The sequence below is a fragment of the Kineococcus sp. NPDC059986 genome (genome assembly GCF_040702905.1).
Classification (GTDB): Bacteria; Actinomycetota; Actinomycetes; order Actinomycetales; family Kineococcaceae; genus Kineococcus.
Window position 1 is genome coordinate 1 of the sequence record NZ_JBFBND010000022.1, and the last position, 87,789, is coordinate 87,789.

Here is an 87,789-nt window from a genome sequence, read left to right on the forward strand (position 1 = left end):
ACGCCTCGCGCACGGTGTACAGCTGCACCGAGATCTGCGACACGTCCAGCACGGGTCCGGGGGTGGTGGGGGAGGTCATGGGCGGAGCGCGTCCTTCCAGAGGTGACGGACGCCCACCTGGACGCCCTCGTCCCCGGTCCGAGCACGAACCGAACCGGTTCAGCAACCGTACGTCGGACCGTCGTCACCGCGCTAGCCCCCGCGTCCGCTCGTACGCTCCGACCGTGACCCAGGGGCTGACCGAGGACGAGCTGCGTTTCCTGCACGAGACCTTCGACCTGGCCCGCGACGGGGTGACGGCCGTCCTCGCCGCCCGGGTCGACGCCGGGGTTCCGGTGGACCTCACGAACTCCGCGGGCGACACCCTGCTGGTCCTGGCGGCCTACCACGGCCACCCCGACACCGTCCGGGCCCTGCTGGAGCGCGGGGCCGACCACGCCCGCGTCAACGACAAGGGCCAGACGGCGCTCGGGGCGGCGGTCTTCCGGCAGTCGCACGAGATCGTCGGGCTGCTCCTCGACGCGGGCGCCGACCCGACCCTCGGCAGGCAGTCCGGGCTCGCGGTGGCCGACGTGTTCGACCTGCCGGAGATGACGCAGTTGCTGACGAAGCATCCGCAGTTGCGGGCTTCCGGTCCGGATGGAGCCGCAGCTGCGGGCTAGCATGGCGGTGTGCCCGCCTACCGCGTCCGCGACGTCGCCGACCTCCTCGGCGTCTCCGACGACACCGCCCGCCGCTGGACCGACAGCGGCGCGCTGCCCAGCAGCAAGGACACCACCGGCCGGACCGTGGTCGACGGGGCGGCCCTGGCGGCGTTCGCCGTCGGGAACGCCGCGGCCGCCGCGACCGACACGACGTCGGTGGCCCGGTCCGCCCGCAACCGGTTCGCGGGTCTCGTGACCCGCGTCGTCGCCGACGGCGTCATGGCCCAGGTCGAGATGCAGTGCGGACCGCACCGCGTGGTCTCGCTCATGAGCGCCGAGGCGGCCGCCGAACTCGGCCTGGAAGCGGGCAGTCGCGCGACCGCCGTCGTCAAGGCCACCACCGTCATCGTCGAGACCCCGGACGGCCGCTCGTGAGGGGCCGCACGCGCCTCGCCACCGGTCTCGCCGTCGTGGTGACGCTGCTGACGGCCTGCGGCGGAGGCGGTCAGCCGGCCGCGGACGCCACGAGCAGTCCCCCCGCCAGTTCCCCGGCGGAGCGGACCCTCACCGTCTTCGCGGCGGCCTCGCTGCAGAAGACGTTCACGACGATCGGGACCGAGTTCGAGGCCGCCCACCCCGGGGTCGACGTGCGGTTCTCCTTCGCCGGTTCCTCCGACCTCGCGGCGCAGATCGGGCAGGGCGCCCCCGCCGACGTGTTCGCCTCCGCGGACGAGAAGAACATGGCGAAGGTCACCGCGCAGTCGCTCACCGCGGGGGACCCGGTGGACTTCGCGACCAACGTCCTGGAGATCGCGACACCCCCCGGGAACCCGGCGGGCATCGGGAGCTTCGCCGACCTGGCCAAACCCGGCGTGAAGGTCGTCGTGTGCGCCGCGCAGGTCCCGTGCGGGGCGGCGACGGAGACGGTGGAGAAGGCGAGCGGGGTGACGCTCGCGCCCGTGAGCGAGGAGAACTCCGTCACCGACGTCCTCGGCAAGGTCACCGCGGGCGAGGCCGACGCCGGCCTCGTCTACGTCACGGACGTGCGCGGCGCCGGGAACGCGGTGACGGGTGTGCCGTTCCCCGAGTCGTCCCGCGCCGTGAACACCTACCCGGTCGCAGCCTTGAAGGACGCCTCCGACGCCTCGCTGGCCTCGGAGTTCGTCACGTTCGTCGCCGGCGAGCAGGGTCGGAAGGTGCTGCAGGACGCGGGGTTCGGCGCGCCGTGACGGTCCGGCGGGGCGGCGCGGTGGAGGGGAGCGCGCTGCCCCGGTGGGTCCTCGTCCCGGCCGCGGTGGGGTTGCTGCTCTTCGTGCTGCCCCTGCTCGGGATCCTCTCCCGGGTGCCGTGGACGCAGTTCGTCCCGCTCGTCACGTCCGACTCCTCCCTGGCGGCGCTGGAACTCAGTCTGCGGACCGCGACCGCGAGCACCGTCCTGTGCGTGCTGCTGGGCGTCCCGATGGCGCTGGTCCTGGCCCGCGGGAACGTGCCCGGGACGCGGGTGCTGCGGTCGATCGTTCTGCTGCCCCTCGTCCTGCCCCCCGTCGTGGGCGGGATGGCGCTGTTGTGGACGCTGGGACGCAGCGGGTTGCTCGGCCCGGCGCTGTCGCTCGTCGGGATCCAGGTCGGGTTCACGACGGCGGCCGTCGTCATCGCGCAGACCTTCGTCTCGCTGCCCTTCCTCGTCCTCAGCCTCGAGGGGGCGTTGCTGACGGCGGGCGACCGCTACGAGTCGGTCGCCGCGACGCTCGGCGCCCGGCCGGGGCGCGTCCTGGTCCGCATCACCGTGCCGCTCGTCGCGCCGGGTCTGGTGTCGGGGGCCGTGCTCGCCTTCGCGCGGGCGCTGGGGGAGTTCGGGGCGACGCTCACCTTCGCCGGGAGCCTGCAGGGGGTCACCCGGACGTTGCCGTTGGAGGTCTACCTGCTGCGCGAGACCGATCCCGACGCCGCGGCGGCCCTGTCGCTGCTGCTCGTCGTCGTCGCGGTGGTCGTCGTCGTCGCGGTGCGCGGCCGGCGGAACGTCCTGTGAGCCTCCACGTCGACGTGCGGTTCGCGCCCCGGGACCTCGACGTGACCCTCGACGTCGCGACGGGGGAGGTCGTCGCCGTCCTCGGCCCGAACGGGGCCGGGAAGTCGACGCTGCTGGCCCTGCTCGCCGGCTTGCTGCGGCCCACGTCCGGGCAGGTCGTCCTGGACGGGACGGTCCTGGCCGCCGGACCGGGCACGTTCCTGCCCCCGCACCGTCGCGGTGTCGGCCTGCTGGCGCAGGACGCGCTGCTGTTCCCCCACCTCGACGTCGTGGGGAACGTGGCCTTCGGGCCGCGCAGCGCGGGTGCCTCCCGGGCGCAGGCGCGTTCCCGTGCCCTCGACGTCCTCGCCGAGGTGGGCATGGCGGCGTTCGCGGACCGGCGGCCGCGGCAGTTGTCCGGCGGCCAGGCCCAGCGCGTCGCGATCGCCCGCGCGCTGGCCGCCGACCCCCGCCTGCTGCTGCTCGACGAACCGCTCGCCGCGCTGGACGTCGGCGCCGCCCCCGAGGTGCGGCAGGTCCTGCGCCGCGTCCTCGGCCGCGGCGACCGGTCCGCGGTCCTCGTCACCCACGAACCCCTCGACGCCCTCGCCCTCGCCGACCGGGCCGTCGTCGTGGAGGGCGGCCGGGTCGTCGAGGACGGTCCGGTGCAGCAGGTCCTCACCGCGCCGCGCAGCCGGTTCGCGGCCCAGCTCGCCGGTCTGGACCTCCTGCCGGGGACGTTCACGGCGGACGGGTTGCGCACCCCCGACGGGGGCCTGGTCACGGGGTTGGCGGGGGACGGCGAAGGGAACGGGGAACGCGTACCGGGACGCCCGGGGGTCGCGGTCTTCAGCCCCTCGGCCGTGGCCGTGCACGTCACCGACCCCGGTGGCAGCCCCCGCAACAGCTGGGTCGCGACCGTCGTCGACGTCAGCCCGCGCGGGGAGGTGGTGCGCGTCCGCGCGCGGTTGGACCGGCTGCCCGGGAACGACGTGCTCGCCGACGTCACCGTCGCGGCGGCCGCGGAACTGGACCTCGCGCCGGGCGTGACCGTGCACCTCGCCGTCAAGGCCACCGCCGTCCGGTTGCACCCCACCGCCGGACCGCCGTCCGACGGGGAACGGGTGCCGGTTCGGTAGACGTTCGGTGGACGCGGGCGTTCTGAGCCGCCCCCTAGGTTCAGGGGGGTGCTCGTCCTCGACAACATCACCCGCCACTTCGGGGAGCGTCTCGCCCTCGACGACGTCAGCCTCAGCGTCCCCGACGGGCGCATGGTCGGATTCGTCGGCGCGAACGGCGCCGGCAAGACCACCACCATGCGCATCGCCCTCGGCGTCCTGGCCGCCGACTCCGGCACGGTCACGTTCCGGGGGAAGGATCCGGACCTCGCCGTCCGCCGCCGTTTCGGCTACATGCCGGAGGAACGCGGCCTCTACCCCAAGGGCCGCCTCCTCGAACAGCTCGTGTTCCTCGCCCGCCTGCACGGCGTCGACCGCGGGGTCGCGACGCGGCGCGGGCAGGACCTGCTCGACCGCCTCGGCCTCGGGGACCGGGCCAAGGACAAGCTCGAGTCGCTGTCGCTGGGGAACCAGCAGCGCGTCCAGGTCGCGGCCTCCCTCGTCCACGACCCCGAACTCCTCGTCCTCGACGAACCGTTCTCCGGGCTCGACCCCCTCGCCGTGGACGCCATGGCCGACCTGCTGCGCGAGAAGACCGCCGCGGGGGTCGGCGTCCTGTTCTCCAGCCACCAGCTCGAGCTCGTCGACCGCCTCTGCGACGAGCTGGTGATCCTCCACGCGGGGCGCGTCGTCGCCTCCGGTGAACCCGAGGAGCTGCGCCGCGGGCGGGCCGGGTCGCGGTACGAACTCGTCGCCGAGGGCGACCTGGGCTGGTTGGTGGAGCTCCCCGGGGTGCGGGTCCTCGAGCACCGTCGCCACGGGCTCGTCCTCGAACTGTCCGGGGCACCCGACCTCGACCAGCGCGTCCTCGCCGAGGCCGTCCGCCGCGGGCCGGTGCGCTCGTTCGCGCCGCTGCTGCCCAGTCTGTCCGAACTTTTCCAGGAGGTGTCCCGGTGAGGGGCCAGTGGAGGATCGTCGCCCAACGGGAGATGACGGAGCGCCTGCGCGACAAGGGGTTCATCGTCTCGACGCTGTTCCTGTTCCTCATCGTCGCCGCCGCCGCGGTGCTGCCGGGAGTGTTCTCCGGCGGCACCGACGACTACGACGTCGCCGTCACGGCGGACTCCCGGCCGCTCGTCGCGACGGCCCTGCCCACCGAGGACTCCGGCACCCGCGTCCACCTGCGCGAGGAGTCCGACGCGGCCACAGCCGAAGCCGCCGTGCGTGCGGGTGACGTCGACGCCGCCGTCCTCGTGGGTGCTGACGGGCGCGCCGCGATCGTGGGGGACCGCAGCGTGTCCGACACCCTCTCCTCCGTCCTGAGCGGGCGGATCAGCGCGGCCCAGACGGTCGCCGGGTTCGAGAGCCTCGGCGTCAGCGGCAGCGACGTGCAACGCGTCCTGTCGTTGCCGCCACCGGCGACCCGGCTGCTCGCCCCGAACGCGGTCGACCCGATCACCGTCTACCTGCTCGGCCTGGCGTTCGCGATCATCTTCTTCCAGATCGTCATCATCTTCGGCTACTCCATCGCGCAGAGCGTCGTGCAGGAGAAGCAGACCCGCGTCATCGAACTGCTCGTCACCACCGTCCCGGTGCGGCAGCTGCTCATCGGCAAGATCGCCGGGAACGGGTTGCTCGCGTTCGGGCAGGTGCTCCTGCTCGTGGGCGCCGGGGTGGGGGCGCTGTCGGTGGCCCAGCCGGACCTGCTGTCCTCGATCCCCGGGATCCCCACGGCAGCGGTCTGGTTCCTCGTCTTCTTCGTCTTCGGGTTCGCGATGCTGTCGTGCCTGTGGGCCGCCGCGGGCGCCATGGCCAGCCGGCTCGAGGACCTGCAGTCCACGGCCACGCCCGTGCAGATGTTCGTCATGCTGCCGTTCTTCGCGACGTTCTTCACCAACGACCCCGGAACCCTGCAGACCGTGTTCAGCTACGTCCCCCTGACCTCGCCGATGGTCATGCCCAAGCGGGTCGTGCAGGGCGACGTGGCGTTGTGGGAACCGCTCGTCTCGCTCGGGATCATCGCCCTCACCGCGGTGCTGTTCGTCAGCGTCGCGCGCCGGCTGTACGAGAACAGCCTCCTGCAGACGGGACGGTCGCTCGGGCTGAAGTCCGCGTGGCGGAAGGCCGCCTGACACCTGGCAGGATCGGGTGGTGAGCGAGTTCGAGCAGCGGGTCGTCGGCGTCGGGCCCTGGGAGGGGCAGTGGCCCGACGACCCGCGGTTCGACCCGGAGCTGCTCGCCGAGGGCGACCGCCGCAACGTCGTCGACGAGTACCGCTACTGGTCGAACGCCGCGATCGTCGCCGACCTCGACACCCGCCGGAACCCCCTGCACGTCGCCGTGGAGAACTGGCAGCACGACGCCAACATCGGCTCGGTCGTGCGGACGGCCAACGCCGTCAACGCTGCGGGCGCCCACGTCGTGGGCCACCGCCGCTGGAACCGCCGCGGCGCGATGGTCACCGACCGGTACCTGACGGTGCACCACCACGAGGACGTCGCGGCGCTCGTCGCGTGGGCGGCGGAGCGGAGCCTGCCCGTCGTCGGCATCGACAACGTCGAGGGGTCGGTGCCGCTGGAGACCTACGACCTGCCCCGCGAGTGCGTCCTGCTCTTCGGGCAGGAGGGGCCCGGCCTCACCGACGAGGCCGTCGCCCACTGCGTCGACGTGCTGGCCATCGCGCAGTTCGGCTCGACCCGGTCCATCAACGTGGGCGCCGCCGCCGCCGTCGCGATGCACGCCTGGGTGCGCCGCCACGTCTTCGATCAGCGCCCCTGACCCCCTCCGAGCCCTCGACCCCCGCGCGGAAAACACTCTTTCCGCCCTCGCCAGCCCCGGTCAGGGGCGGAAAACACTCCCTCCGCCCCCGGAGAGGGCTCGGGAGGGCGGAGGGTGTGTTTTCCGCGCGGGGGACGGGGGCCCGGGACGACGAACGCCCCGGGTCCGGCGGGGGGCCGGGCCCGGGGCGGGTCACGTCTGCGGGCCGTCAGGCCCGGGGGTGCATCAGGGCAGGACGAGGACCTGGCCGACGCGGATGTGCGCGGGGTTGTCGCCGATGGCGGCGCGGTTGGCGTTCCACACGGCCACGTAGCCGCCGGGGACGCCGTTGTTCACGGCGATCCGGTACAGCGTCTCGCCGGGGGCGACGACGTGGGTGCGCAGGCCGGCGGGAGCGGCCTCGACGACCGGCGCGGGCGCCGGGGCGGGCGCCGGAGCCGGCGCGGGGGCAGGCGCGGGGGCGGGCGCCGGGTGCAGCAGCGCCGCCTCCATGCCGACCGGGTCGGCCGCACCGCTCAGACCGAGCTTGCGGGAGCAGGACGGCCAGGCGCGCCAGCCCTGCTTGGCCAGCACGCGTTCGGCGACGACGATCTGCTGCTCGCGGGAGGCGAGGTCGGCGCGGGGGGCGAACTGCCCACCACCGAAGCCGGTCCAGGTGCGGGCGCTGAACTGCACGCCGCCGTAGTAGCCGTTCCCGGTGTTGATGTGCCAGTTGCCGGTGGACTCGCACTGCGCGAGGCGGTCCCACTCCTGCACGGGGGCGGCGGAGGCGCTGGAGACCGGGCCGAGCAGCGCGGCGCCGGCGGCACCGGCGGCTGCGGTCGCGAGCAGGCCGCGACGGAGGGCCTTGGAGTTGCTGGGCGCACGGTGGCGCGCGGGGGCGCGACGGATCGCAGACATGTGACCTCCAACGCCTACGAGGTCAGCTGTCGGGTTCGGGTCGAAGGTGGTTTGACCCGGCCGCGCGGGCGCGACTTCACCCCGAGGACTTCCGCCGTGGGCGGTCGTCCGAGGAACGTGTGGGTCCCCCGCTCCTGCCCACGGGCTCTGCTTCCGGCGCGGTGGGCAGGACTCGGCGTTCCGCGGCCGTGTCCCCGGGGTTCCCCGGGAACGACCCGACGGTAACAAGTCAGCGGTCCGACGTACACCGTCCCGCGACCTCGCCGTGACCTGCGTCCTCGCAGGTGAGCGGCCCACGGGGCCCTCGCGTGACGCAGATCACGCGGTGCGACCCCGCGGGGGCGGCGTCAGCTGTTCGCGAGCAGCTTCGCGACGGCTTCCTCGATGCGCGTCGTGAACTCGCCGGCCTTCTCGCCCTCGCGTCCGTGCAGGGGCTCGCCGAAGGTCACGTGGATCGGCGGACGGCCCTTGACGGGCCAGTTCTTCTTCGGCGGCATGGCGTCGAAGGTGCCGCGCAGGGCGATCGGGACGACGGGGACCCCCGCGTCGAGCGCGAGGTAGGCGGCACCCTTCTTGAAGGGCCGCATCTCACCCGTGTAGCTGCGCCCGCCCTCGGCGAAGATCACCAGGCTCCAGCCGTCGGCGAGGAGCTGCGAGGACGGGTTGGGGCCGCGACCACCCCGCCGTTCGAGCGGGTACGTGCCGATGACGAGGCCCGAGGGGGCCGCGCGCCACCAGACGTCGAAGAAGTAGTCGGCCGCGGCCGCGATGGCCACGCGGCGGCGACGGCGGGCTCCCAGCGCCTCCAGGATGACGGGGGCGTCGAGGTGGGAGGAGTGGTTCGCCACGAGCACGGCGGCCGTCCCCAGCCGGTCGAGCGTCTCGACGTTGTGCACGTGGAGGCGGACCTGCGACTTCATGAGCGGCGTCATGAGGCCCCGCTGCAGGGTGGCGCGGACCGCGGTCGCGGGCCCCGAGCGCACCCAGTCGTTGCGGTGGACGGACCGGCCGCCCTCGGCCGGTTCGGACGGGCCGGCGGAGTGCCTGCGCAGCAACGGCAGTGCGCGCACGATCCTGGTCGGTCGCGGGATACCCATCAGCCTCGCCATCCTTCGGTCCTCGACACACCGGCGGTCACTGGCGGTGTGGAGTTCACAGGCCGCATCCTGCCACGCCCCCCGCCGGGGGGCCGGTCCACCACCCCGTGCCCGTCAGTCCTCGACGCTCAGTCCGTGCCCGCGAGCACCTGCTGCGGGACCCGGAGCCGACGCGTCGGCGAAGACGCCGCCCAGTCGGCCACCGGCCAGCGGGAGGCGCGTGCCACCCGGAACAGCGGGACGTCGGGGGAGACCGCGCTCGGGTTGCCGACGGTCTTCAGCAGCGGGATGTCGACGTGGGAGTCGGCGTAGGCGTAGCTGGCGGCCAGGTTGGCGCCCTCGACCTCGGCGTACCGGCGCACCCAGGCCGCCCGCGCCTCGCCGACGAGCGGCGGGGAGGTGAGGAAGCCGCTGGCGACCCGGCGGCCGTCCTGGACGACCTCGTCGAGCTCGGTGCAGACGACCTCGTCGAAGAGGCCTGCGAGCGGGCGGGTGACCTGGCGGACGTCGCCCGTCATGAGGATCGTGCGGTGGCCGGCGTCGCGGTGCGCCTGGATGCGCCGCAGGGCGTCGGAGGACACCTGCTGCAGGAACGAGGGGGCGAAGACGTCGTCGACGTACGCCTCGAGGGCGTCGAGGTCCACACCGGCGTACCCGCGGAACAGCGAGCGCAGGAAGCTGCCGCGGTCACGGCGCTCCGCCGCGATCCAGCCCGGCAGGTGCCGCATGATCCGGCCGAATTCGGCGATCCGGGCCCGGGCGTCCAGGGAGGACAGCCGCAGAGTCAGGTAGGTGTCGACGACCGTGCCCGGCAGCAGCGTCCCGGCGAGGTCGAAGACGGCCAGGACCGGCGCGGCCCCCTCGGTGACGGGGCGCAGCTCGCGGGGCCCGCTCGCGGCGGCCTGCGTGCGGCGACGGCGGATCTCGTCGTACTTGCGCATCTGCGCGGTGACGCTGGGGCAGTGCGACTCGAGCCAGTAGTGGTCCCAGTCGACCTCGGAGGTGTCGAAGCCCCACATCTCGACGTCGGCCGGGTCCAGGGACCGGTGCAGGGCGAGGGTCCGGTCGTCGACGAAGCGCAGTTCGGCCTCGGTGTACGCCTTGTACAGGTCCATGTACCGGCGGGCGAACTCGACCTGGCTCTGGGCCTTGTCGAGCGTGCGCGAGACCTCGCGCACCTTGGCCGAGCGCGGGGCCAGGGCCAGCAGGCGGTTGCCCGCGCTCGTCAGCAGCTCGCCGGTGCGCACCTTGCGCTCGACGGCGCGGCCGCCCGGGAAGTCCCACGTCGGCATGACGGCGGGGGAGGAGTCGAAGGGGTGCTGCGTGAAGTACTCGCGGATGAACTCGTACACGTCCCGGAACGTCAGCGGGTTCCGGCTGCCCGAGCTCACGTGGTAGTACGCCGGCTGCGACAGCGGCGGCGGCGTCGCGGCGGCCACGACGATCGCGTTGACGACGTGGTCGATCGGCACGACGTCGATGACGGAGTCGGGGGCGGCCGGGAACTCGGTGAGTTCCCCGCGGCCGTAGGCCAGGATGATCGGCTCGGCCATCTTGAAGCCTTCGATCCACCCCGGGTGCGGGTGCTTGACCGCGGACTCGACGATGCTCGGGCGAAGGATCGTCGTGGGGACCACGGGTGCTGCGAGCTCCTCGACGAGCCGCTCACCCATGGCCTTGGTGAACGTGTAGCAGTCGGTCCAGCCCAGCGTCCGGGCGCGCTCCTTGCCGGCCGCCTTCTGCTGCGCGGTGACCCACGCGACGCGGCGTTCCTCGGCGCCGGCGGCCACGCTCAGCGGGCCTGCGCGACCGTGGTCGCGTTCGGCGGCGCGCAGGAACCCCTTGAGCCGGCCCTCGAGGCGGGAGTCCTCCTCGATGCGCGCGGCCAGCCGCAGGCCGGCCTCGGTCTCGGTGCGCCAGTCGACCTGGTGCTCCACGGCCCGCTCGGGCACGGTCCCGCGCCGCCGGCCGCCGACGTAGGCGGTCGAGACGTGGACGTAGTGGACGGCGCGGCCGCCCCGCTCGCCGGCTTCGAGCGTGCGTTCGACGAGGGCGCGGGTGCCCGTGACGTTCGTGGTGAAGGCGTCCTGGATGAGCGGGTCGAACGAGACGTCGCCGGCGCAGTGCACGACGACGTCGATGTCGGAGGGCAGTTCGGGAACGTTCGACAGGTCGCCCTCGAGCGCCTCGACGCGCGTCTTCAGCAGGTCGTCGGCCTCGCCCGCGGCGCGGAAGATCGGCTTGCGCAGCACCGACCGCAGCCGGTCCTCACCGCTCTGGCCGGGCTTGGGACGCACGAGCGCCACGGCGGTCGTGGTCGGCAGGTCGACGAGCAGGCGCTGCAGCAGCGCCTCACCGATGAAGCCCGTCACTCCGGTGAGGAGGAACCGCTTGCCGTCGAGCTGCTCAGCCAATCGCACGCGGAGGATCCTGCCACGGATGCGGCCCCCCTCCGTGCGCCCGGCGTGCGTCCGCGCCCGGCCGCGACGGCTGTGCCAGGCTCAGCAGGTCCACAGGACGCTCGACCGCGAGGAGGCGGCGATGAGCCGGTTGCAGTCCGATGCCCTCGAGGTGACGCGCAGGCGTCCCTCGGCCCGTTCCGTCGTCGTCTGGACGGCCGTCGCCGTCGTCGGCGCCACCTGCTGGACGGTGCTGGCGCTGGCCCGCGGGGAGTCCGTCAACGCCCTGTGGGTCCTCTTCGCGGCCCTCGCGTCCTACGCCATCGCCTACCGCTTCTACTCGCGGTTCATCACCTACCGCGTGCTGGGCGCCGACGACCGGCGCGCGACGCCCGCGGAGCGGTACGAGAACGGCGTCGACTTCGAGGTCACCGACCGTCGCGTCCTGTTCGGCCACCACTTCGCCGCCATCGCCGGCGCCGGGCCCCTGGTCGGACCCGTGCTGGCCGCGCAGATGGGCTACCTGCCCGGCACGGTCTGGATCGTCGTCGGCGTCATCTTCGCCGGGGCCGTCCAGGACCTGACGGTGCTGTTCTTCTCGATGCGCCGCGGCGGCAAGAGCCTGGGGCAGATGGTCCGCGAGGAGATCGGCCTCGTCGGCGGCATCGCTGCGCTCGTCGCGGTCTTCGCCATCATGATCATCATCCTGGCCGTGCTGGCGCTCATCGTCGTCAACGCGCTCGCCGAGTCGCCCTGGGGCGTCTTCTCCATCGCCCTCACCATCCCGATCGCCCTCTTCATGGGCGTCTACCTGCGGTTCCTGCGACCGGGTCGGGTCCTCGAGGCCACGGGCCTCGGCGTCGTGCTGCTCCTGCTGGCCATCGTCGGCGGTGGCTACGTCGAGACGTGGGGGCTGGCGCAGTCGCTGACCCTGACGCCCGAGACGCTCGTCGTGGCCCTCGTCGGGTACGGGTTCGTCGCCTCCGTCCTGCCCGTCTGGCTGCTGCTGACCCCGCGCGACTACCTGTCCACCTTCATGAAGGTCGGGGTCATCGCGCTCCTGGCCGTCAGCCTCGTCGTCGCCCGCCCCGTCCTGGCCAACGATGCCGTCACGTCCTTCGCCCGCGAGGGGAACGGACCGGTGTTCGCCGGTTCGCTCTTCCCGTTCGTCTTCATCACCATCGCCTGCGGGGCGCTGTCGGGCTTCCACGCGCTCATCTCCTCCGGCACGACGCCGAAGATGGTCGCCAAGGAGCGGCAGGTCCGGCTCATCGGGTACGGCGGGATGCTCATGGAGAGCTTCGTCGCCATCAGCGCCCTCATCGCCGCCTCGGTCATCGACCAGGGCCTCTACTACGCGGTGAACTCCCCGGCCGGCGCGACGGGCGGCACCGTCGAGACGGCGGCACGGTTCGTCTCCGGCCTCGGGTTCACGACGTCGCCGGAGACGCTGTCCGCCGCCGCCCAGGCCGTCGGTGAGGAGAGCGTCGTCTCCCGCACGGGGGGTGCGCCGGCGCTCGCCCTCGGCATCTCGCAGGTCTTCCACGAGGCGTTCGGCGGTGGGCTCCAGGCGTTCTGGTACCACTTCGCGATCATGTTCGAGGCCTTGTTCATCCTCACGGCCGTCGACGCCGGGACCCGCGTGGGCCGGTTCATGCTGCAGGACACCCTCGGCAACGTCTGGAAGAAGTTCGGCGACCTGTCCTGGCGGCCCGGCAACGTCATGGCCAGCGCCGTCGTCGTGGGCGCCTGGGGCTACTTCCTCTACACCGGCGTCACCGACCCCCTGGGCGGCATCAACCAGCTGTTCCCGCTCTTCGGGATCGCCAACCAGCTCCTCGCCGCCATCGCGCTGACGCTCGTGACGACGCTGCTCGTCAAGCACGGCCGCGTCCGCTACGCGTGGGTCACCGCGGTCCCGCTCGTCTGGGACCTCGTCACGACGATGACCGCGAGCTACCAGAAGGTCTTCTCCGACAACCCGGCGATCGGCTACTTCGCCCAGCGCGCCAAGTACGCCGACGCCCTCGCCGCGGGGGAGGTGATCGCCCCGGCCAAGGACGCCGCGCAGATGCAGCAGGTCGTGACCAACTCGACCGTCAACGGGGTCCTGCAGTCGGTCTTCGCCCTGCTCGTCGTCGTCGTGGCCCTCAACGCGGCCGTCGTCGTCGCCCGTGCCCTGCGCGCCGGGCAGCTGCCGACGACGGAGGAGCCGGCCGTGCCGTCCACCCTGGTCGAACCGGCCGGGATCGTGGTGACCGCCCGGGAGCGGCGGGAGCTCGACGCCCTGCGCGCCGAGATCGGCGCGGACCGGTGACGGGCGTGCTGCCCCGGGTGCGGGCCGGGCTGCGCTGGGCCCGGCGGCAGGTCGACGGGGAGGACCGGTGGGAGGCCCACGTGCGCCGGTGCGCGGAGCACGGACACCCCCCGGGGTCCCGCGCGGAGTTCGAGCGGCGGCGGGCCGACGCCAAGGCCGCCGTGCCCGGCGGCCGGTGCTGCTGAGGGTCCGGTGAACCGGAGGACGTGCTCGTGCGTTGAGTCGGTGAGGACCCCGCTGATCCCGACCTGAGAGGCAGCTGAGACGCCGTGCTCGACAGCTGGAAGACCGCCCGCCAGGATCGGGGTGTGAGCACCGTGCGACGTTCCGTGAGGCAATCCCGGTTCCGGGTGACCGTCGTGGCCCACCGCCGCTTCGCCGCGGGCGCGGCTCCGGGCCTGCCGTCCGGTCTCGTGCACGCCGTCGTCGTGCGCGCCGAGACGCCCGCCCTGGCCCGGGACATCGCCCTCGTCCACCTGCACGCCGACGCGGCGCTCGCTGACGCCGTGCTCGGCGTGGACGCGGTCCTCGTCGAGCGCCTGCGGCTGGGGCGCGTCCCCGTGCGCGAGCTCGACAGCCGGCGCGCCCTCGTCGGCAGCTGACGCGTGGTCGAGCTGTCCCGCGCGGAGTTCGAGGAGGCCGTCGCGGACGCGCTCGACCGCATCCCGCCCGAGCTGGCGCGGGCCATGGACAACGTCGTCGTCCTCGTCGAGGACGACCCGCCGGAGGGCTTCGAGCCGGACCTGCTCGGCCTCTACGAGGGCACCCCGCTGACCGAACGCGACGGCTGGTGGGCCGCGGGGGCCCTGCCCGACCGCATCACGATCTTCCGCCGCCCCACGCTGGCGGTGGCCCGGGACCGCGACGAGGTGGTCGCCGAGGTCGGGATCACCGTCGTGCACGAGATCGCCCACCACTTCGGGATCGACGACGCCCGGCTGCACGAGCTGGGCTGGGCCTGAGGGCTACTTCTTCCGGGCGCTCGCCTTCGCCGCGTTGTGCGCGATCGCGGCACGCACCAGGTCGGCGAACCCGTCCTCGTCCAGGACGTCGCCCTCGGCGAACTCGACCGAGCGTCGCTGGTTCCCGCCGAGCTCGCCGTTGAACAACCCCTTCGGGTCCGCCAGCGAGGCCCCCCAGAGGAACCCCATCTTGACCTTGCTCTTGAACACCCCGCCGACGAGGAACGTCCCGTGCCGGGACCACACGGGCGCCCCCATGTACTTCCACTCCTCGACGATCTCCGGGTCGACGGCCAGGACCGTCCGACGGCAGGCGGCCAGCACCTCCCCGCGCCAGTCGGGGTGCTTCGCCACCAGTTCGTCGACGAGCTGGGAGGGGGTCAGGTCGGCGTCGGCCACGCCGCGAGGCTACCCGGAATCAGGGGCCCGGCGCCGGGGTTGTGGAACGCGTGAACATCGACCTGCTGAGCTTCGAGATGGCCCGCGACGCCTTCGACGAGCGCCGGTTCACCGACGCCGTCCGGTCGCTGGAACCCCTGGTCCGCCGCCACCCCGACGACCGGTCGCTGCGCGAACTGCTCGCCCGCAGCTACTTCGGTGCCGCCATGCTCGGCAAGGCCGAGGAGCAGGCGCGGGACCTGGTGCGCCGCAGCCCGTCCGACGCGTTCGCCCACCTGCTGCTGTCGCGCGCCCTGGAACGGCAGAGCCGGCACGACGAGGCCCGTGGCCACCGCGTGATGGCGCACGTCCTCGGCGCGGAGGTCTGAGGCCTCCCCGGACCAGGCAGACGTCCTCAGATCAGGTCGACCAGGTCGCCGATGCCGTCGACGACCTGGTGGGGCTGGAACGGGAACCGGCGGACCTGCTCGCGCTTGGTCGAGCCGGTGAGGACGAGGAACGTGCGCAACCCGGCCTCGATGCCCGCGACGACGTCGGTGTCCATCCGGTCGCCGATCATGGCGGTGGTCTCCGAGTGCGCCTCGATCCGGTTCATCGCCGAGCGGAACATCATCGGGTTGGGTTTGCCGACGAAGTACGGTTCGGCGCCCGTGGCCCGCGTGATGAGCGCCGCCACGGATCCCGTCGCCGGCAGCGACCCCTCCTTGGAGGGGCCGGTGGCGTCGGGGTTCGTGGCGATGAACCGGGCGCCCTTCTCGACGAGGCGGATCGCCTTGGTGATGGCCTCGAACGAGTAGGTGCGCGTCTCGCCGAGGACGACGTAGTCGGGGTCGGTGTCCGTCGTCGTGTAGCCCGCCTCGTAGAGGGCGGTGGTGAGTCCGGACTCGCCGATGACGTACGCCGAACCGCCCGGCATCTGCCGCGCGAGGAAGTCGGCCGTCGCCAGCGCCGACGTCCAGATGTTCTCCTCCGGGACCTCGATGCCGCTGCGCGACAACCGGGCCGCGAGGTCGCGCGGGGTGAAGATCGAGTTGTTCGTCAGGACCAGGAACCGGCGGCTGGCGTCGGCCAGCCGCTGCAGGAACTCGGCCGCCCCGGGGAGGGCGTGCTCCTCGTGCACGAGGACGCCGTCCATGTCGGTCAGCCAGCACTCGATGCCGTTGGCGTCGCTCATCTCGTTGCCCTCCACCCGTCCACCCTCGATCCCGTCGCGGTTCCGATCGGTCAGGTCAGTCCGCCAGTCCCGCCAGGACCGCCGCCGAACCCGACAGTCCCAGCCGGGTGGCCCCCGCGTCCAGCAGGGCGAGGGCGAGCTCGGTCGAGCGGATCCCGCCGCTGGCCTTGATGCCCAGCCGACCGCCGACGGCGGCGTGCATGACCTCGACGGCGTGGACCGTCGCGCCGCCCGCGGGGTGGAAGCCCGTCGACGTCTTGACGAAGTCGGCGCCGGCCGCCTCCGCGGCCCGGCACACCGCCGTGAGGACGTCGTCCGGCAGGGCCGCGGACTCCAGGATGACCTTGAGCACCGTCGGCGCCGGGGCCGCCGTGCGGACGGCGGCGATGTCGTCGCGGACGGCGTCGAAGTCCCCGGCCAGGGCCGCGCCGACGTCGATGACCATGTCGACCTCGTCCGCCCCGGCCTGCACGGCGGCCGCCGCCTCGGCGGCCTTCACCGCGCTCGTGTGCTTGCCCGACGGGAACCCGCACACGGTCGCCACGACGAGGTCACCGGTGTCGGCCAGGGGCAGCATCGTGGGGGAGACGCACACGGCGAGGACGCCGAGCTCGCGGGCGTCGGCGACGAGCGCCGCGGCGTCCGCGGGGGTCGCCTCCGGCTTCAGGAGCGTGTGGTCGACGAGACGGGCGACGTCGGAACGGGTGCGTGGGCTCACGCGGCGAGTCTGCCACCCGGGCCGTGTCGGGCCCGACGGTTAGGCTCGCCCCCGTGGTGAGCATCCCCGGTCTGAAGTCCGCGTCCCGTTCCGCCTCGCCGTCCGCCGGTGGTGCCGAGCGCCGGACCGAGCGCCTCACCGGCTGGGGGCGCACCGCCCCGACGACGGCGACGGTGCTGCACACCGCCGACCTCGACGTCATCGCCGAAGCGGTCCGCACCGCCGGGCCGCGCGGTGTCATCGCGCGCGGGCTCGGCCGCTCCTACGGCGACCCGGCGCAGAACGCCGGCGGTCTCGTCGTCGACATGACCGCGCTGGACCGCATCCACGACATCGACGTCGACGCAGCCGTGGCCGACGTGGACGCGGGCTGCTCCCTCGACAAGCTGCTGCGCGCGGTCGTCCCGCACGGGCTCTGGGTGCCGGTCCTGCCCGGCACGCGCCAGGTCACGGTCGGCGGGGCGATCGGCGCCGACATCCACGGCGGCAACCACCACACGCAGGGCACCTTCACGCGGCACGTGCTCTCGATGGACCTGCTGACGGCCGACGGCCAGATCCGCACCCTGACGCCCGACGGCCCTGAGCGCGAGCTGTTCCTGGCCACCACCGCGGGGATGGGCCTGACGGGCATCGTCCTGCGGGCGAAGATCCGCCTGGACCGGGTCGAGACGTCCTACTTCATCGCCGACGTCGAGCAGGCCACCGACTTCGAGGACATGCTCGAGCGGCTGCAGCAGAACGACGAGAACTACACGTACTCCAAGACGTGGTTCGACTCGGTGACCAAGGGCCAGCACATGGGCCGCGGGTTCCTGCTGCGCGGGTCGTCGGCCAAGCTGTCCGACCTGCCGCCGGAGCTGCGCAAGGACCCGTTGAAGTTCGACGCCCCGCAGCTCGCGCGCTTCCCCGACGTGTTCCCGCCCGGAATGCTCAACACCCTCACGGCGCGGGCCCTGAACGAGGTCTACTACCGCAAGTCCAAGACCAAAGCCGGTGTGGTGCAGAACATCACGCAGTTCTACCACCTGCTGGACCTGTTCGCGGACTGGAACCGGGCCTACGGGCCGCGAGGTTTCCTGCAGTACCAGTTCGTCGTGCCCTTCGACCGGACCGACCTCCTCCGCTCGAGCATGGAGGCCATCGTCGACTCCGGGCACATCTCGGCGCTCAACGTGCTCAAGCGGTTCGGTGACGGCAACGACGCGCCGTTGTCCTTCCCCCAGCGCGGCTGGACGCTCGCGGTCGACCTGCCCGTGAAGAAGGGCCTGGACCAGCTCTGCGACCTCCTCGACGAGATGGTGCTCGACGCCGGCGGTCGCCTGTACCTGGCCAAGGACTCCCGCACCACGGCCGACCGCTTCGCCCGCATGTACCCCGAGCTGCCGGCCTGGCGGAAGGTGCGCGACGCGGTCGACCCCGAGCGGAAGTTCGCCTCCGACCAGGCCCGGCGCCTGCAGCTCGTCTCGGGCTGACCGCCGGACGGGTGGTCCCGTCGCCGGCGGGTTGAGCCGCCCGCCCGGCGTGCCGATCGTTGCTGCGAGCACGGGCACGCGAGCGGGAGGTGGTGGTCGGTGGTGGCGCAGAGCCCACCGTCCGGCGTCGCCGTCCTCGGCGCCTCGTCGGCAGCGACCCCGCCACGGCCCTCTCGTCCGCGCTCGACCGGACGTCCGCTGCGCCACCAGGTGCGGTCGGCGTGATCCCGCGCCGGCGTTCAAGGTCGGTCGTGCGCCGTCCGAGACTGGGGAGAGGCGTCCTGCGGGGCCGAGTAGCGGAAGGCGGTGGGGCCGGTGGCTGAGCTCACGCTGCACGCTGCCGCCGCAGGGCCCGTGGCCCGCGCCGAGGCCGTGGCCGCGGTGCACGCCGACCTGACGGCGCTCGACGACCTCATCGGCCGTGACCCCGTGCGGGCCGCCACGAGGGCCCGCGAGATCGCGGTCCTGGCGGCCGAGCTCGGTGACGTCGTCGCCGTCTCGCTCGCGCGGGTGGGTGAGGCCGAGGCGGTGCAACGCGCCGGCGACCCCGCCGGGGCGGCCGACAAGGTCACGCGCCTGCTCACCGAGTGCGACGCCGACGTCCGCGGGGCGGAGGCCACGTCCCGGGCCTCCTGGGTGCTGTCCCGCGTCTTCACCGACCTCGGGGACCGGCCCACCGCGCTCGAGCACGCCCTCGACGCCGTCGCGGCCTTCACCGACGACGTGTCGAAGCGGTTGCGCGCCCGCGTCCTGCTGACGGTCGCCGACCTGCTCGACGAGCTCGGCGGCGTCGAGGACGCCCGCACCTGGTACGCCCGCGCCGAGGAGCTCGCCGTCGGGGACGGCCAGCTGCACCTGCGGGTGGTCAACAACCGCGCCTACGCCGAGCTCGACCGCGGCGACGCCGACGGCGCGCGGCGCGAACTCGACCTCCTGCTCCGCCTCGGCGAGCAGTACGGGATGCCCCTCAACGCGAACACGCTCGACACCGTCGCCCGGGTCCAGCTGCTGTGCGGCGAGCTCGACGCGGCCGAGCAGTCGGCGCGGGCCGCCGTGGCGACGGGCGCGGCGATGGACGCGAAGAACGCGGACGACGAACCCGTCTACCTGCTGACCCTGGCCGTGGTCCTCCGCACGCGCGGTGACGCCGCCGCCGCGGCGGCGGTGCTGTGCCAGGCCCGTGCGATCTGCACGGGTGTCGGGTTCCGCACCGTCCGGGCGCAGCTGCTGGCCGAGCAGGCCGAGGTGCACGCGGCGCTGGGCGACCACCGCGCCGCCTTCGAGACCCACAAGGAGTTCTACGCCGCCGACCGCGAACTGCTCTCCGAACAGCGGGAGGCCCAGGCCCGCGCGCGGCAGGCGATGTTCGAGACCGACGTCGCGCGGGCGGAGGCGGCGCGCTACCGCGAGGAGGCGCGCCGGGACCCGTTGACGGGGTTGCGCAACCGCCTGTTCGTGGACGAGCGGCTGCCCGCCCTCGTGGAGGAGTCCCGCCGCGGCGGGCCGGTCGTGAGCGCGGTCCTCTTCGACCTCGACCACTTCAAGTCGGTGAACGACACGTTCTCGCACGAGGCCGGCGACGAGGTGCTGCGCCTGACGGCCGGCATCCTCGAAGGCGCCGTCGCGGACCACCCGACCGCGTTCGCCGCCCGACTCGGCGGCGAGGAGTTCCTCGTCGTCTGCACCGGTGGCGGCGACGGTGCGGCCGCGGAACTCGCCGAGCGCGTGCGCCGCACGGTCGCGGGGTTCGACTGGTCCGGCGCCACTCCGGGCCGGGGCATCACCGTCAGCGCCGGCGTCGCCGTCCTCGCGCCGGGGGGCGACAAGACGTCCCTGCTCTCGGCCGCCGACGCCCGCCTCTACGAGGCCAAGGCCGGCGGCCGGAACCAGGTGCGCGCCGGCTGACCCCGGTGGCCGGGAAACCGGTGGAGACCGGGCCCGGCTGCGAGCAGGGTGGGCCCGTGCCTTCCGTTCCCGCCGTCGACTGGCGCGCCGACCTCGGCGACCCCGACCTCCTCGACCTCGTCGCCTCCCACGGCGGCCGCCCCGTCCCGGGGTGGTGGCCCCGCGTGCGGGAGCACTCGCTGGGCTGGGTGACGGCCCGCGACGACGGCCTGCTCGTCGGGTTCGTCAACGTCGCGTGGGACGGCGGCGACCACGCGTTCCTGCTCGACACGAAGACCCGCCCCTCCCACCAGCGGCGGGGTGTCGGGACGGCGGTGGTGCGCCGGGCCGTGCAGGAGGCGACCGCGGCCGGGTGCGAGTGGCTCCACGTCGACTTCCTGCCCGAGCTGACGTCGTTCTACCGCGACGCGTGCGGGTTCCGCCCGACCGAGGCGGGACTGGTCCACCTCACCAGTGGTCGGCCGCCAGGGTCGTCGTGACGACGACGGCGCCGTCCGCTGCGGGTTGGGTCTGGAAGCGTCCGACGAGCCCACCGCTGCGGTCCACGGCCTCGACGACGTGCAAGGACCCCAGCTGCTCGTAGCCCACCTCGCGCACGGTGACGGCGTCGAGTCCGCCGGCCCGCGCGACGCGACCGCGCAGCACGTCCGCCTGCCCGGGCGGGAGCACGGCGTCGACCCCGAGGTGTTGGCACAGTGCCCGGTCGTCGCGGTCGACGACGGCGCTCAAGGTGCCGCGCACGGCGTCCTCGGGCCCGCCGTCCCCGTCGCCGCACCGCTGGGTGGTGCGCTGGAACCAGACGACCCCAACGACGACGAGCAGCACGACGAGGCTGCTCACGACGAGCGAGCGGACGCGGGACCGCGTGAGGGTGGGCACGTCGTCACTGTGGCAGCGCACCGTCCGGTCGGGGCGGGGTCTCCTGATCCGGGACCGGGTCCCACCGGGGGTGGTGGAGCGCGGTCAGCCCATCCGGACGGCGGGACCGGACACGACGATCCCGCCGTGCGCGGGCACGTCGACCGTGAGGAGCCCGGGGCGCCCGACGTGCCGACCCTGGTGGACGAGCACCCGCGCCGGTGGGTCCACGTGCCCCAGGGCCCGCAGGTACCCGCCGAGGGCCGCCGCGGCCGATCCCGTGGCCGGGTCCTCGGTGACGGAGCCGACGGGGAAGGCGTTGCGCGCCTCGAACAGGTGGGCGTCGCGGGCGTGCGCCAGCGTGATCGTCGCGGGCCAGCCGTTCGCGTCGAGCACGCGGCGCGCGCGGGCGGGGTCGAAGGTGACGGCGTCGAAGCGGTCGGCGTCGTGCAGCACCAGGACGGGGTGGGGGTTGCCCGCCGCCGCGACGCGGGGCGGGTACCGCTCGTCGAGGTCGTCGGCCGCCAGCCCGAACAGGTCGAGGAGTTCGGCCAGCTGCGCGGGGGTGAGGTCGGCGACGGAGGGTTCGACGCTCGTGAACGACGCCCGGCCCCCGTCGGCGACGAGCGCGACGGGCCCCACGGCCGTCTCGAACGTGAACTCCCCGCCCCCGTGCCGTTCCGCCAGCGCCACCGCGGTCGCGACCGTCGCGTGCCCGCAGAACGGGACCTCGGCGTGCGGGGAGAAGTACCGCATCCGCACCCGGCGCTCCGCGGGGCGGCCCACGACGAACGCCGTCTCGGCGTACCCGACCTCCGCGGCTACGGCGAGCATCTCGTCGGCGCTCGCCGTCGACGCGTCGAGCACGACCCCCGCGGGGTTCCCGCCGGCGGGGTCGTCGGTGAAGGCGGCGTAGCGCAGGACGTCCACCCGCGCGACCCTACTGCGCTCCTCGCTCCGCTCGGGGGACGCGTCGTCGGACCCTCGCTCCGGGTGGAGGGAGCGAGGGTCCGACGATCCGGCCCCGCGCGGGAACGGGCGGGGAAGCGGCGGGTCAGCCCTTGAGCGCCCCCGCGGCGATGTTGGCGATGAAGTGCCGGGAACCGATGAGGAAGATCCCGATGAGCGGGACGACGCTGACGACGGCGCCCGCCATGATCATCCCGTAGTCCGTCGTGTAGACGGAGTTCAGCTGCGCCAGTGCGGTCTGCAGCGTCTGCCGGCCCGGGTCGACGAGCACGACCAGCGGCCAGATGTAGTCGTTCCAGGCGGTGACGAACGTGAAGATGCCGAGGAACGCCAGCCCGCCGCGCATCATCGGGATGGCGATGGACCACCAGGTGCGGAAGAACCCCGCGCCGTCGAGGGTGGCGGACTCGACGAGTTCGTCCGGGATGGACGACTGGGCGAACTGCCGGAGCAGGAAGATGCCGAAGGCGTTCGCGGCGCCCGGCACGATGAGGGCCTGCAGCTGCCCCATCCACCCCAGTTCCGACATGAGGACGAAGCTCGGGACGAGGGAGAGGTTGCCCGGGACGAGGAACGTCACGAGCAGGACGGCGAACAGGACGTCTCGGCCGGGGAACTTGTACTTCGCGAAGGCGAACGCGGCGAGGGAGTCCAGCAGGACCACGAGGACGGCGAGGGAGCCGGCGACGATGAACGAGTTGAGCATCGCGCCGAGCAGGTCGATGTTGGCGACGACGTTGCGCAGGTTCTGCAGCAGGTGGGTGCTGGGCAGCAGGTTCGGCGGGTAGCTGAAGATCTGCGCCGTCGTGCTCGTCGACATGACGAGCAGCCAGTAGAACGGGAACAGCGACAGCAGGACGCCGACGAGGATGCAGCCGTGCGTGACGACCCGGCCGAGGACCCACTGGCGGCTGCGCCGCGGCCGCACGACGTGCAACCGGTCGCGCTGGGCGCGGGACGAACGGGTGAGTTCCGGAGCGCTCACCGGGCCACCTCCTTCGTGCGGCGGCGGGCCGCTCGGGACCCCACGCGGGGCACCGCGTCGCGGTCGCGCAGCAGCCGCCAGTTGATGATGGCGAAGACGGCGGCCAGGGCGAACAGCGCCCACGCGATGGCCGAGCCGTACCCGAAGTCGAGCTGGGAGAACGCCTGGTTGTACTGGTAGAGCACGATCGTCATGCCGGCCTCGTTGACGCCGCCGACCGTGCCGTTGCCGTTGGCGGCCCCGAAGAGGATCTGCGGTTCGGTGAAGAGCCCGAGACCGCCGATGGTGGAGGTGATGACGGTGAAGAGGATGACCGGGCGCAGCATCGGGATCGTCACCGAGAAGAACGTCCGCCAGAACCCTGCGCCGTCCACCTTGGCGGCGTCGTACAGCTCGTCCGGGACGGCCTGCAGGGCCGCGAGGTAGAGGATCGCGTTGTACCCCGTCCACCGCCAGACGACCATGACGGCGATGGTGATCTTGATGCCCCAGTCCGTGGACAACCACGCGACGGTGGGCAACCCGAGGGAGGTGAGGGCGGAGTTGACGATGCCGAAGCTGTCGGAGAAGACCGAGCCGAAGACGATGGCCATCGCCACCATGCTCGTCACGTTGGGGATGAAGAAGGCGACCCGGTAGAAGCCCTTCATCCGGATGTTCTGGTGCAGCAGGAACGCCATCACCAGGGCCAGGAAGAGCATCGGCACGGTCGAGATGACCCAGATGATGAGCGTGTTCGAGACGGCGTTCCAGAACCGCGAGTCCTGCAGCAGGAAGGCGTACTGCTGGAGGCCGACGAACTTGATGTCACCGATGCCGTCCCAGTCGGTGAAGGACAGGTAGACGGAGAAGAGGATCGGGAACGCGCCGAAGACGAGGAACAGCACGTAGAAGGGGGACACCGCCGCGTACTGCGGCCAGAAGGACCGCAGACCCCGGCGGCGGACGCTGAGCCCGTCCGTCCCGGTCCGGGTCGTGGTCGGGCGTTCGGCGACGGCCATCAGATCACCCCTCGCTTCTTGAGCAGCTTGTCGACGGCCACGACGGCGTCGTCCCACGCCTGGTCGGGGTCCTTGCCGGCGGACTCGACGACGCGGAGCTGGTCGGTGAAGGCGGTCGTCTGGTTCTCGTACGTGCTGATGAACGTCGTCGGGACGTTCTCGGCGGCGGTGCTGAAGAACGCCAGGGGGTCCTGGTCGCCGAAGAACCCGCCCGAGTCGGCCATGAGCCCGGTGGTGAACGCCTTCGGCGCGGAGGGGAAGAGCTGGATCTCGTTGTAGGACTGCGCCTGGTTCTCCGGCAGCGTGAGCCAGCGCGCGAAGGCCAGCGCCGCCGCCGGGTCCTTGGAGGTCTTGGGGACGGCGAGGAACGACCCGCCGGAGTTCCCGGGCAGCCCGGGTTGCTGGGCGATCCGCCACTTCCCGGACAGGTCGGGGGCCGTGTCGGACAGGACCTTCATCCACCACGCGCCCTCGATGTTGGCGCCGAGCTTGCCGGAGTTCCAGGCCGCGTTCTGCTCGTTCTCCACCTGGAGGTTCCGCGTCACCTTGGCCCGCACGGCCTTGACCGCCGTGTCCCACGCCTCGCGGATCGCCGACCCGGGTTCGTGGAAGAGCGGTTTGTCGTCCTTGTCGAAGTACCGCTGGGGCGAGGCGTTGACGAACTGGTTGAAGACCATCACGGCGTTGCCTGCGAGGGCGACGTCGCTGCTCTCGCGCAGCTGCTTGCCGAAGGCGATCCAGTCGTCCCAGGTGCGCACCGCGGCCGAGACCTCGTCGGGCTGCGAGGGCATCCCCGCCGCCTCGAAGAGGTCGCTGCGGTAGAAGAAGCCGGTCGGGCCGGTGTCCATCGGGAAGAAGAGGAAGCGTCCGGTCGGGGTCCGGCCGAGGTTCCACTTCCACTCGTAGTAGTCGTCCTTGAAGTCCTGGGCGCCGTAGTCGTCCAGGTTCACGAACTGGTCCTCGCTGGGGAAGTACAGCGCCGCGTTGGAGTTCACGGCCGTGATGTCGGGGATGTAGGCCTGGGCGGCGAACCCCGTCCGCAGCTTGCTGTCGAACGCGCCGCCGATGACGTCGGCGCGCAGGCGCTTGGACGTGCCGGGGATCTGCTGGGCCGCCTTCTGCAGCAGGCTCGGCGCGATGGACCGGTTCCAGTACCAGAGGACCAGCTCCGAGGGGTTGCTGGAGATGGAGGTGCCCTGTCCGCAGCCGGCCAGAGCGGCCGTCAGGGGGATGCCGGCGGCGCCGGCGAACCCGGCCCGCAGGACCGCGCGGCGGGAGGGGGGACGGCCGGGGGCGCCCCCCGGCCGCGGTGACGTCACGTGCAATCGAACCAGCCCACTCTCTTCGTCGAGACTGTCAGCCGTGCTTCCGTGAGCGCTCACGGAGTGGTAGGACGGTGCCACCGGCCAGGGACGCTGTCAAGGCACGCGATGATGCGTGCCGGGTGTCGGAGACCAGGGATCGAGGGTTCGTGTGACGGCTGACCAGGACGGACACGTCCGCGACCGCGCCGAGACGAAGGTGCGTCGCGTGCGCCGCAGCGCCGCGACGATCGAGGACGTCGCCGCCGCCGCGGGGGTGTCGCGGCAGACGGTGACGCGGGCCATGAACGACATGGAGGGCATCAGCGCCGCGACGAAGGCGCGGGTGCTGGCCGCGGCGAAGGAGCTGAACTACCGCCCCTCCCGCTTCGGTCGCGGTCTGGCCCGGGCGACGCACGACACGCTCGGGCTCGTCGTCTCCGACCTCGCCAACCCCTACTACCCCGAGTTCGCCGCGGCCACCGTCCGGTACGCAGGGGAGCTGGGGTGGAACGTGGTGCTCGTCGACACGGTCCACGCCACCGACCAGGAGCGGCTCCTCGTCGACCTCGCGAGCCAGGTCGACGCCGTCCTGGGCTACCTGGGGCCGACCGACCTCTGGCTCGACGCCCTCGCCGGCATGCCCGTCGTCACGGTCGACCCCGCGCCGAGCGGCCGAGCGTCAGGGGTCCCCGGGGTGCACGCCGTCCGGCTCGACCCGCGAGCGGCCCTGCGCGAGGCGGCGGCCCACCTCGCCCGTCTGGGCACCCGCACCGCCGTCGTCCTCGACGCCGACCACCCCGGTCGCAGCAACGAGCGCTCCCAGCAGATGGAGTCCTCGCTGCGCGAGGAGGGGATCGCCGTCGAGGTGCTGCGCGCCGGTGGGCAGGACGTCGCCACGGCGCGAGGTGCCACCCTGGACCTCCTGCGCCGGGGACTGCCCGACGCCCTGTTCGCCTGGAACGACATCCTCGCGGTCGGGGCGCTGGCCACCCTCGTCGAGCAGGGCGTGTCGGTGCCCGGTGACGTGCGGCTCGTGGGTTTCGACGGCCTCTCGCTCGGCACCTTCGTCACCCCGCAGCTGACGACGCTCGCCGTCGACATGCGCGAGGTGGCCCGGCAGGCCGTCGACCTCGCCGTGGGCACGCTCACGGACTCCGCGGGCGCCGCAGACCCCCAGGTGCGCTGGGTCGAGCACGTCTTCACCCCGCGCGGGACGGCCTGACCCGGCGGAAGGTGCGTCAGGGGCGGCGCTGCCGACCCCGGTAGGTGGCCCACGGGTCGTAGTCGACCTCGAGCTCGGCCTGCTCCGGCCGCTGGTCCTCGGGCACGTGCTGGAGGTTCACACGCACGCGGTACCAGAGGGAACTGCTGCCGCGCATGCCGTCCACGAGGACGTCGGCGTCGGCCAGCAGCGGGACGACGTCCGGGTGCCGGGCCTTCCAGGACTCCAGGCCGGCGAGCACCTCGGGTTTGGTCCTCGCCCGGGCGATCTCGATGAGCGGCATGGTCTTCGTCCGCGACCCCGTGCCCTTGGGGGGTTTCTCCGCGGGGCCGAGGCGCTCGGCCAGGTCGAGCAGCGCCTGCAGCGAACCGCCGGTCCCGTCCATGCCCGCCCACGGGTCGCCCCCGAGGTCGGCGAAGCGCTGGGGGACGGTGAGGACGGTGTGGTCCTCGGGGCGGACGTCGCGGACCTCGTCCCACGTCAGCGGGGTCGAGACCCGGGCGTCGGGCAGCGCGCGCACGGAGTAGGCCGAGGCGACCGTGCGGTCCTTGGCGTTCTGGTTGAAGTCGACGAACACCCCCTCGCCGCGCTCCTCCTTCCACCACCGGCTCGTGGCCAGCCCCTCCGCCCGGTTCTCCACCTCGCGCGCCACCGTCTCGGCCGCCAGCCGCACCTGCGGGTAGGTCCACACGCCGGGGTCGAGGGGGGCGTACACGTGGAAACCCCGGGACCCGGACGTCTTGGGCCACGCGGTGAGCCCGTGGTCGGCGAGCACGTCGCGGGCGACGAACGCGACGTCGACGATCTGGTGCCAGTCCACGCCGGGTTGGGGGTCGAGGTCGATCCGGAGTTCCACCGGGTGGTCGAGGTCCTCGGCGAGCACGGGGTGCGGGTTGAGGTCGATGCAGTTCAGGTTCAGGACCCAGGCCAGCGAGGCCTCGTCCCGGACCACCGTCTCGGCGGCCGACGTCCCGCGCGCGTAGTGCAGTTCGGCGACCTCGATCCAGTCGGGCCGCTTCTCCGGCGCCCGCTTCTGGAACACGGCCTCGGCCTGCAGGCCCTTGACGAACCGCTTGAGCACCATGGGCCGTCCGCGCACTCCGCGCAGCGCCCCGTCGGCCACGGCGAGGTAGTACCGGACGAGGTCGAGCTTCGTCGTGCCCGTCTGCGCGAACACCACCTTGTCGGGGCTGGTGATGGTCACCTCGCGGCCGGCGAGTTCGAGGACGTGCTGCGTGGACGCCACGTCCGCAGACTAGGGGCCGTTCAGCTCCGGCGCAGGGCATCGTGGCGCAGGACGGCGTGCACGCCCCACGTCCGGTTCGCGACCTGCGTGACGCGCAGGTCGGCGCAGCTGCTCAGCAGGGCGAGAGCGGTCAGGCGGTCCAGCGCGTGCTCGGCGGCCACCCACGTCACGAGGTCGCCGAGCGCGGCGTCCGTCGCGGCGTTGAGGTCGGCGTCGAAGCCGAACGTGATGCGCTCGGTGGGTGTGACGGCGTGGACGGTGGGCAGCGCGGGGTTCGGGACGACCGAGACGGTGAGTTCCGACGTCGTCCCGCACTCGACGGCGGTCCCGCAGACCTCGCCGTCGCCCTGGGCGGCGTGGCCGTCGCCCAGGCACAGCAGGGCGCCCGGGACGTGGACGGGCAGGAACAGGGTCGACCCCGCGACGAGGGACCGGCAGTCGACGTTCCCGCCGTGACCCGGGCGCGGCGGGATGGTCGAGTGTCGTCCCGCTGCGGCCGGGGTGGTGCCGACGACGCCGAGGAACGGCGCGGTGTCGACCGTGAACCCGAGCTGGTTCGTCGCGGTCCCGGACCCGATGTCCCACAGCAGGTCCACGCGTCCGGTCGTGCCGAGCCGAGCGTTCAGCGGGGTGTCCATCCCGGCGACGGTCCAGCCCCAGTCGGCCGTCCGGACGGAGTGGAGGGTGATGGCCAGGACGTCGCCGGGTTCCGCGCCGCGGACGGCCACCGGACCGCTGAGGCAGTGCCCCTCGGCGTCCTCGAGCAGGCGCGGGGTCGGGGCCCCGGGGCTCGCCGGGCGCCGGGTGAAGCCGTGCGCGTCGAGGGCCTCGACGGTGAACCGCTCGCCGGGGTCGACGGTGAGGACGGGGTCGAGCGAGGCGTCGAAGGCGTCGGTGACGGTTCCGGCGGTGGGGCGCAGGACCTGCGGTCCGCGGGGCTGGTCGGTGGGCACGGACCGATCCTCTCCCCGGGAGCCGTGCGCCGCTCAGGACGGGACGGTGGACTCCCGCACCACGAGCCGGGTGGGCAGCGTCGTCGTCCCGGGGGAGGGCTCGCCCGCGACGGCCTGCAGGAGCAGTTCGCCCGCGCGCCGGCCGAGGGCCTCCAGGCCCAGGTTCACCGTGGTCAGGGGCGGCCGGGAGGCGAGCGCGATGACGTCCCAGTCGTCGAACCCGACGACGGCCACGTCGTGCGGCACCCGGCGGCCGGCGTCGCGCAGACCGTCGCAGATCCCACGGGCGATCTGGTCGCTCCCGCACGTCACGGCGTCGAGGTCGGGGTGCCGGCGCAGCAGCAGGTCCGCGGCGAGCCGCCCCCAGCGCTCGCTCCAGTCCCCGTGCAGGACGGGCCCGACGAGCGCCTCCCCGGCGGTCCGCTCGACGGACTCCGCGCGGACCCGGGTGGCGTGGTGGTCGGCGGGCCCGGTGACGTGCGCGACACGTCGCCGGCCGAGGTCCAGGACGTGCTGGACGGCGTCGGCGGCCCCGCGGGCCTGGTCGGTGACGAGCGAGGTGTCCCGCGGGTCCTGCGAGGGGGTGAACGCGTAGACGACCGGGACGCTCGCGGCCAGCGGCGGCCGCGGGTCGGTGCGCCGGCCCGTCACGATGATCCCGTCGACCCGGCGGGCCTGCAGCGTCCGCAGGTAGTGCTGCTCGCGCAGCGGGTCGTCGCGGCTGTCGCAGAGCAGCACGCTCATCTCCCCGGCGCCCAGGGCGTTCTCCGCGCCGAGCATCACGGGGATCGAGAAGCGGCCGAAGCTGTCGGTCGTGATGAGCCCGACGGTGTAGCTGCGGCCGGAGGACAGGCCGCGGCCGAGGGAGTCCGGTGTGAACCCGAGCTGCTCGGCCGCCCGGCGCACGCGGTCGCGCGTCGCGGCCCTCAGCTGGCCGGTCCCGTTGAGGGCCTTGGAGGCCGTACCCGCCGAGACGCCGGCGAGCGCGGCGACGTCGACGATCCGCACCGGAACGACGCTTTCCGTCACTGACGACCTCCAGACCCTGTGAACCGCAGCAGAGTACCGCGCTCTTGACGGGCCAGGAGGCCCGATCTAGATTCGTCGCAGAAAACGTGTTCCGGAGTTTCCGGACGCACCGGCACCGCCTCGATGGAGAGCTCATGACCAGCACGACCGCTGGAGCGGACCTGACCGTCACGCCTCGGACGTCCCCGGCGAAGGCCCCCGTCGCCCCCACCGCCGACGCGTCGGTCGCCCTGCAGCCCGTCCCGCTCGGGGCCTCGCGCAGCACGGGCGGCTTCTGGTTCGACCGCATGCAGGCGAACCGTCGCCAGGCGATCCGGACCGGCTACGAGAAGCTCGAGACCGCGGGCAACCTGCGGAACCTGCGCATCGCCGCGGGCATCGAGCAGGGCGAGGCCAAGGGCCCGATCTTCATGGACTCCGACGTCTACAAGTGGCTCGAGGCCGCCGGCTGGGAGTACGGCCGTGAGGCCGACGAGGAGGTCCTCGGCTGGATCCGCGAGGTCAGCGGCGTCGTCGCCGCGGCGCAGGCCGAGGACGGCTACCTCGACTCCGTCCAGCAGGTCCGCGGGAAGGGCGAGCGCTACACCGGGCTGCACTGGAGCCACGAGCACTACTGCGCCGGTCACCTGTTCCAGGCCGCCGTCGCCGTGCACCGCAGCACGGGGGACACCGTCCTGCTCGACGTCGCCGTGAAGCTCGCCGACCACCTCGTCGCCACCTTCGGGCCGGGGCTGACCGAGGAGGTCGACGGTCACCCCGTCGTCGAGATGGGCCTGGTGGAACTGTTCCGCGAGACGGGGAACCGCGCCTACCTCGACCTCGCGCGGTGGTTCGTCGACGCCCGCGGGCACGGCATCATCCGGTCCCGGTTCGGGGTCGACCCCACCTACTTCTCCGACCGCGTCCCCGTGCGCGAGGCGACCTCGCCCGAGGGCCACTCGGTGCGTGCCGTCTACCTCACCGCCGGGGCCGCGGACGTCGCCGCCGAGACCGGGGACACCGGGCTCCTCGACGCCCTCGTCCGGCAGTGGGAGGGCATGCTGGCCTCCAAGACGTACGTCACGGGCGGCATCGGGTCGCGCTGGGACTTCGAGCAGTTCGGCGACCACTACGAACTCGGCCCGGACCGCGCCTACGCCGAGACGTGCGCGGCGATCGCGAGCGTGCAGTGGAGCTACCGCCTGCTGCTCGCGACGGGGGAGGCCCGGTACGCCGACCTCGTCGAGCGCACGCTCTACAACGCGTTCCTGCCCGGGGTGTCCCTGGCCGGCACGGAGTACTTCTACGTCAACGCCCTGCAGCTGCGGCACGGGGCGCACGCCGAGGAGGAGCGCAGCGTCGCCCACGGCCGGCGCCCCTGGTTCGACTGCGCCTGCTGCCCGCCGAACATCATGCGCACGCTGTCCCAGCTCGACGCCTACGTCGCGACGAGCGCGGACCGAGACGGGGTCCCCGGGATCCAGCTGCACCAGTTCACGACCGGTGAGGTCGAGGCGGGCGGGGTCCGCCTGCGGGTGAGCACCGAGTACCCCTGGGAGGGCACCGTCCGCGTCGAGGTGCTGGCCTCGCCCGGGGAGTTCGAGCTGGCCGTGCGCGTGCCCGGCTGGGCCGACGGCGCGACGGCGAGCGTGGCGGGGGAGTCCCTCACGACCACCGCGGGGGAGTACCTCCGCGTCCACCGCACGTTCGCCGTCGGCGACGTGGTGGAACTCGTCCTGCCGATGACGGTCCGCCCCGTCGAGGCCGACCCGCGCGTCGACGCGGTCCGCGACTGCGTCGTCGTCGAGCGCGGACCCCTCGTCTACGCCGTGGAGCAGGTCGACCTGCCCGACGGCCTCGTCGCCGACGACGTGCGCGTCCGCGTCGCCGAACTCCGGGACGCCCGCGCCGAGCACCGCCCGGACCTGCTGGAGGGCGTCACCGTCCTGCACCTGCCCGTGCACGCCGCGGTGGGAGCGGCCACCGGCCCGCTCTACCGACCGGCCGGGGACGAGCCCGCGCCGCAGGCCGAGGACGCGACCCAGGTCGTCCCCGCCGTCCCGTACTACGCCTGGGCCAACCGCGAGCTCGGCGCCATGCGCGTCTGGCTCCCGCGGGCCTGACCGGCCCGTCCGTCCCGTTCCAGGAGGAGGTGCGATGGAGCTCCACCGAAGGACCCTGCTCGCGCTGGGAGGGCTCGCCGGTCTCTCGGCGTTGCTGCCCTCCTGCGCCTCGCAGCTGCCCGAGGCCGACGTCACGGCCGCGGGGTTCGGCCAGGACGCGACCGGGACCGTCCGGTTGTGGTGCCGGGCGGCGACGGTCGTCGGCGTCCGGCAGGTCGTCGACGCGTTCAACGCCTCGCAGAAGGCCGTCCGCGTCGAGGTCACCCCGGTCCTCGACGGTCAGTACGTCACGAAGCTCGCCACGGCCATCCGCGGCGGGAACGTGCCGGACATCGTCGACATCGACGACATCAACTCGATGCTCTTCATCTACCGGGACTCGTTCACCGACCTGACCCCGCTCGTGCAGCAGTTGGGGTTCGCGGACCAGCTGAACCCCGGGCAGCTCGCGCTGGCCACCCGCACCGGGAAGCACTACGGCGTCCCGTACATCGCGGACAACTCGATGCTCTTCTACAACACCGAACTGTTCGAGAAGGCCGGCCTCGACCCAGAGGACCACACCCAGGACTTCGACGGGCTGCTCGAGGCCGCCCGCGCCATCGGGGCCCTGGGCGACGGGACGTACGGCTGGTCGGTCGACGGCAACGCGGCCGGGATCCTCGGGTTCGTCGTGCAACCGCACATCTGGGCGGCGAAGGCCCCGAACATCGTCGGGGAGGTGGGGGACCAGCGCGGGGCGATCGCCGACAACGACGCCGTCCGCCGCACGTTCCAGCTCTACCGCACGATGTGGGACGAGAAGCTCATGCCGCAGGGGAACTTCTCCGGCGACGGCTCGCGCTGGGGTGCCGACTTCCGCGCCGGCACGGTCGGCCTCTTCCCGGCGAACTTCTCCGTCGCGGCCCTCAACGCCACACCGGAGATGCGCGCCAAGACCGGGGTCGTCCTGCTCCCCGGGCCCGACGGCGGTCGCGCCACCTTCGCCGGCGGGGACAACCTCTGCATCCCGCGGGGGGCCGCCAACGCGTCGGGGGCCTGGCAGTTCGCCCGGTTCGCCCTCGACCTGCCCCAGCAGGAGAACCTCCCCGCCGGCGGGTACATCCCGGTCCGCTCCGATGCCGCGACCGCCGCGTACCGGGAGAAGTTCCCGCTCGCGGTCGCCCCGCTCGACGGCATCGCCGGGGCGTACGCGCCGACGACGCTCGCCTACAACCTGCTCTTCAACCAGCAGGACTCGCCGTGGATCGCCGCGTTCCGCCGGGCCGTCTTCGACGGTGACCTCGACGGGGCGCTGCGTCAGGGGCAGAAGGACTTCGACCGCATCCTGGAACAGGCGCAACTGTGAGCACCCTCGAGAGAAACCCCCGGTCCCTCACCCACCCGCCCCGGACGGGGTTGCTGCTGACGCTGCCCGCCCTGGCCTTCGTCACGGTCTTCGTGCTCGTGCCGCTCGTCTTCGCGGTCTACATGTCCTTCACGAACTGGCCGCTCATCGGGTCCTACCAGTTCATCGGGATCGGGAACTACACGGCGATCGCGTCCGACCCGGTCTTCTGGAAGTCCGTGGGCTACACGCTGCTGTACACCGTCGTCGTGACGGTGCCGATCCTCGTCCTGGGGTACGTCCTGGCCGTCGTCGTCCGCGCCAACCGCCGGTTCGCGACCGTGTTCCGCACGATCTTCTTCGTCCCCTACGTCATCGGTCTGACGACGCTGAGCTTCCTCATGGTGCTCGAGGCGCAACCCGGCTCGGGGATGGTCAACGTCCTCCTCAAGGCCCTCGGGATCACCGACGGGACCACGGCCTGGCTCGCCGACGGTCCGCTGGCGACGGGTCTCATCTGCGTGATGATCGTCTGGGCCGTCTCGGGGCTGACGATGGTCCTGCTCATGGGCGGCATGCAGGGGGTCCCGCGCGACGTGTACGAGTCCGCCGAGATGGACGGTGCCTCCTGGTGGCAGCGCGAGCGCAGCATCACCATCCCGATGCTGCGGCGCACGATCGCGATGAGCCTGGTCATCTCCGTCATCGGGTCGCTGCTGGCGTTCACCCAGTTCTACGTCCTGACCCGTGGGGGGCCGGGGACGGACACCCAGACGGTCGTCATGTACGTGTACCAGCGCGGTTTCGTCCAGCTCCAGCTGGGTGCGGCCTCCGCGCTCTCGATCGTCCTGGTCGTCGTCATCGGTCTGGTGACGGCCGCCCAGTTCCGGCTGCTGCGTGAGAAGGACTGACACCATGGCATCCCTGACGACCCCCACCCGGCGGCACGGCTCGCCCGAGGTGCGCGCGCGCCACCCCCGGGGCGCGGACGCGGCCGGGCGCGCCGAGTCCCGGACGAAGACCACCCTCTACTGGCTCGGCGGCACCCTCGCGGCCCTCGTCTTCCTCGTGCCCCTGGCCTGGTCGGTGCTGCGGTCGTTCCAGTCCAACGACGCGATCGTCGCGACCAGCCCGAACGCGGGGGACCTGTTCTCCCTCACGACGGCGAACTTCCGGGCGCTGTTCAGCAGCGACCTCGACATCCTGCGGTCCGTGGGCAACAGCCTCGTCGTCGCCGTCTGCACGGCCGTCCTGACGGCCGTCGTCGCGACGCTGGCGGGCTACGGGTTCGGGCGCTTCCGGTTCCGGGGCCGCAACGTCCTCTTCGGCGTCGTCGTGGTGACGATGATGGTGCCGTTCCAGGCCATCATCACGCCCCTGTACCTGCAGATGAACGCCATGGGGCTGACCGACTCCCGGCTGGGCCTGGTGCTCTTCTACACGACGGTCAACCTGCCGTTCGGCGTGTTCGTCATGCGCAACGCGTTCGAGAACATCCCTGCCGAGATCGAGGACTCGGCGCGCGTCGACGGCGCCGGCACGATGCGGGCCCTCGTCTCGGTGCTGCGGCCCCTGCTCATCCCCGGCATGGCGACCAGCGCGCTCTACGCCTTCCTCGCCAGCTGGACCGAGTTCCTCGGCGCGCTGACGTTCCTCACCGACGACCGCCTCTACACGCTGCCGCTGGCGCTGGTGAACCTGCAGTCCGGCGCGTACGGGGCCGTCAACTACGGCTACCTCGTCGCGGGCGCCGTCGTCGCGATGATCCCTTGCATCATCCTCTACGTCGCTCTCCAGCGGTTCTACGTCGCCGGTCTGGCCTCCGGAGCCGTCAAGGGCTGAACCGCGTCGCCCCAGCCGGGCCCGGACCGCGCGACCTGCGCGCGGTCCGGGCCCTTCCACGTCCACCGCCCGGCGGGCCGAAAGGTCTGAGATCAGACCATTGACGTCAGCGGGTGCCCGTCGGCACACTGGCGCGCATGCTTCCGGACGCCGACGTGGACCCCCAGGGTTCCGCGGGTGCGCCCGGGCTCGGCTGGCTCGTGCTGCACCCCGTCCGGGGCCAGCACGCGTTCGAGGCGTGCGTCGAGCAGCTCGGCACCGCGATCCGCCTCGGGGTGTTCCCGCGGGGGACGGCGCTGCCCACAGAACGTGACCTCTCCACCCGTCTCGGCGTCTCGCGGGCCACGCTGCGCGAGGCCATCGCCGCCCTGCGCGCCGCGGGCATGGTCGAGACGAAACGCGGTCGTGGAGGCGGCACCGTCGTGACGATGGCGCCCACGTTGCCGCGCCGGATCGGTGCCCAGCAACGGCAGTCGCGGCGACAGGCGTGGCTCGACACGCTGGACTTCCGCCGCATCGTCGAACCCGGGGCGGCGCACCTCGCCGCGTCGCGCGACCTCACCCCCGAGCAGCGGGAACGTCTCGACGAGGCGCACGCCGCGGTCCTGGCCGCGACGGAACCCTCCTCGCACCGGCAGGCCGACTCCCGGTTCCACCTGACGATCGCCACCCTCACGGGGTCGGCGCTCGTGCTCGAGGCCGTCACCTCCGTGCAGGCCGGTGTCCACGAGATGCTCACGGCGATCCCGGTGCTCGGCACGAACATCGACCACTCCGACCAGCAGCACGCACGCATCGTGCGGGCCGTCGTCGACGGCGACGGCCCCCGGGCCCGCCGCGCGATGGAGGAGCACTGCGACGACACGGCCGCGTTGCTGCGCGGCCTCCTCGACTGACCCCACCCTTCCCGGCGACCGGAGGACGACGTGCGCAACGAACGGCACCTGACGCGTGAGGACCTGCTCGCCCGGATCGACAGCGGTGAGCTCGACACCGTCGTCGTGGCCTTCACCGACATGCAGGGACGACTGCAGGGCAAACGGTTCCACGCGGCCTACTTCCGCGACCACGTGCTGGACCACGGCACCGAGGGGTGCAACTACCTGCTGGCCGTCGACGTCGACATGACCACCGTCCCCGGGTACGCCATGACGTCGTGGGAGAAGGGCTACGGCGACGTCGAGTTCGTCCTCGACCTCGAGACCACCCGCCTGCTGCCGCACCTGCCGGCCACCGCCCTGGTGCAGGCCGACCTGGCGTGGCTCGACGGCCGCCCCGTCGACCAGAGCCCCCGCACGGTGCTCAAGCGGCAGCTGGACCGCGCGCGGGAGCTCGGCTTCTGCGCGCTGGCCGGGACGGAACTCGAGTTCATCCTCTTCGAGGAGACCTACGAGGCCGCCGCGAACCGGAACTACCAGGAGCTCGTGCCCTCCAACCAGTACAACGTCGACTACTCGGTCCTCGGCACCTCGCGCGTGGAACCCGTCCTGCGCGACATCCGCAACGCGATGTACGCGGCAGGGCTGGACGTGGAGTGCGCCAAGGGGGAGTGCAACTTCGGCCAGCACGAGATCGGCTTCCTCTACGCCGACGCCCTCGTCACGGCCGACAACCACGCCGTCTACAAGACGGTGGCCAAGGAGATCGCCGCCCAGCACGGCAAGGCGCTGACGTTCATGGCCAAGTACGACCAGCGCGAGGGGAACTCCTGCCACATCCACCTCAGCCTGCGCGGGCTGGACGGCAGCACCGTGTTCTGGGAGGACGGGCGGCGCACCCCGCTGTACGACTCCTTCGTGGCGGGTGTCCTCGCCACCATGGCCGACTTCACGCTGCTCTACGCGCCGAACGTGAACTCCTACAAGCGCTTCGCCGACGGCTCGTTCGCCCCGATGGCCATCGCCTGGGGCGAGGACAACCGCACGTGCGCCGTGCGGCTCGTCGGTCACGGGTCGGGGGCGCGGCTGGAGAACCGGGTCCCCGGCGGCGACGTCAACCCGTACCTGTCGCTCGCCGCCGTGCTCGCCGGCGGACTGCACGGCGTCGAGCGGGAACTGAGCCTGGAACCGGCCCTGGCCGGGAACGCCTACGCCTCCGACGCCCCGCGTGTCCCGGGCACCCTGCGGCAGGCCCGGGACCTGTTCGCGGCCAGCGCCGTGGCGCGGGCGGCGTTCGGCGACGAGGTCGTCGACCACTACACCAACGCGGCCGACGTCGAGCTGACGGCGTTCGAGTCGGCCGTCACCGACTGGGAACGTCGCCGCGGATTCGAACGGATGTGAGATGAGCACCACCACAACGAGTTCAGACGACGTCCACGTCGTCGTCGACCCCTCCTCGGGCGAACGCCTCACCGAGGTCCCCCTCGCGGGCGTCGCGGAGGCGGACGCGGCGATCGAGCGCGCGGCCCGGGTGTTCCCGGCCTGGCGCGACGTGGCGCCGGCCGACCGCGCGCGCCTGCTGCGGTCGTTCGCCCGCGTCGTCGACGAGCACGTCGAGGAGCTGGCGGACCTGGAGGTCCGCAACGCCGGGCACACCCGCGGCAACGCGCGCTGGGAGGCGCGCAACGTGCGCGACTGCCTGGAGTACTACGCGGCCTCGCCCGAACGCCTCTTCGGGCGGCAGATCCCCGTGCCGGGCGGGATCGACGTCACGTTCCGGGAGCCGCTGGGCGTCGTGGGGATCATCGTGCCGTGGAACTTCCCCATGCCCATCGCGGCGTGGGGGTTCGCCCCGGCCCTGGCGGCGGGCAACACCGTCGTCCTCAAACCGGCCGAGCTGACCCCCCTGACCGCGGTCCGGCTGGGTGAGCTCGCCCTGGAGGCGGGGCTGCCCGAGGGCGTGTTCACCGTCCTGCCCGGCCGGGGACCGGTCGTGGGGGAGCGGTTCGTGACGCACCCGCTCGTCCGCAAGCTCGTGTTCACCGGGTCCACCGCCGTCGGCAAGCGCGTCATGGCGGGGTGCGCCGACCAGGTCAAGCGCGTGACGCTCGAACTCGGCGGCAAGAGCGCGAACGTCGTCTTCGCGGACGCCGACCTGGCCAAGGCCGCCGCGGCGGCCCCCTACGCCGTGTTCGACAACGCCGGTCAGGACTGCTGCGCCCGCTCGCGCATCCTCGTCGAGCGCTCCGTGCACGACGAATTCGTCGAGCTCCTGGGGTCGGCGGTCGCGGGGATGCGGGTCACCGACCCGCGCGAGGACCCGGACTCGGAGATGGGTCCTCTCATCTCCGCCGGCCAGCGCGACCGGGTGCGGTCCTACCTCGACGACGCCGACGTCCTGCTCACCGGTTCCGCGCCGGACCTCGGGGGTTTCTGGGTGCCGCCGACGGTGGTCGGCGTCACCGACGCCCGCGACCGCGTCTGGCGCGAGGAGGTCTTCGGCCCCGTCGTGGCCGTCATGCCCTTCGACGACGAGGCCGACGCCGTCGCGAAGGCGAACGACACCGACTACGGGTTGTCGGGGTCGATCTACACGCGCGACGTCGGTCGGGCGCTGCGGGTGGCCCGCCGCGTCGAGGCCGGCAACCTCAGCGTGAACTCGCACTCCTCCGTCCGGTACTGGACCCCGTTCGGCGGGTTCAAGCAGTCCGGTCTCGGCCGGGAGCTCGGCCCCGACGCGCCGAACTCCTTCACCGAGGAGAAGAACGTCTTCCTCAGCGACGACTGACCACCCGCACGAGCACGAGACCAGGAGGAAGAAGCATGGCAGGACGCATCCAGGACAGGGTCGCCGTCATCACCGGCGGGTGCTCCGGCATCGGCCTGGCCACCGCCCGGCGCTTCGTCGCCGAGGGCGCCAAGGTCGTCGTCGGCGACATCGACGAGGCGTCCGGCGCCCGGGTCGTCACCGAGCTCGGCGGACCGGAGGTCGCCGCGTTCGTCCGGGTCGACGTGACCGACAAGGACCAGGTGGACACCCTGTTCCGCACGGCCAAGGAGACGTTCGGCTCCGTCGACATCGCGTTCAACAACGCGGGCATCAGCCCGCCCGACGACGACTCGATCCTCACCACCGACCTCGACGCCTGGCGCCGCGTGCAGGAGGTGAACCTCACGAGCGTGTACCTGTGCTGCAAGGCCGCGTTGCCGTACATGCTGGAGCAGGGGCGGGGGTCGATCGTCAACACCGCGTCCTTCGTCGCGGTCATGGGCGCGGCGACGAGCCAGATCTCCTACTCCGCCTCCAAGGGCGGCGTCCTCAGCATGAGCCGCGAGCTCGGCGTGCAGTTCGCCCGCGAGGGCGTGCGGGTCAACGCCCTGTGCCCGGGGCCGGTGAACACCCCGCTGCTCAAGGAGCTGTTCGCCAAGGACGAGGAGCGGGCCGCCCGGCGCCTCGTGCACGTGCCGATGGGACGGTTCGCCGAACCGGAGGAACTGGCCAGCGCGGTGCTGTTCCTCGCCTCCGACGACGCGAGCTTCATCACCGCGTCCACGTTCCTCGTCGACGGCGGGATCTCCGCCGCCTACGTCACCCCGCTGTGAGCCGGCGGTGACGAGCCACGAGACGAGCGTCCCGGTCGTCGGGGTCACGGGGTACCGCGGCCGCGCGGTCCACGGCCTCTGGGACGAGAACTCCGACCTGCTGCCCACGATCTACGCCGAGGGGGTCCGGTGCGCGGGCGGGATCCCCGTCGTGCTGCCCCCCAACGTCCCCTACGGACCGTCGGCGCGGTCCGTGCTCGCGCGGGTCGACGCCCTCGTCATCGCCGGGGGGTCGGACGTCGACCCCGCGGCCTACCGGGAGGAAGCGCACCCGCGATCGGGGCCGTTCAACGACGAGCGCGACTCCTGGGAGCTCGCGCTGCTCGACGCGGCCCTCGAACGGGGGCTGCCGACCCTCGGCATCTGCCGCGGGATGCAGGTCATGGCGGTGCACGCGGGCGGTGCCCTGCACCAGCACGTCCCCGAGGTCGTCGGGCACGAGGGCCACGACCCGGGGGGTCCTGCGTACGGTTCCACCCTGGTGACGATCGACCGCGCGGGCACCGTGGGACGGCTGCTCGGGGAGCGGGCCGTCGTGCCCTGCCACCACCACCAGTCCGTGCGCGAGCACCCCGGGTTCACCGCGACGGCCTGGGCGCAGGACGGCACGATCGAGGCGCTCGAGCGCACCGACGGGGTCGGGCACCCGTTCTTCCTCGGGGTGCAGTGGCACCCCGAGGCGTCCGAGGAGCTGGGCCTGTTCCAGGGCCTCGTCGAGGCCGCCCGCGGCTGACCCCCGTTCCACCTCTCGAGACGAAGGAGTCACGATGTCGGACCGTTCGACGACCGCCACCACCGCGAGCGAGGACTACCTCGAACGGCGGCAACTGCGCCGGGGCACGGCCGGCTGGGTGCTGCTGGCCGGCCTCGGCGTCAGCTACGTCATCTCCGGGGACTACTCGGGGTGGAACTTCGGGCTCGGCGAGGGGGGTTTCGGCGGGCTGGCGATCGCCGCGGTCGTCGTGGCCGGCATGTACCTCGCCCTCGTCCTGGGGATGGCCGAGATGTCGTCGGCGCTGCCCACCGCGGGGGGCGGGTACACGTTCGCGCGACGGGCGCTCGGCCCCTGGGGCGGGTTCGCGACGGGGACGGCCATCCTCATCGAGTACGCCATCGCCCCGGCCGCGATCGCCACCTTCATCGGCGCCTACGTCGAGTCCCTCGGCCTGTTCGGGATCACCGACGGCTGGTGGGTCTACCTCGCCGCGTACGCCCTCTTCATCGGCGTGCACCTCGTCGGGGTCGGTGAGGCGCTCAAGGTGATGTTCGCGGTGACGACGATCGCGGTCGTCGGGCTCGTCGTCTTCGCCGTGGCGGCCCTCACGGAGTTCGACGTCGCGAACCTGACCGACATCGCGCCGAACGGCAGCCTCGGCTCCTCCGAGCTGCTGCCGTTCGGCCTGCTCGGCGTGTGGTCGGCGATCCCGTTCGCCATCTGGTTCTTCCTGGCGATCGAGGGGGTCCCGCTGGCCGCCGAGGAGACGCGCAACCCGGAGCGGAACGTGCCGCGCGGCATCATCGCCGCGATGGGGGTCCTGCTGCTGACGTGCGTGCTGACCTTGGTCCTGACGACGGGAGCCGGCGGCGCGCAGGCGATGTCGACGTCGGGCAACCCGCTCGTGGAGGCGCTCGGCGGGTCGACCGCGGCGACCGTGGTGAACTACATCGGGCTGGCGGGGCTGATCGCGAGCTTCTTCTCCATCATCTACGCGTACTCCCGGCAGTTGTTCGCGCTGTCCCGCGCGGGGTACCTGCCGACGGTCCTGTCGGTGACGAACCGCCGCAAGACGCCCACCCTGGCCCTGATCGTGCCAGGCATCGTCGGGTTCGTCCTGTCCCTCACGGGGCAGGGGGCGCTGCTGCTCAACATGGCGGTGTTCGGGGCGGCCGTCAGCTACGTCCTCATGATGGTGAGCCACATCGTGCTGCGCGTGCGTGAACCCGGCATGCACCGGCCCTACCGGACCCCGGGCGGGGTCGTCACGACGGGGTTCGCCCTCGTCGTCGCCGTGCTCGCGGTGGTGGCGACGTTCCTCGTCGACTCCGTCGCCGCCGCGTGGTGCGCGGTGGCGTTCGTCGCCCTCCTGGCCTACTTCGGGCTCTACTCGCGCAAGCACCTCGTCGCGAACTCCCCGGACGAGGAGTTCGCCGCGCTGGCGGCCGCGGAGGAGGACCTGGCCTAGACGATCACCTCGAGCCGGCGGGCGACGGGGGCCACGGCGCCCGTCTCGTGCCAGGCCCGCACCAGGGCGGGGACGACGACGGCCCGCAGGGTGCCCGCGTCCGCCCCGAACGGCAACCGCAGGTACCGCTCGAACGCCCCGTCCACCCCGAACCGGGGACCGGCCGTGAGCAGCACGCCGTGCCGGTGGGCGGCCAGGGCCAGCGCGGAACTCGTCGCGGTCGGCAGGTGGACCCAGAGGGCCAGGCCGCCCGGCACGTGCGGGACGTCCCACTCCGGGAGCGCCGCCGCCAGTTCCGCGGTGAGGGCGTCGCGGCGGCGACGCAGTTCCGCGCGACGGTCCACGAGGACGTCGTCGAGCCGGGGCAGGCAACGGGCGACGACGAGCTGCTCGAGCACCGGCGTCCCGAGCTCCCAGGGGGCGCGGTGCGCGGCCAGGTGCCGGACCGTGGCCGCGTCGGCGCGGATCCAGCCGATCCGCAGCCCGCCCCACAGGGACTTCGCCGTGGAACCGACGTGCACGGTGTCAGCGGGGAACGGCGGCGGCACGGGTCCCTCGACCGCCAGGTCGTTGGTCGTCTCGTCGACGACGAGCCGGGTCCCGTGCCGGCGGGCCAGTTCCACGACGCGGCGGCGCAGGTCGGCGGGCATCACGGCGCCCGTGGGGTTCTGGAACCCGGGCATGAGGTACGCGAGAGCCGGTCGGGTGCGGGCGAACGCGTCCTCGAAGGCCTCCGCGTCCCACCCGCCGGGGGTCCCCGCGGTGACGGGGACCGCGACGGGCCGCCCGCCGGCCCCGCGGGCGGCGTCGACGGCGTGCGGGTACCCGGGGGACTCGACGAGCACCCGGTCTCCGGGGGACAGGAACACCCGGCAGAGCAGGCCCACCGCGTGCTGCGCGCCGAGCGTGACGAGGACCTCCTCGGGGGCCGTCGGCAGCCCGCGGGCGGTGTACCGGCCGGCCACGGCCTCGCGGAGGGCGGGGACGCCGAGGAGTTCGTAGCCGTCGCCGGGCAGGTGCGCGAGGAGGTCCTCGGCGGCCTCCCGCGCCGCGTCGGCGACCACGGGTGCGGCGGGTAGCACGGCGCGGGTGAGGTCGACGAGCCCACCGGGGACGGTCAGCGGCTCCGCCGGGCCGGGCGCCGTCGTGGCGGGCAGCGCGATGACGCTGCCCGAGCCCCGGACGCTGCGCAGGTGGCCGGAGTCCCGCAGGCGGGCGTACGCCGCGGCCACGGTGGTGCGGCTCAGACCCAGGGCGGCCGCGAGCTCGCGTTCGGCGGGCAGTCGCGCGCCCGACAGGACCCGGCCGTCGAGCAGCAGCAGCCGGATGCGGTCGGCGAGGGCGCGCAGCGCGGGGCCGTCGTCGCGCCAGTCCCCGAGGAGCTGGGCCAGTCCTGCGGCGGAGAGGGTCGGCACCAGTCCACTCTACGCAGATTGGCGCTGTTCTCCACCACCCCAAGTGCGGTCCAATCCTGGTGTGAGCAAGCCACTGTCCGCCGCCCGTGTGGGGCGGCTCCTCGTCGGTCTGGTCCTCTACGGCGTCGCGGAGGGGTTGATGGTCCTCGCGCACGTCGGCGTCGGTCCCTGGACCGTCTTCGCCACCGGACTCGCGGAGCGCACCGGGGCCGGGGTCGGCTGGCTCACCAACGTCATCGGTGTCGCAGTGCTGCTGCTGTGGATCCCGTTGCGGCAGAAGCCGGGGATCGGCACGGTCCTCAACGTGCTGCTCGTGGGGACGGCCATCGAAGCCACGGTCGACCTCCTGCCCGCCCCCGACCACCTCGCGCTGCGGGTTCCGCTGTTCGCGGCCGGTCTGGTCCTCCTCGCGGTCGCGAGCGGCGTCTACATCGGCGCCGGCCTCGGCCCGGGTCCCCGGGACGGGCTCATGACCGGCCTGCACGCGCGGACGGGCCGGCCGCTCTGGCTCTGCCGCGCGGTCGTCGAGGTGTCCGTCCTCGTCGTGGGCTGGTTGCTCGGCGGGAACGTGGGGGTCGGCACCGTCGTCTTCGCGTTCGGGATCGGCCCGCTCGTCGGGTTCGTGCTGCCGCGCCTCAACGGTTCTCGCCCACCCCGCGCCGGGGTCGCGCCCGCCGCCGCGGGGTAGGCGTTCTCCCGCGTGCGGCAGGGCCCCCGGTAGCGTCCCGGCATGCCGTACTTCGTCGCGACCTACGCCTACACGACCGACACCGCCGCCCGGGACGCCGGCCGCGCGGCCCACCGCGAGTACCTCGGGTCCCTGTCCGAGGTGGTCGTCTCGGGCCCCACCGACGACGACGGAGCCGTCCTGGTGGTCGAGGCCGCCGACGCTGCGGCCGTCGAGGCCCTCCTCGCCGCGGACCCGTTCGTGCGGGACGGGATCGTCGCCGAACGTCGCGTCGTCGGGTGGACGCCGGTGCTGGGGCGCATGGCGTCGCAGTTCTGACGGTGCCGCGCGGGGACGACGTCCCCCTGGTCGTCGGTCGGGCCCACGGGGCGCTCGCCCAGCAGGAGGCGGCGTCGGTGTGGGCGCGGGCGGTCTCCCGTCGCGACGCGCTGCCCGTGCAGGCTCGGGCGCAGGAGAAGCTGCCGGGGATCCGGTCGGCCCGGGCCGGTCCCGGCGCCTCCCTGCACCTCGCACGCCGAGGTGAGCGTGTCGTGGGCTTCTGCGTGCTCGTGCCGAGCGGGGAGCGCCTCGAGGTCCGCTACCTGGCCACCGACCCCGACGCGTGGGGTTCGGGGGTGGGGCGGGCTCTGCTGACCCACGTGGACGCGCACCTCGGCGCCGCCGGCGGCGAGCTGTGGGTGCTCACCGACAACCCTCGCGCCGTCGCCGCCTACGAAGGGGCAGGTCGGGTGGGCACCGACGACGTCGAGGAGCGGGCCACGCCGGGGCGACCGGAGCGCCGGTTCGTGCGCGACGTCAGGGAAGTACACATGACGCGCAGGAGTACTTGCGCGTCTGGAAAGTACTCCGGTAGAACTGGGACATGACCACAGCAGACCGCGCCCGGACTGACCTCCAGACCGCCGACGCTGCGCTCGCCGCAGCTCGGCCCGACCCGTTCCCCCGCTGGGTTCCCCCCGTCGTCGCCGTCCCCTACGTGGCGGGTTTCGCCTCCCTCGCCGTCGCGGCGTGGACGGGTGGGCTCGGCTGGGCGATCGCGGGGGTGGGGCTCCTCGTCGCCTTCTTCGTCCTCTTCGTCGTCGCCTACCTGCGCATGCCCGTGCGGGCCTACCCCCGGCGCACCCGCCGCCAGCACGCCGTGGAGTTCGGGATCCTCGGCGCGGCCGTCCTCGTGTACGTGTTCCTCGACGAGGGGGTCGCCCTGCTGCTGGCCGGGCTCGCCTTCGGGATCACGTGCTACCGCCAGTTGACCCGTCAGGGGCGCGCGTGAGCGAGGCGCAGCTCGACCCGGCCGTCCAGCACCCCACGAAGCTCGCGGTCGTCGCGTTCCTCTCGGGGTGCGCCGAGGCCGACTTCAAGACCGTGCGCGACCGGCTGGAACTGACCGACTCCGCCCTGTCCCGGACGCTGTCCGGGCTGGAGGAGTCCGGTCACGTCAAGGTGCGCAAGGGGTTCGTCGGCAAGCGGCCCCGCACCTGGGTGTCGTTGACGGCCGACGGTCGCCGACGGCTCGCGGCTCACCTCGCGGCGTTGCAGCAGATCGCGGCCGACGCCCTGGCGGCCGTTCCGGAGACGACCGCCTGATCCTGGGCGGCGAACCTCAGCGCTGGGTGCTCGCGTACAACCGGCGCAGCACGTCGGCGATGTCGGGTTCCTCGACCGACAGGTCGCGCACCTCGGCCGTGCGCGACACCTGCGCCAGGACCTCGGCCGCCGTCGTCTCCTCGGCCGAGAACGCGTAGCGGCGGCGGAACCCGCCCTCCTCCACGGCGAGGAGTTCCGCGCCGGCGACGGGGCCGGGGTCCACGGCGTCGCGCAGGTCGACGACGAGGACCCGGCGGGCGCCGACGCGCCGGACCAGCCCGGGCAGGTCCCCGTCGTAGGCGGCCCGGCCGTGGTCCACGACGAGCACGCGGTCGCACAACCGCTGCACGTCACCCATGTCGTGCGTCGTCAGCAGCAGCGTCGTCCCGCGTTCGGCGCGTTCGGCCCGCAGGAACTGCCGCAACCGCTCGCTGGACAGCACGTCCAGGCCGATCGTCGGCTCGTCGAGCAGCAGCAGTTCCGGGGAGTGCAGCAGGGCCGCGGCGACCTCGCCCCGCATGCGCTGGCCGAGGGACAGCTGGCGGACGGGGGTGGTGAGGAACTCCCCGAGACCGAGCCGTTCGTCGAGCTCGGCCAGCCGCGGTCGCCACACGTCGACCGGGAGGCGGTGGATCGCGGCGAGCAGTCGGAACGACTCGCTCAGCGGCAGGTCCCACCACAACTGGCTGCGCTGGCCGAAGACGACGCCGATGCGCCGGGCCAGCTCCCGCCGGTGGGTCACGGGGTCCAGGCCGCACGTGCGGACGGTCCCGGCCGACGGGACGAGGATCCCCGTGAGGAGCTTGACCGTCGTGGACTTCCCGGCTCCGTTGGCGCCGATGAACCCGACGGACTCACCCGCCGCGACGCTCAGGGAGAGGCCGTCGACGGCGCGGACGACGGTGCGCCGACGACGGAACCGCGACGTCCCCGGGGCGCGCACGACGTACTCGCGGACCAGGTCGCGAACCTCGAGGGCGTTCACGACCCGCTCCCCGTGTAGTGCCGGATCCCGCTGCGCCACAGCAGCAGGGCGACGGCCCACAGGAGGACGGCGGCGACCGGCGAACACCACCCCAGCCAGGCGGGCAACCCCGGCGGTCCGGGTTCCCCCAGCAGCGCCAGGACGGGGAGGTAGGCCACGAACGCCGCCGGCACGACGTAGCAGAACAACCAGCGCAACGGCCCGGAGTACAACGACGCCGGGTACTGCGCCGCGTTCGACCCCCCGTAGGTGATGGAGTTCACGGCCTCGCGGCCGTCCAGCAACCAGAACTGCAGCGAGCCCGCGACGACGAACACGGCGCTGAAGATCGCCGCACCGCCGAGCACGGCCACCGTCAGCAGCGCCCCGGCGCGGGCGTCGAACTCCACGCCCGCACGGGGCCAGGCGACGGCGAACACGAGGGCCGCCACGAGGACGCGCCCGACTCTTCGCAACGCGACGTCGGAGGTCGCGAGCTGGGCGAGGACGGGCAACGGGCGCAGCAGGAACGCGTCGAGGGTTCCCGCGCGGACGAGGACCGGCAGGGTGTCGACGTGCCCGACGAGGAGGTCGGCCAGGGCGAAGGCGACGTTCGCCAGGGCGAAGACGAGCGCGGCCTGCCACACGTCGAGGCCACCGAGTTCGGACGTCCGCGAGAACACGACGTACAGGGTGGCGAACTCCCCGAGCCCGATCCCGACGTTCGCGAGGACGTCGGCCGCGAAGGACGTGCGGTAGGAGAACTGCGCACGGACGCGCGATCCCAGCAGGGCCCGGTAGGGACCGGGCGGTCGGTCAGCCACCCTGCACCACCAGCCGCCGGGCCCCGACGGCCAGGAGCGCCCGGCCGACGGCGAGGAGCCCCGCCAGCCAGGCGAGTTGCACGACCACGAGCCGCACGGCGTCCAGGCCGGTCACCCGGCCGAGGACGACGTCCACGGGGGTCTGCAGCATCGACGGGAACGGGGTGGCGTGGGCCAGCGCGTTCAGCCAGGTCGGGAACCAGGCGACCGGGATCGACAACCCCGTGAGCGTGGTCGCCAGCACCGTGTAGAGCAGGAGGATCCCGCGGACCTCGGTGAGCCAGAACGCGGTGAGGTTCACGATCCAGCGGGCGGCGAAGCTGACCGAGACCCCGACGAGGAGGCTCGCGAGGCCGAGCACGTACGGCAGGGGGGAGGAGGGCACGGCCAGCCCCGTGAGCAGCGCCCCGAGCACGACGGGCGGGACACCGCGGGGCAGCAGCATGAACGCCGCCCGACCCAGGTCGGTGGCCCACGCCGCCAGCTGCGGGTCGACGGGCCGGGCCAGGTCCACCGCGATGTCGCCCGTGCGCACGCGGCGGGCGAGTTCGTCGTCGGCGAAGACGCTGACCGGGGCGAGGAACGCCTGGGTCGCCCAGGCGAAGGTCGCGGCCTGGAGCGGGTCGTAGCCGGCGACGGCGGCGCCCGACGACGTCACCGTGCCGACGAGGACGGACGCCTTGATGGCCCCGAAGACCGAGTTCGTGAGGGCGCCGGCGGCCGTCGCCGCGCGGTAGGTCGACCACCTGCGGAACCCCGCCGCGACGAGGGCGGGGTAGGGCGACACGGCGTTCGACCCTAGTCCACGCAGCGTGGTGGGAGAAGAGTCAGCGCAGGAGCGGTGGGTGCAGGGTGGGGGCCGTCCCGCGGCGGAACACCGCGGCGGGCCGTCCGCCGTCGCGCGTCGTCGTGGCCCCGGTGGGTTCGAGGAATCCGGCCGCACCCGTGACCTTGCGGTGGAAGTTGCGTGGGTCCAGCGGTAGGCCCCAGACGGCCTCGTAGACGCGGCGGAGTTCGGCGACCGTGAACTCCTCACCGCAGAAGGCCGTCGCGAGGGGGGTGTACTCCAGCTTGGCGCGGGCCCGTTCCACGGCGTCGGCCAGCAGGACGTCGTGGTCGAAGGCGAGGTCGGGCAGGTCGTCGACGGGGGCCCACCGCGCGTCCGCGGCGTCGGTCCCGGCGCGAGGGACGGGCAGGTCGGGGGCCAGTGCCAGGTAGCAGACCGTCACGACGCGCTGGCGGGGGTCGCGGTCGGGTGCCCCGTAGGTCGCGACCTGTTCCAGGTGGACGAGGCCGCGAGCCAGGCCCGTCTCCTCCTCGAGCTCGCGGGCGGCGGCGCCGGGCAGGTCCTCGTCCGGGCGCACGAACCCGCCCGGCAGGGCCCAGCGGCCGAGGAACGGCTCCTCGCCGCGCTCCACGAGCAGGACGTGGAGGGCGCCCTCGCGCACGGTCAGGACGACGAGGTCGACGGTCACGGCGAGGACGGGGTGGCTCACCCGATCAGCGTACCCAGTTGTCGTCGACTTGACGGCAAGGGCGGTCGAGGGCTTATCGTCATCTCGACGACAACGAGTCGCCGACACCGACCCCGGAGGCAGAGATGGCCGACATCACCCGCTACCCGTTCGCCCGGCACCTGCGCAGCACCCCCACCACGCACGTCATCCACCACCGCGGCGGCAAGGTCGCCCACTCCGGCACGGGGCAGGCCTTCTGGTTCCGCCCGCTCAGCGCGACCCTCTCGGAGCTGCCCGTCGACGACCGCGAGCTGCCGCTGCTCCTGCACGCCCGCACCGCCGACTTCGTCGACGTCACCGTCCAGGCGACCGTCACCTTCCGCATCGAGGACCCCGAGCTCGCCGCCACCCGCGTCGACTTCTCCCTCGACCCGGCCACGGGCCGCTGGCGCTCGGCTCCGCTGCAGCAGATCGCCGGTCTGCTCACCGAGACCGCCCAGCAGCACGTCCTCGACGTCCTCGCCGGCATGCCCCTGCGCGACGTGCTCGTCACCGGCGTCACGCTGACCCGCGAGCGCATCACGGCGGGCCTGCTCGCCGACAGCCGCCTCACCCAGACCGGCCTCGCCCTCGTCGACGCCCGCGTCGTCGCCGTCCGGCCCGACCCCGACGTCGAGAAGGCCCTCGGGACCCCCACCCGCGAGCAGCTGCAGACCGAGGCCGACCGCGCCACGTCCGAGCGTCGCGCCCTCGCCGTCGAACGCGAGCGGACCATCAGCGAGAACGAGCTGCAGAGCAAGATCGAACTCGCCCGCCGCGAGGAGCAGCTCGTCGCGCAGCGGGGCGCCAACCAGCGGCGCAGCGTCGAGGACGCCGCGGCCGCCGACGCGATCCGCACCACCGCCGAGGCCGAGCGCGAGGAACGGCTCGCCCAGGCCCGCGCCACGGCGCGTCGCCTCCAGGGCGAAGCGGACGCCGGGGCCGAGGCCGCACGGATGGCGGCCATCGCCGGGACCCCGCCGGAGGTGCTGCTGACGCTCGCGCTGCGCGAGTTCGCCGGGCAGCTGCCGAACGTCGGCACGCTCGTCCTGACCCCCGACGTCGTGACGGGTGCCCTCGCGAAGCTGGTGCAGCCGTGAGCCTCGCCCCCCGCGCCGTCCTCGTGCACCGCCGCACCGCGTACGCCGACGCCGTCGCCCGGCACGGCACGCCCGGCGCCGCCGACTTCTTCCTGCGCACCCGCGGCGGCTCCCTCACCGAGCTGGAAGAGGCCGACGAGCAGCAGCGGCGGGCGCTCGCCGCCGTCGCCGCCGCCGTCCCGGCCGACTGGCGCACCGGCAGCGTCGAACGTGCGGACCTGTCCCGGTTCCTCTTCGCCCCCGAGGACGTCGTCGTGGTCGTCGGGCAGGACGGTCTCGTCGCCAACGTCGCCAAGTACCTGTCCGGGCAGGTCGTCGTCGGGATCGACCCCGCACCCGGCCGCAACGCCGGGGTGCTCGTCCGCCACCCCGCCTCCGCCGCGCGGGAGCTGCTGCACCGCAGCACCTCCGGGGGTGCGTGCGAGCAGCGCACGATGGTCTGCGCGAGCACCGACGACGGCCAGGAACTGCACGCCCTCAACGAGGTCTTCGTCGGCCACCGCAGCCACCAGACCGCCCGCTACGTCCTCAGCGCCGGGGACCGGCACGAGGAGCAGGCCTCCAGCGGTGTCGTCGCCGGGACCGGCACGGGGGCGACGGGCTGGCTCGCCTCGCTGGCCCGGGGACGCGCAGGTCTGCCGGCACCGACCGACGCCTCGCTGGCCTGGTTCGTGCGCGAGGCCTGGCCGTCCCGGACCACGGGCGCCGACCTCGTCGCGGGGACCGTCGCGACCGAGCCCCTGACCCTCGACGTCCTGTCGGACGAGCTGGTCGTCTTCGGCGACGGCCTCGAGGACGACCGGCTCACCCTCAGCCGCGGCCAGCGGATCACCGTGACCGTGAGCCCCCGGCGGCTCGCGCTGCTGCGGTGACCGGAGGTGGTGAGGTCCGACTCCGTGTCGGAGCCCGCCACCGGCGGCGGCACACTGAGGGCGTGACCCTCATCGACGACGCGCGCGCCCAGGCCACGCCGGAGGCGACGTCCACCACGACCGCGGAGCTGGTCGCCGCCCTCGACGCAGCCCTCGGCACGGCCCCGGGCTCGGGGACGGTCGACGCGTCCAGCCGCCGTCGTGCCGAGTACACGACGGACGCCTCGAACTACCGCGTCGTCCCGCTCGTCGTCGTCTTCCCGCGCTCGGTCGAGGACGTCGTCGCGGTGTGGGGCGTGTGCCGGGAGCTGGGCGTCCCGTTCACCTCCCGCGGCGCCGGCACGTCGGTGGCCGGGAACGCCATCGGGCCCGGGGTGGTGCTGGACTTCTCCCGCCACCTCCACCGCGTGCTGGAGATCGACGCCGACGGCATGACCGCGCTCATCGAGCCGGGCGTGGTCCTCGACGACCTGCAGCGGCAGGCGGCCCCGCACGGGCTGCGGTTCGGACCGGACCCCTCCACCCACGCCCGCTGCACCGTCGGCGGGATGATCGGCAACGACGCCTGCGGGTCGCACGCGCTGGCGTACGGCCGCACCTCGCACAACGTGGTGGCGCTGGAGGTCCTGGACGGGCACGGCCGCCGGTTCTGGACCGACGCCCCTCCCGCCGAGCTGGTCGAGGAGCTGAGGGCGGTCGCCGGGCAGCACCTGGGGATGATCCGCACGACGTTCGGGACCTTCGGGCGCCAGGTCTCCGGGTACGCCCTGGAACACCTGCTGCCCGAGACCGGCGGTCCGACGGGAACCGCGCTCGCGCGACTGCTGACGGGGTCCGAGGGGACGCTCGCCACGATCCTGCGGGCCCGCGTCCGTCTGGTCCGGCAGTCGCCGTCGACGACGTTCGTGGTGCTGGGGTACGACTCGATGCACGAGGCGGCCGACGCGACGCCCGCCCTGCTGGAGCACTCCCCGCTGGCGGTGGAGGGCATCGACCGGCGCCTGGCCGACGTCGTCGTCCGCCGCGGCGGGTCGGTCGACGGTCTGCCGAGCGGCAACGGCTGGTTGTTCGTGGAGATGGGCGGGGAGACCCCGCAGGAGTCCCTGGCCGCGGCCCGCGCGATGGTCGCCGACTCGCGCGCGCTGGACTCCGTCGTCATCCCCACCGCCGCCGAGGCGAAGAAGCTGTGGCGCATCCGCGAGGACGGCGCCGGCCTCGCCGGCCGGTCGCCGGAGGGGCAGCCGGCGTGGCCGGGCTGGGAGGACGCGGCCGTCCCGCCGGCGAAGCTGGGGGAGTACCTGCGCGAGTTCGACGCGCTCATGGCCTCCCACGGGGTGGACGGCCTGGCGTACGGGCACTTCGGTGACGGCTGCATCCACGTCCGCATCGACTTCCCGTTGTACGAGAACGGTGGCGGGCAGAAGGCGAAGGTGTTCCTGGAGGACGCAGCGCGGTTGGTGGCCCGGCACGGTGGGTCGTTGTCGGGGGAGCACGGGGACGGCCGCGCTCGCGGCGGGTTGCTGCCGCTCATGTACGACGCCGACGCGATCACCGCGTTCGAGCAGGTCAAGCGCGCGTTCGACCCCGCGGACCTGCTGAACCCCGGGGTCATCGTGCGGCCGGCCGACGTGGGCGCGGACCTGCGCGTTCCCGCCGCGCGCCCCGCGCACGCGCTCGGGATGCCGCTCAAATTCGCGTACTCGCGCGACGAGGGAGACCTCACGCGTGCGGTGCACCGGTGCGTCGGCGTCGGGAAGTGCCGCGCGGACTCCGGTGGGGTGATGTGCCCGTCGTACCTGGCGACGGGGGACGAGAAGGACTCCACCCGCGGCCGCGCCCGGCTGCTGCAGGAGATGGCCAACGGCACGCTCGTCACCGACGGCTGGCGCTCGCAGGAGGTCAAGGACGTCCTGGACCTGTGCCTGTCCTGCAAGGGCTGCAGCGCCGACTGCCCCGCCGGCGTCGACATGCCGACGTACAAGGCGGAGTTCCTCGACAAGTTCTACGCGGGTCGGTTGCGGCCCATGAACCACTACCTGCTGGGGTGGCTGCCGCGCTGGTCCAAGCTGGCGTCCATCGCGCCGAAGGTCGTGAACCGGCTGACGTCGGTGCCGGCGCTGGCGTGGACGGCGCGGGCGTTGGGTGGGGTGGACCAGAACCGGCCGTTGCCGGCGTTCGCGGAGCAGACGTTCCGCGCGTGGTTCGCGCAGCGGCCCGAGGTCTCCGGCGACCCCGTGCTGTTGTGGGTGGACTCCTTCACCGAGCACTTCTCCCCGGAGGTCGGGAAGGCCGCGGTGAAGCTCCTGGAGCACCTCGGGTTCTCGGTGCGGTTGACGCAGCAGCAGGTGTGCTGCGGTCTGACGTGGGTCTCCACCGGTCAGCTGGACGGCGCCAAGCGGCAGTTGCGGTCGTCGCTGGACGCGTTGGGGACGTCGAACGTCCCGGTGGTGGGGTTGGAACCGTCGTGCACGTCGCTGCTGCGCGAGGACGCCGCCGAACTGCTGCCGGACGACCCGCGCGCCCACGCGTTGGAGCACCGGGTGAAGACGCTGGCCGAGCTCATCGCCGAGCAGCGTCCGGACTGGGTGCCGCCGAGGGTGGACCGCAAGGCGGTCGTCCAGCCGCACTGCCACCAGCACGCGACGATGGGTTTCGGCCCCGACGAGCGGTTGCTGGCCAAGGCCGGGGTCGACGCGCAGGTCCTGTCGGGCTGCTGCGGGCTGGCGGGGAACTTCGGCGCGGAGGCGGGGCACCACGAGGTGTCGGTGATGGTCGCCGAGCACAAGCTGCTGCCCGCCCTGCGCGAGCGCGGTGACGCGGTCGTCGTCGCCGACGGGTACTCCTGCCGGACGCAGGCGGTCGACCTCGCCGGCGTCCGGCCGAAGCACCTCGCCGAACTGCTCGCCGACGCCCTCCCGGAGGACTGACCGACGCCCCTGCCCCCGCGCGGAAAACACTCTTTCCGCCCTTCCGCAGGCGATCTGCGGGCGCCGAGCACGACATCCGCCCCGGCGGAGCGTCACGCTGCCCAGTACGCCAGGCGCTGGCGGGCGACCGCCCGGTGCACGGCGTCGACGATCGCCTGCGGGTCGGACAGCATCGGTGCGGTGACGTGGACGATCTCCCAGCCCGCCTCGCGGAGCGCCGCGAGGCGTCGTCGGTCCTTGGTCAGCTGTTCGCGCAGGGCGTGCCACTCCCCGTCGTACTCGATCGCCACGCGGAACTCCTCCAGCGCGAGGTCGAGGCGGGCGACGAAGTTCCCAGCCCGGTCGTGCACGGTGACCCGGGGGACGACCGGGAGCCCGGCGAGGTGGAGCACGACCCGCAGGACGCTCTCCTGCCGTGACTCCGCACGCGGATCGCACAGGTCGGCTGCCTCCCTCGCGGCGACGACGTGCGGGTCGTGCACCTCTCCCAGCCACCGGCGCAGGGCCGGCAGACCGACGGCGCCGAAACGCACCAGCGCGTCGAGGTTCGCCACGGCTTCGGTGAGGGGCATGCGGGTCGTCGCGTCGAACGCCATCCGTTCAGCGGTGGCGACGGGGACGCCCTCCCAGGGGACACCGGGGTCGACGGTGCGCGCCCGGCGCAGTGCGACGCCCTGCACCGCGGTCCAGCGCGCACCCGCCGGCGCGGGGACGAGGACCTCGACGTCGTCCTCCCGACGCCGCAGCTCCACCCCCAGCAGCGTCGCCTGGGAGCGGCCGGTGACGACCCCTCCCGCGGGGAGCAGGAGGGCGGCCGCCCGGCACCGGAGCACGTGCGTCACCGGTCGCCCCCGCACGGTGTAGACGCCCCGGAGGACGCGCTGCACCGCCGGCCCGCGCAACTCCTTCTCGGTGAACAGGCCGTCGCGCACGGCGTCCCGTCCCAGGAACACCTCGGGCAGCAGGACGCCGCGGTCGTGTCGTCGCATGTCCGGACTGTGGGCTCCGCGGTCGCCCGAGAGGACGTACCGACCACGGGCTGTGGACGACACGCGGGCGGGTGGTGTCTGTGGAGACCGCGTCGACCGGTGGAGCGGACGTGTGGACGACCCGCGAGAGGAGAACTCCAGGGCGGATGTCGTGCTTCGAGACCCCAGATCGCCCGCGGAAGGGCGGAAAGAGTGTTTTCCGCGCGGGGGTGGTGGGGGGTCAGACCGGTTTGGGGTGTGCCTCGAAGAACGCCCACATGGTCTCGGAGGCGTCCACCTCCTGCGTGATGGGGCCGAGCGGCCCTTCCGGTTCGTCGGCGCCCGGCCAGGTGTGGCCGCCACCGTCGATGCGTTCGAACTCGACGTCTGCGCCGCCAGCGCACCGGGTGTACGTCGTCAGCGACACGTGCTCGGTGAGCGTCGTGCGCAGCGGACCGGTGCGGCAGTCGTTGAGGCGCGCCCACGTCTGCGCGGCGACGGGAGCGGAGTAGCCCCAGCGCAGGTCCTCGCTGCCGCCGTAGGGGTTCACCCCGTCGGCGGTGCCGTGGAAGGTCAGGACCGCGACCGGCTGCCGCGGGGTGCAGCTCTGGACCTCCGGCACCGACACCTCGTCGGGTGCGGGGCGTCCCGCGCGCAGACCGGCGACCGGGGCGATCGCGGCGATGCGGTCGGAGAGTTCGCAGGCCAGGGCCGACGCCATCCGCCCTCCGCCGGAGTACCCCGTGGCGTAGGTGCGGCGCGTGTCGACGCACCCGGCCGCCCCGACCTGGTCGAGGACGGCGGACAGGAACGCCACGTCGTCCCGCGCCCCCGGAGGCGGGAACTGACCGGCCGTCGTCGGGACGCCGGGGACGTTCCAGGCCCAGCTCCCGCCCGGCAGCGGCGGGTCGCTCGGCGGCAGTTCGATCGCGGCCGTCGGGTTGACGACGACGAAGCCCTCCCGCTCCGCCACGACCGACAGGTCGCTGATGCCCGCCTGCGCGGGACCGTTGGAACTGCTGCCGTGGAGGTCGAGCACCAGCGGGACGCGCGCGGGACGGTGCGACGGGACGAACACCTGGACGTCGGTCCTGCCGCCCGCGAAGCGGATCGGGACGACCTGCGTGCCGGCCTGCAGGGTCGGGGTGCACGACGCGGGCCGGGCAGCCGGTGCTGCCGCCGGGGCGGCGCCTGCACTGCCGGCGGTGCTCGAGACGGTGGCGACCGCCAGCAGACCGGCAGCGGCCGTGGCGAGAGCGAGGGGGGTTCGACGGGACAACGGGACTCCTTCGTCCTGGATCGGTGAGCCGATCCTTGCGGAGCCTGTGAAACCCTGTCAACGTCCGCGGTGCCAAGGAACCTGACGATCCCCGGGTCACGTGCGGCGGACGGCCAGGTCGACGAGGAGGTGGGTGTCCCGTCGGTCGCGACCGGCGCTCAGCTTCTTCGGGGGACGGTGGACGTCCCGCAGTTCCAGCGACCCGGGCACGGGACGGCGGTCGTCGGCGGGGCCGGTGAGCGCCCAGTTGACCATGCGGATGCGCAGGGGGAACCCCGTGGTCTCGACGCCGCCGGGGACGGGCCCGAACGTCGCGTGCCGGACGACGGGGCCGAATTCGGCGGGGGAGGGGCGGACCCGCAGGAACCACGTCACGTCGTCACCGACGGTGGGTTTCGCGTGGTGCGGCAGCTCCTTGACGTGGAGCAGGACGCGGAGGACGACGAACAGACGCAGGCTGACCGGGGTCAGCGCGGTGTGGCGGTGCACTCGAGGACCCGCGCACTCGACGGACCGGGGGACGAAGCCCCCGGGCGCGGGTTGACCGAGGACAGGGTGACCCGCACCCTGCCCCCGGGTCAAGCCCGGTCACCTCCTGCAGGTCAGTCGCCGGCGAAGGCGGGCACGACCTGCTCGATGAAGAGGGCGAGCGAGGCGCGCTTCTGCTCGTGCGTCATGCCGTTGTCGATCCAGAAGCTGAACTCGTCGACGCCGAGCTCCTCGTAGTACCGGATGCGTTCGACGACCTCCTCGGGCGTCCCGATCATGGCGGTCTTGTGCAGCGAGTCGACCTCGAACTCGGGGCGCTCGGCGAACTTCTCGACCGGGCTGGGCTCGAGCAACCCGTTCTCCGGAGTCTTCTTGTTCCCGAACCACGCGTCGAACGTGCGGTAGTACCGGGCGACGGCCTCCGCGGCCGGCCGCCAGCCGTCGGGGTCGGACACGGGGTGCACGTGGGTGTGCCGCAGCACCATGAGCTTCGGGCGGGGCTGTTCGGGGTGGTTGCCGACCGCGACGTCGAACTTGCGCGCCAGGTCCTCCACCTCCTCGTCGCCCTTCATGAGCGGGGTCACCATGACGTTGCAGCCCGAGGCGACGGCGAAGTCGTGGGACGCGGGGTCCCGGGCCGCGATCCAGACCGGCGGGCCGGGCTGCTGCACCGGCGCCGGGACCGACGTCGACGTGGGGAACTGCCAGATCTCCCCGTCGTGGGCGTAGTCGCCCTCCCACAGCCGCTGCACCGCGGGGACGAGCTCACGCAGGTGCTTGCCGCCGTCGGTGGCGGGCAGCCCGCCGGCCAGCCGGTCGAACTCGAACTGGTAGGCGCCGCGCGCCAGTCCGACCTCCATCCGGCCGCCGCTGATGACGTCGAGCAGCGCGCACTCCCCGGCGGCGCGGATGGGGTTCCAGAACGGGGCGATGAGGGTCCCGGCCCCGAGCCGGATGCGGGTGGTCCGCGCGGCCAGGTAGGCGAGCTGCGGCATCGGGCTGGGGGAGACGGTGTACTCCATGGCGTGGTGCTCACCGATCCACACCGTGCTGAAACCCCCCTCCTCCGCCATGAGCGCGAGTTCGGTCAGGTTCTCGAACAGCTGCTGGTGGCCGACTTCCTCGTCCCAGCGCTCCATGTGCACGAACAGCGAGAACTTCACGGGTCTCTCCTCCTCGTCGAGTGGTGGTGGGTGGTCAGCTGCGCATGGTGAACGGGTCGGCGAGTTCTTCCTCGCTGGTGTTGATCCACACGCTCTTCACCCGGGTGTAGTCGCGGATCGTCTCCTGGCCGTGCTCGACGCCGACGCCGCTGCTCTTGAACCCCTGGCGGGGCGACATGGGGGACATCGCGCGGTAGGTGTTGACCCACACGGTGCCCGCGTCGAGCCGACCGGCCATCCGGTGGGCGCGGGACAGGTCCCGCGTCCAGACGCCGGCGGCCAGGCCGTACTCGGTGTCGTTGGCGAGCGCGACGACCTCGTCCTCGGTGTCGAACGGCATGACGGCCGCGACGGGACCGAAGATCTCCTCCCGCACGACGCGCATCGAGTTGTCGACGTCGACGAGGACCGTCGGTTCGTAGAACCAGCCGCCCAGGCCGCCGCCGTCGGTCGCCCGGCCGCCCGTGAGGACGCGGGCGCCCTCCTGGCGGCCGAGTTCGACGTAGCCGTCGACCTTCGCGCGCTGGTCGCCGAACGCCAACGGCCCGAGCTCGGTGCTCTCCTCCAGCGGGTCGCCGATCCGGATGGTGCGCGCCCGGTCGGTGACCCGTTGCAGCAGCTCGTCGTAGACCGAGCGGTGGGCGAAGACCCGGCTGCCCGCGATGCACGTCTGGCCCGCGGCGGCGAAGATGCCCGCCACGACACCCATCGCTGCGTTGGCCACGTCCGCGTCCCCGAACACGATGTTGGGCGACTTCCCGCCCAGTTCCAGCGTGGAGCCGATGAACCGGCCGGCCGTGGCGGCCGCGATGCGGGCGCCCGTGGCGGTGCTGCCGGTGAAGGAGATCTTGGCCAGGCGGCGGTGGTCGACGAGCGCCTGCCCCGCCTCGGACCCGAACCCGGTGACGACGTTGACGACACCGGGCGGGAACCCCGCCTCGACGGCGAGCTCGGCGAGCCGCAGGACGGTGGCCGAGGTGTGCTCGGAGGGTTTCACGACGATGGTGTTGCCCGCGCACAGTGCTGGCGCCAGCTTGCTCGTCGTCAGGGTGAGCGGGGAGTTCCACGGGGTGATGGCCCCGACGACACCGAGGGGTTCGCGCGTCGTGTAGTTCAGGACCCGGCGGTCGGACGTGGGGATCACGTCGCCCTGCACCTTGTCGGCCAGACCGGCGTAGTAGTAGAGGTACTCCGGCAGCGTCGCCAGTTGACCCCGCATCTCCCGCAGCAGCTTGCCGTTGTCGAGGGTCTCCATCCGGGCCAGCTCCTCGGCGTTCTCGCCGACGAGGTCGCCCAGGCGACGCAGGAGCCGGCCGCGCCGGGTCTGGCTGAGGTCGCGCCAGCTGGGGTCCTCGAACGCCCGGGCCGCCGCGGTGACGGCGCGGTCGACGTCGGCGGCGTTCCCCCGGGCCACGCGGTGGTTCACGGCCAGCGTCGCGGGGTTGGTGCTCTCGAACCACTCCCCGCTGCTGGGAGGGCTGTGCTCGCCACCGATGTGGTGGTCGAGCTGCCGCACCGGGGCTGCGGTGACCTCGACACCGGGGGCGCCGGGGGTCGTCTGCACGTCGGTCATCGGCCGACTCCTTCCAGGAACGGGACGAGGTGGGACACGAGGACGTCGGGGTGCTGGGCCGGCCACAGGTGCCGGGCGCCCGGCACGACGACCGCGCGGGACCCCGGGACGGCGTCGGCGAGGCGGCGCGTCATCTCCGGCGTGGAGCCCGGGTCGAGGTCGCCCGTGACCGCCAGCGCCGGAACGGTGATCCGGGGGAGTTCGTCCGCGAGTTCCGCGTCGGCCGTCGCGAACACGCGGTAGCACCGCAGGTAGGACTCGACGTCGTTGGCCAGCAGCGTCTTCTCGGTGCGCCGGAGGAGGTCGGCGTCGGTGGTGCCGTCGTCCTGGCCGGGGAACCAGCGCTGCAGGGAGGCCGCGACGCTCGCGGGGAAGTCGGCCTCCGCCGTCGCGAACCGGGCGAGCACGGCGTCCCGCTCGGCGGGGGTCCGCCGGCAGACCGAACTCACGGACACCAGGCTCGCGACGAGCTCGGGCCGGAAGCGCGCGAGGTGCTGCGCGACGAGCGCGCCGAGGGAGAACCCCACGACGTGCGACCCGGACGGGACGTCCGCGGCCACGCGGGACGCGAGGTCGGCGAGGGTCACTCCCTGCGCGACCGGGGCGGCGTCACCGTGGCCGGGCAGGTCCGGAGCGACCACGTCGAAACCCTCGACCTCGAGCGCCGCGCGCACCGGTGCCCACAGGGTGTGGTCCAGGCCGACCCCGTGCAGCAGGACGACGGTTCCCCGCGACGTCACGGCCGGATCACCGCTCCGAGGACAGCGGCGCGAGGCGCTGCTGCGGACGGCCGCGCGTGGCCGCGGCGAGGGCGACGAGGATCTCCCCGGCGTGCGGGGCGTCGGCGACCTGGACCTCGACGGACTGGTGGTGCGAGCGGATGGTCGCGTCGGTGACGTGCTTGAGCGGGATGTCGAAGGTCGTCCCGGCCCGGGCCCGCTTCTCGACCGCGGGCAGCAACGTCGTCGCGGCGGCCGCGGTCCGGAAGTGGTCGCCGAACTTCAGGGTGTGGATGAGGGCCGAGGCGTGCTCGACCTCGCCGTCGAGGCCGACGATGCCGGCCTTGCCGTACGCCTCCGCCGGGCCACCGAGGGCCTCCAGGACGCGGGGGGCCAGCAGTGCTCCGAGGTCGGAGGCGTGGGCGTCGATGCCGGGGGCGAGGTCCTCGACGAAACCCTGACCCGCCCACGGGTTCTCGATGACGGCCGCCACGACCGCGACACGGGCGACGGGGTCGACCTCGCGGCCGCCCTCCCAACGGGTCTCCTCGACGAGGGTGACGAGTTTGCGGACGTTCACGGCTGGTCCTCCAGGAGGGCGGGGGTGACGGCGGGGTCGGTGGTGCGGTCACCGATCCGGGCGTGCGGTCGCGGGCCGGTCGAGGCCGCCGCCACGACGACGATCTCGTCGGCCCGGGGGGCGTCGGCGACGCGCACGGGCACGGTCTGGTAGTGGCTGCGGGTGGCCGCGTGGTTCTTGTGCCACAGCGGGACGACGAGGGTCTCCCCGGCGTCGCCGCGGGTGTCGGCGAAGCAGATGATCGACTCCCCGCCGAGGTGGGCCCGGACGAGGTTGCCGAAGTAGGGCGTGTGGATGAGGGCCGCGCCGTGCTCGATCTCGCCGGCGGTGCCGACGACGGCCGCCTTCCCGAACGCCTCGACCGCGTCCACGCCGCCGAGGGCGTCGAGGAGGGCGTCGGTGAGGATCCGGGCGAGCGAGGGGGCGATGGCCGAGACCACGGGGCCCAGGTCCGTCGTGGCGGGGGTTCCGACCCACGGGTTGCGGATGACGGCGGCCGCGGAGGCCCGCTCGGTGGGGACCGCCGGGGCCGAGCCGGCCTCGGTGAGCACCGTCTCGCGGTACACGACGAGCTTGCGCACCTCGACGCCCACTCCTGCGTCGGAGGTGTGCGCGCTCAGGTGCGGGTCGGGAGTGGCGGTGGGACGCGGTGCGGTGTCGACCGCCGCGGTGCTGGTCGCCTCTTGCATGCCAGAGACGCTAGGTGGTTCCCGGTCCTCGGTCAAGAGGTTCGGCTCGCCCGGTGGAATCTCCGGGTCAATCGTCGCTGGACAGGGGAAAGCAGATGGCCCCGACGCCCAAGCGGGCGTCGGGGCCATCTGTTCTGGCATGCCAGACGTCAGCGCGGCGTCAGTGTGCGGAAGCCCGAGGAGTGCCAGACGAGGGGTTCGGTGTCCGGGGCGTTCCCGAGCGCGTGCACCTGCAGGAGCACCACGTCGTGGTCGCCGGCCGGGAACTGGCCGTGCACCGAGCACTCCAGCCACACGGGTGCGCCGTGGACGAACACGGCGCCCGACTCCGCCGTGGTCGACTCCACGCCCGCGAACCGGTCGGCGGCCTTCGACGCGAGCTGGCGTGCCGTGAGGTCGTGCGCCTCGCCGAGCACCGACACCCCGAGGCGACCGCCGGCCTCCGCGGCGGCCCGCAACCGCGGCCAGCTCGTGGAGGTGTGCTGCACCGCGAACAGGACCAGCGGGGGGTCGAGCGAGATGCCCACCTGGAAGGAGGACGCCACGAGCACCGCCGGCCCGGCCTCCCCGGGCACCTGGGCTGAGATGGCCGCGACCCCCGAGGGGAACAGGGCGAACGTCGTGCGCAGCGCCGTGGGGTCGGCGTCGGGGGCGGTGAGGGTGAGGGGTGCGGTCACGGGGACCTCCTGGGTCGGTGGGGGCTCAGCTGGAGAGGGTTTCGCGTTCGCTGCTGCGGACGTGGTCGCGCATCGCGAACTCGGCGCCGTAGCCGTCCTTCTCCCGGATGTGCTGCAGGACCTTCTCGTGCTCCGACAGGGACGCGCCGAGCCGGCCGGGCCGGCCGAGCGAGCGGGCGACGAGCCGGTGGTAGGCGAGCTGGTTCATGAGGGTGCGGTAGTGGTTCTTGAGCTGCGTGTTGTCGGCGCCGTCGATGATCGTGGAGTGGAAGCCGTGCACGAGGTCGGCGTACCCCTCGTGGTCGTCGGCGGCGACGGCGAGCCGGGCGCGGTCCACGTTCTCCTCGAGCTCGTCCAGCGCGGGGACGCGTCCCCGCGCCGCCAGGAGGCGGGCACCCATGCCCTCGAGCACCTCCTTGAGCTCGAACAGCTCGATGATCTCCCGCCGGCTGGGGGCCCGGACGAACGTGCCGACGCGGGGCCGGACCTCGATGAGCCCCTCGATCTGGAGCTGCTTGAGCGCCTCCCGGACCGGCGTCCGGCTCACGCCGTGCTGTTCGGCCAGGGCGATCTCGGACAGGGGTGACCCCGGTTGGTGGTCGCCGCTGATGATCGCGGTCCGCAGGGATTCGAGCACCCGCGCCTGCGCTCCCGTGAGCGCCGCGGCCTCCATCGGCTGTGGCATGCAAGAACGGTAGGAGCGCAGACCTCGGACGTCAACCACTGCAGGCAGCCACTCTCCTCGTCCTGGCGGCGGAACACGCGGTAAGCCGGGCGGCGAGCCGGGGAGGGAATGTCACGGTGGGTCTTGACGCGCCGGGTGTTGCATGCCAGCGTCCCGTCTCACGGTGGACGTACGTCACGCCACCCTCTCGATCTCCGCACCGTCGCCCTCCCGTGAGTCCTCTCCGAGTCCCTCCAGAGCCTCCCTGAGCCGATGCGTGCCCCACCCCGTCGTCTCGCCCCGAGCAGGAGGGACACCCGCAGTGAACGACCAGTCCGCAGGAACCGCCCACCCCCAGGACCGGGGGTACCGCGACCGCGTCGCGGTCGTCGAGCCGTACGGCGTCGACCACATCCCGGACGCCGAACGGCACGGCAAGGCCTCGTCGCAGTTCTCCATCTGGTTCGCCGCCGGCATGAACTTCCCGATCATGGTGCTGGGGTTCTCGGCCGTGAGCTTCGGGCTGTCGCTGACCTCGTCGGTGACCGCGATCCTCGTCGGCTCGTTCCTCGGGTCCGTGGTCATGGGCGTCCTGGCGCGCATGGGCGCCAAGTTGGGCGTCCCGCAGCAGATCCAGGCCCGGGGACCGCTGGGCTTCTTCGGCAACTTCGTCCCGGTCGCCTACATCAACGTCTTCGCCGGCATCGGGTGGGCCGCGGTGACCGTCATCCTGGGCGGCCAGGCCCTGCACCACCTGGTGCCCTTCGTGCCGTACTGGCTGGCGGCCGGCGTCCTCGTCGCCCTTCAGCTGGTCGTCGCCGTCTACGGCTACAACATGATCCACTTCCTGCAGCGGATCCTCGCGGTGGTCCTGTTCTTCGGGTTCGCGATGATCACGGTCGTCTCCGTCGTCCGCGGTGTCCACGGCGGTTTCGGGCAGAACCCGCAGGCGCCCTACTGGTCGGGTCCGACCGGCGGGTGGATCACCTTCGCCGGGTACTTCCTCAGCTTCCTCATCGCGTGGTGGCCCTTCGCCTCGGACTACTCCCGGTACCTGCCGGACGACGAGAGGACCAGCCGGGCGACGGGCGGCTGGACGTGGGCCGGGAACTTCACCACCCTCAGCTGGCTCGGCATCGCCGGAGCGCTCCTGGGCAGTTCGGCAGTGTCGGGCGAGGACGCCATCAGCGCGCTCACCCGCATCACCGGTCCGTTCGCGACGCCGGCGCTGCTGGTGGTGCTGCTCTCCTCGTTCTCGCAGAACTTCCTCAACGTCTACGGCGGGGCCATCTCCATCCAGACGCTGCGCATCCCGGTGAGCCGCCGGACGGCGGTCGTCGCGATCTGCGTGCTGGCCTACGCCGTCAGCCTGTGGGCCGACGCCGGCTTCGAGGCGAAGTTCAAGAACTTCCTCTTCGTGGGCGCGTACCTCATCGCGCCCTTCGGGGCCATCCTGCTGCTGGACTACACCGTGGGCGGCCGGCGGGACCGCAGCCGCATCGGGGAGCTGTACGACGAGCGCCGGGTCCTGGAGTGGGGGTTCGTGGCCTGGGTCCTCGGTGCCGCCGTCTCGGTCCCCTTCTGGAACCTCTCCTTCTACGTCGGGCCCGTCGCGGCGGCGCACCCGGGGTGGGGTGACCTCTCCTACGTCGTCGGGTTCCTCGTCGGCGGGGCTGCCTGGCTGCTGCTGCACCGGCTCCCGCCGCTGTGGCACCGGCGCGGGCCCGCTCGCGGCGGATCCGAGCAGCAGGCCGTGGCGCCGGTCCCGTCGGCGACCGAGGCCTAGGTGCGCTGAGCACCGACGAGACCTCCGGGTGGGGTGCGGAACCTTTGGGCGCCGCACCCCACCCGGAGGTCTTCGTGCTCACGGGGCGCCCGTAGTTCGCCCCTGGAGGTCGCCACCAGGGTCCCTTCGACCTTGGCATGCAAGGGCGTCGAGGCGTGGGTCGACGACGTGGTCGTCGTGGTGAGTGCGATTCCTTGCTGTCGCCGGTGTTTCGGGGGTGTGAACCGGCGTGACGATGGCGTTTCCGATCGGCGTTGTCTGGGAGGAAGTGGTGGATCGGCCTTGACCTCCGCCGCTCTTGCATGCCAGCGTCGGTCTGCCACACGAGTCGTCCGCTCACCGCAGAGCCCGACGCGCGGTCGCAGCCGCGCGCGCCCTCCGCCGAGCGCCACCAGAGCCGATCCCCGCACGGTCCCACCTGACCCGTGAAAGGAGCTGCCCGTGTCCACCCCGACCAGCAGCCCGCCCTCGCCCCCCGACGACTTCCCCTCCGCGCAGGACGGGCACCCGGCGGGCGGTCCCGTGGTGGCCCGGTCCGCCGCGTCGAGCCGGTTCAGTCCCGTCCTCCTCGTCTCCGTCGCCCTCGCGGTCGTCGTGGTGGCCTGGGGCGCGGCGGCGGGCCAGTCCCTGGCCACCGCCGGTTCCGACGCCCTGAACTGGATCACGTCCAGCTTCGGGTGGCTGTACCTGCTGGGCTCCCTGGGGATCCTCGTGTTCCTCGTCGGTCTGGCCCTCAGCCCCTACGGCCGGCTGCGGCTCGGCCGGGACGAGGACCGTCCGCAGTTCAAGACCCGGTCCTGGATCGCGATGATCCTGTCGGCCGTCATGGGCATCGGCCTCATCTCCTGCGGTGTCGCCGAACCCGTCACGCACCTCGCCGCGCCGCCCCACGGCCTCGCCGAGCCGATGACGCGGGACGCCGCGGTCACGGCGATGCAGTTCTCCTTCTTCGACTGGGGTCTGCACGCCTGGGGCATCTTCGCCGTCATGGGGCTCGCCATGGCCTGGTCGACGTACCGCAAGGGGCGGCCCAGTCTCGTGTCCGCGCTCCTGCGGCCGATCCTCGGGAAGCGGGTCGACGGGTGGGTCGGCGGCGGCATCGACGTCTTCGCCGTCTTCGCCACCCTGTTCGGCACGACGACCTCCCTCGGGCTGGGTGCGCTGCAGATCAACGCGGGCCTCGGGTCGCTGTTCGGCGTGCCGGTCTCGACGTTCGTCCAGGTGGTCGTCATCGGCGTGGTCACGCTGCTGTTCACGGTGTCGGCCGTCAGTGGCGTGGCCAAGGGGATCCGCTACCTCAGCGAGACCGCGATGGGTCTGGCGGGCCTGCTGCTGGTGTTCACCGTCGTCGTCGGACCGTCGATCTACCTCGCCAACCTGCTCGTCCAGGCCCTCGGCCGCTACGCGACCGAGTTCTTCGCGATGAGCCTCACCACCCCCGCCGACGGCGACCTCGGCTTCATGCAGTGGTGGACGTACTTCATGCTGGCGTGGTGGCTGTCGTGGGCCGCGTTCGTCGGCGTGTTCCTGGCGCGCATCTCGCGCGGGCGGACCATCCGGGAGTTCGTGGTGGGTGTGCTCCTCGTCCCGAGCGTCGTGTTCTTCGTCTGGTTCACGGCCTTCGGCGGGACGGCGATGCACCTCGACCTCACGCAGGGCACCGGGATCGCGGCCGCCGCGGCGGAGGACCCGAACTCCTCCTTCTTCCTGACGCTCGACCAGTTCCCCCTCTCGACGGTCACCTCGGTCCTGGCGATCGTCCTGGTCGTCCTGTTCTTCGTCTCCGGCGCCGACGCGAACACGTTCGTCCTCGCGATGCTCACCACGCGGGGCAGCGAACGACCTCCGACCTGGTGCCTCGTCCTGTGGGGTGTCCTCACCGGGGCGGCCGCCGTGGCGCTGCTCGTGGCGGGCGGTCTGCAGGCGTTGCAGAACATGGCCATCGTCTCCTCGGCGCCGTTCCTGCTCATCGTCCTGGCTGTCACCGCGGCGTTCTGGAAGGACCTGCGCAGCGAACGACCGGTCCGGACGTGAGCGGGGCCGACCTCCCCGTCGTAGAACTGGGACCGCCCGTGTTCGAGGGGGGCGCCCGCTGGACCGACCTCGCCGCGCTGGTCCAGGACGGCGGGGGGCCGCGGACCGTCGTGCTGACGACGCTCGACGCGGGCGCTCGCACGGCCTGGCACCGGCACGCGCACGAGCAGGTCCTCGTCGTGACGGACGGCGCCGGGGAGCTCGAGCTCCGCGACGGGCGGCGCGTGCTGGGCCCGGGCGACGTGGTCGTCGTGCCGCCCGGCGTCGAGCACCGGCACGCGGCCGCCACGGGCCGGTCGGTGACCCACGTGTCCGTCACCGCCGTGGGAGACCTCGAGCTCCTCGCCTGAGGCGCCCCGCTGCCCCGCACCCTCGGACCGGGTGCGGGGTGGCGGTGCGTCCGGGCGGATGTCGTGCTCCCCGCCCTCATCGCCGCCCGGGGAGGGCGGAAAGAGTGTTTTCCGCGCAGGGGGGCGGGAGTGTTTTCCGCGAGGTGACGGGCGTGAAATACGGACGAAACACGAGGCGTGTCTACTGTCAGTAGATGTTGGACGCCACCGTGAGACGCCCTGGAGGCTCCCGTGACCGCCGCTCCCGCCCCCACCAGCACGGCCCCCGACGCCCCGGCTCCCGCGCCGCGCGCCTCCGCGGAGGTGTCGGTGGGGACCACCCAGTCCCTCGCGAGCATGGCCCGGGCCGACGGGGTCCGGTACCTGCTCGCCACCTTCACCACCCTCACCGGGAAACCCTGCTCCAAGCTCGTCCCCGTCGCCGCGGCCGACGAGCTGGAGGGTGAGGGGTGCGGGTTCGCCGGCTACGCCGCCGGGGGGATGGGGCAGGTCCCCGCCGACCCCGACGTCGTCGCGATCCCCGACCGGTCCTCGTACACCCCGTTGCCGTTCGTCCGGCCCGGGCTGGCGATGGTGCACTGCGACCCCCACGTCGAGGGGGTCCCGTACGCCTTCGCGCCCCGCGTCCTGCTGCGCCGGCAGGTCGCCGCGGCCGCCGACCTCGGCCTGAGCCTGTCGGTGGGCGCGGAGGTGGAGTACTTCCTCGTCAAGCGCGGCCTCGACGGCAAGCTGGTGACCGCGGACGCCGCGGACGACGCCGACCAGCCCTGCTACGACACCCGTGGTGTGACCCGCATGTACGACCACCTCGCCGCCGTCTCCGACGCCATGGAGTTCCTCGGCTGGGGCCCCTACGCCAGCGACCACGAGGACGGCAACGGGCAGTTCGAGCAGAACTTCCACTACGCCGACGCCCTCACGACGGCCGACCGCGTCACGACGCTGCGGTACGTCATCCAGATGCTCGCCGAGCAGCGCGGGATGATCGCGACCTACATGCCCAAACCCTTCAGCGACCGCACGGGCAGCGGGATGCACCTGCACCTGTCGCTGTGGGGGGAGGACGGCCCCCGGTTCCCGGCGGTCGAGGACCCCCGTGGGCTGGGGTTGTCGCGGACGGGGTACGGGTTCACCGCCGGTCTGCTCGCGCACGCCCCGGCGATGCAGGCCGTCATCGCCCCCACCGTGAACTCCTACAAGCGGACCGGGGCCACCTCGACGGCCTCGGGGGCGACGTGGGCGCCGCGGGCCGCGACGTACGGCGGGAACGACCGGACGCACCTCGTGCGCATCCCCGACCCGCACCGCGTGGAACTGCGCGCCGGGGACGGTGCGGCCAGTTCCCACCTCGCCGCGGCGGTCGCGCTGGGCGCCGGTCTGGACGGGGTGCGCCGGGACCTGGACCCGGGCGCGCCGGGGGAGTGCCCCGCGGACGCGCCGCTGCTGCCGCGCACGCTGCTCGACGCGGTGCACGCGTTCGAGTCCGACGACGTCGTCACCGGGGTGCTGGACGCGGTCGACCCCGGCGCCGGGGTGTCCCGGTACTACGCCGAGCTCAAGCGCGAGGAGTTCTACTCCTGGCACGCACGGGTCACCGACTGGGAGGTCGACCGCTACCTCACGGCGGTCTGACTGGACACCTGAGAGAAACGACGACTACTGTGAAGAAACACGCTGACGACGAAGGAGGACGCTGATGTGCGGGATCGCCGGACTGCACCTGCGGGACGCGGCGCTGCAGCCGCACCTCGGGGCCCTGCTGCAGACGATGCTCTGCCAGGCCGCGGAGCGCGGCACCGACGCCGCCGGGGTCGGCCTCTACGGTGACCCCGGTCTGAACCCCGCCGGCCAGGCCACGGTCTGCACGATCGAGTCGCCGCTCGTGGCGACCGAGGCGGCCGCCGCGGTGGAACGTGCTCTGGGACAGCCGGTCCGCAGCCGTGCGAGCGGGCAGACCACGGTGTTCACCGCGGCCGTCGCGGCCGACCTCCTCGAGGCCGCCGTCCGCGCGGCCCTGCCCGGCGCGGTCGTCACCAGCCGGGGGGCGAACCTGTCCGTCCTCAAGGGGACGGGACACCCCGACGAGCTGGCCACGACGTTCCGCCTCGCGGACGCCACCGGGTACCAAGGCGTGGCGCACACCCGGATGGCGACGGAGTCCGCCGTCACCTCGACCGGCAGCCACCCCTACTCCGTCGGACCGGACCAGTGCATGGTCCACAACGGGTCGTTCTCCAACCACGCCACGATCCGCCGCGAGCTCAAGGCCGAGGGGGTGGAGTTCGACTCCGAGAACGACACCGAGGTGGGGGCGCGGTTCGTCGCCCAGCAGTTGGCCGGGGGCGCGGACGTCGAGAAGGCGCTGCGCCTGCTGTGCGAGCGGTTCGACGGGTTCTACACGCTGCTCGTCGCCACCGAGAACTCCTTCGCCGTCGTCCGCGACGCCATCGCCTGCAAACCCGCCGTCGTCGCCGAGACCGACCAGTGGGTCGCCATGGCGAGCGAGTACCGCTACCTCACCGGCCTGCCCGGTGTCGAGAACGCCCGCATCTTCGAACCCGAGCCGGAGGTCGTGTACGCATGGGAACGCTGACCCAGGAGATCCCCGCCCCCACCGTCACCACTGACGTCGACCTGACCACGACGAGCGTGCGTGAGCTCAACGCCGCCCTGCACGCCGAACCCGAGGGGTCCACGGCCGCGTACCGCGTGGTCCACCCCGCGGGCCGGCACGCGGTCGCCGTCGGGCTGGACCGCCCCGTGACGGTCACCGTCGAGGGCCACGTCGGGTACTACGCCGCCGGCATGAACCAGCACGCCACGGTCGAGGTCCACGGCAACGCCGGGGTGGGTGTGGCCGAGAACATGATGTCCGGTCGCGTCCACGTGCACGGCGACGCGTCCCAGTCCGCGGGGGCGACCGCCCACGGGGGTCTGCTCGTCGTCGACGGCAACGCCGCGGCGCGGTGCGGGATCTCCATGAAGGGCGTCGACATCGTCGTCGGCGGGAACGTCGGCCACATGAGCGGTTTCATGGCCCAGGCGGGACGGATGGTCGTCTGCGGTGACGCCGGCGACGCGCTCGGCGACTCGATCTACGAGGCCCGCATCTACGTCCAGGGGACCGTCGCCTCCCTCGGCGCCGACTGCGTCGCCAAGGAGATGCGCCCCGAGCACCTGGCCGAAGTCACCGACCTGCTCGCCGCCGCCGGCCGCGACGACGACCCGGCCGCGTTCACCCGGTACGGGTCGGCCCGCACGCTCTACAACTTCCACGTCGACAACGCCTCGGCGTACTGAGAGGGGCCCGGAGATGACCGACGCCACCCCGGCCGACTTCGCCGCGCAGGGCCTGCGCGAGTCCGCGACGTTCGACCGCACCACCATCGCGGCCATCCAGCACGCGGCCCGCACCGGGATCTACGACATCCGCGGGGGAGGGGCCAAACGCAAGCTGCCGCACTTCGACGACCTGCTGTTCCTCGGGGCGAGCATGTCGCGGTACCCGCTGGAGGGGTACCGCGAACGCTGCGACACCGACGTCGTCCTCGGCGCGCGGAACGCGAAGTTCCCGCTGCACCTGTCCACGCCCGTCACCATCGCCGGGATGAGCTTCGGTGCGCTGTCCGGTCGGGCCAAGGAGGCCCTCGGCCGCGGGGCCAGCGAGGTCGGGACGTCGACCACGACGGGCGACGGCGGCATGACCGACGAGGAGCGCGGCCACTCCAAGCACCTCGTCTACCAGTACCTGCCCTCGCGCTACGGCATGAACCCCGACCACCTGCGCGCCGCCGACGCGATCGAGGTCGTGCTCGGCCAGGGCGCGAAACCCGGCGGCGGCGGGATGCTGCTCGGTCAGAAGATCACCGAGCGCGTCGCGGGGATGCGCACGCTGCCCGTCGGCGTCGACCAGCGCTCGGCCTGCCGGCACCCGGACTGGACCGGTCCCGACGACCTGGCCATCAAGATCGGTGAACTGCGCGAGATCACCGACTGGGAGAAGCCGGTCTACGTCAAGGTCGGGGCCTCGCGCCCGTACTACGACGTCAAGCTCGCCGTGAAGGCCGGCGCGGACGTCGTCGTCGTCGACGGCATGCAGGGCGGGACCGCCGCCACCCAGGACGTCTTCATCGAGCACGTGGGCATCCCGACCCTGGCCGCGATCCCCGAGGCCGTCCGCGCGCTGCAGGAGATGGGGGTCCACCGCGAGGTGCAGCTCATCGTCTCCGGGGGTGTGCGCAACGGCGCCGACCTCGCCAAGTGCATGGCGCTGGGGGCCGACGCCGTGGCCATCGGCACCGCCGCCCTCATCGCCCTCGGCGACAACGACCCCGCCCTCGACGCCGAGTACCGCAAGATCGGTTCGGCCGCGGGCTACTACGACGACTGGCAGGCGGGGCAGGACCCGGCCGGCATCACGACGCAGGACCCCGAGCTCCAGCAGCGCTTCGACCCCGAGGTCGGCGGCCGGCGGCTCGCGAACTACCTGCGCGTCATGACGATGGAGGCGCAGATCATCGCCCGCGCCTGCGGCAAGGCCCACCTCCAGCACCTCGAGCCCGAGGACCTCGTGGCGCTGACCATCGAGGCCGCGGCGATGACCCGGCTGCCGCTGGCCGGCACGAGCTGGATCCCCGGGCAGGGCTCCTGAGGCGCCGGGGCATCCTGGTCCCGTGCGGACCGTGGCCTACGAGGACCTCCCCGACGTGCCGTGGCGCAACGGCGGCGGCACGACGCGGGAGGTGCACCGCGACGGGGAGTGGCGGCTGAGCATCGCCACCATCACCGGGGCGGGGTCGTTCTCGACCTTCCCGGGGGTGGACCGGACCTTCGTCGTCGCCCGCGGAGAGCTGGTGCTGACCGTCGCCGGGACGGCGCACCCGCTCGGCCCCGGCGACGTGCTCCGCTTCGCGGGGGAGGACGTGGTGCTCGCCGCCCCCCACGGCGGCGGAACGGTCCCGGTGACCGCCGTCAACGTCATGACGACCCGCCCGCACACCGCACGGGTGCGGGTGGGTGTTCCGGCGCAGGCCGTGGCCGCGGTCGACCTGGACACCCTGCAGTCGCACTTCTCCGTCGTCCCCGGCGACCTCGTGGGGCGAGCCGTCGTGGTGGAAGGGATCTCATGAGTTCGCAGTTCCTCGTCGTCGGGGCCGGCCTGGCGGGAGCGTCCACCGCCTGGCGCCTGGCCGAACGGGGGTTCTCCGTCACGCTCGTGGAACGGGACGTGCCGGCTTCGGAGCACGGCAGTTCCCACGGGTCGGCCCGGATCTTCCGGTACGCCTACCCCGAGCGCGTGTACGTCGACCTCGTGACCGCCACCGAACCGGGGTGGGCGGAACTGTCCGCCCTCCACGGGTCCGACCTCGTCCGGCGCTGCGGTGCCCTGGACTTCGGGTCGCAGCGCGACCCGCACGGACTCGCGGCGGTCCTGGCCGACGCCGGGGTGGAGCACGAGCTCCTGGCCCGCGACGTGGCGCGCGAGCGCTGGCCGGACATCGCGTTCGACACCGACGTCCTGCTGCACCGGGCGGGCGGTGTCCTCGACGCGGAGTCGACCGTGACGACCATGGTGGCGGCGGCGGAGGCCCGCGGGGCGGAGGTCCTCACGGGCTGGCCGTTGCAGCGGCTGGAGCGGTCGAGGTCCGGTTTCACCGCCCACGCCGCGGACGGGCGGACGGTCTCCGCGGAACGCGTCGTGGTCGCCGCCGGGGGTTTCCTGCCCGACCTGCTGGCCGACCTGTCGCTGCCGGCGGGGTTCTTCGACGCGTTCCCGCCGCTGCAGGTGAAGGAGGAGAACGCCTTCCACTTCCCGTACCGGGACGCCGCGGCCGCCGACGCGTGGCCGACGCTCATCCACAAGCGCGAGGACATCTGCGTCTACGCGCTGCCCGGGGGACGCGACGCGCAGTTCCGGGGGCAGAAGGTGGCCGAGTACGACGCCGGCCGGGTCATCGGTTCCGCCGCCGAGCGGACGGGCCGCGTCGACCCCGCCAACCGCGAACGCGTCGTGGAGTACGTGCGCCGGTTCCTGCCCGGGCTCGTGCCCGAGCCGTACGCCGAGACGACGTGCCTGTTCACCAACACCCCCAGCGAGGACTTCGTCGTCGACGAGGCCGACGGGGTGACCGTCGTGTCCCCGTGCTCGGGACACGGCGCCAAGTTCGCGCCCGTCCTCGGCGAGGTCGCGGCCGACGTCGCGCTCGGGACGGGGTCGGTGCCGGACCGGTTCCGGGTGGCCCGGGTAGGTTCGACCCGTGCCTGAGACCGCCGACCTCCTCGCCGCCCTCGCCGACACCGGGCGGGACCCGGTGCGCGGCGGGTACTCCCGTCCCGTCTTCGCGACCGCCGAGCGGGAACTGCTCGACTGGTACCTCGCCGAGCTGGGCCGCCGCGGGCTCGAGGGCGAGACCGACCGCAACGGCATCGTGTGGGCCTGGTGGAACCCCGCCGGAGCCCCCCTGGCGGACGCCGTGGTGACGGGCAGCCACCTGGACTCCGTCCCCGGTGGTGGCGCCTTCGACGGTCCGTTGGGTGTCGCGTCCGCCCTGCGCGCCCTCGACCTGTTGCGCGAGCGCGGCGTGGCACCCACCCGACCGCTCGGCCTCGCGGTGTTCCCCGAGGAGGAGGGGTCCCGGTTCGGTGTCGCCTGCCTGGGGTCGCGGTTGCTGACGGGGGCGATCTCCCCCGAGCGGGCGCTGGCCCTCACCGACCCCGACGGGAACACCTTCGCCGACGTCGCCCGCGGCGCCGGGCTGGACCCGGCGGGTTTCGGCCGCGACGACGAGGCGCTGGCCCGCGTCGGCTGCTTCGTGGAACTGCACGTCGAACAGGGCCGCGGCCTCGTGGACCTCGACGCGCCCGTGGCCGTGGCGTCCTCCGTCATCGGGCACGGTCGCTGGCGGTTCTCCGTGCACGGGCAGGGGAACCACGCCGGCACGACGCTCCTCGCCGACCGGCACGACCCGCTCCTCGTCGCGGCCCTCGTCGTCGCGGCGGCCCGGGAGGTCGCCGCGGCGAACCCCGGCACCCGGGCCACGGTCGGACGGCTGAACCCCGTGCCGGGCGGGACGAACGTCATCGCCTCGCGCGTGGACCTGTGGCTCGACGTGCGGCACCCGGAGGACGCCGTCACCGCGGCCGTCGTCGCGGAGGTCTCGCGGCGCGCGGTCGGGCTCGCCGCGGCGGAGGGGTGCACCGTGGACGTCCGCGAGGAGTCCCTGAGTCCGACGGTCGACTTCGACGTCCCGTTGTCCCGCAGGCTGTCCGGTGTCCTCCCGAGTGCGCCGCTGCTGGCCACCGGGGCCGGTCACGACGCGGGTGTCCTCGCCGAGCGGGTTCCCACGGCCATGCTCTTCACGCGCAACCCCACCGGGGTCTCGCACTCGCCCGAGGAGTTCTGCACCGACGACGACGCCGAACGCGGTTCCGTCGCCCTCGCCGACGTGCTGGCCGACCTGCTGGTCTGAGGCCCCGGCCGGCGGGTGCCTCAGCCGTGCCCGCCGGTCCCGTCGTAGGCGGTGACCGCGAGGAACTTCGCGGGCAGTTCGAGGAGTTCCTCCGGCCCGTGCGGACCCTCGCCGTCGAACTGCAGCGCGTCACCGGGGCGCATCGTGTAGCGGGCCTCGCCGTGCCCGTAGACCATCTCGCCCTCGAGCATGTAGAGGATCTCGGTGCCGGGGTGCTGGAACAGCGGGAACACCTCGGAGGCCTCGGTGAGGGTCACGAGGACGGCCTCCATGCGTTTGTGCGGTCCGCGCAGGCCGCCCAGGAGTTCGTACAGGTGCCCCTGCTTCGACCCGCGCCGGACGATGCGGGCCCCGTGACCCGCCGGGACGAACACGGCCTCGCGTTCGGCGTCGACCCCGCGGAACAGGGCGGTCACCGGGACCTCGAGGCCCGCGGCGAGCCGGGCGAGGGTCGTGAGGCTGCAGGACGTCTGCGCGTTCTCGATCTTCGACAGCATCGCCTTGGAGATGCCGACCCGGTCGGCCATGTCGGCGACCGACAACCCCGCGGCCTGCCGGTAGGCGCGCACCTGCGCCGCGATGCTGCGCTCGAGGTCGCCCTCGGCCGGACCGGCCGCCTCGCGCGCGACCTCGCGGGCCGCCGAGCCGGAGGCGATGGGGTCCTCGGCGCTCGTCATGCGCCCCATCCTGCCCCACTGCGGTGCGGCGACGTCCACCCCTGGGAGACCTCAGCGCATCGTGTCGAGGATGGCGGTGAGGTCCTCGATCGTCGTGCGCGGGTTGACGATCGCGAAGCGCGCGTTGGGTCGTCCCCGGTGGCTGCTCGGCGTGACGAACGCGAGCTGGTCGTCGAGCAGGCGCGCGGACCACGCGTCGTAGTCGGCCTTGGACCACCCCACGCGCTCGAACACGACGACGGACAACTGCGGGTCCCGCACGAGGGCCAGTTCGGGGCGGGCGGTGATGACGCGGCCCACCTCCTCGGCCAGGTCGATCGCGGCGTCGATCGCGGCGCGGTAGGCCCGCACGCCGTAGGTCGCGAGGGAGAACCACGTCGGCAGTCCGCGCGGCCGCCGCGTGAGGTGGGCGGCGAAGTCCGACGGGCTCCAGTCCTTCGTCTCGGTCAGGGTGTCGAGGTACTCGGCGTGCTGGGTGTGGGCCCGTCGTCCCCGTTCGGGGTCGCGGTAGATCAACGCGCACGCGTCGAACGGGGCGAACAACCACTTGTGCGGGTCGACGATGACGGAGTCGGCGTGCTCCAGGCCCGCGAACACGTCCCGGCGCCGCGTGGACAACCGGCCGGCGAGACCGTAGGCCCCGTCCACGTGCAGCCACGTGCCGCGTCCGGTGGTCACCTCGGCGATCCCCGCGATGTCGTCGACGATGCCGAAGTTCGTCGAACCCGCCGTCGCCACGACCGCGAACACCCTGTCCCCGTGCTCGTCCAGGGCGGCACGCACGGCCTCCCCGCGCAGCACCCCGTCCTCGCCGGGCGCGACGGCGACCACGTCGACGTCCATGACGCGGGCCGCGGAGGCGATCGAGGAGTGCGCCTCGGCGCTGCAGACCACGGCCCAGCGGCCGGAGGCCGTGCCCCGGCTGCGGGCGTCCTCTCGGGCGGCGACGAGGGCGGACAGGTTCCCGAGCGTCCCGCCCTGGACGAACACCCCACCGGAACCCGCGGGCAGCCCGAACTCGTCGGCCAGCCAGCGCAGCACCTCGTTCTCGGCGTGCACCGCGCCCGCACCTTCGAGCCAGGAACCCCCGTAGAGGGCGCTGGCGGACACCACGATGTCGAACGCGGCCGCCGCCTTGGACGGGGCCGAGGGGATGAACGAGAGGTACCGCGGGTGGTCGGTGGTGATGCACGCCGGGGCGAGCACGTGCTCGAACACGGCCATGGCGCGGGCGGCACCGATGCCGTCCTCGGTGACCGCCGGCGGGGCCAGTCGCCGAAGGTCGGCGCTGCTCACCGACTTGTCCAGCGGCAGGTCGCGCGCCGTGAGGCGGTTGCGGGAGTACTCCAGGACGAGGTTCAGGACGGCTTCGTTCTCGCGGCTGGTCTCGTGCATCCGCGCGGTGTGGTCGTCGTGCATGTCCGTCCCTGGGTCGACGTCCGTCCGGGCGTGCCGCACGGGACGTGCGGGCCGGTCCTCCCCACGACGGTAGGGCCGGCGCCACCCGGACTCAAGACGCCTGCGCTGCGCAACCACGCAACGGACCGGTGGTCCCGTCCTGGGGAACCACCGGTCCGTTGCGTGCGGTGCTGTGCAGTCCTGGGCTGGGCCGGTCAGCTGGGGGAGGGGTCCGTCCCCTGGGCGGCCTCGCGCAGGGCCGGGATGATGTCGGAGGCCGCCGCCGCGAGGAACTCCTCCTGGTGCTCCCCGCCGATCTGGACGAGCGCGAGGTCGGTGAACCCGGCCTCGAAGTAGGCCTGGGCCGCCTCCACGACCGCGTCGACGTCGTTCCCGCACGGGATCTGCGCGGCCACGTCCTCCGGGCGGACGAACTGGGTGGCACCCGCGAAACCCGCGGTCGTCGGCAGGTCGGCGTTCACCTTCCAGCCGCCGGCGAACCAGCGGAACTGCTCGTGCGCCCGGGCGATCGCCGCGTCCTTGTCCGCACCCCAGGAGACGGGCATCTGCCCGATCTTCCGGCTGGGCTGCTGGCCCGTCTCCCGCGCTGCGTCCCAGGCCTTCAGGGCCGCGTCGGGTTCGACGGCGATGGCGTGGTCGGCCAGCGGGGAGAACCGGGTCGCGGACTTCTCCCCGCTGATCGCCACGGCGATCGGGACCCGGTGCTCGGGGACGTCCCACAGGCGGTGGGAGTCGACCCGGAAGTAGTCGCCCGCGTAGGTCAGCAGGTCGCCGTCGAACAGGTTGGAGATGATCTCGCAGGCCTCCACGAGCATGTCCTGGCGTTCCTCGACGGCGGGCCAGCCCTGACCGACGACGTGCTCGTTGAGGTTCTCCCCCGAGCCCAGCCCCAGGACGAAACGTCCCTCGGACAGGATCTGCACCGTCGCCGCCTTCTGCGCGACGACGGCCGGGTGGTAGCGGATCGTCGGGCACGTCACGTACGTCATGAGTTCCACGCGCGACGTCGTGGCGGCGACGGCGCCGAGCACCGACCAGACGTAGGGCGCGTGGCCCTGCGACGTCAGCCACGGCGAGGCGTGGTCGGAGAAGACGATCGAGTCGAAACCCGCCTCCTCGGCCGCCCGCGCGTCCCGCACGAGCCAGCGCGGGTCGGACTGCTCGCTCATGCAGGTGTAGCCGATCCCGGGAGCGCTCACGACAACGCCTCCAGCAGCGCGCGGTTGAACGCGGGCAGGTCGTCGGGGTTGCGGCTCGTCACGAGCGGCCCGGGACCGTTGCGGTCCACGACGACCTCCTCGTCGACCCACTCCGCGCCCGCGTTGCGCAGGTCCGTCTGCAGCGAGGGCCAGGACGTCATGCGACGACCCTTCAGCACGTCCGCCTCGACGAGGGTCCACGGCGCGTGGCAGATCGCCGCGATGGGGCGGGTGGAGGCCGCGAACTGCTGCACGAACGTCACGGCGGAGCGGGAGGTCCGCAGGGCGTCGGGGTTGGCGACCCCGCCCGGCAGGACGAGCGCCGCGTACTCCGACGGGCTCGCGTCGTCGACGACGACGTCCACGTCGAAGGTGTCGGCCTTGTCCAGGTGGTCGAACGCCTGGACCGTGCCGGGCTTCGTCGACAGCAGCACCGGCTCACCGCCGGCCTCCTGCACCGCCTTCCACGGTTCCGTCAGCTCGACCTGCTCGATGCCCTCGCCCGCGACGAGGAACGCGATCTTCTTGCCCGTGAGTGCTGCGTCCGTCATGCCGCCACGCTCGCACCGCCCCGGGGGGTCGGCATCCGGGAACGGGTACCGACGGTGCGGGGGGTGGGAGCGGGGGCGGGGCCACTGCTCACGGCGCCGGGGGCGTGGAAGGATCACCCCTGCCAGAGCCGCCGCACGGAGGAGTGCCCCCATGCCCATCGCCACGCCGGACGTCTACGCCGAGATGCTGGACCGCGCGAAGGCCGGTTCCTTCGCGTACCCGGCCATCAACATCTCCTCCTCGATCACGCTGAACGCGGCGATCCGGGGCTTCGCCGAGGCCGAGAGCGACGGCATCGTGCAGGTCTCGACGGGTGGGGCCGAGTTCCTCTCCGGCACCTCCGTCAAGGACATGGTCCTGGGCTCGCAGGCCCTCGCGGAGTACGCGCACCACGTCGCCAAGGCGTACGACGTCAACATCGCCCTGCACACCGACCACTGCCCCAAGGACAAGCTCGACGGCTTCGTCCGCCCGCTGCTCGCCATCTCCGCCGAGCGCGTCAAGAGCGGTCGCGACCCGCTGTTCCAGTCGCACATGTGGGACGGCTCGGCCGTGCCGCTGGACGAGAACCTGCAGATCGCCCAGGAGCTGCTGGCCCAGGCCGCGGCCGCCAAGATCGTCCTCGAGGTCGAGATCGGCGTCGTCGGCGGCGAGGAGGACGGCGTCGCCCACGAGATCAACGACAAGCTCTACACGACCGTCGAGGACGCCCTCGCGACGGTCGACGCGCTCGGCACCGGCGAGAAGGGCCGGTACATGGCCGCCCTGACCTTCGGCAACGTGCACGGCGTCTACAAGCCCGGCGGCGTGAAGCTGCGTCCGGAGATCCTGAAGCAGATCCAGGACGAGGTCGGCTCGCGCGTCGGCAAGGACAAGCCCTTCGACCTCGTCTTCCACGGCGGGTCCGGCTCGTCGGCGCAGGAGATCAGCGACGCCGTCGACTTCGGCGTCATCAAGATGAACATCGACACCGACACCCAGTACGCCTTCACGCGCCCGGTCGTCGACCACATGTTCAAGAACTACGACGGCGTCCTCAAGGTCGACGACGAGGTCGGCAACAAGAAGGCCTACGACCCCCGCGTCTGGGGCAAGGCCGCCGAGACGGGCATGGCGGCGCGCGTCGTCGAGGCCGCACAGAACCTGCGCAGCGCGGGCAAGTCGGTCAAGTGACCCGCTGACCGCACACGACGAGGCCCCGTCCACCAGCTGGTGGGCGGGGCCTCGTCGTGTCCGGTGGGGCGCAGGGAGTGTCCTCCGCGCGCGCCGATGGTCAGGCGGGCTGGGGCCCGTCCTCGTCACCGTCGCCGGTGCTGCTCAGGCCCGGTTCCTCGTCGACGACGTCGAGGAGCTGGACGATGTTCGTCGTCTCGATGAGGAACTTCACGACCGCGGGCGGCCGGATGAGGGTCACCCGGTGCGCCTTGGACCGGGACGCGAGCCGGGCCAGGAAGGCCAGCCCCGTCGAGTCCATGAACGTCACGTGGTGGGCGTCGACCTGCAGCGGGCGGCCGGAGCTCAGGGCGTCCTCGGCCGCCTCGAGCAGGTCCGGCCCGAGTTCGGCGTCGATCTCGCCGGTGAGCACCACGCGCGTGGCCCGCGGTTCGTAGAGGACGTGCACCGAGCCCGGGTCCACCGAGCGCACCTGAGGCACCCGCGGCGCCTGTCCTGGCGGTGTCGCGTCGTTCGTCATGGGTCCTCCGAAAGGTCCGCACCCTGTGCCGCTGAGCCCGGCTCTCTACAGGCAGCGGACGACCGTCCCGCACGGCCTTCCACCACGCGGGTGGGTCGACCGCCCCGGCGCCTCCTCGGCGCGCGGTCCGTCCGACCCCCCTGCATGCTATCGACGCCGGATCGGCGTTGGTGCCGTGCACCGCGGTCCCGTCGTCCGGACGGGGAACTGGTCAACCGACCGGTACGTCCGACAGCACGTCGGGCACACTCCAGCAGTCCCCGTACGCGTCCGTCCCACCCGTCCGACCGCGCCACCGCGCGAGCCCGAGGAGCCCCGTCCCATGTCGGCCAGCAGTCTTCAGGCGCTCGCCCTGGGCGATCCCGCCGCCGTGCTGCTGGTGAGCCGCGGGGCCGGTGCCCGCGCCGCCGTGGTCCTGGCCGCCGACGCCGCCGCACGGGACCGGCTCGGGGCCGCCGACGGTCCGGGAGACCTCCCGCGGACCCTGGAGGACTTCCGGCGCCGCGCGCAGCTGCCCCCGGGGTCCGTCTGGGACCGGGCCGGCGCGGGCGACCTCGTCACGGGGGAGCTCCTGCCCGGGGACCTGTGGTGCAGCGCCGGGCCCCTCCCCGGCGGCGGCGACGTCCTGGTCGTCCTGCTGCCCGTCGAGCGGGGCCACACCCCGCGGGCGGCCACCTCCGTCGTGGCCGCCGCCCCCGGAGCCGCGCTGGCGCAGGTGCGTGACGGCCGGCTCGTCGTGCGGGGCGTCGACAGCGCCTGGACGCGCACCACCGGTGTCCAGGCCGTCGACGTCGTCGGCCGGCCCGCCCGGGAGCTCCTGCGCACGCGCGACGACCGGGCCGCCGCCGAGCTGGCGCAGGCGCTGGCGGCTCCCCACCCGGTCGCGGTCACGCTGCTGGACCAGCGCGCCGACGGCAGCGACTTCCTCCACCACGTCCGCACCGTGCCGCTCAGGGACCGCACCGGCCGGCTCTGCCACGTCCTGAGCTGGCACAGCGACGTCACGCGCCGCACGGCCGTGGACCGGACCGCCGGGGCCCGGTTGGACGTCCTCACCCGGCTCGACGCGGTCGTCGGGTCCGCGCTCGACGGTCCCCGCGACGGCGTCAGCCCGCCCACGGCCGACCGGCCGCCGCCGGACGTCGACCACGTCCTGCAGGACGTCGCGCGGGTCCTCGGCGACCAGCTCGTCGCCGGGGCGCTGTTCGTCCGCGTCCTCGAGCGCTCCGGGGGCAGCGACCTCGTCGTCGCCGCCGCCCACGGGCGGCGCCTGCACGCCCTCGTGGGAGCTCACCTCCCCCGGGACAGGGCGGCCGGTCCCGACGCCCTGCTCGACGCCTGCACCCGCGCGCTGACCGACCTCGCCGACGTGCCCGCGGGGCCGGGGACGGTCGCCGCCTGGTTGCGGGCGACGTGCACGGACGCCGGCGCCGACCCCGCGCCGGCGCTCGCCGTCCCGTTGCGGGGTCAGCAGGACGTCCTGGGCCTGCTGCTCGTGTGCCCGCACCCCAGTGGGCTGGGTCCGGAGGACCGCGCCGTCGTCGTCGGTGCGGCGGCGCGGGCGGCCCTGCTGTTGGAGAACTCCCGGTTGCACGCCCGGGAGCACCACCTGGCCGAGACGTTGCAGCGCAGCCTCATGCCCGACACCGACGGGGTCGCCGGCATCGACGGCCTGGACGTCTGGACCTACCACGGCCCCCACGCCGACCACACCCGGCTGGGCGGTGACTGGTACGACGTCCTGCCCCCAGCCGCCGACGGCAGCGGCGGCGCGGTGGCCGGCATCGTCGTCGGCGACGTCGTCGGGCACGACGTCGAGGCGGCTGCGGCGATGGGGCGGATCCGCACCGTCGTCCGGTCCGCCGCCCACGACGTCGACGACCCGGCCAGCGTCCTCATGCGCGTCGACCAGCTCGCCGGGGGGCTCGGCATCGCCCGGATGGCCTCGCTCGTCTACGCGACCCTGCAGCGCCTCGACGACGGCGGCTGGGAGATGGCCTGGTCCAGCGCCGGTCACCTGCCGCCGCTCCTGCGCCGCGGGAGGGGGCCGGACCAGCGCGTGGAGGTCCTCAGCGAGGCCACGGGCACGCTCGTCGGTCTGGGGGACCGTCCCCGGCCCACGCGCGAGCGGGCGCTCGCGGCGGGCGACGTCCTCGTCCTCTACACCGACGGCCTCATCGAGAGGCGGTCGCGACCGGTGCGCGACGGCCTCGAGGTGCTGGTGGAGGTGCTGGCCCGCTCCAGCGCCCACGACGCCGCCGGCATCGGCGAGGAGCTGCTGGCGGGGCTGGGGGAGACCCCCGAGGACGGCACGGCCGTCGTCGTCGTCCGGGTGCCGGAGGAGTCCGAGGTCGGCGGTGAGCCGCTGCCCACGGCCGACACCCCGCGCCGCCGCCGCTGGCAGCTGCCGTCGGAACCGTCCTCCATCGGCAAGGCCCGGCACGCGACCCTGCGCGCCTGCGCCGTGTGGGGCCTGGAGTGCGGCCCCCGCGCCGAGATCGTCGTCTCCGAACTGGTCGCCAACGCCGTCCTGCACGGCTGGGGCACGATCGGGCTGCGCCTGTTCGACCTCGAGGGCGAGCTGCGCATCGAGGTGGAGGACGACAGCCCCGAACTCCCCGAGGTCGTCGAGGCCCGTCCGGACGGCGGGGGCGGCCACGGGATGCGCCTCGTCGCGTCACTGGGACGGTGGGGGAGCACACCCACCCGGCGGGGCAAGATCGTCTGGGTCGAGATCAGCCACCAGAGAGGATCGTCGTGAGCACCGGCACCAACCTGCTGGGCGGACCGCCGCCCACCCACCTGCCCGCGGTCGTCGAGGTCGACGACGCGCTGTCGGCCGGCACGGACCCGGCCGCCGTCGCGGCAGCGCACCCGGCGGCCTCGCTGCCGTGGGCCCTGCTCGCCGAGCGGGCCCTCGTGGCGGGGGACTCGGTGACCGCGTACGCCTTCGCCCGCACCGGTTACCACCGCGGTCTCGACGCCCTGCGCCGCGCGGGCTGGCGCGGTCACGGACCGGTGCCGTGGGCGCACGAGCCCAACCGCGGTTTCCTCCGGGCGCTGGCCGCCCTGCAGCGGTCCGCGCAGTCCATCGGCGAGACCGAGGAAGCGGTGCGCTGCACCACGTTCCTCAACGACTGCGACCCCGCCGCAGCCCGCGAACTGCTGCCCTCGTGAGCTCCGGGACCACCACCGTCGACCCCGCCCGTCCGATCCTCGTCGTCGGTGCGGGGATCTCAGGCCTCGCCTGCGCCCGCGCGCTGAGCGACGCCGGGGTGCCCGTCCGCGTCGTCGACCGGGGTCGGCGCAGCGGTGGGCGCATGGGCGGCCGCCGCGTCGAGAGCACCGGCGGCGTCCGCTTCGTCGACCTCGGGGCCTCCTACTTCACGGTCTCGGGGGACGGGGACTTCGCCCGCCTCGTCCGCGGCTGGGAGGACCGCGGCCTCGCCCGGCCGTGGACGGACACGTTCGCCGTGCTCGACGGGTCCGGCGGTGAGCCGAGGTCCTCCTCCGGCCCCGTCCGCTGGGCGTCCCCGACGGGGCTGCGCAGCCTCGTCGAGGACCTCGTCGCGCCGCCGGGGCAGGACCCGCTCGACGTCGTGCAGGGCATCGACGTCGAGGGCGTCTCCAGCGGTGACGACGGCCCGGGCGTCGACGGCCGCGCGGCCCCCGCCGTCGTGCTCGCCATGCCCGACCCGCAGGCCGCGGACCTGCTGCCGCGCATGGCGGCCACCCGCCTCGACGTGTCGGCGCGGTGGAACTGGCGTCCCTGCATCGCGGTCTACGCGGGCTGGGAGCAGCGCTGGTGGCCCGACTTCCACGGGGCCTTCGTCAACGACTCCGACCTGCTCGTCTTCCTGGCCGACGACGGGTCGCGCCGCGGCGACGGGGCCCCCGTCCTCGTCGCGCACACCGCGCCGGACATCTCCAGCGAGCACCTCGACGCCCCCGCGAGCATCGTCGCGCCCGTGCTCGCCGGCCTCGGGTCGCTGCTCGGGGTCGCGGACGCGCCGGCGCCCACCTGGGCCCGTGCGCACCGCTGGTCGCTGGCGAGCCCGTTGCGCCAGCACGACGACGCCCTCTTCGGCTTCGACGAGGAGAGCGGGATCGGGGTCTGCGGGGACGCCTGGGGCGAGCGGTCGAAGGTGCAGACGGCCTGGGAGTCGGGGCGGGCGCTGGGGCTCCACCTCGCCGGTCGGTTCACCGGCTGAGGACGAGGAGGTCGCCGCAGGTCCACCACCCGGTAAGCTCGTCGTGGTCTGCGGTGACCACCCCCGTCCCGGGCCGGTGGTCCGTGGGGCCGTGCAGCACCCGGACAGTCGTCACCAGGAAGCAGGGGATCTCAATGCCCGCGATCGTGCTCGTCGGCGCCCAGTGGGGGGACGAGGGCAAGGGCAAGGCCACCGACGCCCTCGGCGCACGCGTGGACTACGTGGTGAAGTTCAACGGCGGCAACAACGCCGGTCACACCGTCGTCGTGGGTGACGAGAAGTACGCGCTGCACCTGCTCCCCAGCGGCATCCTCACCCCCGGCGTCACGCCCGTCATCGGCAACGGCGTCGTCGTCGACCTGTCGGTCCTCTTCGAGGAGATCGACGCGATGACGGCCCGCGGGGTCGACTGCTCCAAACTCCTCGTCTCCGCCTCGGCGCACGTCATCGCGCCGTACCACCGCGTGCTCGACCAGGTGACCGAACGCTTCCTCGGCAAGCGCAAGATCGGCACCACCGGTCGCGGGGTCGGACCGTCCTACGCCGACAAGATCAACCGCGTCGGGATCCGCATCCAGGACCTCTTCGACGAGTCGATCCTGCGGCAGAAGGTCGAGGGTGCCCTCGACCAGAAGAACCACCTGCTCGTCAAGCACTACAACCGCCGCGCGGTGTCCGTCGACGAGACCGTGGCGACGCTGCTGTCGTACGCCGAGCGGCTGCGGCCCATGGTGACCGACGTGTCCCTGGAACTGTCCCGGGCGCTCGACCGCGACGAGATCGTCCTGTTCGAGGGCGGCCAGGCGACGATGCTCGACATCGACCACGGCACCTACCCGTTCGTCACGTCGTCGTCGGCCACCGCGGCCGGCGCGTGCACGGGGGCGGGCATCCCGCCGAACCGCGTCGACCGGATCGTCGCCGTCGTGAAGGCGTACACGACCCGCGTCGGTGAGGGCCCGTTCCCGACGGAACTCCTCGACGCCGACGGCGAGAAGCTGCGGCAGGACGGTGGGGAGTTCGGCACCACCACCGGCCGCCCGCGCCGCACCGGCTGGTACGACGCCGTCATCTCCCGGTACGCCGCGCGCATCAACGGCGTCACCGACTTCGTGCTCACCAAGCTCGACACCCTCACCGGCTGGGAACGCATCCCCGTGTGCGTGGCCTACGACGTCGACGGTGTCCGGCACGACGAGATCCCCATGTCGCAGACGGACTTCCACCACGCGACCCCGGTCTACGAGTTCTTCGACGGCTGGACCGAGGACATCTCCTCGGCCCGCTCGATGTCCGACCTGCCGAAGAACGCGCAGGCGTACGTCGAGGCGCTCGAGCAGATCTCCGGGGCCCGGATCAGCGCCGTCGGCGTCGGTCCGGACCGTGAGCAGACCGTCGTCCGGCACGACCTCCTCGGATGACGAGTTCGCCCCTGGTGCGGGAGGCGGCGCTCGCCGACCTCCCGCCCGCGGTGCTCTACGGGCTGCTGCGGTTGCGCGTCGACGTGTTCGTCGTCGAGCAGGAGTGCGCCTACCCCGAACTCGACGGCCGCGACCTGGAACCCACGTGCGTCCACGTGTGGGCCGAGGTCGACGGTGCGCCCGTCGCCACGCTGCGCGTCCTGCGCGACGCCGACGGCCGAGGTCGCATCGGCCGCGTCGCGACGGCGCGGGAGTTCCGCGGTGCCGGGGTCGCGGCGCGGTTGATGGAGCGCGCGCTGGAACTCCTCGAGGGGTCCAACGTCGTCCTCGACGCCCAGGCGCACCTGCAGGACTGGTACGCCCGGTTCGGTTTCGTGCCGCAGGGGGACGTGTTCTCCGAGGACGGGATCCCGCACGTCACGATGGTGCGGACGGCCTGACCCGGCGCGGTCGAACCCTCAGAAGACGTGGTGCGACCAGGGCACCTGCTCGGTCCGGAACAGGGTCTGCGCCATCGCCACCGCCTCCTCGTCGCGGGCCCGGACGCGACCGGCCCGGACGAGGTCACGAGGGGGGACGCCTCCGAGGGAGAGGGACCCCAGGTCGCTGACGTCGAGGACGAGGTCAGGTTCCCGCGTGGTCGTCGTGCACCGCGCCGCACCGCCGGTCACGGCGAGTTCGTGCCGCGAGCTCTCCCCGAGGAACGGGTCGTCGACCTGCAGGACCAGGGTTCCGCTCCCGGTCCACGTGCGGGCTTCCAGCACCCGCGGGACGTTGAGGACGCGGACCCACAGCCAGGCCTCGTCGCCGCCGGAGGAGACGGCGTCGCAGTCGAGGAGCTGCCACCGCAGGGGATGGTCGGTCGGGGCCTCGTGGAACACCACCTCCCGCACCAGGTCGTGCGCCAGGACGAAGCGGTCGAGTTCCTCGCGCACCGCGTCGTCGGTGGTGATGGTCTCGTCGACGTGCAGGACCCCGTCGTCGAGGCGGTAGCTCACGTACCCGTCGGCTCGGCCGTCGGTGCTGCGGTGCAGGCCGATCCACCGGGGTTCCCGGGACACGGGCGGGTGCCCGGCACCGCGCGCCCACCACCGGTGGGGCCGGTCCAACGCCCCGACCCGGTGCAGGCGGTGCCGCTCGTACACCTCCTCCAGCACCGGGACGCAGTCCTCGCGGCGGACGACCACCACGGTGCCGCGCCCCACCCGGGCCAGCCGGTCGTCGTCGAACGCGGCCCGCGCCCGGACCACGGACGCCCTGCGGCTGAAGGTCGCCGGGCCGTAGCCGAACCGCCGGTAGATGGTCGGTTCCATCGCGAGCAGGACGGCGACCGGTTCTCCGCGCTCGCGCAGGTCCGCGAGCTGGCGCCGCACGAGCGCCGTCGCGACGCCTCGTCGCCGGTGCGAGGGCACGACGCCGACGTTCGTCACCCCCGTGGTCGGGACGCGGGCGCCGCCCGGCAGGGTCAGCTCGAAGGAGTACCCCGCCGCGGTCCCCACGGGGCGGCCGTCGTCGAGCGCGAGCAGGTTGCGGTCCATCTCCAGGACCGACCAGAACACCCCCGACCCGTCCTCCTCGGGACGTTCCGGGAACCGCCCGAAGGCGGCGTGCAGGGTCGTGACGAAGACGTCGAGATCCGCTGCGGTGGTGGCGCGGACGGTGAGGGGCACCGTCGCACCGTAGGGAACGGTCGTCCCGGCGTCACGCGGGTTTCGCGGCGCGCACCCTCCGCGCCGCCAGCAGGCGCACGCCCACCGTTCCGGCGCCGATGCCCACCGCGACCACCGCGGCGGTTCCGACACCCACCTGGTGGTCGCCGACCGCCAGGGCCAGCGTCACCGCGGCTGCTGCGAGCATCGGGACGGTGCGCGTCCACCACGCCGAGGGGGGTTCCGGCGTCGGACGGTCGGTGGAGGGCAACCAGGCCGCGAGGACGGCGGTCCCGACGACGAACCACGCGCCGAACGCCCACGAACCCGCGCGACCCGTCGCCTCCACGGTGGCGAGGGTGATCAGCACGGCGGCCATGGCGCTCCAGAACACGAGGTCGGCGGCGACCGGTACCGGGCCGGCGTCGCGCAGCGGCACGTACCACCAGGCGCGACTGCGCAGCTTCCTCGCGAGCAGCTGCAGGCCGATGACGAGGAAGACCGCCCCTCCCTGGACCGGGTCGGGCGTGCGCAGCAGACCCGTCGTGACCAGCCCGAGCAGCAGCAGGGCGGTGAGGTCGGTCGCCATCGCCGCGGCGTAGAGCGCTCGTCCCGGTCCGCGCGTCCGCAGCGGGTGGGTCCCGGTGGTCGGGATGAGTTCCTGGGTCATCGGGATCCCCTCACAGTCCGCGGTTCTTCAACGTCTTGTGCAGCGCCTGCCGGGTGACCCCGAGCAGGTCGGCGAGGTCCACGAGGCTGTGGTCCTGCACGAGGTCGGCGAGCAGACCGGCGCGCGCGGTCGCGACGTGCGAGCGCAACGCGGACGCGGCCGCGTCCACCTCGGCGAGCACGAGGACGGCGCCCAGCCGGCCGCCGCAGTCGGTCACCCAGTCGCGGTCGACGGCCAGGCCGGCGAGCTGGCGCAGCAGCCCGTCGCCGTGGTCGGCGAGGGCCGCGGCGACGACGGCGGGGGAGGTGCAGCGCCCGAGGCGGGCGGCGACGGCGGTCAGGGCCGGGTCGAACGGCGGGCGGTGCGCCAGTACGGCGTCCCACCCGTCCTCGGCCTGCAGCACGTCGCCCACGACACCAGTGAACCCAGGGTTGACGACAGTGTCAACCCTGGGTTCACAGGGCGGAAAACACTCTTTCCGCCCCCGAGAACAGGGCGGATTCAAGCGGTCCCTGCAACACCGTCGTGGTCGTAGGGCCTGGACAGTAGCTCGTTCAAAGCCTCAGCCGGTGTCTTCCAGTCCAGGGTC

88 protein-coding genes and 1 riboswitch are annotated in these 87,789 nt (G+C 73.2%); of the genes, 51 read left to right on the forward strand and 37 right to left on the reverse strand.

The annotated features are described in order from the left end of the window. The first annotated feature begins 224 nt into the window (after positions 1–224). From AB0637_RS16215 to AB0637_RS16250, 8 genes are read left to right on the forward strand one after another with little or no spacing between them, the layout of a single operon-like run. Entirely contained in the window at positions 225–662 is a 438-nt protein-coding gene (locus AB0637_RS16215; RefSeq protein ID WP_366173505.1) for an ankyrin repeat domain-containing protein, read from the forward strand. A gap of 9 nt (positions 663–671) precedes the next feature. Then, the gene (locus tag AB0637_RS16220; RefSeq protein WP_366173506.1) at positions 672–1,079 is read left to right on the forward strand and encodes a TOBE domain-containing protein; all 408 of its coding nucleotides are present in this window, start codon (positions 672–674) and stop codon (positions 1,077–1,079) included. Next, positions 1,076–1,873 carry a molybdate ABC transporter substrate-binding protein gene (gene modA, locus AB0637_RS16225; RefSeq protein WP_366173507.1) on the forward strand — a complete coding sequence of 266 codons (798 nt, stop codon included), beginning with the start codon at positions 1,076–1,078 and terminating at the stop codon, positions 1,871–1,873. The genes AB0637_RS16220 and modA overlap by 4 nt, the downstream gene beginning before the upstream one ends. Further along, positions 1,870–2,673, forward strand: coding sequence for an ABC transporter permease (locus AB0637_RS16230; RefSeq protein ID WP_366173508.1), 804 nt, complete (start codon positions 1,870–1,872; stop codon positions 2,671–2,673). The genes modA and AB0637_RS16230 overlap by 4 nt, the downstream gene beginning before the upstream one ends. Continuing rightward, the gene (locus tag AB0637_RS16235; protein WP_366173509.1) at positions 2,670–3,791 is read left to right on the forward strand and encodes an ATP-binding cassette domain-containing protein; all 1,122 of its coding nucleotides are present in this window, start codon (positions 2,670–2,672) and stop codon (positions 3,789–3,791) included. The genes AB0637_RS16230 and AB0637_RS16235 overlap by 4 nt, the downstream gene beginning before the upstream one ends. A gap of 48 nt (positions 3,792–3,839) precedes the next feature. Then, the gene (locus tag AB0637_RS16240) at positions 3,840–4,727 is read left to right on the forward strand and encodes an ATP-binding cassette domain-containing protein (protein WP_366173510.1); all 888 of its coding nucleotides are present in this window, start codon (positions 3,840–3,842) and stop codon (positions 4,725–4,727) included. After that, positions 4,724–5,902, forward strand: coding sequence for an ABC transporter permease (locus AB0637_RS16245; RefSeq protein ID WP_366173512.1), 1,179 nt, complete (start codon positions 4,724–4,726; stop codon positions 5,900–5,902). The genes AB0637_RS16240 and AB0637_RS16245 overlap by 4 nt, the downstream gene beginning before the upstream one ends. A gap of 19 nt (positions 5,903–5,921) precedes the next feature. Further along, positions 5,922–6,548, forward strand: a complete 627-nt coding sequence (locus tag AB0637_RS16250; protein ID WP_366173513.1) for a TrmH family RNA methyltransferase — start codon at positions 5,922–5,924, stop codon at positions 6,546–6,548. Positions 6,549–6,773: 225 nt separating this feature from the next. Here the strand turns inward: AB0637_RS16250 and AB0637_RS16255 are convergent, their stop codons facing one another. The 3 genes from AB0637_RS16255 to AB0637_RS16265 form a co-directional block, all read right to left on the reverse strand. Further along, positions 6,774–7,448: a transglycosylase family protein gene (locus tag AB0637_RS16255; protein WP_366173515.1), complete on the reverse strand. Its 675-nt coding sequence runs from the start codon at positions 7,446–7,448 to the stop codon at positions 6,774–6,776. Then, positions 7,445–7,617: riboswitch (cyclic di-AMP (ydaO/yuaA leader) on the reverse strand. Its footprint overlaps the gene before it by 4 nt. 178 nt (positions 7,618–7,795) lie before the next feature. Then, entirely contained in the window at positions 7,796–8,518 is a 723-nt protein-coding gene (locus AB0637_RS16260; RefSeq protein ID WP_366173516.1) for a lysophospholipid acyltransferase family protein, read from the reverse strand. Positions 8,519–8,673: 155 nt separating this feature from the next. Beyond that, positions 8,674–10,965: an SDR family oxidoreductase gene (locus AB0637_RS16265; protein ID WP_366173517.1), complete on the reverse strand. Its 2,292-nt coding sequence runs from the start codon at positions 10,963–10,965 to the stop codon at positions 8,674–8,676. Between the two features lie 121 nt (positions 10,966–11,086). Between AB0637_RS16265 and AB0637_RS16270 the strand changes: the two genes are divergently transcribed. The 4 genes from AB0637_RS16270 to AB0637_RS16285 all read left to right on the forward strand — a co-directional run bounded on the left by AB0637_RS16270 (position 11,087) and on the right by AB0637_RS16285 (position 14,223). Continuing rightward, a complete protein-coding gene (locus tag AB0637_RS16270; protein WP_366173602.1) occupies positions 11,087–13,261 on the forward strand; it encodes a carbon starvation CstA family protein in 2,175 nt (724 codons plus the stop codon). Continuing rightward, the gene (locus tag AB0637_RS16275; protein WP_366173518.1) at positions 13,258–13,446 is read left to right on the forward strand and encodes a CstA-like transporter-associated (seleno)protein; all 189 of its coding nucleotides are present in this window, start codon (positions 13,258–13,260) and stop codon (positions 13,444–13,446) included. The genes AB0637_RS16270 and AB0637_RS16275 overlap by 4 nt, the downstream gene beginning before the upstream one ends. 144 nt (positions 13,447–13,590) lie before the next feature. Further along, the gene (locus AB0637_RS16280; protein WP_366173519.1) at positions 13,591–13,863 is read left to right on the forward strand and encodes a hypothetical protein; all 273 of its coding nucleotides are present in this window, start codon (positions 13,591–13,593) and stop codon (positions 13,861–13,863) included. 3 nt (positions 13,864–13,866) lie between these two features. Then, positions 13,867–14,223, forward strand: coding sequence for a metallopeptidase family protein (locus tag AB0637_RS16285; RefSeq protein ID WP_366173520.1), 357 nt, complete (start codon positions 13,867–13,869; stop codon positions 14,221–14,223). A 3-nt stretch (positions 14,224–14,226) separates the two neighbouring features. Here AB0637_RS16285 and AB0637_RS16290 read toward each other — a convergent pair whose 3' ends face one another. After that, positions 14,227–14,622, reverse strand: a complete 396-nt coding sequence (locus AB0637_RS16290; RefSeq protein WP_366173521.1) for a DUF1801 domain-containing protein — start codon at positions 14,620–14,622, stop codon at positions 14,227–14,229. Positions 14,623–14,672: 50 nt separating this feature from the next. Between AB0637_RS16290 and AB0637_RS16295 the strand changes: the two genes are divergently transcribed. Further along, entirely contained in the window at positions 14,673–14,990 is a 318-nt protein-coding gene (locus AB0637_RS16295) for a tetratricopeptide repeat protein (protein WP_366173522.1), read from the forward strand. 26 nt (positions 14,991–15,016) lie between these two features. Here AB0637_RS16295 and AB0637_RS16300 read toward each other — a convergent pair whose 3' ends face one another. Together AB0637_RS16300 and deoC are read right to left on the reverse strand one after the other, a co-directional pair. Beyond that, positions 15,017–15,796 carry an HAD-IIA family hydrolase gene (locus tag AB0637_RS16300; RefSeq protein WP_366173604.1) on the reverse strand — a complete coding sequence of 260 codons (780 nt, stop codon included), beginning with the start codon at positions 15,794–15,796 and terminating at the stop codon, positions 15,017–15,019. Between the two features lie 55 nt (positions 15,797–15,851). Continuing rightward, positions 15,852–16,514, reverse strand: a complete 663-nt coding sequence (gene deoC / locus AB0637_RS16305; RefSeq protein ID WP_366173523.1) for a deoxyribose-phosphate aldolase — start codon at positions 16,512–16,514, stop codon at positions 15,852–15,854. A 71-nt stretch (positions 16,515–16,585) separates the two neighbouring features. Here deoC and AB0637_RS16310 point away from each other — a divergent pair, with 71 nt between their 5' ends. The 3 genes from AB0637_RS16310 to AB0637_RS16320 all read left to right on the forward strand — a co-directional run bounded on the left by AB0637_RS16310 (position 16,586) and on the right by AB0637_RS16320 (position 20,373). Then, positions 16,586–17,989 carry an FAD-binding oxidoreductase gene (locus AB0637_RS16310; protein ID WP_366173606.1) on the forward strand — a complete coding sequence of 468 codons (1,404 nt, stop codon included), beginning with the start codon at positions 16,586–16,588 and terminating at the stop codon, positions 17,987–17,989. Positions 17,990–18,304: 315 nt separating this feature from the next. Next, the gene (locus AB0637_RS16315) at positions 18,305–19,894 is read left to right on the forward strand and encodes a GGDEF domain-containing protein (protein WP_366173524.1); all 1,590 of its coding nucleotides are present in this window, start codon (positions 18,305–18,307) and stop codon (positions 19,892–19,894) included. A gap of 56 nt (positions 19,895–19,950) precedes the next feature. Next, positions 19,951–20,373, forward strand: coding sequence for a GNAT family N-acetyltransferase (locus AB0637_RS16320; protein WP_366173526.1), 423 nt, complete (start codon positions 19,951–19,953; stop codon positions 20,371–20,373). On the opposite strand, the gene AB0637_RS16325 is transcribed toward AB0637_RS16320, so the two are convergent. The 5 genes from AB0637_RS16325 to AB0637_RS16345 all read right to left on the reverse strand — a co-directional run bounded on the left by AB0637_RS16325 (position 20,342) and on the right by AB0637_RS16345 (position 25,026). Next, entirely contained in the window at positions 20,342–20,773 is a 432-nt protein-coding gene (locus tag AB0637_RS16325; protein WP_366173527.1) for a hypothetical protein, read from the reverse strand. The two genes, AB0637_RS16320 and AB0637_RS16325, sit on opposite strands and share 32 nt — an antisense overlap. An 84-nt stretch (positions 20,774–20,857) precedes the next feature. Next, entirely contained in the window at positions 20,858–21,682 is an 825-nt protein-coding gene (locus AB0637_RS16330) for a PhzF family phenazine biosynthesis protein (protein WP_366173528.1), read from the reverse strand. 124 nt (positions 21,683–21,806) lie between these two features. After that, on the reverse strand, positions 21,807–22,706 hold the full coding sequence (locus tag AB0637_RS16335) for a carbohydrate ABC transporter permease (RefSeq protein WP_366173529.1): 900 nt from the start codon (positions 22,704–22,706) through the stop codon (positions 21,807–21,809). Beyond that, positions 22,703–23,707: a sugar ABC transporter permease gene (locus tag AB0637_RS16340; protein WP_366173530.1), complete on the reverse strand. Its 1,005-nt coding sequence runs from the start codon at positions 23,705–23,707 to the stop codon at positions 22,703–22,705. The genes AB0637_RS16335 and AB0637_RS16340 overlap by 4 nt, the downstream gene beginning before the upstream one ends. Continuing rightward, positions 23,707–25,026, reverse strand: a complete 1,320-nt coding sequence (locus tag AB0637_RS16345; RefSeq protein ID WP_366173531.1) for an extracellular solute-binding protein — start codon at positions 25,024–25,026, stop codon at positions 23,707–23,709. Before AB0637_RS16345 ends, AB0637_RS16340 begins: the two co-directional genes overlap by 1 nt. A gap of 154 nt (positions 25,027–25,180) precedes the next feature. Here AB0637_RS16345 and AB0637_RS16350 point away from each other — a divergent pair, with 154 nt between their 5' ends. Then, on the forward strand, positions 25,181–26,233 hold the full coding sequence (locus tag AB0637_RS16350; RefSeq protein WP_366173533.1) for a LacI family DNA-binding transcriptional regulator: 1,053 nt from the start codon (positions 25,181–25,183) through the stop codon (positions 26,231–26,233). Positions 26,234–26,249: 16 nt separating this feature from the next. On the opposite strand, the gene AB0637_RS16355 is transcribed toward AB0637_RS16350, so the two are convergent. Genes AB0637_RS16355 through AB0637_RS16365 form a run of 3 tightly spaced genes read right to left on the reverse strand, consistent with a single transcriptional unit; the run spans position 26,250 to position 29,440 of the window. Then, positions 26,250–27,479 carry a DNA polymerase domain-containing protein gene (locus AB0637_RS16355; RefSeq protein WP_366173535.1) on the reverse strand — a complete coding sequence of 410 codons (1,230 nt, stop codon included), beginning with the start codon at positions 27,477–27,479 and terminating at the stop codon, positions 26,250–26,252. Positions 27,480–27,499: 20 nt separating this feature from the next. Continuing rightward, positions 27,500–28,432: an acetamidase/formamidase family protein gene (locus AB0637_RS16360; RefSeq protein ID WP_366173536.1), complete on the reverse strand. Its 933-nt coding sequence runs from the start codon at positions 28,430–28,432 to the stop codon at positions 27,500–27,502. 33 nt (positions 28,433–28,465) lie between these two features. Then, positions 28,466–29,440 carry a LacI family DNA-binding transcriptional regulator gene (locus tag AB0637_RS16365; RefSeq protein WP_366173537.1) on the reverse strand — a complete coding sequence of 325 codons (975 nt, stop codon included), beginning with the start codon at positions 29,438–29,440 and terminating at the stop codon, positions 28,466–28,468. A 155-nt stretch (positions 29,441–29,595) separates the two neighbouring features. Between AB0637_RS16365 and AB0637_RS16370 the strand changes: the two genes are divergently transcribed. From AB0637_RS16370 to eat, 10 genes are all read left to right on the forward strand, one after another. Beyond that, positions 29,596–31,563 (forward strand): beta-L-arabinofuranosidase domain-containing protein, encoded by a 1,968-nt coding sequence (locus AB0637_RS16370; protein ID WP_366173538.1) that lies wholly within the window; start codon positions 29,596–29,598, stop codon positions 31,561–31,563. A 34-nt stretch (positions 31,564–31,597) separates the two neighbouring features. Then, positions 31,598–32,911, forward strand: coding sequence for a sugar ABC transporter substrate-binding protein (locus AB0637_RS16375; RefSeq protein ID WP_366173539.1), 1,314 nt, complete (start codon positions 31,598–31,600; stop codon positions 32,909–32,911). Next, entirely contained in the window at positions 32,908–33,801 is an 894-nt protein-coding gene (locus AB0637_RS16380; RefSeq protein ID WP_366173540.1) for a sugar ABC transporter permease, read from the forward strand. Before AB0637_RS16375 ends, AB0637_RS16380 begins: the two co-directional genes overlap by 4 nt. Before the next feature lie 4 nt (positions 33,802–33,805). Continuing rightward, positions 33,806–34,732: a carbohydrate ABC transporter permease gene (locus AB0637_RS16385; RefSeq protein ID WP_366173541.1), complete on the forward strand. Its 927-nt coding sequence runs from the start codon at positions 33,806–33,808 to the stop codon at positions 34,730–34,732. 137 nt (positions 34,733–34,869) lie between these two features. After that, entirely contained in the window at positions 34,870–35,628 is a 759-nt protein-coding gene (locus AB0637_RS16390) for an FCD domain-containing protein (RefSeq protein WP_366173542.1), read from the forward strand. A gap of 30 nt (positions 35,629–35,658) precedes the next feature. Continuing rightward, the gene (locus AB0637_RS16395) at positions 35,659–37,014 is read left to right on the forward strand and encodes a glutamine synthetase family protein (RefSeq protein ID WP_366173544.1); all 1,356 of its coding nucleotides are present in this window, start codon (positions 35,659–35,661) and stop codon (positions 37,012–37,014) included. Position 37,015: 1 nt separating this feature from the next. Further along, entirely contained in the window at positions 37,016–38,401 is a 1,386-nt protein-coding gene (locus AB0637_RS16400) for an aldehyde dehydrogenase family protein (RefSeq protein WP_366173545.1), read from the forward strand. 35 nt (positions 38,402–38,436) lie between these two features. Next, entirely contained in the window at positions 38,437–39,216 is a 780-nt protein-coding gene (locus tag AB0637_RS16405) for a 3-oxoacyl-ACP reductase (RefSeq protein WP_366173546.1), read from the forward strand. Positions 39,217–39,223: 7 nt separating this feature from the next. Further along, positions 39,224–39,949 carry a gamma-glutamyl-gamma-aminobutyrate hydrolase family protein gene (locus tag AB0637_RS16410; RefSeq protein ID WP_366173547.1) on the forward strand — a complete coding sequence of 242 codons (726 nt, stop codon included), beginning with the start codon at positions 39,224–39,226 and terminating at the stop codon, positions 39,947–39,949. A gap of 34 nt (positions 39,950–39,983) precedes the next feature. Then, positions 39,984–41,399, forward strand: a complete 1,416-nt coding sequence (gene eat / locus AB0637_RS16415) for an ethanolamine permease (RefSeq protein WP_366173548.1) — start codon at positions 39,984–39,986, stop codon at positions 41,397–41,399. On the opposite strand, the gene AB0637_RS16420 is transcribed toward eat, so the two are convergent. Then, a complete protein-coding gene (locus AB0637_RS16420; RefSeq protein ID WP_366173549.1) occupies positions 41,396–42,814 on the reverse strand; it encodes a PLP-dependent aminotransferase family protein in 1,419 nt (472 codons plus the stop codon). The genes eat and AB0637_RS16420 overlap by 4 nt on opposite strands. 61 nt (positions 42,815–42,875) lie before the next feature. Between AB0637_RS16420 and AB0637_RS16425 the strand changes: the two genes are divergently transcribed. Genes AB0637_RS16425 through AB0637_RS16445 form a run of 5 tightly spaced genes read left to right on the forward strand, consistent with a single transcriptional unit; the run spans position 42,876 to position 45,086 of the window. Next, on the forward strand, positions 42,876–43,502 hold the full coding sequence (locus tag AB0637_RS16425) for a hypothetical protein (RefSeq protein ID WP_366173550.1): 627 nt from the start codon (positions 42,876–42,878) through the stop codon (positions 43,500–43,502). Positions 43,503–43,544: 42 nt separating this feature from the next. After that, a complete protein-coding gene (locus tag AB0637_RS16430; protein ID WP_366173551.1) occupies positions 43,545–43,820 on the forward strand; it encodes a YciI family protein in 276 nt (91 codons plus the stop codon). 2 nt (positions 43,821–43,822) lie between these two features. Beyond that, on the forward strand, positions 43,823–44,368 hold the full coding sequence (locus AB0637_RS16435; RefSeq protein WP_366173553.1) for a GNAT family N-acetyltransferase: 546 nt from the start codon (positions 43,823–43,825) through the stop codon (positions 44,366–44,368). Beyond that, positions 44,365–44,772, forward strand: coding sequence for a hypothetical protein (locus AB0637_RS16440; protein ID WP_366173554.1), 408 nt, complete (start codon positions 44,365–44,367; stop codon positions 44,770–44,772). The genes AB0637_RS16435 and AB0637_RS16440 overlap by 4 nt, the downstream gene beginning before the upstream one ends. Then, on the forward strand, positions 44,769–45,086 hold the full coding sequence (locus AB0637_RS16445) for a transcriptional regulator (RefSeq protein WP_366173555.1): 318 nt from the start codon (positions 44,769–44,771) through the stop codon (positions 45,084–45,086). The genes AB0637_RS16440 and AB0637_RS16445 overlap by 4 nt, the downstream gene beginning before the upstream one ends. 16 nt (positions 45,087–45,102) lie before the next feature. On the opposite strand, the gene AB0637_RS16450 is transcribed toward AB0637_RS16445, so the two are convergent. Genes AB0637_RS16450 through AB0637_RS16465 form a run of 4 tightly spaced genes read right to left on the reverse strand, consistent with a single transcriptional unit; the run spans position 45,103 to position 48,370 of the window. After that, positions 45,103–46,071 (reverse strand): ATP-binding cassette domain-containing protein, encoded by a 969-nt coding sequence (locus AB0637_RS16450; RefSeq protein ID WP_366173556.1) that lies wholly within the window; start codon positions 46,069–46,071, stop codon positions 45,103–45,105. After that, a complete protein-coding gene (locus AB0637_RS16455; RefSeq protein ID WP_366173557.1) occupies positions 46,068–46,874 on the reverse strand; it encodes an ABC-2 family transporter protein in 807 nt (268 codons plus the stop codon). Before AB0637_RS16455 ends, AB0637_RS16450 begins: the two co-directional genes overlap by 4 nt. Continuing rightward, positions 46,867–47,661, reverse strand: a complete 795-nt coding sequence (locus AB0637_RS16460) for an ABC-2 family transporter protein (protein ID WP_366173558.1) — start codon at positions 47,659–47,661, stop codon at positions 46,867–46,869. The genes AB0637_RS16455 and AB0637_RS16460 overlap by 8 nt, the downstream gene beginning before the upstream one ends. 40 nt (positions 47,662–47,701) lie before the next feature. After that, complete coding sequence (locus AB0637_RS16465; protein ID WP_366173559.1) at positions 47,702–48,370, reverse strand: NUDIX domain-containing protein; 669 nt, start codon at positions 48,368–48,370, stop codon at positions 47,702–47,704. Positions 48,371–48,474: 104 nt separating this feature from the next. Here AB0637_RS16465 and AB0637_RS16470 point away from each other — a divergent pair, with 104 nt between their 5' ends. The 3 genes from AB0637_RS16470 to AB0637_RS16480 all read left to right on the forward strand — a co-directional run bounded on the left by AB0637_RS16470 (position 48,475) and on the right by AB0637_RS16480 (position 53,269). Then, complete coding sequence (locus AB0637_RS16470; RefSeq protein WP_366173560.1) at positions 48,475–49,470, forward strand: SPFH domain-containing protein; 996 nt, start codon at positions 48,475–48,477, stop codon at positions 49,468–49,470. Further along, the gene (locus tag AB0637_RS16475) at positions 49,467–50,342 is read left to right on the forward strand and encodes a hypothetical protein (RefSeq protein ID WP_366173561.1); all 876 of its coding nucleotides are present in this window, start codon (positions 49,467–49,469) and stop codon (positions 50,340–50,342) included. The genes AB0637_RS16470 and AB0637_RS16475 overlap by 4 nt, the downstream gene beginning before the upstream one ends. 62 nt (positions 50,343–50,404) lie before the next feature. Next, on the forward strand, positions 50,405–53,269 hold the full coding sequence (locus AB0637_RS16480; RefSeq protein WP_366173562.1) for an FAD-binding and (Fe-S)-binding domain-containing protein: 2,865 nt from the start codon (positions 50,405–50,407) through the stop codon (positions 53,267–53,269). Between the two features lie 92 nt (positions 53,270–53,361). Here AB0637_RS16480 and AB0637_RS16485 read toward each other — a convergent pair whose 3' ends face one another. The 10 genes from AB0637_RS16485 to AB0637_RS16530 all read right to left on the reverse strand — a co-directional run bounded on the left by AB0637_RS16485 (position 53,362) and on the right by AB0637_RS16530 (position 62,091). Continuing rightward, positions 53,362–54,258, reverse strand: a complete 897-nt coding sequence (locus AB0637_RS16485) for a hypothetical protein (RefSeq protein ID WP_366173563.1) — start codon at positions 54,256–54,258, stop codon at positions 53,362–53,364. 220 nt (positions 54,259–54,478) lie between these two features. Further along, positions 54,479–55,516, reverse strand: a complete 1,038-nt coding sequence (locus tag AB0637_RS16490; RefSeq protein WP_366173565.1) for a PHB depolymerase family esterase — start codon at positions 55,514–55,516, stop codon at positions 54,479–54,481. 96 nt (positions 55,517–55,612) lie between these two features. After that, positions 55,613–56,005, reverse strand: a complete 393-nt coding sequence (locus AB0637_RS16495) for a hypothetical protein (protein WP_366173566.1) — start codon at positions 56,003–56,005, stop codon at positions 55,613–55,615. A 113-nt stretch (positions 56,006–56,118) separates the two neighbouring features. After that, positions 56,119–57,168, reverse strand: coding sequence for an LLM class flavin-dependent oxidoreductase (locus AB0637_RS16500; RefSeq protein WP_366173567.1), 1,050 nt, complete (start codon positions 57,166–57,168; stop codon positions 56,119–56,121). A 34-nt stretch (positions 57,169–57,202) separates the two neighbouring features. After that, a complete protein-coding gene (locus AB0637_RS16505; RefSeq protein ID WP_366173568.1) occupies positions 57,203–58,741 on the reverse strand; it encodes an aldehyde dehydrogenase in 1,539 nt (512 codons plus the stop codon). Beyond that, a complete protein-coding gene (locus tag AB0637_RS16510; RefSeq protein ID WP_366173569.1) occupies positions 58,738–59,481 on the reverse strand; it encodes an alpha/beta fold hydrolase in 744 nt (247 codons plus the stop codon). The genes AB0637_RS16505 and AB0637_RS16510 overlap by 4 nt, the downstream gene beginning before the upstream one ends. Positions 59,482–59,488: 7 nt before the next feature. Next, on the reverse strand, positions 59,489–60,040 hold the full coding sequence (locus AB0637_RS16515; RefSeq protein ID WP_366173570.1) for an amino acid synthesis family protein: 552 nt from the start codon (positions 60,038–60,040) through the stop codon (positions 59,489–59,491). Next, a complete protein-coding gene (locus AB0637_RS16520; RefSeq protein WP_366173572.1) occupies positions 60,037–60,729 on the reverse strand; it encodes an amino acid synthesis family protein in 693 nt (230 codons plus the stop codon). Before AB0637_RS16520 ends, AB0637_RS16515 begins: the two co-directional genes overlap by 4 nt. Positions 60,730–60,878: 149 nt before the next feature. Further along, positions 60,879–61,406, reverse strand: a complete 528-nt coding sequence (locus tag AB0637_RS16525) for a flavin reductase family protein (RefSeq protein WP_366173573.1) — start codon at positions 61,404–61,406, stop codon at positions 60,879–60,881. A 25-nt stretch (positions 61,407–61,431) separates the two neighbouring features. Further along, on the reverse strand, positions 61,432–62,091 hold the full coding sequence (locus tag AB0637_RS16530; RefSeq protein WP_366173575.1) for a GntR family transcriptional regulator: 660 nt from the start codon (positions 62,089–62,091) through the stop codon (positions 61,432–61,434). A 301-nt stretch (positions 62,092–62,392) separates the two neighbouring features. On the opposite strand from AB0637_RS16530, the gene AB0637_RS16535 reads away from it, so the two are divergent. The 10 genes from AB0637_RS16535 to AB0637_RS16580 all read left to right on the forward strand — a co-directional run bounded on the left by AB0637_RS16535 (position 62,393) and on the right by AB0637_RS16580 (position 73,709). Continuing rightward, positions 62,393–63,856: a cytosine permease gene (locus tag AB0637_RS16535; RefSeq protein ID WP_366173576.1), complete on the forward strand. Its 1,464-nt coding sequence runs from the start codon at positions 62,393–62,395 to the stop codon at positions 63,854–63,856. 441 nt (positions 63,857–64,297) lie between these two features. Then, the gene (locus tag AB0637_RS16540; protein WP_366173578.1) at positions 64,298–65,890 is read left to right on the forward strand and encodes a BCCT family transporter; all 1,593 of its coding nucleotides are present in this window, start codon (positions 64,298–64,300) and stop codon (positions 65,888–65,890) included. A gap of 38 nt (positions 65,891–65,928) precedes the next feature. Beyond that, the gene (locus AB0637_RS16545) at positions 65,929–66,240 is read left to right on the forward strand and encodes a cupin domain-containing protein (protein ID WP_366173579.1); all 312 of its coding nucleotides are present in this window, start codon (positions 65,929–65,931) and stop codon (positions 66,238–66,240) included. Between the two features lie 336 nt (positions 66,241–66,576). Continuing rightward, positions 66,577–67,872: a type III glutamate--ammonia ligase gene (glnT, locus tag AB0637_RS16550; protein ID WP_366173607.1), complete on the forward strand. Its 1,296-nt coding sequence runs from the start codon at positions 66,577–66,579 to the stop codon at positions 67,870–67,872. 64 nt (positions 67,873–67,936) lie between these two features. Beyond that, positions 67,937–68,833, forward strand: a complete 897-nt coding sequence (locus tag AB0637_RS16555; protein ID WP_366173580.1) for a glutamine amidotransferase — start codon at positions 67,937–67,939, stop codon at positions 68,831–68,833. After that, entirely contained in the window at positions 68,821–69,540 is a 720-nt protein-coding gene (locus AB0637_RS16560) for a protein glxC (RefSeq protein WP_366173581.1), read from the forward strand. Before AB0637_RS16555 ends, AB0637_RS16560 begins: the two co-directional genes overlap by 13 nt. Positions 69,541–69,553: 13 nt before the next feature. Beyond that, on the forward strand, positions 69,554–70,891 hold the full coding sequence (locus AB0637_RS16565) for an FMN-binding glutamate synthase family protein (RefSeq protein ID WP_366173582.1): 1,338 nt from the start codon (positions 69,554–69,556) through the stop codon (positions 70,889–70,891). Between the two features lie 22 nt (positions 70,892–70,913). Next, positions 70,914–71,369 carry a HutD family protein gene (locus AB0637_RS16570; protein WP_366173583.1) on the forward strand — a complete coding sequence of 152 codons (456 nt, stop codon included), beginning with the start codon at positions 70,914–70,916 and terminating at the stop codon, positions 71,367–71,369. Further along, positions 71,366–72,505, forward strand: a complete 1,140-nt coding sequence (locus AB0637_RS16575; protein WP_366173584.1) for an FAD-dependent oxidoreductase — start codon at positions 71,366–71,368, stop codon at positions 72,503–72,505. The genes AB0637_RS16570 and AB0637_RS16575 overlap by 4 nt, the downstream gene beginning before the upstream one ends. Beyond that, positions 72,498–73,709, forward strand: a complete 1,212-nt coding sequence (locus AB0637_RS16580) for an allantoate amidohydrolase (protein ID WP_366173586.1) — start codon at positions 72,498–72,500, stop codon at positions 73,707–73,709. Before AB0637_RS16575 ends, AB0637_RS16580 begins: the two co-directional genes overlap by 8 nt. Positions 73,710–73,729: 20 nt before the next feature. Here AB0637_RS16580 and AB0637_RS16585 read toward each other — a convergent pair whose 3' ends face one another. From AB0637_RS16585 to AB0637_RS16600, 4 genes are all read right to left on the reverse strand, one after another. Continuing rightward, positions 73,730–74,386 (reverse strand): XRE family transcriptional regulator, encoded by a 657-nt coding sequence (locus AB0637_RS16585; protein WP_366173587.1) that lies wholly within the window; start codon positions 74,384–74,386, stop codon positions 73,730–73,732. Between the two features lie 51 nt (positions 74,387–74,437). After that, positions 74,438–75,805 (reverse strand): aminotransferase class V-fold PLP-dependent enzyme, encoded by a 1,368-nt coding sequence (locus AB0637_RS16590; protein WP_366173588.1) that lies wholly within the window; start codon positions 75,803–75,805, stop codon positions 74,438–74,440. 194 nt (positions 75,806–75,999) lie between these two features. Next, complete coding sequence (locus tag AB0637_RS16595) at positions 76,000–77,004, reverse strand: TIGR03557 family F420-dependent LLM class oxidoreductase (protein WP_366173589.1); 1,005 nt, start codon at positions 77,002–77,004, stop codon at positions 76,000–76,002. Further along, positions 77,001–77,555 carry a type 1 glutamine amidotransferase domain-containing protein gene (locus AB0637_RS16600; protein WP_366173590.1) on the reverse strand — a complete coding sequence of 185 codons (555 nt, stop codon included), beginning with the start codon at positions 77,553–77,555 and terminating at the stop codon, positions 77,001–77,003. Before AB0637_RS16600 ends, AB0637_RS16595 begins: the two co-directional genes overlap by 4 nt. Positions 77,556–77,706: 151 nt before the next feature. Between AB0637_RS16600 and fbaA the strand changes: the two genes are divergently transcribed. Continuing rightward, positions 77,707–78,729, forward strand: a complete 1,023-nt coding sequence (fbaA, locus tag AB0637_RS16605; RefSeq protein WP_366173591.1) for a class II fructose-bisphosphate aldolase — start codon at positions 77,707–77,709, stop codon at positions 78,727–78,729. A 100-nt stretch (positions 78,730–78,829) separates the two neighbouring features. On the opposite strand, the gene AB0637_RS16610 is transcribed toward fbaA, so the two are convergent. Beyond that, positions 78,830–79,192 carry an STAS domain-containing protein gene (locus AB0637_RS16610; RefSeq protein WP_366173592.1) on the reverse strand — a complete coding sequence of 121 codons (363 nt, stop codon included), beginning with the start codon at positions 79,190–79,192 and terminating at the stop codon, positions 78,830–78,832. A 379-nt stretch (positions 79,193–79,571) separates the two neighbouring features. On the opposite strand from AB0637_RS16610, the gene AB0637_RS16615 reads away from it, so the two are divergent. From AB0637_RS16615 to AB0637_RS16635, 5 genes are all read left to right on the forward strand, one after another. After that, positions 79,572–82,010, forward strand: coding sequence for a SpoIIE family protein phosphatase (locus AB0637_RS16615; RefSeq protein ID WP_366173593.1), 2,439 nt, complete (start codon positions 79,572–79,574; stop codon positions 82,008–82,010). Beyond that, positions 82,007–82,426: a DUF3151 domain-containing protein gene (locus AB0637_RS16620; RefSeq protein ID WP_366173594.1), complete on the forward strand. Its 420-nt coding sequence runs from the start codon at positions 82,007–82,009 to the stop codon at positions 82,424–82,426. Before AB0637_RS16615 ends, AB0637_RS16620 begins: the two co-directional genes overlap by 4 nt. After that, on the forward strand, positions 82,423–83,460 hold the full coding sequence (locus AB0637_RS16625; RefSeq protein ID WP_366173596.1) for an FAD-dependent oxidoreductase: 1,038 nt from the start codon (positions 82,423–82,425) through the stop codon (positions 83,458–83,460). Before AB0637_RS16620 ends, AB0637_RS16625 begins: the two co-directional genes overlap by 4 nt. 134 nt (positions 83,461–83,594) lie before the next feature. Beyond that, positions 83,595–84,881 carry an adenylosuccinate synthase gene (locus AB0637_RS16630; RefSeq protein WP_366173597.1) on the forward strand — a complete coding sequence of 429 codons (1,287 nt, stop codon included), beginning with the start codon at positions 83,595–83,597 and terminating at the stop codon, positions 84,879–84,881. Then, complete coding sequence (locus tag AB0637_RS16635) at positions 84,878–85,321, forward strand: GNAT family N-acetyltransferase (protein ID WP_366173598.1); 444 nt, start codon at positions 84,878–84,880, stop codon at positions 85,319–85,321. Before AB0637_RS16630 ends, AB0637_RS16635 begins: the two co-directional genes overlap by 4 nt. A gap of 18 nt (positions 85,322–85,339) precedes the next feature. Here AB0637_RS16635 and AB0637_RS16640 read toward each other — a convergent pair whose 3' ends face one another. Genes AB0637_RS16640 through AB0637_RS16650 form a run of 3 tightly spaced genes read right to left on the reverse strand, consistent with a single transcriptional unit; the run spans position 85,340 to position 87,612 of the window. After that, positions 85,340–86,551 (reverse strand): GNAT family N-acetyltransferase, encoded by a 1,212-nt coding sequence (locus AB0637_RS16640; protein ID WP_366173599.1) that lies wholly within the window; start codon positions 86,549–86,551, stop codon positions 85,340–85,342. Between the two features lie 31 nt (positions 86,552–86,582). Then, positions 86,583–87,200, reverse strand: coding sequence for a hypothetical protein (locus tag AB0637_RS16645; protein ID WP_366173600.1), 618 nt, complete (start codon positions 87,198–87,200; stop codon positions 86,583–86,585). 10 nt (positions 87,201–87,210) lie between these two features. Then, a complete protein-coding gene (locus AB0637_RS16650) occupies positions 87,211–87,612 on the reverse strand; it encodes a hypothetical protein (protein WP_366173601.1) in 402 nt (133 codons plus the stop codon). Between the last annotated feature and the right edge of the window lie 177 nt (positions 87,613–87,789).

Coding starts and splice junctions, on each gene's coding strand:
- AB0637_RS16255 (WP_366173515.1), bottom strand. CDS start 7,448: ATGTCTGCGATCCGTCGCGCCCCCGCGCGCCACCGTGCGCCCAGCAAC.
- AB0637_RS16270 (WP_366173602.1), top strand. CDS start 11,087: ATGAGCCGGTTGCAGTCCGATGCCCTCGAGGTGACGCGCAGGCGTCCC.
- AB0637_RS16300 (WP_366173604.1), bottom strand. CDS start 15,796: ATGAGCGACGCCAACGGCATCGAGTGCTGGCTGACCGACATGGACGGC.
- AB0637_RS16340 (WP_366173530.1), bottom strand. CDS start 23,707: ATGGCCGTCGCCGAACGCCCGACCACGACCCGGACCGGGACGGACGGG.
- AB0637_RS16370 (WP_366173538.1), top strand. CDS start 29,596: ATGACCAGCACGACCGCTGGAGCGGACCTGACCGTCACGCCTCGGACG.
- AB0637_RS16375 (WP_366173539.1), top strand. CDS start 31,598: ATGGAGCTCCACCGAAGGACCCTGCTCGCGCTGGGAGGGCTCGCCGGT.
- AB0637_RS16385 (WP_366173541.1), top strand. CDS start 33,806: ATGGCATCCCTGACGACCCCCACCCGGCGGCACGGCTCGCCCGAGGTG.
- AB0637_RS16390 (WP_366173542.1), top strand. CDS start 34,870: ATGCTTCCGGACGCCGACGTGGACCCCCAGGGTTCCGCGGGTGCGCCC.
- AB0637_RS16400 (WP_366173545.1), top strand. CDS start 37,016: ATGAGCACCACCACAACGAGTTCAGACGACGTCCACGTCGTCGTCGAC.
- AB0637_RS16405 (WP_366173546.1), top strand. CDS start 38,437: ATGGCAGGACGCATCCAGGACAGGGTCGCCGTCATCACCGGCGGGTGC.
- eat (WP_366173548.1), top strand. CDS start 39,984: ATGTCGGACCGTTCGACGACCGCCACCACCGCGAGCGAGGACTACCTC.
- AB0637_RS16430 (WP_366173551.1), top strand. CDS start 43,545: ATGCCGTACTTCGTCGCGACCTACGCCTACACGACCGACACCGCCGCC.
- AB0637_RS16440 (WP_366173554.1), top strand. CDS start 44,365: ATGACCACAGCAGACCGCGCCCGGACTGACCTCCAGACCGCCGACGCT.
- AB0637_RS16470 (WP_366173560.1), top strand. CDS start 48,475: ATGGCCGACATCACCCGCTACCCGTTCGCCCGGCACCTGCGCAGCACC.
- AB0637_RS16485 (WP_366173563.1), bottom strand. CDS start 54,258: ATGCGACGACACGACCGCGGCGTCCTGCTGCCCGAGGTGTTCCTGGGA.
- AB0637_RS16505 (WP_366173568.1), bottom strand. CDS start 58,741: ATGACCGACGTGCAGACGACCCCCGGCGCCCCCGGTGTCGAGGTCACC.
- AB0637_RS16520 (WP_366173572.1), bottom strand. CDS start 60,729: ATGCAAGAGGCGACCAGCACCGCGGCGGTCGACACCGCACCGCGTCCC.
- AB0637_RS16530 (WP_366173575.1), bottom strand. CDS start 62,091: ATGCCACAGCCGATGGAGGCCGCGGCGCTCACGGGAGCGCAGGCGCGG.
- glnT (WP_366173607.1), top strand. CDS start 66,577: ATGGCCCGGGCCGACGGGGTCCGGTACCTGCTCGCCACCTTCACCACC.
- AB0637_RS16555 (WP_366173580.1), top strand. CDS start 67,937: ATGTGCGGGATCGCCGGACTGCACCTGCGGGACGCGGCGCTGCAGCCG.
- AB0637_RS16560 (WP_366173581.1), top strand. CDS start 68,821: ATGGGAACGCTGACCCAGGAGATCCCCGCCCCCACCGTCACCACTGAC.
- AB0637_RS16565 (WP_366173582.1), top strand. CDS start 69,554: ATGACCGACGCCACCCCGGCCGACTTCGCCGCGCAGGGCCTGCGCGAG.
- AB0637_RS16575 (WP_366173584.1), top strand. CDS start 71,366: ATGAGTTCGCAGTTCCTCGTCGTCGGGGCCGGCCTGGCGGGAGCGTCC.
- AB0637_RS16585 (WP_366173587.1), bottom strand. CDS start 74,386: ATGACGAGCGCCGAGGACCCCATCGCCTCCGGCTCGGCGGCCCGCGAG.
- AB0637_RS16590 (WP_366173588.1), bottom strand. CDS start 75,805: ATGCACGACGACCACACCGCGCGGATGCACGAGACCAGCCGCGAGAAC.
- AB0637_RS16600 (WP_366173590.1), bottom strand. CDS start 77,555: ATGACGGACGCAGCACTCACGGGCAAGAAGATCGCGTTCCTCGTCGCG.
- fbaA (WP_366173591.1), top strand. CDS start 77,707: ATGCCCATCGCCACGCCGGACGTCTACGCCGAGATGCTGGACCGCGCG.
- AB0637_RS16615 (WP_366173593.1), top strand. CDS start 79,572: ATGTCGGCCAGCAGTCTTCAGGCGCTCGCCCTGGGCGATCCCGCCGCC.
- AB0637_RS16630 (WP_366173597.1), top strand. CDS start 83,595: ATGCCCGCGATCGTGCTCGTCGGCGCCCAGTGGGGGGACGAGGGCAAG.
- AB0637_RS16635 (WP_366173598.1), top strand. CDS start 84,878: ATGACGAGTTCGCCCCTGGTGCGGGAGGCGGCGCTCGCCGACCTCCCG.
- AB0637_RS16645 (WP_366173600.1), bottom strand. CDS start 87,200: ATGACCCAGGAACTCATCCCGACCACCGGGACCCACCCGCTGCGGACG.